The organism is Pseudomonas sp. CFBP13509 (assembly GCF_005233485.1).
Taxonomy (GTDB): Bacteria; Pseudomonadota; Gammaproteobacteria; order Pseudomonadales; family Pseudomonadaceae; genus Aquipseudomonas; species Aquipseudomonas marginalis.
This window is the reverse complement of sequence record NZ_QGAA01000013.1, coordinates 1-109,085: the sequence shown is the minus strand read 5'-3', so window position 1 is coordinate 109,085 and position 109,085 is coordinate 1. Positions and strand designations below refer to the sequence as shown.

112 protein-coding genes and 2 pseudogenes are annotated in these 109,085 nt (G+C 61.0%); 46 read left to right on the top strand and 68 right to left on the bottom strand.

Features of this window, described 5'->3' with window-relative positions:
• The first annotated feature begins 190 nt into the window (after positions 1–190).
• Positions 191–1,249, top strand: coding sequence for a quinolinate synthase NadA (nadA, locus tag PspCFBP13509_RS21650; RefSeq protein WP_065925901.1), 1,059 nt, complete (start codon positions 191–193; stop codon positions 1,247–1,249).
• 75 nt (positions 1,250–1,324) lie between these two features.
• On the opposite strand, the gene PspCFBP13509_RS21645 is transcribed toward nadA, so the two are convergent.
• From PspCFBP13509_RS21645 to arcD (PspCFBP13509_RS21585), 12 genes are all read right to left on the bottom strand, one after another.
• A complete protein-coding gene (locus PspCFBP13509_RS21645; protein WP_065925902.1) occupies positions 1,325–1,813 on the bottom strand; it encodes an RDD family protein in 489 nt (162 codons plus the stop codon).
• A gap of 94 nt (positions 1,814–1,907) precedes the next feature.
• Entirely contained in the window at positions 1,908–2,120 is a 213-nt protein-coding gene (locus PspCFBP13509_RS21640; protein WP_014339904.1) for a cold-shock protein, read from the bottom strand.
• 393 nt (positions 2,121–2,513) lie between these two features.
• Positions 2,514–3,638 carry a glycine cleavage system aminomethyltransferase GcvT gene (gene gcvT, locus PspCFBP13509_RS21635; RefSeq protein ID WP_065925903.1) on the bottom strand — a complete coding sequence of 375 codons (1,125 nt, stop codon included), beginning with the start codon at positions 3,636–3,638 and terminating at the stop codon, positions 2,514–2,516.
• Positions 3,639–3,677: 39 nt separating this feature from the next.
• Positions 3,678–5,054 (bottom strand): L-serine ammonia-lyase, encoded by a 1,377-nt coding sequence (locus PspCFBP13509_RS21630; RefSeq protein ID WP_065925904.1) that lies wholly within the window; start codon positions 5,052–5,054, stop codon positions 3,678–3,680.
• Between the two features lie 159 nt (positions 5,055–5,213).
• A complete protein-coding gene (gene gcvP / locus PspCFBP13509_RS21625) occupies positions 5,214–8,054 on the bottom strand; it encodes an aminomethyl-transferring glycine dehydrogenase (protein WP_137212668.1) in 2,841 nt (946 codons plus the stop codon).
• A gap of 10 nt (positions 8,055–8,064) precedes the next feature.
• Positions 8,065–8,448 (bottom strand): glycine cleavage system protein GcvH, encoded by a 384-nt coding sequence (gene gcvH / locus PspCFBP13509_RS21620; protein ID WP_027605554.1) that lies wholly within the window; start codon positions 8,446–8,448, stop codon positions 8,065–8,067.
• Positions 8,449–8,756: 308 nt separating this feature from the next.
• Positions 8,757–10,265, bottom strand: coding sequence for a sigma-54-dependent transcriptional regulator (locus PspCFBP13509_RS21615; RefSeq protein WP_065925906.1), 1,509 nt, complete (start codon positions 10,263–10,265; stop codon positions 8,757–8,759).
• Positions 10,266–10,475: 210 nt separating this feature from the next.
• Positions 10,476–10,838 (bottom strand): DUF5064 family protein, encoded by a 363-nt coding sequence (locus PspCFBP13509_RS21610; RefSeq protein WP_065925907.1) that lies wholly within the window; start codon positions 10,836–10,838, stop codon positions 10,476–10,478.
• Between the two features lie 18 nt (positions 10,839–10,856).
• Positions 10,857–11,786: a carbamate kinase gene (gene arcC / locus PspCFBP13509_RS21605; RefSeq protein ID WP_065925908.1), complete on the bottom strand. Its 930-nt coding sequence runs from the start codon at positions 11,784–11,786 to the stop codon at positions 10,857–10,859.
• Positions 11,787–11,934: 148 nt separating this feature from the next.
• Entirely contained in the window at positions 11,935–12,945 is a 1,011-nt protein-coding gene (locus PspCFBP13509_RS21595) for an ornithine carbamoyltransferase (RefSeq protein WP_015885593.1), read from the bottom strand.
• Between the two features lie 12 nt (positions 12,946–12,957).
• Positions 12,958–14,214 carry an arginine deiminase gene (gene arcA / locus PspCFBP13509_RS21590; protein WP_027605560.1) on the bottom strand — a complete coding sequence of 419 codons (1,257 nt, stop codon included), beginning with the start codon at positions 14,212–14,214 and terminating at the stop codon, positions 12,958–12,960.
• 24 nt (positions 14,215–14,238) lie between these two features.
• On the bottom strand, positions 14,239–15,666 hold the full coding sequence (gene arcD, locus PspCFBP13509_RS21585) for an arginine-ornithine antiporter (protein WP_065925910.1): 1,428 nt from the start codon (positions 15,664–15,666) through the stop codon (positions 14,239–14,241).
• 442 nt (positions 15,667–16,108) lie between these two features.
• On the opposite strand from arcD (PspCFBP13509_RS21585), the gene arcD (PspCFBP13509_RS21580) reads away from it, so the two are divergent.
• The gene (gene arcD / locus PspCFBP13509_RS21580) at positions 16,109–17,536 is read left to right on the top strand and encodes an arginine-ornithine antiporter (protein WP_065925911.1); all 1,428 of its coding nucleotides are present in this window, start codon (positions 16,109–16,111) and stop codon (positions 17,534–17,536) included.
• Positions 17,537–17,640: 104 nt separating this feature from the next.
• Here the strand turns inward: arcD (PspCFBP13509_RS21580) and PspCFBP13509_RS21575 are convergent, their stop codons facing one another.
• The 7 genes from PspCFBP13509_RS21575 to PspCFBP13509_RS21545 form a co-directional block, all read right to left on the bottom strand.
• On the bottom strand, positions 17,641–18,990 hold the full coding sequence (locus PspCFBP13509_RS21575; RefSeq protein WP_074847525.1) for a CoA transferase: 1,350 nt from the start codon (positions 18,988–18,990) through the stop codon (positions 17,641–17,643).
• A 40-nt stretch (positions 18,991–19,030) separates the two neighbouring features.
• A complete protein-coding gene (locus PspCFBP13509_RS21570; protein ID WP_137212667.1) occupies positions 19,031–20,374 on the bottom strand; it encodes a sensor histidine kinase in 1,344 nt (447 codons plus the stop codon).
• 68 nt (positions 20,375–20,442) lie between these two features.
• Complete coding sequence (locus PspCFBP13509_RS21565; protein ID WP_074847523.1) at positions 20,443–20,907, bottom strand: LTXXQ domain protein; 465 nt, start codon at positions 20,905–20,907, stop codon at positions 20,443–20,445.
• Between the two features lie 182 nt (positions 20,908–21,089).
• Positions 21,090–21,767, bottom strand: coding sequence for a response regulator transcription factor (locus tag PspCFBP13509_RS21560; protein WP_027605566.1), 678 nt, complete (start codon positions 21,765–21,767; stop codon positions 21,090–21,092).
• 7 nt (positions 21,768–21,774) lie between these two features.
• A complete protein-coding gene (locus PspCFBP13509_RS21555; protein ID WP_027605567.1) occupies positions 21,775–22,182 on the bottom strand; it encodes a translation initiation factor 2 in 408 nt (135 codons plus the stop codon).
• A gap of 106 nt (positions 22,183–22,288) precedes the next feature.
• A complete protein-coding gene (locus PspCFBP13509_RS21550) occupies positions 22,289–22,588 on the bottom strand; it encodes a YciI family protein (protein WP_027605568.1) in 300 nt (99 codons plus the stop codon).
• Position 22,589: 1 nt separating this feature from the next.
• The gene (locus PspCFBP13509_RS21545; protein WP_065925914.1) at positions 22,590–23,186 is read right to left on the bottom strand and encodes a septation protein A; all 597 of its coding nucleotides are present in this window, start codon (positions 23,184–23,186) and stop codon (positions 22,590–22,592) included.
• Positions 23,187–23,273: 87 nt separating this feature from the next.
• On the opposite strand from PspCFBP13509_RS21545, the gene PspCFBP13509_RS21540 reads away from it, so the two are divergent.
• From PspCFBP13509_RS21540 to rluB, 5 genes are all read left to right on the top strand, one after another.
• Complete coding sequence (locus PspCFBP13509_RS21540) at positions 23,274–24,137, top strand: PHP domain-containing protein (protein WP_065925915.1); 864 nt, start codon at positions 23,274–23,276, stop codon at positions 24,135–24,137.
• Positions 24,138–24,150: 13 nt separating this feature from the next.
• Positions 24,151–24,780: an L-threonylcarbamoyladenylate synthase gene (locus tag PspCFBP13509_RS21535; protein WP_027605571.1), complete on the top strand. Its 630-nt coding sequence runs from the start codon at positions 24,151–24,153 to the stop codon at positions 24,778–24,780.
• Between the two features lie 120 nt (positions 24,781–24,900).
• Positions 24,901–25,599, top strand: coding sequence for a segregation and condensation protein A (locus PspCFBP13509_RS21530; protein ID WP_169898658.1), 699 nt, complete (start codon positions 24,901–24,903; stop codon positions 25,597–25,599).
• 12 nt (positions 25,600–25,611) lie between these two features.
• Complete coding sequence (gene scpB / locus PspCFBP13509_RS21525) at positions 25,612–26,526, top strand: SMC-Scp complex subunit ScpB (protein ID WP_137212665.1); 915 nt, start codon at positions 25,612–25,614, stop codon at positions 26,524–26,526.
• A gap of 196 nt (positions 26,527–26,722) precedes the next feature.
• Positions 26,723–27,970: a 23S rRNA pseudouridine(2605) synthase RluB gene (gene rluB / locus PspCFBP13509_RS21520; RefSeq protein ID WP_027605574.1), complete on the top strand. Its 1,248-nt coding sequence runs from the start codon at positions 26,723–26,725 to the stop codon at positions 27,968–27,970.
• A 189-nt stretch (positions 27,971–28,159) separates the two neighbouring features.
• On the opposite strand, the gene PspCFBP13509_RS21515 is transcribed toward rluB, so the two are convergent.
• Both PspCFBP13509_RS21515 and PspCFBP13509_RS31535 read right to left on the bottom strand, forming a co-directional pair.
• Positions 28,160–29,119, bottom strand: a complete 960-nt coding sequence (locus PspCFBP13509_RS21515; RefSeq protein ID WP_065925918.1) for a leucyl aminopeptidase — start codon at positions 29,117–29,119, stop codon at positions 28,160–28,162.
• 73 nt (positions 29,120–29,192) lie between these two features.
• Positions 29,193–29,330: a hypothetical protein gene (locus PspCFBP13509_RS31535; RefSeq protein WP_003175756.1), complete on the bottom strand. Its 138-nt coding sequence runs from the start codon at positions 29,328–29,330 to the stop codon at positions 29,193–29,195.
• 638 nt (positions 29,331–29,968) lie between these two features.
• Between PspCFBP13509_RS31535 and PspCFBP13509_RS21510 the strand changes: the two genes are divergently transcribed.
• On the top strand, positions 29,969–31,390 hold the full coding sequence (locus tag PspCFBP13509_RS21510; RefSeq protein WP_137212663.1) for an amino acid permease: 1,422 nt from the start codon (positions 29,969–29,971) through the stop codon (positions 31,388–31,390).
• Between the two features lie 66 nt (positions 31,391–31,456).
• Here PspCFBP13509_RS21510 and PspCFBP13509_RS21505 read toward each other — a convergent pair whose 3' ends face one another.
• The gene (locus tag PspCFBP13509_RS21505) at positions 31,457–31,831 is read right to left on the bottom strand and encodes a cytochrome c (protein WP_065925921.1); all 375 of its coding nucleotides are present in this window, start codon (positions 31,829–31,831) and stop codon (positions 31,457–31,459) included.
• 70 nt (positions 31,832–31,901) lie between these two features.
• Here PspCFBP13509_RS21505 and arfB point away from each other — a divergent pair, with 70 nt between their 5' ends.
• The gene (gene arfB / locus PspCFBP13509_RS21500) at positions 31,902–32,315 is read left to right on the top strand and encodes an alternative ribosome rescue aminoacyl-tRNA hydrolase ArfB (protein WP_065925922.1); all 414 of its coding nucleotides are present in this window, start codon (positions 31,902–31,904) and stop codon (positions 32,313–32,315) included.
• Here arfB and PspCFBP13509_RS21495 read toward each other — a convergent pair.
• The 3 genes from PspCFBP13509_RS21495 to PspCFBP13509_RS21490 all read right to left on the bottom strand — a co-directional run bounded on the left by PspCFBP13509_RS21495 (position 32,312) and on the right by PspCFBP13509_RS21490 (position 34,464).
• Positions 32,312–33,508 carry an MFS transporter gene (locus PspCFBP13509_RS21495; RefSeq protein WP_065947872.1) on the bottom strand — a complete coding sequence of 399 codons (1,197 nt, stop codon included), beginning with the start codon at positions 33,506–33,508 and terminating at the stop codon, positions 32,312–32,314. The two genes, arfB and PspCFBP13509_RS21495, sit on opposite strands and share 4 nt — an antisense overlap.
• Before the next feature lie 104 nt (positions 33,509–33,612).
• Positions 33,613–33,786 (bottom strand): hypothetical protein, encoded by a 174-nt coding sequence (locus tag PspCFBP13509_RS31530; protein WP_162844272.1) that lies wholly within the window; start codon positions 33,784–33,786, stop codon positions 33,613–33,615.
• Between the two features lie 366 nt (positions 33,787–34,152).
• Positions 34,153–34,464, bottom strand: coding sequence for a DUF962 domain-containing protein (locus PspCFBP13509_RS21490; RefSeq protein ID WP_027605580.1), 312 nt, complete (start codon positions 34,462–34,464; stop codon positions 34,153–34,155).
• Positions 34,465–34,627: 163 nt separating this feature from the next.
• Here PspCFBP13509_RS21490 and PspCFBP13509_RS21485 point away from each other — a divergent pair, with 163 nt between their 5' ends.
• Positions 34,628–35,686, top strand: a complete 1,059-nt coding sequence (locus PspCFBP13509_RS21485; protein WP_065925924.1) for an AraC family transcriptional regulator — start codon at positions 34,628–34,630, stop codon at positions 35,684–35,686.
• Here the strand turns inward: PspCFBP13509_RS21485 and PspCFBP13509_RS21480 are convergent.
• The 7 genes from PspCFBP13509_RS21480 to PspCFBP13509_RS21455 form a co-directional block, all read right to left on the bottom strand.
• A complete protein-coding gene (locus tag PspCFBP13509_RS21480; protein WP_065925925.1) occupies positions 35,643–37,097 on the bottom strand; it encodes a TrkH family potassium uptake protein in 1,455 nt (484 codons plus the stop codon). The genes PspCFBP13509_RS21485 and PspCFBP13509_RS21480 overlap by 44 nt on opposite strands.
• Before the next feature lie 248 nt (positions 37,098–37,345).
• Positions 37,346–38,689 (bottom strand): imelysin family protein, encoded by a 1,344-nt coding sequence (locus PspCFBP13509_RS21475; protein ID WP_027605583.1) that lies wholly within the window; start codon positions 38,687–38,689, stop codon positions 37,346–37,348.
• 126 nt (positions 38,690–38,815) lie between these two features.
• Entirely contained in the window at positions 38,816–40,867 is a 2,052-nt protein-coding gene (locus PspCFBP13509_RS21470; RefSeq protein WP_027605584.1) for a putative bifunctional diguanylate cyclase/phosphodiesterase, read from the bottom strand.
• A gap of 235 nt (positions 40,868–41,102) precedes the next feature.
• Positions 41,103–41,279, bottom strand: coding sequence for a hypothetical protein (locus tag PspCFBP13509_RS31375; RefSeq protein WP_161985734.1), 177 nt, complete (start codon positions 41,277–41,279; stop codon positions 41,103–41,105).
• A gap of 149 nt (positions 41,280–41,428) precedes the next feature.
• Complete coding sequence (locus PspCFBP13509_RS21465; protein ID WP_003212997.1) at positions 41,429–42,025, bottom strand: superoxide dismutase; 597 nt, start codon at positions 42,023–42,025, stop codon at positions 41,429–41,431.
• A 178-nt stretch (positions 42,026–42,203) separates the two neighbouring features.
• Complete coding sequence (locus PspCFBP13509_RS21460; RefSeq protein WP_137212662.1) at positions 42,204–42,803, bottom strand: LysE/ArgO family amino acid transporter; 600 nt, start codon at positions 42,801–42,803, stop codon at positions 42,204–42,206.
• A gap of 5 nt (positions 42,804–42,808) precedes the next feature.
• Positions 42,809–43,210, bottom strand: coding sequence for an ACT domain-containing protein (locus tag PspCFBP13509_RS21455; RefSeq protein WP_027605586.1), 402 nt, complete (start codon positions 43,208–43,210; stop codon positions 42,809–42,811).
• A 100-nt stretch (positions 43,211–43,310) separates the two neighbouring features.
• On the opposite strand from PspCFBP13509_RS21455, the gene PspCFBP13509_RS21450 reads away from it, so the two are divergent.
• The 10 genes from PspCFBP13509_RS21450 to PspCFBP13509_RS21405 all read left to right on the top strand — a co-directional run bounded on the left by PspCFBP13509_RS21450 (position 43,311) and on the right by PspCFBP13509_RS21405 (position 54,399).
• Positions 43,311–44,204: a LysR family transcriptional regulator ArgP gene (locus PspCFBP13509_RS21450; RefSeq protein ID WP_065925928.1), complete on the top strand. Its 894-nt coding sequence runs from the start codon at positions 43,311–43,313 to the stop codon at positions 44,202–44,204.
• Positions 44,205–44,256: 52 nt separating this feature from the next.
• Positions 44,257–45,255, top strand: a complete 999-nt coding sequence (locus PspCFBP13509_RS21445) for an NAD-dependent epimerase/dehydratase family protein (RefSeq protein WP_137212661.1) — start codon at positions 44,257–44,259, stop codon at positions 45,253–45,255.
• 127 nt (positions 45,256–45,382) lie between these two features.
• Positions 45,383–46,228 carry an ATPase gene (locus PspCFBP13509_RS21440; protein WP_065947868.1) on the top strand — a complete coding sequence of 282 codons (846 nt, stop codon included), beginning with the start codon at positions 45,383–45,385 and terminating at the stop codon, positions 46,226–46,228.
• 150 nt (positions 46,229–46,378) lie between these two features.
• A complete protein-coding gene (locus PspCFBP13509_RS21435; RefSeq protein ID WP_137212660.1) occupies positions 46,379–47,638 on the top strand; it encodes a D-mannose isomerase in 1,260 nt (419 codons plus the stop codon).
• 104 nt (positions 47,639–47,742) lie between these two features.
• Positions 47,743–49,029 carry an ABC transporter substrate-binding protein gene (locus PspCFBP13509_RS21430; RefSeq protein ID WP_027605591.1) on the top strand — a complete coding sequence of 429 codons (1,287 nt, stop codon included), beginning with the start codon at positions 47,743–47,745 and terminating at the stop codon, positions 49,027–49,029.
• Between the two features lie 80 nt (positions 49,030–49,109).
• Entirely contained in the window at positions 49,110–50,018 is a 909-nt protein-coding gene (locus PspCFBP13509_RS21425) for a carbohydrate ABC transporter permease (RefSeq protein ID WP_003175732.1), read from the top strand.
• Positions 50,011–50,856 (top strand): carbohydrate ABC transporter permease, encoded by an 846-nt coding sequence (locus PspCFBP13509_RS21420; protein WP_027605592.1) that lies wholly within the window; start codon positions 50,011–50,013, stop codon positions 50,854–50,856. The genes PspCFBP13509_RS21425 and PspCFBP13509_RS21420 overlap by 8 nt, the downstream gene beginning before the upstream one ends.
• A 2-nt stretch (positions 50,857–50,858) precedes the next feature.
• A complete protein-coding gene (locus tag PspCFBP13509_RS21415) occupies positions 50,859–52,019 on the top strand; it encodes an ABC transporter ATP-binding protein (RefSeq protein ID WP_137212659.1) in 1,161 nt (386 codons plus the stop codon).
• Between the two features lie 87 nt (positions 52,020–52,106).
• Positions 52,107–53,453: a carbohydrate porin gene (locus PspCFBP13509_RS21410; RefSeq protein WP_027605594.1), complete on the top strand. Its 1,347-nt coding sequence runs from the start codon at positions 52,107–52,109 to the stop codon at positions 53,451–53,453.
• Between the two features lie 100 nt (positions 53,454–53,553).
• The gene (locus PspCFBP13509_RS21405) at positions 53,554–54,399 is read left to right on the top strand and encodes a D-hexose-6-phosphate mutarotase (RefSeq protein ID WP_065947865.1); all 846 of its coding nucleotides are present in this window, start codon (positions 53,554–53,556) and stop codon (positions 54,397–54,399) included.
• Positions 54,400–54,554: 155 nt separating this feature from the next.
• Here the strand turns inward: PspCFBP13509_RS21405 and PspCFBP13509_RS21400 are convergent, their stop codons facing one another.
• Positions 54,555–55,415: a MurR/RpiR family transcriptional regulator gene (locus PspCFBP13509_RS21400; protein WP_169898656.1), complete on the bottom strand. Its 861-nt coding sequence runs from the start codon at positions 55,413–55,415 to the stop codon at positions 54,555–54,557.
• 219 nt (positions 55,416–55,634) lie between these two features.
• Here PspCFBP13509_RS21400 and zwf point away from each other — a divergent pair, with 219 nt between their 5' ends.
• Genes zwf through PspCFBP13509_RS21385 form a run of 3 tightly spaced genes read left to right on the top strand, consistent with a single transcriptional unit; the run spans position 55,635 to position 58,484 of the window.
• Positions 55,635–57,101 (top strand): glucose-6-phosphate dehydrogenase, encoded by a 1,467-nt coding sequence (gene zwf / locus PspCFBP13509_RS21395; protein ID WP_027605596.1) that lies wholly within the window; start codon positions 55,635–55,637, stop codon positions 57,099–57,101.
• The gene (gene pgl, locus PspCFBP13509_RS21390; RefSeq protein ID WP_027605597.1) at positions 57,088–57,801 is read left to right on the top strand and encodes a 6-phosphogluconolactonase; all 714 of its coding nucleotides are present in this window, start codon (positions 57,088–57,090) and stop codon (positions 57,799–57,801) included. The genes zwf and pgl overlap by 14 nt, the downstream gene beginning before the upstream one ends.
• Positions 57,802–57,818: 17 nt before the next feature.
• A complete protein-coding gene (locus tag PspCFBP13509_RS21385) occupies positions 57,819–58,484 on the top strand; it encodes a bifunctional 4-hydroxy-2-oxoglutarate aldolase/2-dehydro-3-deoxy-phosphogluconate aldolase (protein ID WP_026067364.1) in 666 nt (221 codons plus the stop codon).
• A 102-nt stretch (positions 58,485–58,586) separates the two neighbouring features.
• On the opposite strand, the gene PspCFBP13509_RS21380 is transcribed toward PspCFBP13509_RS21385, so the two are convergent.
• Positions 58,587–59,762 (bottom strand): aminotransferase class V-fold PLP-dependent enzyme, encoded by a 1,176-nt coding sequence (locus PspCFBP13509_RS21380; protein WP_137212658.1) that lies wholly within the window; start codon positions 59,760–59,762, stop codon positions 58,587–58,589.
• A 10-nt stretch (positions 59,763–59,772) separates the two neighbouring features.
• Positions 59,773–60,009, bottom strand: coding sequence for a DUF3820 family protein (locus tag PspCFBP13509_RS21375; RefSeq protein ID WP_017139191.1), 237 nt, complete (start codon positions 60,007–60,009; stop codon positions 59,773–59,775).
• A 207-nt stretch (positions 60,010–60,216) separates the two neighbouring features.
• On the opposite strand from PspCFBP13509_RS21375, the gene PspCFBP13509_RS21370 reads away from it, so the two are divergent.
• The gene (locus PspCFBP13509_RS21370) at positions 60,217–60,684 is read left to right on the top strand and encodes a ferritin-like domain-containing protein (RefSeq protein WP_032891010.1); all 468 of its coding nucleotides are present in this window, start codon (positions 60,217–60,219) and stop codon (positions 60,682–60,684) included.
• A gap of 146 nt (positions 60,685–60,830) precedes the next feature.
• On the opposite strand, the gene PspCFBP13509_RS21365 is transcribed toward PspCFBP13509_RS21370, so the two are convergent.
• Together PspCFBP13509_RS21365 and PspCFBP13509_RS21360 are read right to left on the bottom strand one after the other, a co-directional pair.
• Positions 60,831–61,301, bottom strand: a complete 471-nt coding sequence (locus PspCFBP13509_RS21365) for a MaoC family dehydratase (RefSeq protein ID WP_003175719.1) — start codon at positions 61,299–61,301, stop codon at positions 60,831–60,833.
• Positions 61,302–61,358: 57 nt separating this feature from the next.
• Entirely contained in the window at positions 61,359–62,303 is a 945-nt protein-coding gene (locus PspCFBP13509_RS21360; protein ID WP_065925284.1) for an alpha/beta hydrolase, read from the bottom strand.
• Between the two features lie 223 nt (positions 62,304–62,526).
• Between PspCFBP13509_RS21360 and fadD2 the strand changes: the two genes are divergently transcribed.
• Positions 62,527–64,215, top strand: coding sequence for a long-chain-fatty-acid--CoA ligase FadD2 (gene fadD2 / locus PspCFBP13509_RS21355; protein WP_065925283.1), 1,689 nt, complete (start codon positions 62,527–62,529; stop codon positions 64,213–64,215).
• Positions 64,216–64,551: 336 nt separating this feature from the next.
• The gene (gene fadD1, locus PspCFBP13509_RS21350; protein ID WP_027605602.1) at positions 64,552–66,243 is read left to right on the top strand and encodes a long-chain-fatty-acid--CoA ligase FadD1; all 1,692 of its coding nucleotides are present in this window, start codon (positions 64,552–64,554) and stop codon (positions 66,241–66,243) included.
• 56 nt (positions 66,244–66,299) lie between these two features.
• Here fadD1 and PspCFBP13509_RS21345 read toward each other — a convergent pair whose 3' ends face one another.
• Positions 66,300–66,677 (bottom strand): hypothetical protein, encoded by a 378-nt coding sequence (locus tag PspCFBP13509_RS21345; protein ID WP_027605603.1) that lies wholly within the window; start codon positions 66,675–66,677, stop codon positions 66,300–66,302.
• Positions 66,678–66,878: 201 nt separating this feature from the next.
• Between PspCFBP13509_RS21345 and PspCFBP13509_RS21340 the strand changes: the two genes are divergently transcribed.
• The 3 genes from PspCFBP13509_RS21340 (at position 66,879) to def (ending at position 68,724) form a co-directional block, all read left to right on the top strand.
• Positions 66,879–67,064: a CsbD family protein gene (locus PspCFBP13509_RS21340; protein ID WP_016973106.1), complete on the top strand. Its 186-nt coding sequence runs from the start codon at positions 66,879–66,881 to the stop codon at positions 67,062–67,064.
• 166 nt (positions 67,065–67,230) lie between these two features.
• A complete protein-coding gene (locus PspCFBP13509_RS21335) occupies positions 67,231–68,181 on the top strand; it encodes a YihY/virulence factor BrkB family protein (RefSeq protein ID WP_027605604.1) in 951 nt (316 codons plus the stop codon).
• 3 nt (positions 68,182–68,184) lie between these two features.
• On the top strand, positions 68,185–68,724 hold the full coding sequence (def, locus tag PspCFBP13509_RS21330; protein ID WP_065925282.1) for a peptide deformylase: 540 nt from the start codon (positions 68,185–68,187) through the stop codon (positions 68,722–68,724).
• Between the two features lie 39 nt (positions 68,725–68,763).
• Here the strand turns inward: def and PspCFBP13509_RS21325 are convergent, their stop codons facing one another.
• The 7 genes from PspCFBP13509_RS21325 to PspCFBP13509_RS21295 all read right to left on the bottom strand — a co-directional run bounded on the left by PspCFBP13509_RS21325 (position 68,764) and on the right by PspCFBP13509_RS21295 (position 74,925).
• Positions 68,764–69,582 carry a class I SAM-dependent methyltransferase gene (locus PspCFBP13509_RS21325; protein ID WP_065925287.1) on the bottom strand — a complete coding sequence of 273 codons (819 nt, stop codon included), beginning with the start codon at positions 69,580–69,582 and terminating at the stop codon, positions 68,764–68,766.
• 60 nt (positions 69,583–69,642) lie between these two features.
• Positions 69,643–70,080, bottom strand: coding sequence for a GNAT family N-acetyltransferase (locus tag PspCFBP13509_RS21320; RefSeq protein ID WP_137212656.1), 438 nt, complete (start codon positions 70,078–70,080; stop codon positions 69,643–69,645).
• Between the two features lie 287 nt (positions 70,081–70,367).
• Entirely contained in the window at positions 70,368–70,868 is a 501-nt protein-coding gene (locus PspCFBP13509_RS21315; protein WP_065925280.1) for a hypothetical protein, read from the bottom strand.
• Positions 70,869–71,001: 133 nt separating this feature from the next.
• Complete coding sequence (locus tag PspCFBP13509_RS21310) at positions 71,002–72,411, bottom strand: MFS transporter (RefSeq protein ID WP_137212655.1); 1,410 nt, start codon at positions 72,409–72,411, stop codon at positions 71,002–71,004.
• Positions 72,412–72,423: 12 nt separating this feature from the next.
• Positions 72,424–73,161: an NAD-dependent epimerase/dehydratase family protein gene (locus PspCFBP13509_RS21305; protein ID WP_137212654.1), complete on the bottom strand. Its 738-nt coding sequence runs from the start codon at positions 73,159–73,161 to the stop codon at positions 72,424–72,426.
• A gap of 10 nt (positions 73,162–73,171) precedes the next feature.
• Positions 73,172–73,804 (bottom strand): glutathione S-transferase family protein, encoded by a 633-nt coding sequence (locus PspCFBP13509_RS21300; RefSeq protein ID WP_065925277.1) that lies wholly within the window; start codon positions 73,802–73,804, stop codon positions 73,172–73,174.
• Positions 73,805–73,893: 89 nt separating this feature from the next.
• Positions 73,894–74,925, bottom strand: a complete 1,032-nt coding sequence (locus PspCFBP13509_RS21295; protein ID WP_161985735.1) for a LacI family DNA-binding transcriptional regulator — start codon at positions 74,923–74,925, stop codon at positions 73,894–73,896.
• 212 nt (positions 74,926–75,137) lie between these two features.
• Here PspCFBP13509_RS21295 and PspCFBP13509_RS21290 point away from each other — a divergent pair, with 212 nt between their 5' ends.
• Both PspCFBP13509_RS21290 and PspCFBP13509_RS21285 read left to right on the top strand, forming a co-directional pair.
• Positions 75,138–75,671, top strand: coding sequence for a gluconokinase (locus PspCFBP13509_RS21290; RefSeq protein ID WP_027605613.1), 534 nt, complete (start codon positions 75,138–75,140; stop codon positions 75,669–75,671).
• 84 nt (positions 75,672–75,755) lie between these two features.
• Entirely contained in the window at positions 75,756–77,108 is a 1,353-nt protein-coding gene (locus PspCFBP13509_RS21285; protein ID WP_027605614.1) for a GntP family permease, read from the top strand.
• Between the two features lie 95 nt (positions 77,109–77,203).
• Here PspCFBP13509_RS21285 and alaC read toward each other — a convergent pair whose 3' ends face one another.
• Entirely contained in the window at positions 77,204–78,415 is a 1,212-nt protein-coding gene (gene alaC / locus PspCFBP13509_RS21280) for an alanine transaminase (RefSeq protein ID WP_065947859.1), read from the bottom strand.
• Between the two features lie 196 nt (positions 78,416–78,611).
• Here alaC and PspCFBP13509_RS21275 point away from each other — a divergent pair, with 196 nt between their 5' ends.
• The gene (locus PspCFBP13509_RS21275) at positions 78,612–79,091 is read left to right on the top strand and encodes a GyrI-like domain-containing protein (RefSeq protein WP_065947858.1); all 480 of its coding nucleotides are present in this window, start codon (positions 78,612–78,614) and stop codon (positions 79,089–79,091) included.
• Positions 79,092–79,132: 41 nt separating this feature from the next.
• Here PspCFBP13509_RS21275 and PspCFBP13509_RS21270 read toward each other — a convergent pair whose 3' ends face one another.
• The 3 genes from PspCFBP13509_RS21270 to PspCFBP13509_RS21260 are packed head-to-tail and all read right to left on the bottom strand — an operon-like array spanning position 79,133 to position 81,145.
• Complete coding sequence (locus PspCFBP13509_RS21270) at positions 79,133–80,341, bottom strand: type II toxin-antitoxin system HipA family toxin (protein ID WP_065947857.1); 1,209 nt, start codon at positions 80,339–80,341, stop codon at positions 79,133–79,135.
• Entirely contained in the window at positions 80,334–80,588 is a 255-nt protein-coding gene (locus PspCFBP13509_RS21265; RefSeq protein WP_065925271.1) for a helix-turn-helix domain-containing protein, read from the bottom strand. The genes PspCFBP13509_RS21270 and PspCFBP13509_RS21265 overlap by 8 nt, the downstream gene beginning before the upstream one ends.
• Positions 80,589–80,635: 47 nt before the next feature.
• Positions 80,636–81,145 (bottom strand): GNAT family N-acetyltransferase, encoded by a 510-nt coding sequence (locus PspCFBP13509_RS21260; RefSeq protein WP_065925270.1) that lies wholly within the window; start codon positions 81,143–81,145, stop codon positions 80,636–80,638.
• Between the two features lie 145 nt (positions 81,146–81,290).
• On the opposite strand from PspCFBP13509_RS21260, the gene PspCFBP13509_RS21255 reads away from it, so the two are divergent.
• The 4 genes from PspCFBP13509_RS21255 to PspCFBP13509_RS21240 are packed head-to-tail and all read left to right on the top strand — an operon-like array spanning position 81,291 to position 83,831.
• The gene (locus PspCFBP13509_RS21255) at positions 81,291–81,710 is read left to right on the top strand and encodes a YybH family protein (RefSeq protein ID WP_065925269.1); all 420 of its coding nucleotides are present in this window, start codon (positions 81,291–81,293) and stop codon (positions 81,708–81,710) included.
• 42 nt (positions 81,711–81,752) lie between these two features.
• Positions 81,753–82,097, top strand: a complete 345-nt coding sequence (locus PspCFBP13509_RS21250) for a YciI family protein (RefSeq protein WP_065925268.1) — start codon at positions 81,753–81,755, stop codon at positions 82,095–82,097.
• Between the two features lie 34 nt (positions 82,098–82,131).
• On the top strand, positions 82,132–82,611 hold the full coding sequence (locus PspCFBP13509_RS21245) for an SRPBCC family protein (protein ID WP_065925267.1): 480 nt from the start codon (positions 82,132–82,134) through the stop codon (positions 82,609–82,611).
• Entirely contained in the window at positions 82,608–83,831 is a 1,224-nt protein-coding gene (locus PspCFBP13509_RS21240; RefSeq protein ID WP_074847509.1) for an RNA polymerase sigma factor, read from the top strand. Before PspCFBP13509_RS21245 ends, PspCFBP13509_RS21240 begins: the two co-directional genes overlap by 4 nt.
• A 3-nt stretch (positions 83,832–83,834) precedes the next feature.
• Here PspCFBP13509_RS21240 and PspCFBP13509_RS21235 read toward each other — a convergent pair whose 3' ends face one another.
• The gene (locus tag PspCFBP13509_RS21235; protein WP_065925265.1) at positions 83,835–84,689 is read right to left on the bottom strand and encodes a LysR family transcriptional regulator; all 855 of its coding nucleotides are present in this window, start codon (positions 84,687–84,689) and stop codon (positions 83,835–83,837) included.
• Between the two features lie 88 nt (positions 84,690–84,777).
• Here PspCFBP13509_RS21235 and PspCFBP13509_RS21230 point away from each other — a divergent pair, with 88 nt between their 5' ends.
• Positions 84,778–85,290 (top strand): multidrug/biocide efflux PACE transporter, encoded by a 513-nt coding sequence (locus tag PspCFBP13509_RS21230; protein ID WP_043293516.1) that lies wholly within the window; start codon positions 84,778–84,780, stop codon positions 85,288–85,290.
• Here the strand turns inward: PspCFBP13509_RS21230 and PspCFBP13509_RS21225 are convergent.
• Positions 85,189–85,947, bottom strand: coding sequence for an SDR family NAD(P)-dependent oxidoreductase (locus PspCFBP13509_RS21225; protein ID WP_065939119.1), 759 nt, complete (start codon positions 85,945–85,947; stop codon positions 85,189–85,191). The two genes, PspCFBP13509_RS21230 and PspCFBP13509_RS21225, sit on opposite strands and share 102 nt — an antisense overlap.
• 105 nt (positions 85,948–86,052) lie before the next feature.
• Here PspCFBP13509_RS21225 and PspCFBP13509_RS21220 point away from each other — a divergent pair, with 105 nt between their 5' ends.
• Positions 86,053–86,949 (top strand): LysR family transcriptional regulator, encoded by an 897-nt coding sequence (locus tag PspCFBP13509_RS21220; RefSeq protein WP_137212652.1) that lies wholly within the window; start codon positions 86,053–86,055, stop codon positions 86,947–86,949.
• On the opposite strand, the gene PspCFBP13509_RS21215 is transcribed toward PspCFBP13509_RS21220, so the two are convergent.
• Entirely contained in the window at positions 86,946–87,863 is a 918-nt protein-coding gene (locus PspCFBP13509_RS21215) for a LysR family transcriptional regulator (RefSeq protein WP_027605626.1), read from the bottom strand. The genes PspCFBP13509_RS21220 and PspCFBP13509_RS21215 overlap by 4 nt on opposite strands.
• Positions 87,864–87,967: 104 nt before the next feature.
• Between PspCFBP13509_RS21215 and PspCFBP13509_RS21210 the strand changes: the two genes are divergently transcribed.
• Genes PspCFBP13509_RS21210 through PspCFBP13509_RS21200 form a run of 3 tightly spaced genes read left to right on the top strand, consistent with a single transcriptional unit; the run spans position 87,968 to position 90,631 of the window.
• The gene (locus tag PspCFBP13509_RS21210; protein WP_065925262.1) at positions 87,968–88,723 is read left to right on the top strand and encodes a 5-oxoprolinase subunit PxpA; all 756 of its coding nucleotides are present in this window, start codon (positions 87,968–87,970) and stop codon (positions 88,721–88,723) included.
• 58 nt (positions 88,724–88,781) lie between these two features.
• Complete coding sequence (locus PspCFBP13509_RS21205) at positions 88,782–89,660, top strand: 5-oxoprolinase subunit B family protein (RefSeq protein WP_074847505.1); 879 nt, start codon at positions 88,782–88,784, stop codon at positions 89,658–89,660.
• Positions 89,657–90,631, top strand: coding sequence for a 5-oxoprolinase subunit C family protein (locus PspCFBP13509_RS21200; RefSeq protein ID WP_065947850.1), 975 nt, complete (start codon positions 89,657–89,659; stop codon positions 90,629–90,631). Before PspCFBP13509_RS21205 ends, PspCFBP13509_RS21200 begins: the two co-directional genes overlap by 4 nt.
• Before the next feature lie 63 nt (positions 90,632–90,694).
• Here PspCFBP13509_RS21200 and PspCFBP13509_RS21195 read toward each other — a convergent pair whose 3' ends face one another.
• The 4 genes from PspCFBP13509_RS21195 to PspCFBP13509_RS21180 form a co-directional block, all read right to left on the bottom strand.
• Positions 90,695–92,311, bottom strand: a complete 1,617-nt coding sequence (locus PspCFBP13509_RS21195) for an inorganic phosphate transporter (RefSeq protein WP_065925286.1) — start codon at positions 92,309–92,311, stop codon at positions 90,695–90,697.
• 164 nt (positions 92,312–92,475) lie between these two features.
• Positions 92,476–93,495 (bottom strand): transporter, encoded by a 1,020-nt coding sequence (locus PspCFBP13509_RS21190; RefSeq protein WP_065925259.1) that lies wholly within the window; start codon positions 93,493–93,495, stop codon positions 92,476–92,478.
• Between the two features lie 148 nt (positions 93,496–93,643).
• Positions 93,644–93,949 (bottom strand): PepSY domain-containing protein, encoded by a 306-nt coding sequence (locus PspCFBP13509_RS21185; RefSeq protein ID WP_065925258.1) that lies wholly within the window; start codon positions 93,947–93,949, stop codon positions 93,644–93,646.
• Positions 93,950–94,049: 100 nt separating this feature from the next.
• On the bottom strand, positions 94,050–95,177 hold the full coding sequence (locus PspCFBP13509_RS21180; RefSeq protein ID WP_137212651.1) for a glycerophosphodiester phosphodiesterase family protein: 1,128 nt from the start codon (positions 95,175–95,177) through the stop codon (positions 94,050–94,052).
• A gap of 232 nt (positions 95,178–95,409) precedes the next feature.
• Between PspCFBP13509_RS21180 and PspCFBP13509_RS21175 the strand changes: the two genes are divergently transcribed.
• The gene (locus PspCFBP13509_RS21175) at positions 95,410–95,733 is read left to right on the top strand and encodes a DUF2025 family protein (protein ID WP_065925256.1); all 324 of its coding nucleotides are present in this window, start codon (positions 95,410–95,412) and stop codon (positions 95,731–95,733) included.
• A gap of 308 nt (positions 95,734–96,041) precedes the next feature.
• Here the strand turns inward: PspCFBP13509_RS21175 and PspCFBP13509_RS21170 are convergent, their stop codons facing one another.
• Both PspCFBP13509_RS21170 and PspCFBP13509_RS21165 read right to left on the bottom strand, forming a co-directional pair.
• Complete coding sequence (locus PspCFBP13509_RS21170; RefSeq protein ID WP_065947849.1) at positions 96,042–96,365, bottom strand: antibiotic biosynthesis monooxygenase family protein; 324 nt, start codon at positions 96,363–96,365, stop codon at positions 96,042–96,044.
• On the bottom strand, positions 96,362–97,069 hold the full coding sequence (locus tag PspCFBP13509_RS21165) for a CTP synthase C-terminal region-related (seleno)protein (RefSeq protein ID WP_065925255.1): 708 nt from the start codon (positions 97,067–97,069) through the stop codon (positions 96,362–96,364). The genes PspCFBP13509_RS21170 and PspCFBP13509_RS21165 overlap by 4 nt, the downstream gene beginning before the upstream one ends.
• Before the next feature lie 80 nt (positions 97,070–97,149).
• Between PspCFBP13509_RS21165 and PspCFBP13509_RS21160 the strand changes: the two genes are divergently transcribed.
• A complete protein-coding gene (locus PspCFBP13509_RS21160; RefSeq protein WP_065925254.1) occupies positions 97,150–98,031 on the top strand; it encodes a LysR family transcriptional regulator in 882 nt (293 codons plus the stop codon).
• A 47-nt stretch (positions 98,032–98,078) separates the two neighbouring features.
• On the opposite strand, the gene PspCFBP13509_RS21155 is transcribed toward PspCFBP13509_RS21160, so the two are convergent.
• From PspCFBP13509_RS21155 to PspCFBP13509_RS21140, 5 genes and pseudogenes are all read right to left on the bottom strand, one after another.
• Complete coding sequence (locus tag PspCFBP13509_RS21155) at positions 98,079–98,600, bottom strand: DUF1003 domain-containing protein (RefSeq protein ID WP_065925253.1); 522 nt, start codon at positions 98,598–98,600, stop codon at positions 98,079–98,081.
• An 84-nt stretch (positions 98,601–98,684) separates the two neighbouring features.
• A pseudogene (locus tag PspCFBP13509_RS32235) lies at positions 98,685–99,122 on the bottom strand (methyl-accepting chemotaxis protein); the annotation flags it as partial.
• Between the two features lie 159 nt (positions 99,123–99,281).
• Positions 99,282–99,914, bottom strand: a pseudogene (locus tag PspCFBP13509_RS32230) (PAS domain-containing protein); the annotation flags it as partial.
• 353 nt (positions 99,915–100,267) lie between these two features.
• The gene (locus PspCFBP13509_RS21145) at positions 100,268–101,326 is read right to left on the bottom strand and encodes a diguanylate cyclase (RefSeq protein WP_065925251.1); all 1,059 of its coding nucleotides are present in this window, start codon (positions 101,324–101,326) and stop codon (positions 100,268–100,270) included.
• A gap of 190 nt (positions 101,327–101,516) precedes the next feature.
• On the bottom strand, positions 101,517–102,143 hold the full coding sequence (locus PspCFBP13509_RS21140; protein ID WP_065925250.1) for a TetR/AcrR family transcriptional regulator: 627 nt from the start codon (positions 102,141–102,143) through the stop codon (positions 101,517–101,519).
• A 123-nt stretch (positions 102,144–102,266) separates the two neighbouring features.
• Between PspCFBP13509_RS21140 and PspCFBP13509_RS21135 the strand changes: the two genes are divergently transcribed.
• The 3 genes from PspCFBP13509_RS21135 (at position 102,267) to PspCFBP13509_RS21125 (ending at position 104,730) form a co-directional block, all read left to right on the top strand.
• Positions 102,267–103,325, top strand: a complete 1,059-nt coding sequence (locus PspCFBP13509_RS21135) for an MBL fold metallo-hydrolase (RefSeq protein ID WP_027605642.1) — start codon at positions 102,267–102,269, stop codon at positions 103,323–103,325.
• A gap of 339 nt (positions 103,326–103,664) precedes the next feature.
• Positions 103,665–104,183 (top strand): hypothetical protein, encoded by a 519-nt coding sequence (locus PspCFBP13509_RS21130; protein WP_065925249.1) that lies wholly within the window; start codon positions 103,665–103,667, stop codon positions 104,181–104,183.
• On the top strand, positions 104,173–104,730 hold the full coding sequence (locus PspCFBP13509_RS21125) for an AAA family ATPase (protein WP_065925248.1): 558 nt from the start codon (positions 104,173–104,175) through the stop codon (positions 104,728–104,730). Before PspCFBP13509_RS21130 ends, PspCFBP13509_RS21125 begins: the two co-directional genes overlap by 11 nt.
• Here the strand turns inward: PspCFBP13509_RS21125 and PspCFBP13509_RS21120 are convergent.
• The 5 genes from PspCFBP13509_RS21120 to PspCFBP13509_RS21100 all read right to left on the bottom strand — a co-directional run.
• Entirely contained in the window at positions 104,660–105,040 is a 381-nt protein-coding gene (locus tag PspCFBP13509_RS21120) for a helix-turn-helix domain-containing protein (RefSeq protein ID WP_074847504.1), read from the bottom strand. The two genes, PspCFBP13509_RS21125 and PspCFBP13509_RS21120, sit on opposite strands and share 71 nt — an antisense overlap.
• A 94-nt stretch (positions 105,041–105,134) precedes the next feature.
• Positions 105,135–106,082 carry a hypothetical protein gene (locus tag PspCFBP13509_RS21115; RefSeq protein ID WP_065925246.1) on the bottom strand — a complete coding sequence of 316 codons (948 nt, stop codon included), beginning with the start codon at positions 106,080–106,082 and terminating at the stop codon, positions 105,135–105,137.
• Positions 106,083–106,313: 231 nt separating this feature from the next.
• Complete coding sequence (locus PspCFBP13509_RS21110) at positions 106,314–106,961, bottom strand: HAD-IB family hydrolase (protein ID WP_065925245.1); 648 nt, start codon at positions 106,959–106,961, stop codon at positions 106,314–106,316.
• Between the two features lie 71 nt (positions 106,962–107,032).
• On the bottom strand, positions 107,033–107,746 hold the full coding sequence (locus PspCFBP13509_RS21105) for an HNH endonuclease (protein ID WP_074847503.1): 714 nt from the start codon (positions 107,744–107,746) through the stop codon (positions 107,033–107,035).
• Positions 107,747–107,945: 199 nt separating this feature from the next.
• A partial coding sequence (locus PspCFBP13509_RS21100) for a ribonucleotide-diphosphate reductase subunit beta (protein WP_137212650.1) occupies positions 107,946–109,085 on the bottom strand: 1,140 nt, incomplete at its 5' end.

The window sequence follows — 109,085 nt, the reverse complement described above, 5'->3', positions numbered from 1 at the left end:
TTTAATCGACAGGCACACGCGTCAAAGCCAGATTAGGCTTTTGAAACCATTGGATATTCTGTAGCCTTGCGCAGCTTCACCTTTACCCGTGCTTGATGAACACAATCACTTCGTCCGGCGGCGCCCGAAGGGCTCCAGAGCCGGTGGTACACTCGACTTTCGCGCTACTGCGCCTGCAGGTCTTGCGAACATGACGCACATTTCCGAACGCCTACTGGTTCAAGCCCACCTCGACGCCAAGCAGCCCAAGGCCCTCAGCGCCGAGGAAGAGGCGAGCCTGCGTGCCGCCATTGCTGCCGAGCTCAAGGCTCAGGACGCGGTGCTGGTTGCCCACTTCTATTGCGATCCGGTGATCCAGGCCCTGGCCGAAGAAACCGGCGGCTGTGTCTCCGACTCCCTGGAAATGGCCCGCTTCGGCGCAGCCCACCCGGCCAAGACCGTACTGGTCGCCGGTGTACGTTTCATGGGCGAGACCGCCAAAATCCTCACCCCCGAAAAACGCATCCTCATGCCGACCCTGGAAGCCACCTGCTCCCTGGACCTGGGGTGTCCGGTGGATGAGTTTTCGGCGTTCTGCGACCAGCATCCCGAACGCACCGTGGTGGTGTATGCCAACACCTCGGCGGCGGTCAAGGCCCGGGCCGATTGGGTGGTGACCTCCAGCTGTGCGCTGGAAATCGTCGAAAGCCTGATGGACAACGGCGAGACCATCATCTGGGGCCCGGACAAGCACCTGGGTACCTACATCCAGCGCCAGACCGGCGCCGACATGCTGCTGTGGGACGGTGCGTGCATCGTCCACGAGGAGTTCAAGTCCAAGCAGTTGGAAGACATGAAGGCGCTGTACCCGGACGCAGCGATCCTGGTGCACCCGGAATCGCCGACCTCGGTGATCGAACTGGCCGACGCGGTGGGCTCCACCAGCCAATTGATTGCGGCGGCACAGCGGCTGCCGAACAAGACCTTCATCGTGGCGACCGACCGCGGCATCTTCTACAAGATGCAGCAGCTGTGCCCGGACAAGGTCTTCGTCGAAGCGCCCACGGCCGGTAACGGCGCCGCGTGCCGCAGTTGCGCACACTGCCCGTGGATGGCGATGAATACGCTGGAGCGCACGCTGCAGTGCCTGCGTGAGGGCAGTAACGAGATCTTCGTCGAGCCGTCGGTGATTCCTCACGCCGTGCGACCGCTCAAGCGCATGCTGGATTTCACCCAGGCTGCGCGCCTGAGGCTGGCCGGTAACGCCTGAATCGAGGCGAGCTCGGTTGAAAATGTGGGAGGGGGCAAGCCCCTTCCCACATTTTGATCTCCAATAAGAAGGGTATTATTTCTTTTGCTTCGGGATGCGCACCAACTGCGTATCCGAGTAGATGTCATGCCAGCTGCGTTTGTGCTTGTCGAACAACGACCAGACAAACCCCAGCCCCACGCACAACCATGACGCAATCGACACCACAAAGCGCAACAGCGCCTGCCACAGGCTGATCCGCGAGCCGTCGGCGTTTTGCACGCGCACGCCCCAGACCTGCATGCCCAGGGTTTGCCCGGAATGGGTCCAGAACTTGGCAAAGAAACCAAACAGCACAAAGAACAGAATCGTCGACAGCAGCGGGTCACCGTCCAGTGCGCCGGATTCGGTGAGGGTGCGCATCCTGGCTTCGCCCACGAACGCGATCCATACCAGCTTGTAGATAAACGCGGTGACGATCAGCAGCGCGGTGCACAACAGGAAGTCATAGAACATCGCTGCCAGGCGACGGCCCAGGCCAACGGCGGGGAACTCGCCTTGGGGACTCAGCAAGGGTTTGGACATGGCAGGGCTCTCAGAGGAAAAAAATCATTTTACGGAATAGCGCCCATAAAAAAGCCCCTGATGTCATGTCAGGGGCTTTTTGTCGCAGGAAGGATCAGCCTTCTGCTTGTACTTCGTCAGCCTGCATGCCTTTCTGGCCTTGAACTGCAACGAAGGTGACCTTCTGGCCTTCCTTCAGGCTTTTGAAGCCGTTGCCTTGAATAGCGCGGAAATGCACGAACAGATCCGGACCGCTTTCTGGAGTGATAAAACCAAACCCTTTCTCGTCGTTAAACCACTTGACGGTACCGCTCTGACGATCAGCCATTTTCTTATTTCCTTGACGCTAAAAATTAATGACAGCCCCTTTCACATGAAAGAGTACTGGGCTGGGTTGCAGGAAAGTAAGAGACGTCGAACGGGTTGTAGCACAACTACTTCAGCTACTGCCCAGGTCCAGGTTCCAAGCGACCCATGCAAACACAGTGGGCAAACTCTACGCCAACTAATGGAGAAAAAACAAGCCCTGGCAAAAGCCCAGGTTTTGCTCGGCCTCATGACACTTCGTTGAATAATGTGGAACCGACTTATTCGATAGAATGGGTCACTTGTTATAGGTTAATTCCTATAATAATGCCTATCGTTGCTGCACTGTTTTATGGCGGTTGCGTTACAGATTAGTGCACGTTAACGCAACCGCGTTACTTATAGGAACAGTCAATCAGCCACGATAGTAACGTTGCGGCACAAATGGCATTTTGCTTACACGAAGTGGCACTTTTTTCCCACGCACCAACGCAGAGACTTCGGTGTCCAGTGCGGTGAATGCGCTGTCCAGGTAACCCATGGCCAGTGGGCCACCCAGGCTCGGGCCAAAGCCACCGCTGCACACGCTGCCGATCACGCTGCCGTGTTCGTCGACGATCTCTGCGCCTTCACGTACGGGTGTGCGTTCCTGGGGCAGCAGGCCTACGCGCTTGCGGCTTACACCGGTTTGCTGCTGGGTGAAGATGCGGTCGGCACCCGGGAAGCCACCGGCACGCGCACCGTCGGTGCGTCGGGCCTTGGAGATTGCCCACAAGAGGCTGGCTTCGATCGGGGTGGTCTCAGTGTTCATGTCGTGGCCGTACAGGCACAGGCCGGCTTCCAGGCGCAGCGAGTCACGGGCGCCCAGGCCGATGGCCTGCACTTCGTCCTCGGCCAGCAGGCTGCGCGCCAGGCTTTCGGCGCTGGCGGCAGGCACGGAGATTTCAAAACCGTCTTCACCGGTGTAGCCCGAGCGGCTGACGTAGCAGTCCACGCCCAGCAGGCGCACCGGGGCGAATTGCATGAAGGTCATCCGGGTGACTTCCGGGGCCAGGCGCGCCAATACCTTCACTGCGGCCGGGCCTTGCAGGGCCAGCAGCGCGCGTTCTTCGAACAGCGGCTCGATGCGGCACTGCTCGCCGATATGCTGGCGCAGGTGCGCCAGGTCCTGGTCCTTGCAGGCCGCGTTGACTACCAGGAACAGTTCGTCGTTACCCAGGTTCGCCACCATCAGGTCGTCGAGGATGCCGCCCTGGTCATTGGTGAACATGGCGTAGCGCTGCATGCCGACCGGCAGGTCGATGATGTCGACCGGCACCAGGGTTTCCAGGGCCTTTGCGGCATTGGCGCCGGTCAGGCGGATCTGGCCCATGTGGGACACGTCGAACAGCCCGGCCTGTTCACGGGTGTGCAGGTGCTCCTTCATCACGCCCAGTGGGTATTGCACCGGCATGTCGTAGCCGGCGAAGGGCACCATGCGTGCACCCAGCTCGAGGTGCAGGGCGTGCAATGGGGTTTTCAACAGGGTTTCGGTGGACATGTTCAGCTCCTGAAAAACGTGCCGGCGCGCCTTTAGGCGTCAGCACTCGATAATGTTGACCGCTAAACCGCCACGGGCGGTTTCCTTGTATTTGCTTTTCATGTCGGCGCCGGTCTGGCGCATGGTGCGGATGACCTTGTCCAGCGAGACGAAGTGTTGCCCGTCGCCACGCAAGGCCATGCGCACCGCATTGATGGCCTTCACCGAGCCCATGGCATTGCGCTCGATGCAGGGCACCTGCACCAGCCCGCCAATCGGGTCGCAGGTCAGGCCGAGGTTGTGTTCCATGCCGATCTCGGCGGCGTTTTCCACCTGGGAAACCGTACCGCCCAATACTTCGCACAACGCGCCAGCGGCCATGGAGCAGGCCACGCCGACTTCACCCTGGCAACCGACTTCGGCCCCGGAGATCGACGCGTTTTCCTTGTACAGAATCCCGATGGCGGCGGCGGTGAGCAGAAAGCGCACCACGCCGTCTTCATTCGCGCCGGGGATAAAGCGCATGTAGTAATGCAGCACCGCCGGCACAATCCCGGCCGCGCCGTTGGTGGGCGCCGTGACCACGCGCCCGCCGTTGGCGTTTTCTTCGTTGACGGCCAGGGCGTACAGGTTGACCCAGTCCAGCACCGACAACGGGTCGCGCAGGGCCGACTCCGGGTTCTTGCACAACTGGCGATGCAAGGCGGCGGCACGACGCTTGACCTTCAGGCCGCCGGGCAAGATGCCTTCGTTGCGACAGCCGGCTGCCACGCAGTCCTGCATCACCTGCCAGATCTTCAACAGGCCGGCACGGGTTTGCGCTTCCGGGCGCCAGGCACTTTCATTGGTCAGCATCACCTGGCTGATGGACAGACCGTAGGTGGTGCAATGGCCGAGCAAGTCCTTGGCATGCTTGAACGGGAACGTCAGTGGGGTGGCGTCTTCGACGATCCGGTCCGCACCGGCGGCGTCTTCATCCACCACAAAACCGCCGCCCACCGAGTAGTACTCGCGGCTGCGGATCTGGATACCCGCCGCATCAAAGGCACGAAAAATCATGCCGTTGGGGTGGTAGGCCAGGGGTTTGCGAATCATCGCCAGGTGTTCTTTCTCGTTGAACGCAATGCTGTGTTCGCCGAGCAGGTTCAAGCGACCGTCGCCGCGCATCTGCGCCAGGCGTGCGGCCACGGTTTCGGTGTTCACGGTGTCCGGGTGTTCGCCTTCCAGGCCCAGCAGCACGGCCTTGTCGCTGCCGTGGCCTTTGCCGGTGGCGCCGAGGGAGCCATAGAGTTCCACCTTGATGCCGGTGGTGGCGCTCAGCAGGTTGTCACGCTTGAGGCCCTCGACGAACCGAGCGGCCGCACGCATGGGGCCGACGGTGTGGGAACTGGAGGGGCCGATGCCAATCTTGAACAGGTCGAACACGCTTAAAGACATGAGTTGTTCTCCGGTTTCTTGTTATGTATTGGGTGGTACTCGGTCAATGTGGGAGGGGGCTTGCTCCCGATGGCAGTGTGTCAGTCAACAGAGATGTTGAATGTAAAACCGCCATCGGGAGCAAGCCCCCTCCCACATTTGATTGAGTTCAGCCTCAGGTTACGCGTAGCTCTCGATTGAAGGGCATGCGCATACGAGATTGCGATCACCAAACACATTGTCAACCCGGCCAACCGGTGGCCAGTACTTGCCTTCGATCAACGAAGCGACCGGGTACACCGCTTGTTCACGGCTGTATGGGTGGCTCCATTCGCCAACCAGTTCCGCCGCGGTGTGTGGTGCGTTTTTCAGCGGGTTGTCGTCCTTGTCCAGGGTGCCGTTTTCCACCGCGCGGATTTCTTCGCGGATGGCGATCATCGCGTCGCAGAAGCGGTCCAGTTCTTCCTTGGACTCGCTTTCGGTCGGCTCGATCATCAGCGTACCCGCCACCGGGAACGACATGGTCGGGGCGTGGAAGCCAAAGTCGATCAGGCGCTTGGCCACGTCATCCACGCTGATGCCGCTGCTGTCCTTCAGCGGGCGCAGGTCGAGGATGCATTCGTGCGCCACCAGGCCGTTGCTGCCGGTGTACAGCACGGGGTAGTGCTCTTCGAGCCGACGGGAAATGTAGTTGGCATTCAGGATCGCCAGCTGCGACGCGCGCTTGAGGCCTGCGCCGCCCATCATGCTGATGTACATCCAGGTGATCGGCAGGATGCTTGCACTGCCGAACGGTGCCGCACACACCGCGCCTTCCTTGCGCGCCATGGCCGCGTGGCCGGGCAGGAAGGGCGTGAGGTGGGACTTGACGCCAATCGGGCCAACGCCCGGGCCGCCACCGCCGTGGGGGATGCAGAAGGTCTTGTGCAAATTCAGGTGGGACACGTCGCCGCCGAACTTACCCGGTGCGCACAGGCCAACCATCGCGTTCATGTTGGCGCCGTCGATGTACACCTGGCCGCCGTTGTCGTGGATGATCCCGCAGATTTCGCGGATACCTTCTTCGAACACGCCGTGGGTGGACGGGTAGGTAATCATCAGCGCGGCGAGGTGCTCACGGTGCTCGATGGCCTTGGCGCGCAGGTCTTCGATGTCGACGTTGCCACGGGCGTCGCAGGCGGTAACCACCACACGCATGCCGGCCATGTTGGCGGTGGCCGGGTTGGTGCCGTGGGCCGACGATGGGATCAGGCAGATGTCGCGACGTGCTTCGCCACGGCTCTGGTGATAGGCACGGATGGCCAACAGGCCGGCGTACTCGCCCTGGGAACCGGCGTTCGGCTGCAGGGAGATCGCGTCATACCCGGTGGCCGCGCAGAGCATGGCCTCCAGGTCGGAGGTCAGTTGCAGGTAGCCGGCGCTTTGCTCGGCCGGGGCGAACGGGTGCAGGGCACCGAACTCGGCCCAGGTCACCGGGATCATTTCACTGGCGGCGTTGAGCTTCATGGTGCACGAGCCCAGCGGGATCATGGTGCGGTCCAGGGCCAGGTCCTTGTCCGCCAGCTTGCGCAGGTAGCGCATCAGCTCGGTTTCCGAGTGATAACGGTTGAACACCGGATGGCTGAGGATCGGTGACTGGCGCAGCAATGCGTCGGGCAGGCGGCTGTCCACCGTGGCGTTGACGTCCGGCAGGGCTTTGCCATTGGCAAAGATCGTCCACAGGGTTTCGATATCGCCTTGGGTGGTGGTTTCGTCGACCGAAAGGCCAACCCGCTCGGCGTCCACCACGCGCAGGTTGATGCGCTGGGCGCGGGCCTTGTCGTGCAGCGCAGCGGTGTCGGCGCCGGTGTGCAGGGTCAGGGTGTCGAAGAAGTGTGCCTGCTCGACCTTGAGGCCCAGCGCGGTCAAGCCCTTGGCGAGCATCGCGGTCAGCTGGTGAATGCGCTTGGCGATCTGGGTCAGGCCCTTGGGCCCGTGGTACACGGCATACATGCTGGCGATGTTGGCGAGCAGCACTTGCGCGGTGCAGATGTTGCTGGTGGCTTTCTCGCGGCGGATATGTTGCTCGCGGGTCTGCATGGCCAGGCGCAGGGCCGGCTTGCCGAAGCGGTCTACCGACACACCGACCAGACGCCCCGGCATGTCGCGCTTGAACGCATCCTTGGTGGAGAAGTACGCCGCGTGCGGGCCACCGAAGCCCAGCGGCACGCCGAAGCGTTGCGCGCTGCCGATTGCCACATCGGCGCCGAACTCACCCGGCGGGGCCAGCAGGGTCAGGGCCAACAGATCGGCAGCCACGGCCACCAGGGCGTTGGCGGTATGGAAACGCTCGGTCAGCGCGCGGTAGTCGAACACGTCACCGTTGCTGGCCGGGTATTGCAGCAGGGCGCCGAAGAACCGGCTGACATCGGTCAGTTCGCGCTCATCGCCGACCACCACGTCGATGCCCAGCGGCTCGGCACGGGTGCGCAGTACGTCGAGGGTTTGCGGGTGGCTGTGGACCGAGGCGAAGAAGGCGTTGCTGCCCTTGTTCTTGCTCAGGCGCTTGCAGAAGGTCATGGCTTCGGCGGCGGCGGTGGCTTCATCGAGCAGCGAGGCGTTGGCGATCGGCAGGCCGGTGAGGTCGCTGATCAGGGTCTGGAAGTTCAGCAGCGCTTCCAGGCGGCCTTGGGAAATTTCTGGCTGGTAGGGGGTGTAGGCGGTGTACCAGGCCGGGTTTTCCAGGAGGTTGCGCAGGATCGGCGACGGCGTATGGCAGTTGTAGTAGCCCTGGCCGATGTAGGTCTTGAACAGTTGGTTCTGGCTGGCAATGGCCTTGATCCTGGCCAGGGCCTCGGCTTCGCCCAGGCCGTCTTCCAGGCCGAGCACGCTGGTGCCCTTGATGCTTTCCGGGATCACGCTGGCGCTCAGGGCTTCCAGGGAATCGAAGCCCAGGCTGGCGAGCATCCGCTGCTCATCTTCCTGGCGCGGGCCGATGTGGCGGGCGATGAACTCATTGGCGGTGCTGAGATTGATGGTCATGGCGCGCTCCTCAGGCTTCGGCGTTGGCTTTGATCAGGCGGTCGTACGCGTCCTGATCCAACAGTTTAGCTACCGCACCGGCATCGGCCGGTTTAAAGCGGAAGAACCAGCCTTCGCCCAGCGGGTCTTCGTTGACCAGTTCCGGGCTGCCATCGAGCTTGGCGTTCACTTCCAGCACTTCACCGTCCAACGGCATGTACACGCCGCTGGCGGCCTTGACCGATTCAACCGTGGACGCTTCAGCGCCCTTGTCATAGGCCTGCAACTCCGGCAGTTGCACGAAAACCACATCACCGAGCGCGTTCTGCGCGAAAGCGGTGATACCCACGGTGACGCTGCCGTCAGCTTCGGCGCGCAGCCATTCGTGATCTTCAGTGAAACGCAACTCGCTCATGGAAACTCCTCAGGGCCAGAATCGTCTGGTGGGCGGGATTGGAATAATGGGGAGTTGCTTAGCAATATCGCGGCCAACCTTATTAATCCGTTATAAATCAATAATTTAATAAATATGGGTATAGGCTTATGCGGTTTGGCTGTAGCGATTTCGCTACAGTCAGGCCGGGGAAAAAAAGCCTATGTGGATCAAAGCCTTGCATGGCGCGCAAAAAGCAGGGCTGTAGCGAAATCGTTCCACTGTAGCGCTTTCAGTACAGCGGATGTCGTTCTCAGACCAAAACTTGGAAATGCATTCCATGCAGCGAGTCAGGGCTTGTTTGGAATGCCGTACTTGCGCAAGCGGTGGGCGATGGCGGTGTGTGAGGTTTGCAGGCGGCTGGCCAACTGCCGGGTCGAGGGGTAACTGACGTAGAGTTTCTCCAGCAGGCTGCGTTCGAAGTCCTCGACGGCCTGTTCCAGGCTATCGACTTCGCCGTCGTTCTGGCGGGCCACGGAGGTGCCGGCGATGTCCAGGTCACCGATGTCCACCAGGCTGCTTTCGCAGATGGCGGCGGCGCGGAAGATCACGTTCTGCAACTGGCGCACATTGCCCGGCCAGCGGTTGCCCAACAGCGCCGGGTAGGTGCCGGGCGCCAGGCGGCATACCGGACGCTGGATCTGTGCACAGGCCTGCTGCATGAAGTAGCGGGCCAACAGCAGGATGTCCTGGCCGCGCTCACGCAGGGGCGGCACTTCGACGTTGAGCACGTTGAGGCGGTAGAACAGGTCTTCGCGGAAGGTACCTTCGCTGACCATTTTTTCCAGGTCGCGGTGGGTGGCGCTGAGGATGCGCACATTGACCTTCACTTCGCGGTCGCCGCCGACCCGGCGGAAGCTGCCGTCGTTGAGAAAACGCAGCAGCTTGGCTTGCAAATAGGGCGACATTTCGCCGATTTCATCGAGAAACACCGTGCCCTGGTTGGCCAGCTCCATCAGCCCCGGCTTGCCGCCGCGTTGGGCGCCGGTAAAGGCGCCGGGGGCGTAGCCGAACAATTCACTCTCGGCGAGATTCTCCGGCAGCGCCGCGCAGTTCAGCGCCAAAAACGGCGCACTGTGGCGCGCGCTGATGGCATGGCAGGCCCGCGCCACCAACTCCTTGCCGGTGCCGGTTTCGCCCTGGATCAACAGCGGCGCATCGAGCGCGGCCACCCGTTGTGCGCGTGCCTTGAGGGTGCGGATCACCGGGGATTCGCCCAGCAGCGCATCAAAGCCTTCGGCATGATCGTGGTGCAGCGCCGACAGTTGTTCGCCGATGCGGTTGGGTTGGTACAGGGTGAGCAGGGCGCCGGCATCGGTGATCGGCGTGGCGTCGAGCAAAAGCGTCTGGCCGTTGACGCTGATTTCACGCAAGGGCAGGCGAAAGCCGTTTTCCAGCAAGGTGTCCAGCAAGGCCGAGTCATTGAACAGCTCGGCGATACTTTCCCCGGCCGGTTCGCGACCGTACAGCGCGATCAGCGCCGGGTTGGCCAGCAGGATCTTGCCCGCGCTGTCCAGGGCCAGCACCGGGTCGGTCATGGCCGCCAGCAGGGCGTCGAGTTGCAGGTGGCGGCGTTGGCCGGGAAGGATGTCCACCACCGTCACCGCTTGTACGCCGTGCACGCTGAACAGCGCGTCACGCAGCTCTTCGAGCACGTCGGCGCTGAGGGTCGGCGCATCGATATAGACGTTGGGCGGCACCATTTCCACCGCATCCAGGTTGAGATTGCGCCCACCAAGCAAGGCCAGGACTTCCTGGGTAATGCCGACGCGGTCGATGAAGCTGACGTGGATACGCATGGGGCGCTTAGCAGTTCTGGAGAGTGGGAGGCGGCAAGTATGCCTTGGAGCGGGGCACAGGTGAAATCTGACAAATAATGGAGATCAAAATGTGGGAGGGGGCTTGCTCCCGATGGCGGTGTGTCAGCTGAAAATAAGCTGACTGACAACCTGCTATCGGGAGCAAGCCCCCTCCCACATTTTGCACAGTGTTGTGTCAGTCCTACCGGGTTATTCCAAGTGTTCAGGTTTGATCGGGTCCCCGGATTTCACATCCAGTTGATGCCGTACATCCTCGAACATCAGGTCGTACTGTTTGTGCATCGAGCCATTGAGCACTGCCATTTTCGGCATCCCATACTTCTGCGCGATGTTCATCGCATGCCGGGCAAAGTCGAATGCCTGGTCCTTGGGCAAGAAGAACTCTTCCTTGAGGTCCTTGCCCTGCACCGAGCCGTGCAGCTTGAACAGCATGCCCTTGCCTTCCTTTGGGTCCTGGCTGACTTCGTAGTCGATACACAGGTTGTAGCTGTAGTCGTCCTTGTTCAGTGCGTGACGTTCGACGTGCAGGTGACCGGGTTCAAAGGTGGCCATAGGCGTATCTCCTCTACTTCACAGATAGGTGATGCCAGGTGTCGCCGTGCTGATGCGTGTGCCGGCGCTGCCCTGGACGATGGCTTCGATGTCGGAGAGTGAACCGATCACCGCGGTTTTGCCAGTCTGGCGGGCGAACTCGCAGGCGGCTTGCACCTTGGGGCCCATGGAACCGGCGGCGAAGCCGAGTTTTTCCATGTCGTCGGGGTGGGCCTGGCCGATGGCTTTCTGGGTCGGCTTGCCGAAGTCGATAAAAGCGGCGTTGACGTCGGTGGCGATCACCAGCAAATCGGCGTCCAGTTGCGTGGCCAGCAACGAGGAGCACAGGTCTTTGTCGATCACGGCTTCGATGCCTTTGAGCTTGCCGTCTTCACCGTACAGGGTCGGGATACCGCCACCACCGGCGCAGATCACGATGGCGCTTTTTTCCAGCAGCCACTTGATCGGGCGAATCTCGAAAATACGTTTGGGCCGTGGGCTGGCCACGACGCGGCGATATTTATCGCCATCCGGGGCGATGGCCCAGCCTTTCTCGGCGGCGAGTTTTTCCGCTTCGGCCTTGGAGTACACCGGGCCGATGGGCTTGGTCGGGTTCTGGAAGGCAGGGTCCTTGGCGTCCACTTCCACCTGGGTGAGCAGGGTGGCGAACGGCACTTCGAAGTCCAGCAGGTTGCCCAGTTCCTGTTCGATGATGTAGCCGATCATGCCTTCGGTCTCGGCACCGAGCACGTCCAGCGGGTACGGCGAAACGCTGGTGTAGGCCGCCGCCTGCAACGACAGCAGGCCGACCTGCGGGCCATTGCCGTGGGCGATGACCAGTTCGTTGCCGGCATGGATCTTGGCGATCTGTTCGGTGGCGATGCGGATATTGGCGCGTTGGTTGTCTGCGGTCATGGGTTCACCACGGCGCAGGAGGGCGTTGCCGCCCAGGGCTACGACGATGCGCATATTGCAATCCTTCTAGAGCTCGTAATCCTTTGTAGGAGCGAGCTTGCTCGCGAAGGAGGTCAACGATAACGCGCCCATCCTGAATGAACGCGGTGCCCTTGAATTTTTCGCGAGCAAGCTCGCTCCTACAGTGGGATCGCAGCAGGGTTTAGATATCCGCGAGTGCCGACACCAGGATCGCCTTGATGGTGTGCATGCGGTTTTCCGCCTGCTCAAAGGCGATGTTGGCCGGTGACTCGAAGACTTCCTCGGTCACTTCCACACCATTGGCCAGGTTCGGATAACGTGCGGCGATGTCCTTGCCGACCTTGGTTTCGCTGTTGTGGAACGCCGGCAGGCAGTGCATGAATTTCACCCGAGGGTTGCCCGAGGCTTTCATCATCTTGGCGTTGACCTGGTACGGCAGCAGTTGCTCGATGCGTTCGTCCCACGCTTCCACCGGCTCACCCATGGACACCCAGATATCGGTGTGGATGAAGTCCACGCCCTTGACGGCTTCTTTCGGGTCTTCGGTGATGGTAATGCGCGCGCCGCTTTCCTCGGCGAAGGCCTGGCACTGTTTGATGAAGTCTTCATGGGGCCACAGGGCTTTCGGCGCGCCGATGCGCACGTCCATGCCGAGCTTGGCGCCGATCATCAGCAGCGAGTTACCCATGTTGTAGCGCGCGTCGCCCAGGTAGGCGTAGCTGATGTCATGCAGCGGCTTGTCGCTGTGCTCGCGCATGGTCAGGGTGTCGGCGATCATTTGGGTCGGGTGGAATTCGGCAGTGAGGCCGTTGAACACCGGCACGCCGGCGAACTTGGCCAGTTCTTCGACGATTTCCTGCTCGAAGCCACGGTATTCAATGGCGTCGAACATGCGACCGAGTACGCGGGCGGTGTCTTTCATGCTTTCTTTGTGGCCGATCTGCGACGACACCGGGTCGATATAGGTGACGTGGGCACCCTGGTCGTGGGCCGCCACTTCGAAGGCGCACCGGGTGCGGGTCGAGGTTTTTTCGAAGATCAGCGCGATGTTCTTGCCTTGCAGGTGCGGACGCTCGGTGCCGGTGTATTTGGCGCGCTTGAGGTCGCGGGACAGATCCAGCAGGTAATTCAGTTCGCGGGTGGTGTGGTGCATCAGCGACAGTAGGCTGCGGTTGCGCATATTGAAAGCCATGATGGAATCTCCTTAATAGTCGATAGGGTCGCGGATGATCGGGCAGGTCATGCAGTGGCCGCCGCCACGGCCACGGCCGAGTTCACCGGCGCTGATGGTGATGACTTCCACGCCGGCCTTGCGCAGCAGGGTGTTGGTGTAGGTGTTGCGGTCGTAGCCGATCACTACGCCAGGCTCCACGGCCACCACGTTGTTGCCGTCGTCCCACTGCTCGCGTTCGGCGGCGAAGCTGTTGCCGCCGGTCTCGACCACGCGCAGGGCCTTGAGGTTGAGCGCTGCGGCCACGGTCTCGAGGAAGTTGGTTTTCTCCCGCTGAATGTCGATGCCGTGGGGTTTGCTTTCGTCAGGGCGCAGGGTGAAGGGCACGATCTGGTTGACCACTTCGGGGAAGATGGTCACCAGGTCGCGGTCGCAGAAGCTGAACACGGTGTCCAGGTGCATCGCCGCGCGGGACTTCGGCAGACCGGCAACGATCACCCGTTCCACCGCTTTGTTCTTGAACAGGTTGCGCGCCAGTTGGCCGATGGCCTGGTGGGACGAACGCTCGCCCATGCCGATCAACACCACGCCATTGCCAATCGGCATGACGTCACCGCCTTCCAGCGTGGCGGCACCGTGTTCCTGGTCGGGGTCGCCGTACCAGATCTGGAAGTCCGCGTTGGTGAACTCGGGGTGGAATTTGTAGATGGCGCTCGCCAGCAGGGTTTCCTGGCGTCGCGCCGGCCAGTACATCGGGTTGAGCGTCACGCCGCCGTAGATCCAGCAGGTGGTGTCGCGGGTGAACTGGGTGTTGGGCAGCGGCGGCAGGATAAAACTGGCGTGGCCGAGGAAGTCGCGGAACATCTCGATGGTCTTGCCACCGAAGCTGCTCGGCAGGTCATCGGCTGACACGCCACCGATCAGGAACTCGGCGATCTTGCGCGGCTCAAGGCTGCGCAGCCAGGAGCTGACTTCCTCGACCAGGCCCAGGCCCACGGTGTTGGAAGTGATCTTTCGTTCCAGGATCCAGTCCAGGGCTTCGGGGTTGGCAACGATATCGGTCAGCAGGTTGTGCATTTCCAGCACATCGATGTCCCGTTCGCGCATCTTGGTCACGAAGTCGAAATGGTCGCGCTTGGCCTGGGCTACCCAGAGCACGTCATCGAACAGCAGTTCATCGCAGTTGTTAGGGGTCAGCCGCTGGTGGGCCAAGCCTGGGGAGCACACCATGACTTTGCGCAGTTTGCCGGCTTCGGAATGTACGCCGTACTTCACTTTTTCCGTGGTCATTACAGATCCTCCAGTGAACATCAGTTACAGAGTCAGGAAGCCGTCGTAGAGGCCATAGGCAGCCACCAGGGCGCCAATGACGACTGCGGCGAAAATCAGCTTCTCGACGTTGGTGAAAATCGGTTTGCCCAGTTCATGCTTGGCCTTGGCGAACAGGATCGCGCCGGGGGCATAGAGCAGGGCGGACAACAGCAGGTACTTGGTGCCGCCGGCATAGAGCAGCCAGACCGCGTAGATCAGTGCGACCGCGCCGATAAACAGGTCCTTCCTACGCTCCTTGAGGGCGTTTTCGTAGGTTTCGCCGCGTACCGCCAGCAGCAGCGCGTAGGCCGCCGACCACAGGTAAGGCACCAGGATCATCGAGGTGGCGAGGTAGATCAGCGACAGGTAGGTACTGGCGGAAAACAGCGTGATCACCAGGAATATCTGGACCATGGCGTTGGTCAACCACAGGGCGTTGGCCGGCACATGGTTGGCGTTTTCCTTGCGCAGGAACTCCGGCATGGTGTGGTCCTTGGCGGCGGCGAACATGATCTCCGCACACAGCAGCACCCACGACAGCAGCGCACCCAGCAACGAGATGATCAAGCCGACGCTGATCAGCACCGCACCCCAGTGGCCCACCACATGCTCCAGCACGGCGGCCATCGACGGGTTCTGCAGCTTGGCCAGCTCCGGTTGGGTCATGATGCCCAGGGACAGCACGTTCACCAGCATCAGGAACAGCAGCACGGTGATAAAACCGATCACGGTGGCCTTGCCGACGTCGCTGCGTTTTTCGGCGCGTGCCGAGAAGATGCTCGCGCCTTCGATACCGATGAACACCCACACGGTGACCAGCATCATGTTGCGCACCTGGTTCATCACGCTGCCCAGGTCCGGGTTCTTCACGCCCCAGATGTCAGCGGTGAAGATGTCCAGCTTGAAGGCGAACACGGCGATCAACACGAACAGCACCAGCGGCACCACCTTGGCGACGGTGGTCACCAGGTTGATGAACGCCGCTTCCTTTATCCCGCGCAGCACCAGAAAGTGCACGGCCCACAGCAAGACCGACGCGCCAATCACCGCCGCAGGCGTATTGCCTTCGCCAAAGATCGGGAAGAAGTAACCGAGGGTGCTGAACAGGAGGACGAAGTAACCGACGTTGCCCAGCCAGGCGCTGATCCAGTAACCCCAGGCCGACGAAAAGCCCATGTAGTCACCGAAGCCGGCCTTGGCGTAGGCGTAGACGCCGCCGTCCAGATCAGGTTTGCGATTGGCCAGGGTCTGGAAGACGAAGGCCAGGGTCAGCATGCCCACGGCGGTAATTACCCAACCGATCAATACCGCGCCAACATCGGCACTGGCGGCCATGTTTTGCGGCAGAGAGAAGATCCCGCCGCCAATCATTGAGCCGACGACAAGTGCAACCAGTGCACCCAATCGAAGTTTTCCGGGAGATTCAGACATCGCATAACTCCAATGCAGGAGAAGAGAGACCACAGAATAATTCCGTGCGCTAATCAAACAGCTGACTCAGATCACTTCATTGGCACATTCCATTGTGAATTAATGACTTAGACTGGAAAGTCGTGGGCAGTAGTTTTCCGCGCAAAGGCGCTTTCCAGAGCGATCTCTGCGGTTTGGTCAATCATTTAGTGCTGCGTATGGACGTTTGAAACTAGCCCGTTTTCCTGAATGTGCAAACTTTTCGCAATGGCGACAATAAAGAGCTTGGAAGCGACAAAGTATTCGGCGTATTTAAAATGTAAATAAGCCTAAACTATGCAAACTGTCATGCCGCTGAGTTATGAGCGTGGCGGTTTTATCGCTGTCTTTAATAAACGCTACACTCGCTGAGTTAATTAGTTGAGTGCATGGTTGTCCGCTCAAATTTTATTCAGGAGTCTGCATGTCTCAACCGGCCCAGAAACTTCGGCTTGGCGCCCTGATTGCCTTGGTGGTGGGCTCGATGATTGGCGGGGGGATCTTCTCGTTGCCGCAGAACATGGCCGCGCGCGCGGAGGTGGGCGCGGTGTTGATCGGTTGGGCGATCACCGCCGTGGGCATGCTGACCCTGGCGTTTGTCTTCCAGACCTTGGCCAATCGCAAGCCGGAACTGGATTCCGGGGTGTACGCCTACGCCAAGGCGGGTTTCGGCGACTACATGGGTTTTTCGTCGGCCTGGGGTTACTGGATCAGCGCGTGGATGGGCAATGTCGGTTATTTCGTGTTGCTGTTCAGCACCCTCGGCTATTTTTTCCCGGTGTTCGGCCAAGGCAATACGCCGGTGGCCATCGGCTGCGCATCGTTGCTGCTGTGGGCCGTGCATTTCCTGGTGATGCGCGGGATCAAGGAAGCCGCGTTCATCAACCAGATCACCACCGTGGCCAAGCTGGTGCCGCTGCTGATGTTCGTGGTGATCGCCGCCGTGGCGTTCAAGGCCGATATCTTCACGGCTGACATCTGGGGCCTGGAAAAGCCGCAATTGGGCAGTGTGGTGGACCAGGTGCGCAATATGATGCTGGTCACGGTATTTGTGTTTATCGGCATTGAAGGCGCCAGTGTGTATTCGGCGCGGGCCGAGAAGCGCGCGGACGTGGGGCGGGCCACGGTGATCGGCTTTCTCGGCGTGCTGGCGCTGTTGGTGCTGGTGAATGTGTTGTCCCTCGGCATCATGAGCCAGGCGGAGCTGGCCGGCCTGCAAAACCCGTCCCTGGCCGGTGTGCTCGAGCATATCGTCGGTCCCTGGGGCGCGTTGCTGATCAGTATCGGCCTGGCCGTGTCGCTGCTGGGGGCCTTGTTGTCCTGGGCGCTGCTGTGTGCCGAGATCCTCTATGCCACCGCCCATGACAAGACCATGCCGGCCTTCCTGAAAAAGGAAAATGCCAACCAGGTGCCGGTCAACGCCTTGTGGCTGACCAATGTGATGATCCAGGTCTTCCTGGTGATCACGCTGTTTTCCCACAGCACCTACACCACCCTGATCTACCTGGCGTCGTCGATGATCCTCGTGCCTTACCTGTGGTCGGCGGCTTACGCGGTGTTGCTGAGCGGGCGTGGTGAAACCTATGAAGGTGCCCACCGCCATCGCATCAAGGACCTGCTGGTGGGGTTGATCGCCCTGGGTTACGCCGTATGGTTGCTCTACGCCGGGGGCCTTAAATACCTGCTGCTGTCGGCGCTGCTGTATGCGCCGGGCGTGATCCTGTTCGCCCTGGCCAAGCGCGAACAGGGCCAGCCGTTGTTTACCCACGTTGAGAAAGGCATTTTCAGCTGCGTGATCGCCGGTGCAGGGCTGGCGGCGTATGGGTTGTACAGCGGGGTGTTGTCGTTGTGATGGGGTGACGGTACTGGCCTCATCGGGAGCAACCCCCCTCCCACATTTTGAATATGTTCACCCATCAAAGTGTGGGGGGCTTGCTGCCGATAGCGGCCGTCAAGTCACCATTGAGGCCGGTGGGAGCCCAATTCTCCCGCCGGCAAATCCCATTGCAATGGCGTACCGCTGATAGTCAGCGGGGGCAGCAGCCGATGGGCCTGGCCCCAGGCGGTCTGTTCGACGACCAGGCCTTGATCCCCTGGTTCTTCCTCGCGCAACGACGGTTGCTCGGGCACTTGGCCTGCTTGCACCAGTAACGTTGCGGTGCGTGCCAACGACAACCGCGCCGAACCACCGCGCCCCGACTGCAGCCGTTCGCCCAGCGCCTGAATCGCACTGGCCGCCATCAGATACCCGGTCGCGTGATCCAGCGCCTGCAACGGCAGTGGCACCGGTTTATCCGCGTGTTTCCAGAGCATGCCGGCCTCGGCGATCCCGCTGCTCATCTGCACCAGGCTGTCGAAGCCCCGGCGATTACGCCACGGGCCGCTCCAGCCGTAGGCGTTGAGGCTGACGTCGATCAGGCCTGGGGCGAGGTGTTGCAGTTCGGGGGCGGTGTAGCCCAGATGCTCCAGGGCGTCAGCGCGGTATCCGTGGAACAGGATGTCGGCGTCCCTGAGCAAACGCTCGAAAACCCGCCGACCTTCGGGCGTTTTCAGGTCCAGGCGCGCGCAGCGTTTGCCCAGGGTCATTTCCGGGACTACACCGGGTTCGTTCCAGGTGGGTGAGTCGATGCGCAGTACATCCGCGCCGAGGCCGGCAAGGAAACGACTGGCCACCGGGCCGGCCAATACGCGGGTCAGGTCCAGCACCTTGAGGCCGGCCAGCGGGCGTGCCAGCGAACCGTGCCAGGGTTTGTCGGTCGTGGTTTCGAAGGTCTGGCGTTGGACCAGCGCCTCGGCGTTCACCGCCAACCCCTGCGGATGTTGCTGCCAGGCTTGCCAGGCACGCATCTGCGCGGCGCAGCCACCTTGGTCGACAATCGCCTGTTCCAGTTCTGCCGCGTTCCACGCCGCGACCTTGCCGGCCATCCCGGCGCGGTCGGCGACCTTGCCCAGCACCCGCTCGGCGGCGGCACGGTGATGAGGCGCGTTGGTATGCAGGCGAATCCAGCCATCGGCGCTGGCGTAATCGCCGGCCACCGGATCCCACAACGGTGGCACTTGCCAGCCCAGCGGGCGGATCGAGGACGAGAACCAGAAAGAGGCGAGGCGTCGGTCCACACTCACCTCGGGCTGGCGCCCGGTCCGTTGCCGGATCAACTGGGCGACGGCCTGCCCGGCGGCGCCGATGCTGGCACTGGCCAGCTCGGTGACAGCGAAGGTCGAGGGCAGGGCGCCAGCCTCGGTGAAGGTCAGCGGGGTGTGGGGTAGATCGAGTGCGGCTTGGATGGGAGTCAGCAGGTCAGTCATCAAAGGCCCTCCGTAAGAGAGGGGCCACTATAGAAGATCATCACACCGGCGTGACAACTCCCGGTTCCAACGGCAGGTCGATGCTGGCGATAAAACCACCGGCTGGGTGATTGGCCAGGATCAGGCTGCCACCGTGGCGTTCGGCCGCGCGTCGCGCGATCGCCAGGCCCAGGCCGTGGCCTTGGGCGGTCTGGCCGGGAGCGCGGTAGAACGGTTCACCGAGTTGGCTCAGGTGTTCGGCGTCCACGCCGGGGCCATGGTCGCGCACGCTGATCAGGATACGTTCGCCCTGGCGCTGGGCGTGCAAATCGATCGGTTGCCCCGGCGGGTTGAAGCGCTGGGCATTGCGCAGCAGGTTATCCACAGCCCGTTCGATCATGGTCGGCCAGCCCTTCAGTTGCAGGTCTGCGTCGGTGCTCAGTTGCACCACCTGGTCCGGCGCGCTGAGTTGGGCATCCTTTTGCAGGGTTTTGAGCAGGGGGATGAGGTCGATGTCTTCGGCGCTGGCATTGTCGGCATCGACGCGGGCCAGCACCAGGATCTCGCTGATCAGCGCTTCCAGGCGGTCGCATTCGCGGGTCAGGCGTGGCCAGAGTTTTTCCCGTTCTTCGGGGCTGGCGCGCTCGGCCAAGGCCAGGGCGATGCGCAGGCGCGCGAGGGGCGAGCGCAGCTCATGGGACACGTCGCGCAGCAGCTGGCGTTGACTGCCGATCAGGCTTTGCAGGCGTGCGCCCATGCGGTTGAAGTCGGTGGCGAGTACGCCGAACTCATCGCGGCGGTTAGCCAGTTGCGCCAGGCTGTTCTGCTGGTAGGTGGCCTGGCCGAGGTCATGCACGGCGCCGCGCAGGCGGCTTAGTGGGCGGGTGATGGACAAGGTGACGAACAGGCTGAACAAGGTCAGTACCACCAGGGCAATCGTCAGTGCGCTCAAGGGCCATGTCAGGCTGCTGCGGTGCCACTCGTCCAGCTCCGGGTGCGGGATGCGGTAGATCAACAGGTAGGTGTCGCCGGTCTTCTCGCTGGTGTACTCGGCGGTCAGGCGTCGCCAGGGCAGATGGCCTTCCTTGCTGTCGTTCTGCCGGGCTTCAAAGGCAGCGGCGCGGCGCGGGAAAGTGCCGCGCACCACCGGCTCGCCGCTTTCGTTGAGCACTTGCACGTCGATGTGGTACTGGCGCTTGCGCTGTTGCAGCAGGTCCTGGGCGGCATCCTCGCCCTGGGCTTCGTAGAGTTGGGTCCACTCTTGCGCGAGGTTATTGAGGCCGGGGTGGCGGCTGAGAATCCAGGCATCCTGGTTAAGCATGTGCCCAAGCAGGATCGACAACCCGGCAACCAGGGCGATGGCCAGCCAGAAACTGGCCAGGATGCGCCAGAACAATGAACGCACAGGAAACCCTCAAACAGGAAAAGCCCAGTGGCGGTGGCCACTGGGCTGGGAGTGTTAACGCGGGTGCATTATTGCGCTTTTTGCGACTGTTGCGCTTTCCAGGCCTGGAATTCCTTCCATTCTGCACGGCGCTGTTCTTGCTTCTTGACGATCTCGTCGAACTTCTTCTGCTGGTCAGGCTTGAGCACGGCACGGATATCGGCCTGGGTTTTCTGCTTGCCGGCGGCGATTTCATCCTGCATGGCTTTCTGGTCGGCGGCCGGGAGTTTGTCCAGGTACTTTTTGACCAGGTCCTTGCGAGCGTGCCATTGGTCACCCATCAGCTTGCCGATCTGCTCGCGCTGTTCGCGGCTCAGGTCCAGTTGGCTGAAGGGGCCGCCTTTGCCACGCGGACCGTGTTCACCGCCGTGGCCCGGGCCACCCATCATGTGCCCTTCAGGGCCGCCCATCGGGCCCGGGCCTTCAGGCAGTGCGGCCATGGCAACGGTCGGCAGGGCGGCGGCGAACATCAAAGCGATAAGGGTCTTGCGCATGGTGATTCTCCTGTCTCTATTCCGGTGAGTCCGGATGTGAGTAGATTACGGAGATCAAGGTCAGCCGCCGTCAGGAGAGGGTAAAGGTTTGGTAAGGGGGGCGGCAGCTGCAAGTTTTTAGCTGCAAGCGGCAAGTAACAGCTTTTCACTTGCCGCTTGTAGCTTGCAACTTATAGCTGCCTCTAGAGGCTGTAATAGTAGCCCCGGCTGCGCAACGCCACGATCCGTGGCCGGCCATCGGGGTGAGGGCCGATCTTCTTGCGCAGGTTGCTGACGTGCATGTCCAGGCTGCGATCGTAAAGGGTCAGCTTGCGGCCCAGGGCGATCTGCGCCAGTTCCTGCTTGTCCAGTGGTTCGCCGGGCTGGCGCAATAATGCTTCCAGCAGGCGGCTTTCGGAGACGGTGAGGGTGAATTCCTGCTCATCGATGCTGACCACGCCGCGCACCGGGCTGAAGCACAGGTCGCCCAGTTCCAGTTGGCTGGACACGGCGGCCGGGTGGCTGCGGCGCAATACCGCGCGCAGGCGCGCGGTGAGTTCGCGTGGGTCGCAGGGCTTGGCCAGGTAGTCGTCGGCGCCCAATTCCAGGCCGAGGATGCGGTCCAGGGGTTCGCCCCGCGCCGAAAGCATCAGCACCGGCAGCTCCGGATGGTCGTTGCGCAATTGCTTGAGCAGCTCCAGGCCGCTGCCGTCGGGCAGCATCACATCCAGTACCACCGCCGCCGGGGCGCTGTCGGCCAAGGCTTTGCGCGCGCTCAAGCCATCGTGGCAGGCGCGCACCTGGAAACCTTCCTGGCTCAGCCAACTGCTCAGCAGCTCGCAGAGCTCCTGGTCATCATCTATCAGTAACAGCTCGCTCATGACTCACTCAATTTAGCCATTGTCGACGGCGACGGTGCCCACCGCTGGCGAAGATCCCGCACAACAGGGCGATCAGTGCGACGGCCCCACCCGTGACGAACCATTGTTGCTGCTCGGTCAGCCAGCGGGTCAAGGCGCCGCCCTGTGCATCTTTGAGTTGCTGGGCCAGGCGTTGGTTCTCCTGGCGAAGGCGACTCAATTGAGCGCTTTCGCGGGTGGCATCCGCGCTTTGCAGTTGCTTGCTCAGTTCTTCACGCTGCCGCTCGCTTTCTTTCAAGCGTTGCTGCAACTCGGTGATCTGGGCGCCGGCGCTCAAGGACAGGGGCGTGGAACTGCCGGTGCTCGAGGTTTCTTCAGCGTGGGCCGTAGCCCCGATCATTAACACTGCCAACAGACACAACTGACGTAAGCGCATCGGAACTCCTGATTCCACACGAATATTCAGAACGTTGTCGGCAGGTTGCCGAAAATAATGAGCAATTAGGAGTGCGCCGTACTCAATAGGTTCGGCGCAATCGGGATCAGGGCAGGACTTGCTTGAAGGGTTTGATCACTACGTCGGCGTAGACCCCTGCGGCGACATAGGGATCGGCCTTGGCCCAGGCCTGGGCATCGGCCAGCGAGGCGAACTCGGCGACGATCAGGCTACCGGTAAAACCGGCGTCGCCCGGGTCGTTGCTGTCCACGGCCGGGTGCGGGCCGGCCAGCACGATGCGGCCTTCGGCTTGAAGGACTTTCAGGCGCTCGACGTGGGCCGGGCGCACGGACAGGCGTTTTTCCAGCGAGTTGGCAACGTCGGTGGCAATGATGGCGTAGAGCATGTCAGTCCTCGGTTTTCGGCGTAGTAGGCTCGGTGTCATGCAGGTGGCGCGACAGGTAGATGCCCTGGGCGACCAGGAACAGCACGGTCATGCCCAGGCTGCCGAACACTTTGAAGTCGACCCAGTAGTCCTGGAAGGTAAACGCCACGAACAGGTTGGCGGCACCGCAGAAGATGAAAAACACGATCCAGGCCACGTTCAAGCGTGTCCACACCGGTTCCGGCAGGGTCAGTGCGTGGCCCATGATCCGCTTGATCAGCAGGCGATCACCGATGAAGTGGCTGCCGATGAATGCCAGGGCGAACAGCCAGTTCACCACCGGCGCTTTCCATTTAAGGAAGGTTTCGCTGTGGAAGGCCAGGGTCAGGCTGCCGAAGACCAGGCAGGCGACCAGGGTCAGCCACTGGCTTTTTTCCAGTTTGCGCTGGGAAATGAAGATGGCGCCGTAGACCACCACAGAGCTGATGATGAGCACGGCGGTGGCGCTGTAGATGCCGCCGACAGTCAGCTCATGGCCGGCCAGGTCGATGACCCTGGGGTCGAGTTTGTAAACGATGAAAAACAGCAACAGCGGGATGAAGTCGATGAATTGTTTCACAGTAAGAGCCAGAAGCTGGATGTGGCGGCATAATAACAAACATCCTTGGTTGCGATAGCGCCAGCTGACTTGAGGTTACACACCCCCGTGAATGTTGATTTGCACTGCCACAGCACGGCCTCCGACGGCGCCCTGGCGCCCGCGGTACTGGTTGCGCGTGCGTTTGAAAAAGGCGTGCGAGTCCTCTCGTTGACCGACCACGACACCCTCGAAGGCCTCGACGAAGCGCGTACAACGGCCCATGCCCTGGGCATGCAACTGGTCAACGGGGTGGAATTGTCCTGCACCTGGGGCGGCGCCACCATTCATGTGCTCGGCTACGGCTTCGATCAAAAAGCGCCGCCGCTGGTGGAGGCTATCGCGCAATTGCACGATGGCCGCTGGCTGCGGTCCGAAGAAATAAGCCGAAAACTCAGCCTCAAAGGCATGCCCAACGCCCTCGACGGCGCCCGCGCCCTCCAGCAGGAACTGGGTGACAGCGGCAACGCGCCGGCCCGTCCGCACTTTGCCGACTGGATGGTGCGTGAGGGTTTTGTCAAAGACCGCGCCGAAGCCTTTCGCAAGTGGCTGGGCGCCGGCAAGTTGGGCGATGTGAAGCAACATTGGCCGACCCTCGAAGACACCGTCGAGACCCTGCGGGCCTCCGGAGCCTGGGTCAGCCTGGCGCATCCCTGGCATTACGATTTCACCCGCAGCAAGCGTCGCAAGCTGATTGGCGACTATATTGGAGCGGGCGGTCACGCGATCGAAGTGGTCAACGGCTTTCAACCCGCCGAACAGGTGGGCAGCCTGTCGATCCTTGCTCGCGAATTTGGTCTGCTGGTCAGCGCCGGCAGTGACTTTCATGGCCCTGGCGGCTGGTCCGAGATCGGCGAGTACCGCGCGGTCCCGGAAGATTTGCCGCTGTTGTGGGGGAGATTCAAGCATGACCCCATTATTGCCACCGTCTGAACAGGTAGAACCCGTGAGTCAATTCTTCCAGATTCATCCGGAAAACCCCCAGGCGCGCCTGATCAAGCAGGCCGTAGAGATCATTCGCGCCGGCGGTGTGGTGATCTACCCAACCGATTCGTCATACGCCATCGGTTGCCAGATCGGTGACAAGGGCGCAGTCGAGCGTGTCAGACGCCTGCGCCAGCTGGATGACAAGCACAACTTTGCGCTGATCTGTAGCGACTTGTCCCAGCTGGGCCTGTTCGCCAAGGTCGACACCGGCACCTTCCGCCTGCTCAAGGCCCACACGCCAGGGCCCTACACTTTTATCCTCAACGCCACCCGCGAAGTGCCGCGCCTGCTGCTGCACCCGAAAAAACGCACCATCGGCCTGCGGGTGCCGGAGCATCCCATCGCCCTGGCGTTGCTGGCCGAGCTGGGTGAGCCGTTGATGAGTGTGTCGCTGATCATGCCCGGCGACACCGAGCCCCTGGAAGACCCGTACGAGATGCGCCAATTGCTGGAAAAACAGGTGGACCTGATCATCGACGGCGGTTTCGGCGGCAACAAGGCCTCCACCGTGATCAACCTGGCCGACGGCGAACCTGAAGTGATCCGTGTCGGTTGCGGCGATCCTGCGCCCTTTATGGCCGAGGCCTGAATGTCAGCCGTGGAAACCGTCGACAGCCAGGCGGGCGCCCAGCAGGAGCTGCCGTTTGCCATGGTGTACGGCCAGGCGGTGCTGGAAATGCCGCTGGACCTGTACATTCCGCCGGACGCCCTGGAGGTCTTCCTTGAGGCTTTCGAGGGCCCGCTGGACTTGCTGCTGTACCTGATCCGCAAGCAGAACATCAACATCCTCGACATCCCGGTGGCGGAAATCACCCGCCAGTACATGGGCTATGTCGAGTTGATGCAGTCGGTACGCCTGGAACTGGCTGCCGAGTACCTGGTGATGGCCGCCATGCTCGCCGAGATCAAGTCGCGCATGCTGTTGCCGCGCGCGGAGACGGTCGAGGCCGAAGAGGACGACCCGCGCGCCGAACTGATCCGCCGGCTGCAGGAATACGAGCGCTTCAAGGCCGCCGCCGAAGGTATCGACGGCCTGAGCCGCGTCGGCCGCGACGTGGTGGTACCCAAGCTCGACGCCCCCGAAGCCCGCGCGCGCAAGCTGCTGCCGGACGTGAGCCTGGAAGAGTTGCTGATGTCCATGGCCGAGGTGCTGCGCCGTGGCGATATGTTTGAACACCACCAGGTCAGTCGCGAGGCCCTGTCCACCCGCGAGCGTATGAGCGATGTGCTCGAACGCCTCAAGGGCGGCGGGTTTGTGCCGTTTGTGGAGCTGTTCACGGCGGAAGAAGGGCGCCTGGGGGTGGTGGTGACCTTTATGGCGGTCCTCGAGCTGGTCAAGGAGTCCTTGGTCGAGCTGGTCCAGAATGAGCCTTTTGCGGCTATCCACGTGCGGGCGCGAGCCGAATAAAGAGCTGAAACGATGAATCTGACTGAACCCCGCGAATTGGCCCCGTTGCTGGAGGCCTTTCTCCTGGCCTCGGGTAAACCGCAATCCCTGGAGCGTCTGTTCGAACTGTTTGAGGAAGCCGAGCGCCCTGAACCGCCGGTGTTCAAGAAGGCGCTGGAAATCCTGCGCAAATCCTGCGACGGCCGCGCCTTTGAACTGCGTGAGGTGGCGTCGGGTTATCGCCTGCAGATCCGTGAGAAGTTTTCCCCGTGGGTCGGCCGCCTCTGGGAAGAGCGCCCGCAGCGCTATTCACGGGCGATGCTGGAGACCATGGCGCTGATCGCCTATCGCCAGCCCATCACCCGTGGCGAAATCGAGGACGTGCGGGGCGTGGCGGTCAACAGCCATATCGTCAAGACGCTGCTGGAGCGTGAGTGGATCCGCATCGTCGGCTACCGCGACGTGCCCGGCAAACCGGCGATGTTCGCCACCACCAAGGTGTTCCTCGACCATTTCAACCTGAAAAACCTCGACGACCTGCCGCCCCTGGCCGAATTGCGTGAGATGGAAGCCGAGCCGGTGCTCGACTTCGACGACGCCCCGGTCCCGGCGAGCCTGCAGGAACTGGCCGACGCCACCGCCGAGCCGGAAGAGCCCAAGGACGAAACCAGTTTCCACACGTTGTTGCTGGAACTGGACGACATGGAGCAGGGCATCAAGACCGACTTTGATGACTTGCTGCGCGATGGTGCGGCCGAGCCGGAAGCCCAGGTGAGCGAGGAGGTCGAACCTGAACCTGAGGACGATATCCTCGGCGTGGCCGAAGCCCGCGAAAAACTCCTGGCCGCCGTCGCCGCCCTCGAACAACCGCCCCTGAGTGACGAAGAAGACGAAGCCCGGGCCCTGGCCGAGGCGATTGAGAACGAACGCCGCCAGTTCGAAGACTGACGCAGTCGAATGTGGGGCCTGGGGCATCACCGGTCGGCGGAAAAACCAATGGCCTGGCGCTTATCGACTAGTCTCTGATGCGCAATGCGCGCCATGGGCGTATGATTCGCGACCCTTTGCCGACCTATTCGGCCAAAGCCCCGCTTTCAACACTCTTCAGGCCACGCCTGAATCGACCCACCGGGAGGTGCTTAAGATGAACGATAAAGACCAGAACGACAGCCAGGAAATCGGCCCAGCAGGCGAAAAGCTGCAAAAGGTGCTGGCGCGTATCGGCGTGGGCTCGCGCCGCGACGTCGAAGCCTGGATCACCCAGAAGCGAATCAAGGTCAACGGCGTCGAGGCCACCCTTGGCCAGCGCGTCGACCTGCACGATGCAATCACCATTGATGGCAAGGTCATCAAGCGTGAAGAGGCCGCCGAATCGGTGCGCCGCGTGATCATGTACAACAAGCCCGATGGCGAGATCTGCACCCGTGACGACCCGGAAGGCCGTCCGACCGTGTTCGACAAGATGCCCAAGCCCAAAGAAGGCCGTTGGATCAACATCGGTCGTCTCGACATCAACACCACCGGCTTGCTGATGTTCACCACCGACGGTGAACTGGCCAACCGCCTGATGCACCCGTCCTACGAGATGGACCGCGAATACGCCGTGCGTGTGCGTGGTGAAGTCGATGACGAGATGATCGAACGCCTCAAGGCCGGCGTGGTGCTGGAAGACGGCCCGGCCAAGTTCACCGACATCAAGCAGGCGCCGGGCGGTGAGGGTTTCAACCACTGGTACCACTGTGTGGTGATGGAAGGCCGTAACCGTGAAGTGCGTCGCCTGTGGGAATCCCAGGGCCTGGTGGTCAGCCGCCTGAAGCGCGTGCGTTTTGGCCCGGTGTTCCTCAACTCCGACCTGCCGATGGGCCGCTGGCGCGAAATGAGCCAGTACGAAGTCGACATCCTCAGCGCCGAAGTCGGCCTGACGCCGGTCGCCATGCCGCAGATGAACGCCAAGAGCAAAGACAAGCTCGATCGTATGCAGCGTAAATCGTCGCGCCCCGTGGCCCGCACCGAACGTGTTGCCCGCACCCTGCGCCCGGCGCTGGATGCACCGGCTACCGGGGGGCGTATCTCACGTCAACCGCACATCGAAGGCGAGCGTCGCCCAACCGCGCCATCGCGCCAGGAAGGCGAACGTGCGCCACGCACCCCACGCCCAGCCGGTCGTGGTGACGCGCCAAGCGGTGGTCGCAGCAACCGTGGTGACGCCGGTCGCGGTGCTCCAGCATCCGATCACCCAGCCGACAGTGCCAACACCAAGCGCCCGGCCAAGCCAGCGCCGAAAAAGCGCCCAGGCCTGAAACTGGTCGCGGACGAGCCATCGGGCAAGCGCCGTGGCGCACCGGCCGGTTCAGGTCAACGTCCAGGCTTTGGTCGCAAGAAACCGCAGTGATGTAACCGCGGCACACAAACGCCAACCCTAGGGTTGGCGTTTGTGTGCCTTGGAATAGAGGTAAAACATGTGGGAGGGGGCTTGCTCCCGATAGCGGTGTATCAGCTTGCCAATCCGGCGACTGACGCACCGCTATCGGGAGCAAGCCCCCTCCCACAGTTGGATCTCCATCATTTTCAAGGTCGGTGTTCAGAACGCAAAAGTGCCGTCAAACACCGGTTTGTCATCCAGAGCCAACACCCCACTGGCAAAGATCAGGTCCAGGTGATGGCTGCCTTTCTGCCCGCCACCCAAGCCCAGGTGCAAGCCGCAGTGGCGCTCCTCGAACCCGGCATTGCGCGCATACAGGTCCTTCACCCCTTCATTGGTGCCAATCCCCAGTTCCTCCACCCGGCGATTGGACGGGTTGGCATTCAGGTATTTATTGAAGTCGTCGGCCAGCCCCGGCACGTCACTGGCCACGCTGCAGATGGTCGAGTTTTCGATCCACAGTTCCAGTGGTGACTGCAGCACGCCGTACTTGCGTGCGAAGGGGATGGTGCTGAGAAAGGTGCCGACAAACCGCACCTGACCATTGATGGCCTCGCTGTGGGTGGCGATTTCGCCGGGGGCCAGGTCGTGGTTGCCGATGCCGTTGATATTGGTCCACTTCTTGATGCTGCTCATGGGCGCCTGCAGGCGTGAGCCGTGTTTGTCGGTAAAGCTCAGCACAGCGGCTTGGGACATGCGCCGGATCAGCGTGGCGTTGAGGTCGGCGATGCGCTGCGGCTCGACGCTGAAAGTGTCGTAGAAGTAGTCGCCGTAATCCTTGAACAGCAGGGATTTCTTCCAGTGTTCGGCCATCACGCCTTGCAGGGCACGGATGAAGTCCGGGCCTTCGGCGCGCGGGTTGGGCAGGGTGGAGGAATCGTAGAGGAACAGGTACAGGTCGCAGGCTTCGATGGCCTGCGCCAGGCTGTCGCTGTCGGCCAGGTCCAGGCGCTGCACCTGGAAGTTGAAACGGGCGGCGCTGCTCTGGGCGATCGCCTGGGCGATGGCGTCGTAGCGCTCGGTGTGGCCCAGCAGCACGGTGGGGCAGTTCAGGCCGCTGAGGGCCGGATGGTGTGCAAGGTAGTAGAGAAAGTGTTCAACGGCGCGGGCCTTGTCCATGACGTATGTCCTTGTGTGCCTTGGGTAAGGAGGCAGGTGCCGTGCACAGCACCTGCCGAATACGTGCCGGGTGTCAGAAAGGCCACATCGCCGTGCCAAATGGCACCACGGCATCGGCTTGCATCATTTCAACGGCGGCCTCGTGGGTCGGCGCTTCAAACCAATCGTCGAGCTGCAGTTCGGTTTCCAGGTCGTTTTCCAGTGCTTGCATGGTGTATCTCCTAGAGGACGTTGTTTGAGAACGGCTTGCCAGCAGGCTTCGCTGGGCAAGTGAAAGAACCTAGGTGAGAGTGTTTGGTAATGCAAAAATTTTATTGACACGGTCTCATTTGGATTTTTTCTTCTGTTTTTTCGCCGGCTTTTTTTCTTCAGCAAATACAGTGAGCTGGCATCGCTAATGGTGATGAATTTTCCTGCCGCCATTTTTTCAAAAACTTACAGCTGTAACGCAGATTTTCCATGCTGTAACGATTAATTTACGTGTACCTCGCGGCATGATTGGCCTATTTACCGCTGTAAGGAATACCTGACAGATCGTCGCACGTGCTCTGCGGGTGCGGCTTGAAGCTGTCGAGCGGTGTACAATGCGCCGCGTTTTACTGTGACCCCCTTGCGTAACCACGCAAAAGGCCAAGACCTCAGGGTTTACCCGCCCTGATCACTCCGCCTGGCCACGAGCCCGGCGGGTTCGATTTCGTCACAGATAAAAACAAACAGGTGACGCATGACCGTTAGAAAGACGCTGTATTCCTGGTGCCTGCGCTGGGGTTTGAGCGGCGCTGCTTGAGTCGGTAATTCAAGGCAGCAACCTGCATTCAACATCATCAAACCTTGCGTGAGACCCTTTTCATGAGTGAACCCCATTGCTCTTCAGGCGAGCTGAAACGCGGCCTGAAAAATCGGCATATCCAGTTGATCGCCCTTGGTGGCGCCATCGGCACCGGCCTGTTCCTGGGCTCGGCCGGCGTGCTCAAATCCGCCGGCCCGTCGATGATCCTGGGTTATGCCATCTGCGGCTTCATTGCCTTCATGATCATGCGCCAGCTCGGCGAAATGATCGTCGAAGAGCCGGTCGCCGGTTCCTTCAGCCACTTTGCCCACAAGTACTGGGGCGGTTTCGCCGGCTTCCTGTCGGGCTGGAACTGCTGGATCCTGTACATCCTGGTGGGCATGTCCGAGCTGACAGCCGTCGGCAAATACGTGCACTACTGGTGGCCGGAGATCCCGACCTGGGTCTCGGCGGCGGCGTTCTTCGTGCTGATCAACCTGATCAACCTGGCCAACGTCAAAGTCTTTGGTGAAGCGGAGTTCTGGTTCGCCATCATCAAGGTGGTCGCCATTGTCGGCATGATCGCCCTGGGCAGCTACCTGCTGGTCAGTGGCAGCGGCGGCCCGCAAGCCTCGGTGAGCAACCTGTGGGAACACGGCGGCTTCTTCCCCCATGGCGTCAGCGGCTTGGTGATGGCCATGGCGATCATCATGTTCTCCTTCGGCGGCCTGGAAATGCTCGGCTTTACCGCCGCCGAAGCCGACCAGCCACGCACTGTGATCCCCAAGGCGATCAACCAGGTGATCTACCGCATCCTGATCTTCTACATCGGCGCCCTGGTGGTGTTGCTGTCGCTGACACCATGGGACAGCCTGCTGGCCACCCTCAACGCCTCCGGCGATGCCTACAGTGGCAGCCCGTTCGTGCAGGTGTTCTCGATGCTGGGCAGCAACACCGCCGCGCATATCCTCAACTTCGTGGTGTTGACGGCGGCGTTGTCGGTGTACAACAGCGGCACCTACTGCAACAGCCGCATGCTGCTGGGCATGGCCGAGCAGGGGGATGCGCCCAGGGCGCTGGCCAAGATCGACAAGCGCGGCGTGCCAGTGCGTTCGATCCTCGCTTCGGCGGCGGTCACGCTGGTGGCGGTGTTGATGAACTACTTCATTCCGCAACATGCGCTGGAACTGCTGATGTCACTGGTGGTGGCCACGCTGGTGATCAACTGGGCAATGATCAGCTTCTCCCACTTCAAGTTCCGCCAGCACATGAACCGCACCGGCCAGGCGCCGTTGTTCAAGGCGCTGTGGTACCCGTACGGCAACTATGTGTGCCTGGCGTTCGTGGTGTTTATCCTGGTGATCATGCTGATGATTCCGGGGATCCAGGTGTCGGTGTACGCGATCCCGGTGTGGGTGGCGTTTATGGCGGTGTGTTATTGGATCAAGAACAAGCGCAGTGCTGAAGCGGCGTTGAGCACCGCGAGTGCGGCGTTGAAGTAAACAGGCGCCTACCTGGAAAACCCCGCATCCTGCATAGGGCGCGGGGTTTTTTGCGGTTTGAAACCGTCAACTTTTTGAAATCACACCGCTCATGTATTCATTCAAGTCGCGAAAGTCCTTAACGTTCCAGGCATGCGGCGGGACCTTTACTCCATTCTCGCGCAGCGTTTTTGGGATCAGGTCTCCATTCGGGCGAAGTATGACCGACGACACAATAACGCCCGGGTAAGCCGCCAGCCGTTTTTTGAAGGCTGGGGTTGTCAGGTCAGGTGTAGGCGGGTTGCTTTTCCTGGCCAACGGTCCCGTTGCCTTGAGGTCTGGCCCGTGGCACATGGCGCAGCGCTGTGAATAGAGGTTTTTGCCATTGGCGTTATCTGCAAAGGACAGTGACGTTTGAATGAGTGATAAGGTGCCGAGCAAAGTGATCAATAGTCTTTTCATTGTCATGCGTCCTTGTTGTTGAGGTTGTTGTCCTGATTGGGCGTGTCTGTTGCCTAGGGTTTATTGAGTGATGCTGGTTATTTCCAACAACGTGCACCTGCCCGATGCCGAAATCGAGTTGACCGCCATCCGCGCCCAGGGCGCCGGAGGGCAGAACGTCAACAAGGTGTCGAGCGCGGTGCACCTGCGGTTCGATATTCCGGCGTCGTCGCTGCCGGCGTTCTACAAGGAGCGACTGCTGGCACTGCGTGACAGCCGTATCACCAGCGAAGGCGTGCTGGTGCTCAAGGCCCAGCAGTACCGGACCCAGGAACAGAACCGCGCCGACGCGCTGGAACGCCTGGTGGAGCTGATCCTCACTGCCACCAAGGTCGAGAAGAAGCGCCGCCCGACCAAGCCCACCCTGGGCTCGAAAAAGCGGCGCCTGGAATCCAAGACCAAGCGCGGCAGCATCAAGGCCGGGCGCGGCAAGGTCGACTTCTAGGCATCGCGCGCTTCGCGGGCCTTGGGCGCTTGCCGGTACAGGTAGACACTCAGCAGCAGCCCACCGAGGGCGGCGAGGGCGGCGAACAGGAAGATCGACGCAAAGCCGAAACCTGCCGCCACGGCCCCGGCCAGCGGCCCGGTAATGCCCAGCGACAGGTCGATAAACAGCGAATAGGCGCCCACCGCCGAACCACGGCTGGACGCGGGCACCAGGTTGACCGCCTCCACCCCCAGCGCCGGAAACACCAGGGAAAAGCCGAAACCGCTCAACGCTGCGCCGGCCAGGGCCAGGTTGGCATCCGGCGCCAACCACAACAGCAGCAGGCCGAGGATCTCCACCGACAGGCAGGCGATCGCCACGCGAAAGCCGCCGATACGGTTGATCAAGTTGCCGAACAGCAGGCGTGCACCGATAAAGCTGGCGCCGAACAGGCTCAATGCCCACACCGCATTATCCCAATGCTGAGTGGTGTAATACAGGGTGATAAAGGTGGCGATGGTGCCAAAGCCGATGGAGCCCAGGGCCAACGCGCAACCGTGGGGCAACACCCGGCCCAGTACATTCATGAACGGCAGGCGCACGCCGGCGACGATGGGCGCAGCCACTTTGTTCCAGGCCAGCAACAGGCCGACGACCGCCAGCAGGATAATGCTGACGCCCATGCTCCACAGCCCGAAATTCCTCACCAGCAGCACGCCCAACGGTGCACCGACCGCCAGCGCGCCGTAACTGGCGATACCGTTCCACGAAATGACCTTGGCGGTATTGGCCGCGCCCACCCGGCCAATGCCCCAGCCGATGGCGCCTGAGCCCACCAGGCTTTCTGCGCTGCCCAGTACCAATCGACCGATGAGCAGGCTGGCCAGGCTGACGGCCGGCACGCTCGAAAACCACGCCGCAAGCAACATGAACACGCCGCTCGCGCCGCAGCCCACCAGGCCGATCAGCACCGCCCGCTTGCTGCCCAGGTTGTCGATGATTTTGCCTGCATACGGGCGGCTCAACAGCGTGGCCAGGTATTGCACGCTGATCACCAGGCCGGCGATCACCGCGCCGTAGCCCAGTTCACTGTGGACATAGCCCGGCAACACGGCCAGGGGAATGCCGATATTCAGGTAGCCGATAAAGGTGAACAACACGATGGAAACAACTTGCAGCGTGACCGCCATGGGGCGCTGGGTATCTGGCATGGGAGAGGTCCACTGTCGCAGCAGGTAAAGATAGGCTGCTAATGATACCGGGGCTTGGGCGTGCGCAGGGCGGTAAAACGCAAAAACGTCAGATCAAAAAGACGTCAGGCTTGAAGGGGGGCGAGTAACTGGGTGGTGACCAGGGCGGCCAGGGCGTTTTCCTGGGTGCCGAAGCGCTTGAGCAGCAAGGCTTGTTTGTCCGCGCTGAGGCGGTTCCACACGTCGACCATCTGCAGGGCGGTGTCGAGTACGGCGGTGTCCGGGAGGGTGTCTGTCATGGCGGGTACCTCGGGGTGATTCAGGCAGTGTGGAAAGCGTTCAAAGGTCCGCTTTCCACACGGTCTGGTACGGCGTCAGTCCTGGCTCTTGCTGTCGACTGGTTTTGCTTGTTTGGCCTCAGGCTGCTTCGCGCTGGCCTGCTGCGGTGTTGGCTGCTCAGTTTCGTGCAGGCTTGGGAAGGGGAGATTAGGTATCTCGTGCATCGTCGTCGCTCCTCGCAAAGTCTGTTTTTTCAATCGCAGGTGATTCCGCGCTCTCAAAAAGCCTTGGCAGGATACAGCACTGTAAATGACAAAAAGACTTTTATATCGCCGGGTGTACGAACCTTTTATCGTTTTTACGCAAGTGACAAGAGGTCACACCGTTCAGAACGGCACCTTGCCGAGGATCATGTCGCGGTACATCACAAAATCCCCGAGCAAGCTGTAGAACGGGTGCTGGAAAGTCGCCGGACGGTTCTTTTCGAAGAAGAAATGCCCGATCCAGGCAAAACTGTAGCCGGCAATCGGCACGGCCAATAACAGCCCCAGTGAGCCTCGGCCGATGGCATAGGCCAGGATGCCGATCACCAGGGTAGTGCCGATAAAGTGCAGGCGCCGGCAGGTGCTGTTGCCGTGCTCGGTCAGGTAATAAGGGTAAAACTCGGCAAAGCTGTTGAATCGCTTGAGGTTTTCCACTACGGCCGGCCCTTTGATTGTTGTGCCGCCGAACAGATGTTCGGCGGGGAGCTTATTTGAGTCTAGAGTGATCAGTGGTAACAGCCAGTGACAATAGATGCCACTTTAGTATCCTTGGCTTTCCTGGCTGCCGTTTTGAGCCTGCTTTATTCAAGAAGACGCCATGAGCGAACGAACAACGTCTGCAAGCTGGGCGATGGGGATAGTCAAGGCACTGGAAATGGACGGCCTGGATTGCCGCGCCTTGTTCAAGCAACTGGGCCTGGACTACGCCGCCCTGAGTGACCCCGATGCGCGGTTCCCGCAGGACTCCATGACCCGCCTGTGGCAGCGCGCGGTCGAGTTGTCGGGCAACCCGGCGATTGGCCTGAACATGGGCAAGGTGGTGCGCCCGGCGTCGTTTCATGTGGCCGGTTACGCCTTGATGTCCAGCAACACCCTGGCCGAAGGCTTCATGCGCTTGGTGCGTTACCAGCGGATCATCGCCGAAAGCGCCGACTTGAGTTTTCGACTATTACCTGAAGGCTATGCGCTGATTCTCACGGTGCATGGCGATCATCTTCCGCCGACCCGACAAAGCGCCGAAGCCTCCCTGGCCTGTGCGTTGGCGCTGTGCGGCTGGCTCACCGGGCGGACCCTGCAACCCCGCAAAGTGCTGTTGCAGGGCGATCAACCGGGGGACCTGGCCCCCTATAAACAAGCGTTCCATGCCCCGCTGGAGTTCGATGCGCCGTATGACGCGCTGATCTTTGAGCGCGCCGACATGGACGCGCCGCTGCCCACGGCCAACGAGGCCATGGCGCTGTTGCACGATCGATTTGCCGGTGAGTACCTGGCGCGGTTCTCCGAAAGCCGCGTGACCCACAAGGCGCGGCAGGTGCTGTGCCGGCTGCTGCCCCAGGGCGAACCCAAGCGCGAAGTGGTGGCCAAGACCCTGCACCTGTCCCAGCGCACCTTGCAGCGGCGCCTGCAGGAAGAAGGCACGAGTTTCCAGACCCTGCTCGACGACACCCGCCGCGAACTGGCCGAGCAATACCTGGCGCAGCCGCGCATGACCCTGTTGGAGATTGCCTACCTGCTGGGCTTTGCCGACCCGAGCAACTTCTTTCGCGCGTTTCGCCGCTGGTTTGATGCCACGCCCGGCGAATACCGGGCGCGGCTGCAGGACGCGTCGACGGTCAGTGACGCCAGAACGCCGGAATGCACAGAACAAAGACTGTGATGATTTCCAGCCGGCCCAGCAGCATGCCCAGGGACAGGATCCACTTGGCCGCATCCGGCAGGCTGGCGAAGTTGCCGGCCGGGCCAATGGTTTCCCCCAGGCCCGGGCCGACGCCGGACACGGTGCTGGCGGCGCCGGTGAGTGCGGTCATCCAGTCCAGGCCCAGCAGCGACAAGGCCAGGGCGATGGCGCAGATGGTGATGGCGAAGAAAAACGAAAAGGTCAGGATCGAACGCACGATCTCTTCGTCGAGGCGGTGGCCGTTGTACTTCTGCTTGATTACCGCGCGCGGGTGAATCAGCTGGTTCAAGTTGGCCTTGAGCAGGATATAGGCGACCTGGAAGCGGAAAATCTTGATCCCGCCCGCCGTGGAGCCGGAACAGCCACCGATGAAGCCCAGGTAGAAAAACAGCATCAGTGAGAAATTGCCCCACAGGCTGTAGTCCCCCAGTGCAAAACCGGTGGTGGTCACTACCGACGTAACGTTCAACGCCACATGGCGCAGGGCATCCAGCCAATGCAGGTTGGTGGTCCACCAGTACCAGGTGCCGAGCACCAGCCAGGTCACCAGCAACAAACCGAGCAAGCCCTGTACTTGCTGATCCTTGATCAATGCCTTGCGATTACCCCGCAAGGTGGCCACGTACAGGGTGAACGGCAAGCTGCCGAGGATCATCACCACCACCGCCACCCAGTGCACCGCCGGTTGTTTCCAGTGCGCCAGGGACTCGTCCGAGGTGGAGAACCCACCGGTGGAAATCGCCGACATCGCATGGTTGATCGCATCGAACAGGCCCATGCCGGCCCACCAGAACGCCAGGCTGCCGAGGATGGTGATGCCGACGTAGGCCGCCACGATCAGCCGCGCCACCATGTGCGAGCGGGGCATGACCTTCTCCGAGCGGTCCGAGGATTCGGTCTGGAACAGGCGCATGCCACCGATGCGCAGCAGCGGCAGGATCGCCACCGCCATGCCGATAAAGCCGATGCCGCCGAGCCAGTGCAGCAGCGAGCGCCATATCAAAATGCCGGGGGACAGGGTGTCCAGGCCGCTCAGCACCGTGGAGCCGGTGGCGGTGATGCCGGACATGCTTTCGAAAAACGAGTCGGTGTAGCTGATGTGCTGGGTCAGCAGGAACGGCAGCGCGGCGAATACGCATACCACCACCCAGCTGCTGACCGTGAGCAGGTACATGTCTCGCGGACGCAGGTGCACGTGTTCGGGACGCCCGGGAATCACCAGGGCAAGCCCGGCGACAAAAGTGATCAGGCTGGCCCAGAGGAACGAGGGCAGGTCGCTGGTCCGTTCGAAAATCACCAGGGTGGCCATGGGCACGACCATGGCGATCGCAAGGGTGATCAGGAAGATGCCGATGATGAAACCGATGATGCGTAGGGTCGGCAACGCCATGAAGTAAGCTCGAAATAGGGCAGAGGCGCCATTCTACCTGGGGTGCAGGGCATGTAAACCGGCGGATTTGGGCACAACATGGATCAAATGTGGGAGGGGGCTTGCTCCCGATGTCGGTGTGTCAGTGAAGGAAGTATCTACTGAGCCACCGCTATCGGGAGCAAGCCCCCTCCCACATGGGTTTGCGGTGGTAAAGACAGTGCACAAAAAAGGCGACCCGAAGGCCGCCTCATTCAACACCGCGCTGATCAGAATTCGTGATCAGCGTTATCCGGGTTCAGGTCGCTGATGCCCAGCTTGCCGGCAGCGGCTTCGATCGAGCCGGTCTGCTTGACCAGGGCGGCGATGGCGTCACGCACGATCTGGTTACCTGCGTCGTTACCGGCCGCGATCAACTGGTCGTAGTGCTCACCCTTGTTGGCGTGATCAACCATGACCTGGATCTTCGCTTCGGTCGCCGCCAGGTCCGCTTTCAGCGCGGTATCGGCAGCCGGGTCGGCCTTGGCCACCAGGGACGACAGGCTGGCGCCGGTCAGTTTGGTGCCGTCGACGCGGGTGTACTCGCCCAGGTAGACGTTGCGGATGCCCTTGGCGTCGTAGAAGTGCGAGTAGTGGGTGTTGTCGCTGAAGCAGTCCTGTTCGTCTTCCGGCGAGTTGGCTTCCAGGGAAACCTTCATGCGCTCACCGGCCAGCTCGCCCAAGGACAGGCTGCCCATGCCGAACAACATTTTGCGCAGGCCGTCGGTGGCAGGTTCTGCCTCCAGGGTGGCGCGGTAGTTGTCTTCGACGTTGGGTTTCCAGTTGCCGACCATTTCCTGCAGGTCGCTGACCAGCAGTTGGGTCACGGCGGTCAGGTAGGCGCGGCGGCGCTCGTTGTGGCCGCCGGTTGCGCCGTCGCCGGTCAGGTAGTCCGACGCAGGGCGGTTGCCCGCGCCCGGGCCGGTGCCGTTCAGGTCCTGGCCCCAGAGCAGGAATTCGATGGCGTGGTAGCCGGTGGCGACGTTGGCTTCGGAACCGCCCAGCTCATTGAGGCTGGCGAGTTTTTCCGGGGTGATGTCCTTCACGTCGACCTTGTCTTCGCCGACCTGGACTTCGGTGTTGGCGATGATGTTGGCGGTAGCGCCCGGGTTGCCCAGGGCGTGTTCGTAGGATTTGTCGACGTAGTCGATCAGGCCTTCGTCCAGGGGCCAGGCGTTAACCTGACCTTCCCAGTCATCGATGATGGTGTTGCCGAAGCGGAACACTTCGCTCTGCAGGTACGGAACGCGCGCGGCAACCCAGGCGGCCCGGGCGGCTTTCAGGGTTTCGTCGTTTGGTTTGGCGAGGAAGGCGTCGATTGCGGTTTGCAGGGTTTTTGCCGTGGACTCGGCATCGCTGTACACCGCGAAGACCATGTCGGCGTAATGCGCAACCACGGCCTTGGCGGCCGCTTCATCGACCTGGCCGGCAGGGGTGGCAGCCGCTGGAGCGGTGGTGCTGGCAGCCGGGGTCGGCGCCTGGTTTGCTGCGGGCTTGTCTTTACCTTCGCCGCAACCGGCGAGAGAAATGGCAATGGCCAGCAGACTGGCGGTGGCCAGGGGCATACGAATCATGGCGAACATCCTGCTTCGGTTGTTGATGGGCGCGCGGGGGTCGCGCAAAACTGCGACATAATGCGAAAGATTTGCATTTTGTGTAAAGGGTTATACGCGGGAAATATTCAGTATCGTTTTGCCCGCTCAGAGAATGGCCGCGCCATTGCGCTCCGCCTGCTTCAAAAAAGCCGCCAACTCCCGGGCCGGCAGGGGTTTACTGTAGTAGTAACCCTGACCTTCATGGCAACCCTCGGAGATGATGTAGGCCTCCTGCTCCGCGGTTTCCACGCCTTCCGCGATGACCTGCATGCCCAGGCTTTTGCCCAGTTGGATAATGGCGCGAACGATGGTGGCGTCGTCATCGTCGTCCAGCAGGTCCTGGACGAAGCTTTTGTCGATCTTGATCTTGTCCAGGGGCAGGCTTTTCAAATAGCTCAAGGAGGAATAGCCGGTGCCGAAGTCATCAATCGCGATCAATGCCCCGGAGCGGCGCAGGCTCAACAGGTGTTGGGCGGCGGTGCTGATGTCTTCCATCAGGCCGGTTTCGGTGACTTCCAGTTCCAGGCTGCGCGGCGGCAGGCGGTAGATCTGCATCAGGTTGTTGACCACCCGTGGCAGCTCGGTGTGGTGCAACTGCACGGTGGACAGGTTGACCGCCATGCGCAGTTCGGTGAAGCCCAGGTCATGCCATTCGCGCAATTGTCGACAGGCCTGGTCCAGTACCCATTCGCCAATCGGAATAATGGTGCCGTTCTGTTCTGCCAGCGGGATGAACAGGTCCGGCGGCACCAGCCCGTGTTCCGGGTGCTGCCAACGGATCAGGGCTTCCACGCCTACCACACGCTGGTCGCGATAGCTGATCTGCGGCTGGTAGACCAGGTGGAACTGGTCGCGGCTGAGGGCATCGCGCAGGTCTTTTTCCAGCTCGCGGCGGCGGCGCATTTCGCTGTCGACGCTGGCGATATAGAACTGATAGCGGTTGCGAGAGCGGCTCTTGGCCAGGGTCATGGTCTGTTCGGCTTTTTGCAGCAGCTTCTCGGTGCTGTCGCCATCTTCGGGAAACAAGGTGATGCCGATGGTGGCGCGCAGGCGAATTTCCTCGTGGTCGAGGGCGAACTCCGCCTCCAGGTCGTCGAGGATACTTTGCGCCAGTTCGGCCGCTTCGTAGGGCTGGTCGATATCGGCCTGTACCAGCGCGAACTGGTCGCCCCCCAGGCGGGCGAGGGCGCCGAGGCGACCGCTGTGGGCGCGCAGACGGTCGGCCAGGGCCAGCAGCAATTTGTCGCCGGCCTGGTAGGTAAACTGCTCGTTGACGCTTTTGAAGTCATCCAGTCCCACGCACAGCACCGCCACCCGGCGCTGGCGGCGACCGGCGTCGATGAGGATCTTGTCCAGTTGCTCCTGCAGTTTCTGGCGGTTGGGCAGGCCGGTGAGGAAATCGTACTGGGCCATGCGCAGCAGGCTGGATTCCGCCTCATGGCGCAGGTGGGTGTTGCGCTCGATGGATTCGAGCAACTGGTTGGCGGTGTTGATCCACAACCCCAACTCGTTGCGCTCGTGGCCCTTGAGTTGCGGGATCTTGTGCTCGCTGGGGCGGTCCGGGTTGATCGATGTCAGGTGTTCGATAATCCGCGACAGCGGCTTGGTCAGCAGCCAATGGTAAACCAGGTACAACACCAGGCCCATGGCCAAGGCGCGTAACACGCCGGAAATGAAGATGATCACCGAACTGACAATAAAGCCCTGGCCGTACGTGGCGGTGTCGAGGGTAATGCTCAGGTCACCGTAATATTCGCTGTAGGGGCCTTTGCCGACCAAGGCAGTGGTGAAGGTGCGTTCCCGGCCAAGAATCAGGTCGGTGAGCCAGCGGCTGGGGGAGTGCTGCAAGGCACGGCTTTTTTCTGCCAGCATGGTTTCGTTGGGATGGCCGATGGAGGCCATGCGCACCGCCTCGTCCTGGAACAGCCCCTCTATCACCTGCATGCCCATCTCGCGGTCCAGGCTATAGACGGCCTGGGTCGAGGGGTCGCGAAACATGTCGAGGATGCGCTGGGCATCACCGGCCACGGCCTGGCGCGTCTTGTAGGCATCGAAAACGATCTGCGCCACGCTCAGCGTCACGCCCACGATCAACGCCGACAGCAGCACGACCCGTAGCAACTTCACCGACAAGCTGTTTTTGAGTTCCAGCTTCAAAGGGGCATTCCTTGTCTCATGCGGGTGGCCTTCAATATGCCATGAGTATTGGCAATCTGAGGTTGGCAGTCAAAGGGACATTGGGGCATAAGCTCAATTGACGTTTTGGCTGACCAGCATTGAGAGGTACCAACGCAGATCGGTGCCTGGCAGACGTGGATAAAGAATCAGCATGCGGTACAAATATTGACTGGAGAGAAGGCGGAGCCGGTCCGCCTTCTGCGAGCCGGCGGTGTTAGTAATTAACCGGACCCTGTGGTTGTTGTCCTTCCCCGCCGATCTTTTCGCCGCCACCGGCTATGTCGATTTCCTCGTTTGCCATGTCCATTACTCCTTTGGCCAGATCCATACCCTTATCAAGAAGTCCCGTTATCATTGGGATTGCGCCCGTTGCCGCCGACATAGGATCCATCGTAATTCCTCACACGTGATTAAGAGGTTTATTCCTCCTACCCCTTGTGTGGTGAATCCTATTGGTGGGTTCCAGTATTTCTGGCTTGCCTATGCTGCACCCACAAAAAAGCCCGGCAATCGCCGGGCTCTTTCTACTGCAAGGGTTGCTTAGGCAGTGAAGGTCTTGCCTTCGAACTGCTCAGCGACGAACTTCCAGTTGACCAGGTTCCAGAACGCTTCCACATACTTTGGACGCACGTTGCGGTAGTCGATGTAGTAGGCGTGTTCCCACACGTCGCAGGTCAGCAGCGGGGTGTCGCCGCTGGTCAGCGGGTTGCCGGCGCCGATGGTGCTGGCCAGGGCCAGGGAACCGTCAGCCTTTTTCACCAGCCAGCCCCAACCGGAACCGAAGGTGCCGACGGACGTCTTGGTGAATTCTTCCTTGAACTTGTCGAACGAACCGAACGCGGCGTTGATGGCTTCAGCCAGCGCGCCGGTAGGTTGGCCGCCGGCGTTTGGTGCCAGGCAGTTCCAGTAGAAGGTGTGGTTCCAGACCTGAGCGGCGTTGTTGAAGATGCCGCCCGAAGAAGATTTGACGATTTCTTCCAGGGTCTTGCCTTCGAACTCGGTGCCTGGCACCAGGTTGTTCAGGTTCACGACATAGGTGTTGTGGTGCTTGTCGTGGTGGTATTCCAAGGTTTCCTTGGAGATGTGCGGCTGCAGGGCATCGTGTGCGTAGGGCAGCGGCGGCAATTCGAAAGCCATGATGATTCTCCTAATCAGGTCAGTTGCGGTGAGCGCAAGGCCGATCACGGGCGGCCAAACAAGCGCCGGGGAGTTTGTACTCTTTGCGGCGCAGGGTCCGGATCATAGCACCGGGGGTGCGGCAAAACCACGCAACAACTGTGTGGGATAGAGGTTCCAGAGCGTTTTGGAATATTCATCAGGCGCTGATCAATTGATAGGCCACGCTGAACATCATCGCCGCTACCAACAGGTCCAACAGGCGCCATGTCGCCGGGCGTGCCAGCCATGGCGCCAGCCAGGCCGCGCCGAGCGCCAGGGTGGCGAACCACAGCAACGATGCACTCGCGGCCCCGGCCACGTAGGCGCCGGGTTCGGTTTGTTGCGCGCCCAGTGAGCCGATCAGCAGCACCGTGTCCAGGTACACATGAGGATTGAGCAACGTGACCGCCAGGGCGCTGAGCAATACGGCGCGCAATGAGCGGACCTTGAGGTCGCCCCCTTGCTCCAGGCCCTGTGTCGAAAACGCCCGGCGCAGCGCCAGGGTGCCGTACCACAGCAGGAACGCGGCGCCGCCCCAGCGGGCAATCACCAGCAGCAGCGGGTTTTGTGCCAGCACCGTCGCCAGGCCGAATACCCCGGCGGCCACGAGCAAGGCGTCGCACACCACGCACAACGCCGCCACCGGCAGGTGATGTTCACGGCGCAGGCTTTGCGCCAATACAAATGCGTTTTGCGTGCCGATGGCCATGATCAGCCCCAGGGCCACCAATAATCCGTTCAGATAGCTTTGCCACATAACCATTACTCCGAAGTCGCTGCCAGTTGCCGCAATACGTCCATGGCTCGCTCGGCATCCGCACGGCCGACGAACAGGTGGTCGTGGTAGTAGCCGGCGATCACGTTGCAACTGATCCCGGCTTTGCCGAGTGCGCTGGCGAAGGCGGCCGTCAGGCCCACGGCTTGCAGCGCTGAATGCACATTCAGGGTGATCCACGCGGCGATGTAGTCGAACGCCAGCCCGGCCTGTTCCGCCTGCCGGCGCTCCAGGATCAGGGTCAGGCCTTCCTGCTCGCGAAAGCTGCCGATGGCCTCGCAACCGGCCGGGATACGATGGTCAGGCAGGGTGCAGAACACGTAGTCACCGTCATTGAGCTGCGGGCTCATGCTGCGCAGCAGGGTTGCCAGGGCGGTTTCGCCAGCCATGGTGAAGGTTCCTTTTAAAGAGAGAAGCGATGCTGGCTATTCTCGTGGTCCAGGCTGTATAAGAAAAACCAATATTGCTGATCGCTCATTAGAGAAACTGATGTTCGACTATAAATTGCTTTCCGCCCTGGCGGCGGTGGTGGAACAGGCCGGCTTCGAGCGCGGTGCCCAGGTATTGGGGCTCTCGCAATCGGCGATTTCCCAGCGCATCAAGTTATTGGAAGCACGCATCGGCCAGCCGGTGCTGGTGCGGGTTACGCCGCCGGCGCCCACCGATATCGGTCGGCGTTTGCTTAACCATGTGCAGCAGGTGCGGCTGCTGGAGCGCGACCTGCAAAGCCAGGTGCCGGCGCTGGACGAAGAAGGCATGCCTGAACGCCTGCGCATCGCCCTGAATGCCGACAGCCTGGCCACTTGGTGGGCCGAGGCGGTCAGCGACTTCTGTGCCGAGCAGCATTTGCTGCTGGATCTGGTCGTAGAAGACCAGACGGTGGGACTCAAGCGCATGCGCGCCGGGGAAGTAGCCGCCTGTATCTGCGCCAGCGAGCGCCCGGTGGCCGGAGCCCGCAGCCTGTTGCTCGGCGCCATGCGTTATCGGGCGTTGGCCAGCCCTGCATTTGTTGCACGGCATTTCCCCCAAGGTGTGCGTGCCGAGCAACTGGCGCGCACACCGGCACTGGTGTTCGGCCCGGATGATTTCCTGCAGCACCGCTACCTGGCGTCTCTGGGCGTGGACGGCGGTTTCGAACACCATTTATGCCCATCGTCCGAAGGCTTTATCCGCCTGGCGGAAGCCGGGCTCGGCTGGGGGCTGGTGCCTGAGTTGCAGGTGCGCGACCAACTGGAAAAGGGCGTGTTGGTCGAGTTGATGCCAGATAAGCCCATCGATGTACCGTTGTACTGGCATCATTGGCGCAGCGGCGGGCAGCTGTTGGGCCTGTTGACCGACCACCTGGCCCAAGCCTGTGGACAATGGTTGGTGCCGTTGGACTGATGGCGGTCGTCAAGGCAACAGCGATGAAAAATGAAAGAACACGGGGTAATACATGAAGATTCTGGTCACCGGCGCAAGCGGCTTCATCGGCGGGCGCTTTGCGCGTTTCGCCCTGGAGCAGGGCCTGGACGTGCGGGTCAACGGGCGGCGCGCCGAGGGTGTGGAGCACCTGGTTCGACGCGGTGCCGAGTTTATCCAGGGTGACTTGAGTGATGCCGACCTGGTGCGCGACCTGTGCCGCGATGTCGAAGCCGTGGTGCATTGTGCAGGCGCCGTGGGCTTGTGGGGGAGGTACCAGGACTTCCATCAAGGCAACGTGCTGGTGACTGAAAACGTCGTGGAAGCCTGCCTCAAGCAGCGCGTGGGCCGTCTGGTGCACCTGTCGTCGCCGTCGATCTACTTCGACGGGCGCGATCACCTCGGGTTGACCGAAGAGCAAGTCCCCAAGCGCTTCAAGCATCCCTATGCGGCCACGAAGTACCTGGCCGAACAGAAAGTGTTCGGCGCCCAGGAGTTCGGCCTCGAGGTGCTGGCCCTGCGCCCGCGTTTCGTCACCGGTGCCGGTGACATGAGTATTTTTCCGCGCCTGTTGAAGATGCAGCGCAAGAACCGCCTGGCTATCGTCGGCGACGGTCTCAACAAGGTCGACTTCACCAGTGTGCACAACCTCAACGAAGCGCTGCTCAGCAGCTTGCTGGCCACCGGTTCGGCTCTGGGCAAGGCCTACAACATCAGCAACGGCACGCCGGTGCCGGTGTGGGATGTGGTCAATTACGTGATGCGCCAAATGGAGCTGCCCCAGGTGACCCGTTATCGCTCCTACGGCTTGTCCTACAGCGTGGCGGCGCTTAACGAAGCCTTTTGCGCAATGTGGCCCGGTCGTCCGGAGCCAGCGTTATCGCGCCTGGGCATGCAGGTAATGAACAAAGATTTCACCCTCGACATCAGCCGGGCCAGGCATTATCTGGATTACGAGCCCAAGGTCAGCCTGTGGACCGCCCTCGACGAGTTCTGCAGTTGGTGGAAGGCCCAGGATCCCGGGTTCAAATAAGGTCACAACAGGCAACACATCGGGAACCGAATTCCAGGTTCCGGGTCGATCAACGCGACGGGGTTGGGGTTTATACTCCCGTCGCTCGGCTTTCCAGCCGGCTAACTCACTGATTCAGGGTTGATTCATGCGTAACGATGCCAAAGACGATTTCGACAACATTCCCAGCCTGCGGGCCGATCTTGGGGATGACGATGATTTCGAACCTTCCCCGGCCACCTCGGTGCGTTCGCGCAACACGCCCGTGGTCAAGGTCAAGGGCGCCAGCACCGGCCCGCTGTGGGCATTGATCGGCGCGCTGCTGATCGCCTTCGCCGGCCTGGCCTGGTGGAGCTTCCAGCAGATTTCCCTGATGGGCCAGCAGTTGGTAGCCACCCAGGAAAGCTTTGCGCGCATCAGCGAAGAAGCGGCAGGGCGCCTGCAGGACATTTCCGGCAAGGTCGTAGCCAGTGAAGCCAACGTGAACAACGGCAGCGAAGCGCTGAAACTGCAGATCAAACAGCTGGAAACCCAGTTGCTGGAGCAGGGCAAGCAGCAACTCGGCGTTGCCGGCCAGGCCACCGAGCTGGACAAGCGCCTGGCGCAAATGACTGCCAGCACCACTGAGCTGTCGAGCGCCAATGCCAAGCTGCAGGGCCAGGTGCAAGCCTTGACCGATGCAGTGGCCACCCTGAAGGCAGCGCAGGGCGATGCCGGCAAGCGCGATACGGAGATAAAGGAATTGGCTGCTGATGTGGCCGCCTTGAAAAAGCAAGGTAACCCGAGCGCAGCCATCGCCCGTCTTGAGCAGGACCTCGTGGTACTCAAAAGCGCCCAGGACAGCCAGCCGGCCAACAGCGATGCGCCGACCAACAAGGAGTTCGACGTGTTCCGCATCCAGACCACCCGCAATATCACCACCTTGCAGAGCCAGGTGCAGAACCTGAATCAGCGCCTGAATGCGCCGGCGGCAGCAACGCCGCTCGGCCAGTAATATCGGGCCTGTGGCAAGCTTGCTTGCCACAGGCCGCCTAGGGGCTTGAATGTCACCATCTGGTGACATTTCCCATCCCCTTCGTTACTTGCCCCCACCTTGCCCTTGTTTAGACTCCGGTCATCCCACAAACAATAATAAGGGCCACCCATGACCACGCGACCACTGCCTGCCAGCAGTTGGCTGAATGCACCTGCCCATCACGCCTGGCTCGCCGCCGAAGGGCAGCGCCTGCTGGCCTTCGCCAAGGCCTCCCGTCTGCCTGAGGGGTTTGGCAACCTCGACGACAAAGGCCAGTTGCCGGCCGATGCCCATGCCGAAACCATGAATACCGCGCGCATGACCCACAGCTTCGCCATGGCCCATGCCATGGGCTTGCCGGGTTATGCCGAATTGGTGGCGCACGGTGTTGCGGCCCTGGGCGGACCTTTGCGTGACAGCGAACACGGTGGCTGGTTCGCCGTGCCCCAGGCCCTGGACGGCAACAGCGGCAAGGCGGCCTACCTGCATGCCTTTGTCGCCCTGGCCGCCAGCTCGGCCGTGGTGGCAGGCGCGCCCGGTGCGCAAAATCTGCTGAACGACGCCATCCATATCATCGACCAGTTCTTCTGGAGCGAAGAGGAGGGCGTGATGCTCGAATCCTTCGCCCGGGACTGGAGCGGCGTCGAAGCCTATCGCGGCGCCAACAGCAACATGCACGCCACCGAAGCCTTCCTGGCCCTGGCCGATGTCACCGCCGACACTCGTTGGCTGGATCGCGCCCTGCGCATCGTCGAGCGAGTGATTCATACCCACGCCGCCGCCAACCAGTTCATGGTGATCGAGCATTTCGACGCGCAATGGAAACCCCTGCTCGATTACAACGAAGACAACCCCGCCGATGGCTTCCGCCCGTATGGCATCACTCCCGGCCATGGCTTTGAGTGGGCGCGGCTGGTGCTGCACCTGGAAGCCGCGCGCCTGCAGGCCGGGCTGGCCACGCCGGACTGGCTGCTGAGCGCCGCCAAGGGCCTGTTTGCCAGCGCCTGCGACTATGCCTGGGCCGTGGATGGCGCCCCCGGTATCGTCTACACCCTGGACTGGAACCACCGCCCGGTCGTGCGCGAGCGTCTGCACTGGACCCACGCCGAAGCCAGCGCCGCTGCCCAGGCCTTGCTCAAACGCACGGGTGAGCTGCATTACGAAACCTGGTACCGGCGTTTCTGGGAGTTTTGCGACACCCATTTCATCGACCGCCTCCACGGCAGCTGGCACCACGAACTCAGCCCGCACAACCAGCCCAGCAGCACCATCTGGGGCGGTAAACCGGACCTGTACCATGCCTGGCAAGCGGTCGTGCTGCCTGCACTGCCCCTGGCACCGAGCATGGCCAGCGCTTTAGGCGCTGGGTGTTATGTCACCAAGTGGTGACATTTGTGCATCCCTTTGTTACCTGTGCTCGAAAAAACCATGTTTAAACTCCGTGCAGCGCAAGCTCCAGACTTGCATGCATAACAACAAGAAAAGGTATTCAGATGAACGCGATTAATCGCCTCGCCGTAGCTATTTCCGTTGCCTCGTTGTTTCCCCTCAGTGCATTTGCCGCCGACTCCAAAGGGACGGTTGAAGTTGTGCATTGGTGGACCTCGGGTGGCGAAAAAGCGGCTGTAGATGTCCTGAAGGCCCAAGTCGAGAAAGACGGCTTCACCTGGAAAGACGGCGCCGTCGCAGGTGGCGGTGGCGCCACGGCCATGACCGTGCTGAAAAGCCGCGCGGTCGCCGGCAACCCGCCAGGCGTTGCCCAGATCAAAGGCCCCGACATCCAGGAGTGGGCCTCTACCGGCCTGCTCGACACCGACGTCCTGAAGTCCGTCGCCAAAGACGAAAAATGGGATTCCCTGCTCGACAAGAAAGTCTCCGACACCGTGAAGTACGACGGCGACTACGTTGCCGTACCGGTCAACATCCACCGCGTGAACTGGCTGTGGATCAACCCGGAAGTCTTCAAGAAAGCCGGTATCACCAAGAACCCAACCACCCTCGAAGAATTCTACGCCGCCGGCGACAAGCTCAAGGCCGCGGGCTTTATCCCGCTTGCCCACGGTGGTCAGCCTTGGCAGGACAGCACCGTGTTCGAAGCGGTGGTCCTGTCGGTAATGGGCGCCGATGGCTACAAGAAAGCCCTGGTCGACCTCGATAACGCTGCGCTGACCGGCCCGGAAATGGTCAAGTCCCTGACCGAGCTGAAGAAAGTCGCGACCTACATGGACGTCGACGGCAAAGGCCAGGACTGGAACCTCGAAGCAGGCAAGGTCATCAACGGCAAGGCCGGTATGCAGATCATGGGTGACTGGGCCAAGTCCGAATGGACCGCCGCCAAGAAAGTCGCCGGCAAAGACTACGAGTGCGTAGCCTTCCCGGGCACCGACAAAGCCTTCACCTACAACATCGACTCCCTGGCGGTGTTCAAGCAGAAAGACAAAGGCACTGCCGCTGGCCAGCAGGACATCGCCAAAGTCGTGCTGGGTGAAAACTTCCAGAAGGTGTTCAGCATCAACAAGGGCTCGATCCCTGTTCGCAACGACATGCTGAACAAAATGGACTCCTACGGTTTCGACTCCTGCGCCCAGACCGCCGCCAAGGACTTCCTGGCTGACGCCAAGACCGGCGGCCTGCAGCCAAGCATGGCGCACAACATGGCCACCACCCTGGCAGTGCAAGGTGCGTTCTTCGATGTCGTGACCAACTACATCAACGACCCGAAAGCCGACCCGGCCGACACCGCCAAGAAACTCGGCGCTGCGATCAAGTCTGCCAAGTAACGGTTGACCTTGTGAGGGGGATCCCTGACCCCTCACAAGGCGTGCTTCTGTAGTCCTTTTTCCCTGTATTGGATTTCCCCATGAGTTCTGTTGCTGTGTTCAGCAAAGCCTCGCCGTTCGATGCACTGCAGCGCTGGCTACCCAAACTGGTGCTGGCGCCCAGCATGTTCATCGTGTTGGTGGGTTTCTACGGCTACATCCTGTGGACGTTTGTGCTCTCGTTCACCACCTCTACGTTCCTGCCAAGCTACAAATGGGCGGGTCTTGCGCAATACGAGCGGTTGTTCGACAACGACCGCTGGTGGGTGGCGAGCAAGAACCTGGCGCTGTTCGGCGGGATGTTCATCGGCATCACTCTGGTGATCGGCGTGACGCTGGCGATTTTCCTCGACCAGAAAATCCGCCGCGAAGGTTTTATCCGCACCATTTACCTGTACCCGATGGCGCTCTCGATGATCGTCACCGGTACCGCCTGGAAATGGCTGCTCAACCCGGGCATGGGCCTGGACAAACTCCTGCGTGACTGGGGCTGGGAAGGCTTCCGTCTCGACTGGCTGATCGACCCGGACCGCGTGGTCTACTGCCTGGTGATTGCCGCCGTGTGGCAAGCCTCCGGCTTCATCATGGCGATGTTCCTCGCTGGCCTGCGTGGCGTTGATCAGTCGATCATCCGTGCCGCCCAGATCGACGGCGCGAGCCTGCCGCGCATCTACTGGAGCGTGGTGCTGCCGAGCCTGCGTCCGGTGTTCTTCAGTGCGGTGATGATCCTGGCGCACATTGCGATCAAGAGCTTCGACCTGGTGGCGGCCATGACGGCCGGTGGCCCGGGCTATTCGTCCGACCTGCCCGCCATGTTCATGTACTCGTTCACCTTCAGCCGTGGCCAGATGGGCATGGGCTCGGCCAGTGCAATCCTGATGCTCGGTGCGATCCTCGCGATCATCGTGCCTTACCTCTACTCCGAGCTGAGGACCAAGCGTAATGACTAGTCTCGCTGCCAAACCTGCCATCAGCCTGAGCCGCATCGCGATCTACGCGGTGTTGATCCTCGCTGTATTGCTGTACCTGGTACCGCTGGTGGTGATGTTGCTCACCAGCTTCAAGACCCCGGAAGACATCAGCACCGGCAACCTGTTGAGCTGGCCGACCGTGGTCAGCGGCATCGGCTGGGTCAAGGCCTGGGCCACCGTGGATGGCTACTTCTGGAACTCGCTCAAGATCACCGTGCCGGCCGTGCTGATTTCCACCGCCATCGGTGCGTTGAACGGTTATGTGCTGTCGTTCTGGCGCTTCCGTGGTTCGCAGCTGTTCTTCGGCTTGCTGTTGTTCGGCTGCTTCCTGCCGTTCCAGACCGTGCTGCTGCCCGCGTCGTTCACCCTCGGCAAGATGGGCCTGGCCAGCACCACCACCGGCCTGGTGTTTGTGCACGTGGTGTACGGCCTGGCGTTCACCACGCTGTTCTTCCGTAACTACTACGTGAGCATCCCGGATGCGCTGATCAAGGCGGCACGCCTGGACGGTGCCGGTTTCTTCACCATCTTCCGCCAGATCATTCTGCCGATGTCCACGCCGATCATCATGGTCTGCCTGATCTGGCAGTTCACCCAGATCTGGAATGACTTCCTGTTCGGTGTGGTGTTCTCCAGTGGCGACTCCCAGCCCATCACGGTGGCGCTGAACAACCTGGTCAACACCAGCACCGGGGCCAAGGAATATAACGTGGATATGGCGGCGGCGATGATCGCCGGGCTGCCGACCCTGCTGGTCTATGTGATCGCAGGCAAGTATTTCGTGCGCGGCCTGACGGCCGGCGCGGTCAAGGGGTAATCATGGCTACGCTTGAACTTCGCAATGTAAACAAGACCTATGGCGCCGGCCTGCCCGACACCTTGAAGAACATCGAACTGTCGATCAAAGAGGGAGAGTTCCTGATCCTGGTCGGCCCTTCGGGTTGCGGTAAGTCAACGCTGATGAACTGCATCGCCGGCCTTGAGACCATCACCGGCGGCGCGATCATGATCGGTGACCAGGACGTCAGCGGCATGAGCCCCAAGGACCGTGACATCGCCATGGTGTTCCAGTCCTACGCGCTGTACCCGACCATGAGCGTGCGCGAGAACATCGAGTTCGGCCTCAAGATCCGCAAGATGCCCCAGGCCGACATCGACGCCGAAGTGACGCGCGTGGCCAAGCTGCTGCAGATCGAACACCTGCTCAACCGCAAGCCGGGCCAGCTCTCCGGCGGCCAGCAACAGCGCGTGGCCATGGGCCGGGCCCTGGCGCGTCGGCCGAAGATCTACCTGTTCGACGAACCGCTGTCGAACCTCGATGCCAAGCTGCGCGTCGAGATGCGTACCGAAATGAAGCTGATGCACCAGCGCCTCAAGACCACCACCGTCTACGTGACCCACGACCAGATCGAAGCGATGACCCTGGGCGATAAGGTGGCGGTGATGAAGGACGGCATCATCCAACAATTCGGCACGCCGAAAGAAATTTACAACGACCCTGCTAACCTATTTGTGGCAAGCTTTATCGGTTCACCACCGATGAACTTCGTTCCTATGCGCCTAAAACGCAAGGACGGGAAGTTGGTGGCGCTGCTTGACAGCGGCCAGGCGCGATGCGAATTGCCGCTGGGTATGAACGACGCCGGCCTGGAAGACCGTGATGTGATTCTGGGCCTGCGCCCGGAGCAGATCGTGCTGGCGGCGGGTGAGGGTAATGGTTCATCGAGCATTCGTGCCGAGGTCCAGGTCACCGAGCCGACCGGCCCGGACACACTGGTGTTTGTGCAGCTCAATGACACCAAGGTCTGCTGCCGTTTGGCGCCTGATGTGGCGCCGCAGGTGGGCGAGACCCTGACACTGCAATTCGATCCATCCAAGGTATTGCTGTTCGACGCCAACACGGGCGAGCGCCTCGGCACTGCTTCTTCATTGCCCGCACAGGGGCATGCGGACAACGTGGCCCAATTCAAAGGCCGCTGAAGTAGATAACTTGTTGTTTTAGATGAAAAAAAAGTAACCCGCGTTAGATAAAAACAGTTTAATAACAATAAAGACGAGGATGTAGGGATGAAAAAGCAACACAACAACACTCGGCTGATCTGCCAACTGTCAGCAGCAGCAGCCCTTGTACTGTCCGCCAATGCGATGGCGGCCGATGCATTCAGTGCCGACTCCAAGTGGATGACCGGCGATTGGGGCGGCGAGCGTACCAAGCTGATCGAGCAAGGTATCGACATCAAGGCTGACTACGTAGGGGAAATGGGCGCCAACCTGCGCGGCGGCTACAACGACGACAAGACCGGCCGTTACTCCGACCAGTTCGGGTTGGGCGTGGCGCTGGACCTGCAAAAGCTGTGGGGCTGGGATAACACCCAGGCCAAGATCCAGCTGACTAACCGTAATGGCCAGAACATCTCCAACGACCGCATTGGCGACCCGCGTGCCGGCACGCTGAGCTCGTCCATGGAAGTCTACGGTCGTGGCCACATGGTGCGTCTGACCCAGTTCTGGATTCAGCACCAGATGTTCGACAACAAGCTGGACGTGAAGCTCGGCTACTTCGGTGAAGGCGAAGACTTCAACACCTTCCCGTGCGACTTCCAGAACCTGTCGTTCTGTGGCTCCCAGGTCGGCAACTATGTAAACACCTGGTACAACTGGCCGGTCAGCCAGGCCGCGATCCGCGTGAAGTACAACATCACGCCTGAGCTGTATGCGCAAATCGGTGCGTACAACCAGAACCCGTCGCAGCTGGAGCACGGCAACGGCTTCAAGCTCAGCGGCAGCGGCACCAAGGGCACTGTGATTCCGGTGGAATTGGTCTGGTCGCCGAAGGTGAATAACCTGCCGGGCGAATACCGTGTGGGTTACTACAAGAGCGCCGCCGATGCTGCTGACGTTCGTGAAGACGTCAATGGCAACGATGCTGCTACCACCGGTGCGGCCTACCGTACCCGCAGCAGCAAAAAAGGCTACTGGTTCGTTGCCCAGCAGCAACTCACCACCCATAACGGCGACGCTTCCCGTGGCTTGAACATCGCCGCCAACGCGACCTTCCACGACAAGGAAACCAACCTGGTCGACAACTACCAGTCGTTGATGCTGGTGTACAAAGGCCCATTCGACGCGCGTCCGAAAGATGACGTCGGTATTGGTGCCGCGCGTCTGCACGTCAACGATGACGTGAAGAAAAACGCCGAACTGCTGAATGCCGCCAACGGCGTGGCCGACTACGACAACCCGCTGTTCTCGCCGATCCGCGAAACCGAGTACAACTTCGAAATCAACTACGGTTTCCACGTCACCAACTGGCTGACCGTGCGTCCCAACCTGCAATACGTTGTCCAACCGGGCGGCGTGGATAAAGTCGACAACGCGCTGGTGGCGGGCCTGAAAATTCAGTCTACGTTCTAACGCTGTTGCGATAAGCTCCTTCTCTCTGTGCGCATTTTGCGGGTAGCCATGGCTATCCGCTTTTTTTTGGGTGGCACTGTGATATTTGGGACCGTGGCACATGCATGAGCAACCGCTGCAACGCTTTTTCAAATCCCTGCGCGAGCGTCCGGTGTTCGCCTGGGAGCGCTTTCAGATGCGCGACGTGTTGGTAATCGACCATCCGCTGTGCCAGGCGGTGTTCAGTCGCCAGGGCGCGCAACTGTTGCACTTTCAGCCCCGTGGCCAGAAACCCTGGTTGTGGTGTGCGGCCAAGTGGCCGCAAGTCGGCGCCATCCGTGGCGGCATACCGGTGTGCTGGCCATGGTATGGCCGCCATCCGAGCGAAAACGCTTGGCCGTCCCATGGTTGGGCGCGGTTGATCGACTGGAAACTGCTCGACAGCAGCAGCGACGACGACGGCGTGCGCCTGCACTGGCAATTGCAGCTGTGCGACTGGCAGGTCGACCTGCACGCGCACCTGGGCGACACCCTGGAATTGCGCCTGAGCACCGAGCACCAGGACGAGTTGCCGTGCCAGTTGAGCCATGCTTTGCACGCTTACTGGCGTATTGGTCACGTTGATGAGATAGCGCTGTCTGGGCTCGACGGCGCGCACGGTTACGACCAGCTCAATCGCCAGGCGTGCCAGCAGGAAGGCGAACTAAGGGTTGATGGCGGCTGCCAGCGGGTGTTCCAGCACGATGGCGAACTGCACCTCAAGGATCACGCCTGGCAGCGTGAATTGTGCATTGATACCGGCGACAGCGCCGACACCGTCGTATGGCATCCCGGCAGCCGGCCGCTGCTGGGGGTGAGCTTCAACGAAGCGTCGGGGTTTGTGTGCGTGGAGTCGGCGATGGCCGGGGCGAGTCTGGCGCCGGGGGAGAGGGCGCATCTCAGTTTGCAGGCGCGGGCAGGCGCCTAGCACATTGTCGTAGATACCGTCTTATCCGACACTGCGCAAAACCGTAGCAGCTGCCGAGCGCAAGCGAGGCTGCGTCAGGCGCGCTGCCGATTCAAGCCCGAGTCGCGGCCGACGCAGCCTCGCTTGCGCTCGGCAGCTGCTACGGTGGCAGGGGCTTAGTTGAACTCATCCCCCACCGGATACCGGCTGTCATTCAAGCTCTCTTTGATCTTGCGCAAATGCGGCTGGAAATCCACTCCACGGCGCAAGGTCATACCGGTCGCCAGCACATCCAGCACCGTCAACTGAATGATCCGTGAGGTCATCGGCATATAGATGTCGGTGTCTTCGGGCAGCGGAATGTTCAGGCTTACGGTACTGGCCTTGGCCAGCGGCGAGTTCTCGGCGGTTACGCCCAGCACCGACGCACCGTTTTCCCGGGCGATACGCGCCACTTCCACCAGCTCACGGGTGCGCCCGGTGTAGGAAATAATCACGAACAGCTCGCCCGTGTGGGCCACCGAGGCGATCATGCGTTGCATCAGCACGTCGGCGTGGGCGGTGACCGCCAGGTTGAAGCGGAAAAACTTGTGCAGCGCGTCCATGGCCACCGGGGCCGAAGCGCCCAGGCCGAAGAAGTGGATCTGCCGCGCCTGGATCAACAGGTCCACGGCCTTGCTGATCAGGGCCGGGTCCAGGGCCTGGCAGGCGGCGTCCAGCGAGGCGATGGCGCTGCCAAAGATCTTCTGGGTGTAGGCCTCGGGGTTATCATCGGCCTCCACGGCGCGGCTGACATACGCTGCGCCACTGGCCAGGCTTTGCGCCAACTGCAATTTAAGTTCAGGGTAACCGCTGACGCCGAACGAACGGCAGAAACGGTTGACCGTCGGTTCACTGACCGAGGCGGCCTGGGCAAGGGCTGCGATGGAGAAGCGGGTCGCCTGCTGCGGGTTGAGCAGGATGACCTCGGCCACTTTTTTCTCAGCCTTGTTCAATTCTTCGAGGCGGTTCCGGATCTGTTCCAGAAGATTTCGCACGCGGTCCATTCAGTCTTTCCTTCGGGCGACGATGCAAATAAAGGGTGGCAACCAATCGACGAGTGGCCTTTTGCGGTGGCCTATCCTACTGAGGGTAGCTGAACACCACCACTCGGAATGCGTATTTCCGGAAAATGTTGTGGTTATTACTACATTTTTCCTTGAGTGATGCCTTGAAAAAAGGTATTTGTAGCTTAACTTGATAAAAGAACAAACATCATGCCTTCGATAACCGTAGAACCCTGCACCTTTGCCCTGTTTGGCGCCTTGGGTGATCTGGCGCTGCGCAAGTTATTTCCTGCCCTCTATCAACTCGATGGCGCCGGGCTGCTGCACGACGATACCCGTATCCTGGCCCTGGCCCGGGAAGCCGGTTCCGAGCAGCAACACCTGGCCCATATCGAAAAAGAATTGCGTAAATACGTCGGCAAGGAACTGGACGAGAGCATCGCCCAGCGCTTCCTGGCGCGCCTGACCTATGTCCACGTCGACTTCATGAAAGCCGATGACTACGTGGCCCTGGCGGAAAAGGCCGGCACCGAGCAACGCCTGATTGCCTACTTCGCCACGCCTGCGGCGGTGTACGGTGCGATCTGCGAGAACCTGTCCAAGGTCGGCCTGGCGGAAAACACCCGCGTCGTGCTGGAGAAACCCATCGGTTCGGACCTGGAATCCTCGCGCAAGGTCAACGACGCCGTGGCGCAGTTCTTCCCGGAAAACCGCACCTACCGTATCGACCACTACCTGGGCAAAGAGACCGTCCAGAACCTGATCGCCCTGCGTTTCGCCAACAGTCTGTTCGAAACCCAGTGGAACCAGAACTACATCTCCCACGTGGAAATCACCGTGGCCGAGCAGGTCGGTATCGAAGGCCGTTGGGGCTATTTCGACAAGGCCGGCCAGCTGCGCGACATGATCCAGAACCACCTGCTGCAACTGCTTTGCCTGATCGCCATGGACCCGCCGGCCGACCTGTCCGCCGACAGCATCCGTGACGAGAAGGTCAAGGTGCTCAAGGCCCTGGCGCCGATCAGCCCGGATGGCCTTACCACTCAAGTGGTGCGTGGCCAGTACATCGCCGGCTACAGCGCCGGCAAGCCGGTGCCCGGTTACCTGGAAGAAGAGAACTCCAACACCCAGAGCGACACCGAAACCTTCGTCGCCCTGCGCGCCGATATTCGTAACTGGCGTTGGGCCGGGGTGCCGTTCTACCTGCGCACCGGCAAGCGCATGCCGCAGAAGCTGTCGCAGATCGTCATCCATTTCAAGGAACCGTCCCACTACATCTTCGCCCCCGAACAGCGCCTGCAGATCAGCAACAAGCTGATCATCCGCCTGCAGCCGGACGAAGGTATTTCCCTGCGCGTGATGACCAAGGAGCAGGGCCTGGACAAGGGCATGCAACTGCGCAGCGGGCCACTGCAATTGAATTTTTCCGACACCTATCGCAGCGCGCGCATCCCCGATGCCTACGAGCGTTTGCTGCTGGAAGTGATGCGCGGCAATCAGAACCTGTTTGTTCGCAAAGATGAAATCGAAGCCGCGTGGAAGTGGTGTGACCAGTTGATCGCCGGGTGGAAAAAATCCGGTGATGCGCCCAAGCCGTATGCGGCGGGGTCCTGGGGGCCGATGAGCTCGATTGCACTGATCACGCGGGATGGGAGGTCTTGGTATGGCGATATCTGAATTGAAACTGCCTCGGGGCGTGACTGCCCACGAGTACCGCACGCCTGTGCTGCTGGCGGACGGCCTGGCCAACGACGTGGCCGAACAACTGCGCGCGGCCATCAGTGCCCGTGGCGAAGCGACCCTGGTGGTGTCCGGTGGCCGCAGCCCCGTGGCGTTTTTCCAGAACCTGGCCAAGCAAGGCCTGGACTGGTCCAAGGTCACCATCACCCTGGCCGATGAGCGCTGGGTGCCGGTGGAACACGCCGACAGCAATGCCGGCCTGTTGAAGCAGCACCTGTTGCAAGGCCCGGCGGCCAAGGCCAGGTTCCTCAGCCTGTACAGCGCCGCCGCCAACCTTGAAGACGCTGCCGAGCAGGCCGATCGCCTGCTGGCCGAGTTGCCGGCCATTGATGTGCTGGTGCTGGGCATGGGCGATGACGGCCACACCGCATCGCTGTTTCCCAACAGCCCGAACCTCGCCGCTGCACTGCAGGCCGACGGTACCCGCCGTTGCTGGCCGATGCTGGCGCCGACCGTGCCGCACCAGCGCCTGACCATGAGTCGCGCATTGCTGGCCACGGCCCACTACACCGCGCTGTCGATTTCCGGCAGTTCGAAATTGACCACCTTGAGCGCCGCGCTGGCCAGTGACGACGTCGCTGCCATGCCGATTCGCGCGTTTTTGCAACCTACTTTAGAGATTTACTGGTGCCCATGAGCCAAGGATCAGCCGCTATGAAAAGCCCTCAACCGACCGTGTCCATGGCGGATAAAGTTGCCCTGATCGACAGCCTCTGCGCCAAGGCGCGGATCCTGCCGGTGATCACCATTGCCCGCGAGCAGGACATCCTGCCGCTGGCCGATGCCCTGGCAGCCGGTGGTTTGACCGCATTGGAAGTGACCTTGCGTTCCGAGTTCGGCCTCAAGGCCATTCAGGTGCTGCGTGAGCAGCGGCCTGAACTGTGCACCGGCGCCGGCACCGTACTCGACCGCCACATGCTTGAAGCGGCAGAAGTCGCCGGTTCGCAATTTATCGTCACCCCCGGCATCACCCGTGACCTGCTGGAAGCCTCGGTGCACAGCCCGATCCCGCTGCTGCCAGGCATCAGCAACGCCTCCGGCATCATGGAAGGCTACGGCCTGGGCTACCGTCGCTTCAAGCTGTTCCCGGCCGAAGTCAGCGGTGGTGTCGCCGCGATCAAGGCCTTGGGCGGCCCGTTCGGCGAAGTGAAATTCTGCCCGACCGGCGGCGTCGGCCCGGCCAATATCAAAAGCTACATGGCGTTGAAAAACGTGATGTGCGTGGGCGGCAGCTGGATGCTTGACCCGGAGTGGGTCAAGAACGGCGACTGGGCCCGCATCCAGGAAGTCACCGCGCAGGCGCTGGCGCTGCTGGATTGATCTGATTCATCGAATCGTTGTTGCTGTGCTTAACGGCATTTTTGCGGTGCACTTGGTCGGTGTACCGCTTTTTTTTTGCCGGTAAAAACCTGAGGCCCACCTTTAATCTCTGCTTAGCTCGGTAATGGCATTGACCAGGACATTGATGTCCTCCGCCGACGTCACCAACCCCGGTGTCACGCGGATACAGGTACCAAACGCCGCACCGGTGCGCGTAGTAGTGAACAGCCCATAGTCCTTGAGCATGCGATCCACCATCACCTGCTGATCCCGCCCGCTGAACTTGAACGCCGTAATCCCGCAATACAGCCGTGGATCATCCGGCGTCAGCACCTCGATCCCCGGCAACGGTCGCACCTGTCTCACCCATAAATCCCGCAGGTAATTGATCCGCGCGCCCTTGGCCGCCGCGCCACCCAGCGCGCGATGTTCTTGCAGTACCAGCGGCAAGGTCATCAGTGCCGGAAAGTTCGGCGTGCTGTACGACGTACGCGCCCGCACGTCGGTGGCGGGGTAGTGGAACTCGCCCATGTCCGGATCAATGTCAGCCAGGCGTTTGGGGGCGATATAGAGGAACCCCAGGGTCAGCGGCGCGCCGATCCATTTGTGCAGGTTGAAGCCGGCGAACGCAATGCCCAGTTCGGCGAGGTTGAGCTCGATCTGGCCCAGTGCATGGGCGCCGTCGAGGATCACGTCGATGGCATGCTCACGCGCAGCCTTGGCGATGGCCTCTACGGGCATCACCAGGCCGGTGCGGTGGGTCACATGGGTCAGTGCCATGAGCTTCAGGCGCGGGTATTGGGCGAACGCATCGCGATAGGTCTGCATCAGGCTGTCGAAACTGGCCGGGTGGGTGTGGGACAGTTCTATCACCTCCACACCGCGAACCCCCGCCAACCAGCGCATCGCGCCTTTGACCGTGTCGTACTCCAGGTCGCTGATCAGCACCTGATCGCCGGGTTGCAGGCGGTTGTAGTTGCGGATCAGCGACTGCAAGGCTTCGGTGGCGTTGCGGGTAAAGGCGACTGCCTCGGGGTCGACGTCGATCAGGCCTGCGAGTTGGCGACGGATCTCGACGTTTTCACCTTGCTCGAAGCGCTGGCGCACATACAGCGAGTTGCTGCGGTTGATAAACGCCACATGCTCCAGGTACTGCGCCTGCACCTCGCGGCTCATACGCCCGAAGTAGCCGTTCTCCAGGTTGATCGGGCCGGGCTCCAGCGCATAGCGCTGGGCGATGGCCTGCCAGTGAGGTTCGTTGTCAGCATTCCTTGGCATGGCGAGTCTCTTAATGGCGGGGGGCGGGTTTGCCGTGTTTAACGCGCAGCGGTTCCAACAATTCGGACAAACCGTTGTGGTCGATTTCCTGCATCAATGCCAGCAACCCGCCCAGTTCGCCGTGGGGAAAGCCTTCACGGGCGAACCAGTTCAGGTAGGGGCCCGGCAGGTCGGCGATGATCCGGCCCTTGTACTTGCCGAAGGGCATTTCGCGGGTGATCAGCAGTTCGAGTTTTTCGGGATTCATGGGCTTCGTGTTGAGTGAGGCGAGGTCTTCGAAAATACAGGCATTCTGCATGAAGGCCAAATGACAGATCATGCAAATAACGTACATACAGATGGTTCAAATATTTTTAAGTGATTGAAAATAAACATAAAAGTAATTTTTCAAAACCTGGCACGAGCGCTGCAATCATTAAGGCAACCCTTCTTCACCTGCCTAAGGAATTGAAAAATGACTGACATCAACAAAGAATCGATCTCCGTACTGAACGACCTGATCGAGACCAGTATCGACGGCCAGAAAGGCTTCAAGGAATGCGCAGAAGACATCAAGCATCCGGAACTCAAGGCGCTGTTTGCCAAGCGCTCCGCTGACTGCGCTACCGCCGCCGCCGAATTGAAGACCGCCGTGCGTGCCCTGGGCGGTGATCCGGAAGACTCCGGCAGCGTAGCCGGCGCCCTGCACCGTGGCTGGGTCGACGTGAAGTCGATGGTGACCGGTAAGGACGAAGAGGCTGTGCTGAACGAAGCCGAGCGCGGCGAAGATCACGCACTGAAGGCTTATAAAGAAGCCATCGAGAAGATCAACAAGCACAACCTGCTGGGCATTCGTGACCTGGTTGAGCGTCAGTACCACGGCGTGCAACGCAATCACGACCAGGTAAAAGCCCTGCGTAACCAGGCTCGCGCTCAGTCGTAAGCGCTCCTAAGCGCTGCTGTGTAAGACATGTGGGAGGGGGCTTGCTCCCGATAGCGGTGGATCAGTCGATATTTCAATGACTGACACACCGCCATCGGGGGCAGCCCCCTCCCACATTTGCAGGGTGTTGGCCTTGAAAACCGTACTCAGCCGATGCTGATCGGCGGCAACTCGGTCAAGGTCACGACCTGCTGCTTGCGTGGTGCAAGAATTTCCGCCTCGCCATCCACGACCAGCTCATCGCGCTGGTTGAACACACGGGTGGCAATGCGTACGCGAAACTTCGGCAGCTTCTCGAGGATTTCCAGGCGCACGGTCAGGGTATCGCCGATTTTCACCGGCTTCTGGAAGCTCATCTGCTGGCCGATATAGATAGTGCCCGGCCCGGGCAGCTCACACGCAACAGCCGCGCTGATCAGGGCGCCGCTGAACATACCGTGGGCGATACGCTCCTTGAACATGGTCGCCTTGGCGTATTCGGCATCCAGGTGTACAGGGTTGTGGTCGCCGGACATGGCGGCAAACAGCTGGATATCACGCTCTTCGACGGTCTTGCTGTAGCTGGCGGTCTGGCCGACTTCAAGGGCTTCGTACGGGGTGTTGGTTACCTGGGTCATCTAAAGGTGCATCCTGTGGCTAATCGGTAATTTAACTATCTGATTTTAAACGTAAATTTATTCGCAGTGGGCCGGCCTGCGCAAGGTCAGGGCCTGGTCGAGCCACGTCAGCACATCGGCGGTGACTTCGTCGCGATTGGTTTCGTTGAACACTTCGTGACGCGCCTGCGGGTAGATATTCAGTTGCAGGTGCTGGCTGCCGGCCTCACGCAGGGCATGGGCCAGGCTTTTGAGACGCTTGCCCTCACTGACCGGATCACATTCGCCGCCCATCACCAGGATCGGCAGGCCCGGATCGATCTGGGCGAGATTGGACGCTTTGCTGATTTGCTGCAAGCCGCCGAGCAGATCGATCCATAGTTGGTTGGTACAGCGGAAGCCGCAGAGTGGATCGTTGATGTATTTGTCGACTTCGTTCGGGTCACGGCTGAGCCAGTCGAACGCGGTGCGAGTGGGCTTGAATGCCTTGTTGAACGAGCCGAACGACAGGAACTCGATCAACGCACTGCGCCCGCGCACACCCTGGCGCAGGCGTTCGGCGCGAGCGATCAGCCGTGCGGCGCGGTACAGCGCCACGGGCTGGAAATTCGAACCGCTGAGAATCGCTCCATGCAGGCTGGCGCTGTGGTGCAGCAGGTAGGCCTGGGCGATATAGCTGCCCATGCTGTGGCCCAGCAAAATGATCGGCAGCCCCGGCTGCTGCTGGCCGATGTGCTGGTTGAGGCTGGCCAGGTCGCCGACCACTTTGTTCCAGCCATCCTTTTCGGCATACAGGCCCAGCGTACCTTCGTCGGCGGTGCGGCCGTGGCCACGCTGGTCCGGCGCATACACGCCATAGCCTGCACTGCACAAGGCTTCGGCCAGCCGCGCATAGCGCCCGCTGTGCTCCGCCATGCCGTGGGACAGCATGACCACCGCCTTGGCCGGGCCGTCGGGCATCCAATGATTGACGTACAGGCGGCTGCGGTCATTCGCGGTCAGCCAGAAGGTGCTGTGGTTCATGGGGTTCCCTTTCTCAAGGTCTGCTCAAGGTCTGCTCGACGTTGTTGCAGTGTATAGCTCATCTGTCAGGCGACGGGGTATCTGCCTGCGCATCAGGGACAAGATTCATACAATCAATGACGCAATTTGCTGTATTTGCCTGCTTGGCCATAGCTGCTAACGTCCCCCAAGCTCCGCTTTCTATAAAAGCGGCCGGACACCTTCAGGTAAGGGGACAAGAATAATGCAACCTGATTTCTGGAATGACAAACGCGCGGCGGGCGTTCCCAATGACATCGACCTGTCGGCCTACAAGTCGGTAATCGAAGTCTTCGAGCGCTCGTGCAAGGCCTTTGCCGACCGTCCGGCATTCAGCAACATGGGCGTCACCCTGACCTACGCCGAGCTTGAGCGCCAGAGTGCGGCGTTCGCCGGCTACCTGCAGCAGCACACCGACCTCAAGCCCGGCGAGCGCATCGCCGTACAGATGCCCAACGTGCTGCACTACCCGATCGCCGTGTTCGGCGCACTGCGCGCCGGGCTGATCGTGGTCAACACCAACCCGCTCTACACCCCGCGCGAGATGCGCCACCAGTTCAAGGACGCCGGCGTGCGTGCCCTGGTCTACCTCAACCTGTTCGGTTCGCGGGTGCAGGACGTGTGCACCGACACCGAGATCGACTACCTGATCGAAGCCAGGATGGGCGACTTCATGCCCGCTGCCAGAGGCTGGCTGGTCAACACCGTGGTCGACAAGGTCAAGAAGATGGTCCCGGCCTACCACCTGCCGCGTGCGGTGTCGTTCAAGCGCGCCCTGCGCATGGGCGCGGGCCTCGGCGTGACGCGCCATCCGGTGAACCTGGACGATATTGCCGTGCTGCAATACACCGGCGGCACCACCGGCCTGGCCAAGGGCGCGATGCTCACCCATGGCAACCTGGTGGCGAACATGCAACAGGCGCGCGCGTGCATGTCCCAGGTGGGCGACGACGGCCACCCGCTGATCAAGGAAGGGCAGGAGGTGATGATCGCGCCGCTGCCGCTGTACCATATCTATGCCTTCACCGCGAACTGCATGTGCATGATGGTCTCGGGTAACCACAACGTACTGATCACCAACCCCAGGGACATCGGTGGGTTTATCAAGGAGCTGAAAAAGTGGCGCTTTACCGGGCTGCTGGGACTCAACACGCTGTTTGTGGCGTTGATGGACCACCCGGAGTTCAAGAACCTGGATTTCTCCCACCTCAAGCTCACCAACTCCGGCGGTACGGCCCTGATCAAGGCTACGGCCGAACGCTGGGAGCAGATCACCGGCTGCTCGATCGGCGAGGGCTATGGTCTGACGGAAACCTCGCCGGTGGCCAGCACCAACCCCTACGGCAAGAAATCACGCCTGGGGACCGTGGGCATCCCGGTGCCCGCCACGGCGATGAAGGTAATTGATGACGAAGGCACCGAGCTGCCCCTGGGCGAGCGCGGTGAGTTGTGCATCAAGGGCCCGCAGGTGATGAAGGGCTACTGGCAGCAACCGGCGGCCACTGCTGAGGCCCTGGACGCCGAAGGCTGGCTGAAGACCGGTGACATCGCGGTGATCGACGAAGATGGGTTTGTGCGCATTGTCGACCGCAAGAAGGATTTGATCATCGTCTCGGGTTTCAATGTGTACCCCAACGAAATCGAGGACGTGGTGATGGCCCATCCGGCCGTGGCCAACTGCGCGGTGATCGGCGTGCCGGACGAGCGCACGGGGGAGGCGGTGAAGCTGTTCGTGGTGGCGCGTGCAGAAGGGGTGAGCCTTGAGGAGTTGAAGGCGTACTGCAAGACCAACTTCACGGGTTACAAGGTGCCCAAGCACATTGTGTTGCGCGACTCGTTACCGATGACGCCGGTAGGGAAGATCCTGCGCAGGGAACTACGCGACATCGCCTGATGTGAGATGCGGTACAAATGTGGGAGGGGCGGTGCGAGGATTCGACTTGCCCCCTCCCACATTTGTCGTGCGTCGTCCTGAAGGCCTTATTCCAGAGCCTTTCATCAAGGTATTTCACTTCTGTTTAAAGTGTGACCAAATATTGTAGGACAGTCGTGATTATGACTGCGGGGCCCTCTTTAGGCTCTAGTCGGCCCTTGGCAAAGCTGCTACTCTCGGCGCGCTTTGTGACGTCTAGGCCTGCTTGAAAGCGCCAGATTCACCAAAAAAAACATACACCAATAATAATCGCATCAAATGCGATGATGAATTCGCGTCGCTGAGGAGTGGGCTTCCATGCACGAAGACTTTTGGAAGGATAAGTACCCCGCCGGGATTGCTGCAGAAATCAATCCAGACGAGTATCCGAATATTCAGGCGGTATTGAAGCAGTCCTGCCAGCGCTTCGCCAACAAACCGGCCTTCAGCAACCTGGGCAAGACGATCACCTACGGTGAATTGTACGAACTGTCCGGCGCCTTCGCCGCGTACCTGCAACAGCATACCGACTTGAAGCCCGGCGATCGCATTGCCGTGCAGTTGCCCAATGTCCTGCAATACCCGGTCGCCGTGTTCGGTGCCATCCGTGCCGGCCTGATCGTGGTCAACACCAACCCGCTGTACACCGCGCGGGAAATGGAACACCAATTCAATGATTCCGGCGCCAAGGCGCTGGTCTGCCTGGCCAACATGGCCCACCTGGCGGAAAAGGTCGTGCCCAAGACCGCCGTCAAGCATGTGATCGTCACCGAAGTCGCCGACCTGTTGCCGCCGCTCAAGCGCCTGCTGATCAACAGCGTCATCAAGTACGTGAAGAAAATGGTCCCGGCCTATCACTTGCCCAAGGCGATCAAGTTCAACGACGTACTCGCCAAGGGCCAGGGGCAAGCGGTCAACGAAGTCTGCCCGGCCAGCGGCGATGTGGCCGTATTGCAATACACCGGTGGCACCACCGGCGTGGCCAAGGGCGCGATGCTCACCCACCGCAACCTGGTCGCCAACATGTTGCAATGCAAGGCGCTGATGGGCTCCAACCTCAATGAAGGTTGCGAGATCCTGATCACGCCGCTGCCGCTGTACCACATCTATGCATTCACCTTTCATTGCATGGCGATGATGCTGATCGGCAACCACAACATCCTGATCAGCAACCCGCGCGACCTGCCGGCGATGGTCAAGGAACTGTCGAAGTGGAAGTTCAGCGGCTTTGTCGGCCTGAACACTCTGTTCGTGGCGCTGTGCAACAACGAAGCCTTCCGCAAGCTGGACTTCTCCGCGCTGAAAGTCACCCTGTCGGGCGGCATGGCCCTGCAACTGGCGGCGGCCGAGCGTTGGAAAGCCGTGACCGGTTGCGGCATCTGCGAAGGCTACGGCATGACCGAAACCAGCCCCGTGGCCACGGTGAACCCGATCCAGCATATCCAGATCGGTACCATCGGCATTCCGGTGCCGTCGACCCTGTGCAAGGTCATCACCGACGACGGCGTCGAGCTGGCCCTGGGTGAAGTCGGCGAACTGTGCGTCAAGGGCCCGCAGGTGATGAAGGGCTACTGGCAGCGCGAAGACGCCACCGCCGAGATGCTCGACAGCGAAGGCTGGCTGAAGACCGGCGACATCGCGATCATCCAGCCGGATGGCTACATGCGCATCGTCGATCGCAAGAAAGACATGATCCTGGTCTCCGGTTTCAACGTGTATCCCAACGAGCTGGAAGACGTGCTGGCGGGCCTGCCGGGCGTGCTGCAGTGCGCGGCCATCGGTGTGCCGGATGAAAAGTCCGGCGAACACATCAAGCTCTTCATCGTGGTCAAGCCGGGCGCCACCCTGACCAAGGAGCAGGTCATGGAGCATATGCGCGCCAATGTCACCGGCTACAAAGTGCCAAAGGCCGTGGAGTTCCGCGATGCGTTGCCGACCACCAACGTGGGCAAGATCCTGCGCCGCGAATTGCGCGATGAAGAGTTGAAGAAACTCGGTCTTAAAAAGTAATCCGATCCAAATGTGGGAGGGGCTTGTCCCCTCCCACATTTTTTTTGACCGCGTTCTTACACGGCGAACTGCGCGAAGCTGACACCCGCACCCGCCGGCCGCACATCCTTCAAGAACGAATCCTTATCCGCGCTCAGCTCCAGGGTAATCTCCGGCTTGCGCTTGCCTGCGTTGCGCACCACCAGTCCCTCGAGCTTTTCACGCAGGAACACGGTCGGCACCTTCAGGTGCAGCAGCTGGTCGGTCTCGGCGTTGTGCATCAACAGGTGAATCCACTCGTACTGGCCGACGGCAATACGCCCCACCGGCAGATCGAACCACCAGATGTTGCGTTTGCGGTCCAGGTCGGTGAAGTGGCAGTTATTGACGCCGAGTACGGCACCGCCCAGTTCCTGGTTTCTGCGGGCGATGGCCTGTGCTTTATTGAGTTTCATAACCTTCCTACGGGATCTGTTATTCAGCGTTGGAGCCTGAATGTGCCGGGCATTCTCGTGGGTTGGCTGCAAAACATAAAGCCAAACCTGTCGTTGGCGATGAAATGTTCACCGAAAAATAATTGAAACTCTGCCGAACGGCCTTGGGTCAATCTCTACGTAATGACCAAAACCCTTTGATTGTTCTTTCGGAGAAATACCATGGGCAGCACAGCGGATAAGGCAAAAGGTTTGAAAGACGAAGCCGTCGGTAACATCAAGCAAGGCGTCGGCAAAGTCACCGGCAACGACAAACTACGCGCTGAAGGCGTCGTGCAGGAAAAGAAAGGCCAGGTTGAAAAAGCCGTGGGCGACACCAAGGACGCGGTGAAAAAAGCGACCAAGTAAGACTGCCATCGTGCAGCCCGACGGCCATCCACGGATGGCCGTTTTTATGTCACATGCAGTGATTAAAGTTTCGAAATTGTTTCAAGGTCGCCAAATAGGCTACCTTGATGTAGAAAACGGCCCCTGAGTCGCCCACGACCCCCTTTTTGCGGCGAAAGGAGACGCTATGATTTTTCCGGTTCTCGATGGTCTCAAGCTCCACACAGTGCTGGTGCGCACCGTCAAGGAATTCGTCGATGACGAGATGTCCACCTACGCCTCGGCACTGGCCTACCAGATGCTGTTTTCGTTATTTCCCTTCCTGCTGTTCCTTATCGCCCTGATCGGTTTCCTGCACCTGCCGGACTTTTTCACCTGGCTGCGCCTGCAATCGGAGCTGGTGTTGCCGCCCCAGGCCCTGGAGCAGGTCAACCCGGTGATCGACCAGTTGCAGCAATCCAAGGGTGGCCTGCTCTCGGTGGGTATCGTGATTGCCCTCTGGACCGCCTCCGCTGGCGTGCGCCTGATGATGAGCGCCATGAACGCCGCGTACGACGTCGTGGAAGGCCGGCCGATCTGGAAGCGTTTCCCGCTGTCGGTTTTCTACACCATCGGCATCGCCGGCATGCTGCTGGCCGCCGCCGCGCTGATGGTGCTCGGCCCACAGGTGATGGAATGGCTGGCCGGCCAGATCGGTATGCAGGAATTCGTGGTGACCTTGTGGACCATCGTGCGATGGCCGCTGATCGTGATCCTGCTGATGTTTGCCGTGGCCCTCATGTATTACGTGATGCCGGACGTCGAGCAGAAGTTTCGCTTTATTACCCCGGGTTCGGTGCTCGCGGTGGTGGTGTGGATCGTCGCCTCCCTCGGTTTTGGCTACTACGTCAAAACCTTCGCCGACTACAACGCCATGTATGGCAGCATCGGTGCGATCATCGTGTTGCTCCTGTACTTCTACATTTCCGCCGCCGTGCTGTTGCTGGGGGCGGAGATGAATGCCGTGATCGAGCACATGTCGGCCGAAGGCAAGGAGCCAGGCGCAAAGGATTTCGATGAGCCCGCGCCCGCGCACGAAAAACAACATGTCTCCGGCCTCGGCCGCGACCACTCCAAACCCACTACCGATGAAGTCTGATCGATGATCCGTGAAATCCTGAAAATGGGCGATGAACGCCTGCTGCGTATCGCCCCGCCGGTACCGCCGGAAATGTTCGACAGCCCCGAGCTGTGGCAATTGATCGACGACATGTTCCAGACCATGGAGCACGTGGGCGGCGTCGGCCTGGCCGCGCCGCAGATTGGCGTCGACCTGCAACTGGTGATCTTTGGGTTCGAAGCCAGCGAGCGCTACCCGGATGCCCCGCCGGTGCCGCAGACCATCCTGATCAACCCGTTGATCACGCCGCTCAGCCCGGTGCGGGAAGAAGGCTATGAAGGCTGCCTGTCGGTGCCCGGACTGCGTGGTGCGGTGGACCGTTACCAGCAGATTCGCTACGAGGGGTTTGATCCGAAGGGCGAGCCGATCGTACGTTTTGCCGATGGCTTCCACGCGCGGGTGGTGCAGCATGAATGCGATCACCTGATCGGCCGGCTTTACCCCTCGCGCATTACCGACTTCAGCAAGTTCGGCTTTATTGAAGTGATGTTTCCCGACATGGACCCAACCGCTGACGAGTAATCGCCGACCCGTTGAGAACAAAATGTGGGCGGGACCAGGTTATTTGGCCGGTTTGACGAACCGCAACGTCATCCGGTCTGACTCGCCAATCGCCACATATTTTGCCTTGTCCTGCTCCCCCAATTTCAACGTCGGCGGCAACGTCCACACGCCGGCGGGATAATCCTTGGTGTCCTTCGGGTTGGCGTTGACCTCGCTCTGGCCTGCCAGCTTGAACCCCGCGTCGGTGGCCAGTTTCACCACCTGGGCGGTGGTCAGGTAACCGCTGTCCTTGATCGCCTCCAGCTCGGCCCCGTCCTTGGCCCGGTGATCTTCCACACCCAGCACGCCACCCGGTTTCAACACCGTGTAGAACGCGTGGAACGTGGCCTCGGCGGTATCGGCCAGCACCCAGTTATGCACATTGCGGAACGTCAGCACGGCGTCCGCCGAAGCAGGTTTGCCGAACACCGGTGCCTTGGGGTCGAACTCGACCACGTCTGCCTTGGCATAGCGCGTAGGGTCGGCGGCGAATTTGTTTTTCAGGTTCTCTTCGGACGTGCGTGCATAGGCGCTGCTGCTCGGCGCTTGTACGGCGGCGATGTAATGCCCGTGCTCCTTGAGCAACGGTGCCAGCAGTTCGCTGTACCAACCGCCCCCTGGGGTAATTTCGATCACGGTCTGCCTGGCGCGCAGGCCAAAGAATTCCAAGGTCTGCTGCGGGTGGCGATAGCCGTCGCGGGCGCTGTTGGCCGGGTCGCGCCAGCTGCCGGCCAACACGCTGGCGTATTGCTGGGCGCTGATCGGTGCGTCGGCGGCCTGGCTGAACGTGGGAACGAGGAGGGCGGTAAGGGACAGAGCTGCAAAGGTCGCTTTCATGATCATCCGAAAAGTGGGCCACTGTGTCGCCGAGGCTAGCATGGGGCCCATGCGGGGCGATCACACATTATCCGAGGACGACCTCACTAAACGATCTAAGCCCATCGCGATCATCGGTTTGTTACGTTTGTAGCGCACCAGTCGCTCGCTGAGGGATTGCGGCAATAGCGTGTCCTGGGTGAAACCCATGCGCTGATACAAACCCTCCAGGTCCGGATGGCACAACAACCACAGCGTGCCTTGCACCTCGGTCGCCGCCGCGGCTATCAATCGCCCCGCCAACCCCTGGCCGCGATACGCCGGGTCGACAAACACACCGGTCAACCACTGTCCGCCGATCACGGGTGTCAGGCACAGACCGGCGACAATCTCGCTGTCGCGCGCTACCCACAAACGCCCGCCCTTGAGTGCCTTCATCGGTGAGTCATGACGGCGATAAAACTTGTTCAGCAGCGGCCATAGCGGCTCAGCCAGGGGGGCGATGTGCAGTTCGGGCATGGTGTTTGGGCAACATAATCAAGGGCCGGGGATTATAAGCGCCTTCTGTGCGGCAATAGGTGGTATACCCAGTGTTACATCCCCTGTAAGTGGAGCATGCATCATGGCCAAAGGTATGGATTCAAAGAAAGCCGCGAAGAAGAAACCGGCAAAGACCGCCGACGAAAAACGCGCCGACAAGAAAGCCAAGAAAACCGAGACAGGCCTGTTCGGTCACTGAGTTAATGATCATTCCCACGCACCCGCGTGGGAATGCCGCCAGGGACGCTCGGCGTCCCACCTGTGACTTAGATCGCCGCCAGGGTTTCCTTCACTGCCTGCGCCTGCGGGTCAGTGGTCTTCGCCGCTACCTGCTGCTCTTGCTGCTGCTTCAAACGTTCGGCCACTTGCTTGGAAATGGCGTCCTGCTTTTCCTGTGACATGTTCTGCACATCCGCCTCGGTCAACCCTTGTTCCTTGAGCAATTGCTCACGGATACGCTCGGCCGGGGTTTTGCTCATGTAATCGGTGAAGTCTGTGCGGGCGGAGCTGGTGGCGGGGACATCCGTCGTCACCGTGGTGGCCGCTGTGCTGGCCTGCAACTGCACGCGGGTCTTGGCGAAAGCTTCGTCGATGCGATCGCCCGCCTTGTCCAGATCCTTCTGCGCGGCCGGCAGGGTCACGCTTTGCTGCGCCGCTTGCAGGGCGCCGCTGTACAGCGTGCTGGCGGCGGCGTTGGCAGGGTCCATGTCGGGACGCGTGATCTTTTGAAGGGTCGACACGGCTTGGGGGTTGTTGTTAACCAGCATGATCGGTCACCTGGGAAAATGTTCGGTGCCATAGCGGGAGCAAATAACATGCCGGGTCCGATAACCCCGGTTTGACTGGATTTGGCCTGGCCGCCGCGGCAAACATTGTCCCGCAGGCGGCCAACCGTTGCCGTCAATGGGCGGTATTTTCCAAGGCCAGGTTGCGCGTACGCGGGCCGAACCAACTGATGGTGATCATCACGATCAGCATGCTGCTGGCAATAAACGCCAACACACCGGGTGTGCCCAGGTGTTCGAGGATAAAACCGATCAACAGGCTGCTGAACACCGTCGACAAGCGGCTGAACGAATAGCAGAACCCCACCGCCCGCGCGCGGATATTGGTCGGGAACAGCTCGCTCTGGTAGGAGTGGTAACTGAAGCTCAGCCAGGCGTTGCAGAAGGTGATCATCACCCCGCAGATTACCAGCCCCACCGCCGTGGTTTGCAGGGCGAACAGGCTGCCGAAGATCACCGCACCCATGGCGGAGCCGACGATCTGCCATTTGTTTTCGAAGCGGTTGGCCACCTTCACAAACAGCAACGGCCCCAGCGGGTAGGCGAGGGTGATGATAAAGGCGTACAGCAAGCTGTGGGTCACGCTGACACCCTGGCCCGAAAGCAGCGCCGGCAACCAGTTGCCGAAACCAAAGAAGCCGATGGCCTGGAACACATGGAACACAATCAGCATCAACGCGCGGCGGCGGTATGGCGGTTGCCAGATGTCGGCAAAACGGCCGCTGCCTTGCACGCTGACGGTTTCGGGTTCGGGTTCATCCAGGGGTTTGCCATGGTCTTTCCGGCAGCGTGCCTCCAGGGTGTCCATGATCCTGCCGGCTTCTTCGAAGCGGCCTTTCTGCGCCAGCCAGCGCGGTGATTCCGGCAGGCGCTTGCGCAGTTGCCAGATAAACAGCGCAAACACCGCACTGCTCAGCACCACCCAGCGCCAGCCCGACACCCCGAACGGCGCCTGGGGCACCAGCCACCATGACATCAATGCCACGGCCGGCACCGACAGGAACTGGATGAAAAACGCAAAGGCGAACGCCGAACTGCGCATGCGCTTGGGCACCAGTTCCGATAGGTAGGCGTCGATGGTCACCAGCTCGATGCCCAGGCCGATGCCCACCAGGAAACGCATGCCGATGATGCCCAGCGCGGATGTCTGAATGCCCATCAACACCGTAGCGACGGTGTACCAGATCAAGGCAAAGGTGAAGATCGCCCGGCGCCCGAAGCGGTCGGCGATGGGGCTGAGCAGGCTGGCGCCGAGGAACAGGCCGAGGAAGGTCGCCGAGGCGAACGCCGCCTGGTCGGAGAAGCCGAACACGCCCTCGCTGCCGGTGTGGAAAATCCCGTCACTGATCAGGCCGGGGCTGATGTAGGCGGTCTGGAACAAGTCATACAGCTCGAAAAAACCGCCGATCGACAGCAGCGCCACCAGGCGCCAGACCGTGGCGACGGCGGGCAGGCGGTCGATACGCGCGCTGATATGGGCGGCGCGGATCGGGTCGATGCCGTCTGTAGCAGGGAGTGCAGGCATGGCGGGAAAAACTCAGTCAGTGATGGGGATATCGAAGGTCTGAAATGCATCGTCCAGCGGATGGTAACCCAACACCCGTGTGGTTTCGCTCAGGTCCAGGCGCTTGAAGCGGTTATTGGAAATGCCATGGGCGATCAGGTGTTTCACGCCCTCGGCCTCCACTGCACGCTGCAGCAGCTGCACGGCATCCCGCGGGCTGAGCCAGGCGCTGAGGTCGCGGGCGTTGTTCAGGTCGTGGGTTTCAACGAATTCGAACGCGCCGATGCGCAGGGCAATCGTCGACAGCGGGGTTTTCGCCGCGTAGTAGCCACACAGCGCTTCGCCGTAGCATTTGCTCACGCCATACAGGTTGGCCGGCATCACCTGCATGCCTGGGCTGATCTGCCGGTCTACCGGGTAGCCTTCGATGGTTTGCGCGCTGCTGGCGAACACCAGGCGCTGTACACCCGCCGCCACAGCGGCTTCGAACAGGTAGGTGGTGGCGAGGATATTGTTCGGCAGCAATTCGTCGAACGTGGCGCTGGCGTGGGGGATGCCCGACAGGTGCACGATCACATCGATGCCTTCGAGCAAGCTGGCGAGGCTGGCTTTGTCGCTGAGGTCGGCGTGCACGAAGCGGTGTTCGCCCAGGTCGAAATCAGGCGCGATGCGGTCGGTGAGGGTGAAACGGTAGCGGTCTCTCGAGGCTTCGAAAAACGTCTTGCCGATTCTGCCGCAGGCGCCGGTGAGCAGTACGTTGAGTCCTTTCACGGGCATGTCCTTAGTTATGCCCGTCGAGGGCGAATAGCTGGAAGCCCTGGTGCTGGCCGAGGCGCTGGTAGTAGGCGGCAATGGCGGGGTAGGCCGGGCGCGCCATGGGCGTCATCTGCCAGCGGTGCACCGAGAGGCCGATCAGGATGTCGGCGAGGGTGAATTCATCGCCGGCAACAAAGGCCCCGGTTTTGCTCAGTTGTTGCTCGAGGATGCCCATCTTGTCGTTCCATCGTTGCACGGCGGCTTCAATCTGCGCCGCGTCCAGGCCGTCCGGGTTATTGCGTACCAGGGCGGTGAAGGCATCGCCCCAGGCACGGTTGAGCTCGACGGCCTGCCAGTCGATCCACTGCTCGACCCGGGCGCGTGGGGCGGGCTCGATGGGCAGCAGGTCGTGGCGCTGGTAAAGCCCCACCAGGTAGCGGCAGATGGTATTGGACTCCCACAGCACGCCGTGGTCGTCGATCAGCACGGGTATCTGGGCATTGGGGTTCAGGGCGAGGAATTCGGCGGACTGGGTGGGCTGGAAGCCGATGCCCCAGTCTTCGCGCACGTAGTCGATGCCCAGTTCCTGGCAGGTCCAGAGCACTTTGCGCACGTTGATGGAGGACGTGCGACCCAGGATTTTCAGTGAATGTGCCATGGTGCTTTCCTTGCGATGGAGAACAGCCAATCTAGCAGGAGGGAGAAGCTACGGCGATGCCTCCGAGCGGGCGGGGTTAAAATGTGGGACTACGTGCTCTCGCGAACCTGCAACTCAAACCCCATATCCACCACCGGCTTGGCGATCCTGTTGCCCGCCATGATCGTCAACAAATGCTCCGCCGCCCGCCGCCCGATCGCTTCCCTGGGGGTACTGATGCTGCTCAGGCGCGGCACCATGAAGGACGACGCCGGCAAGTCGTTGAAACCCAGCACCGCGACACGTTCTGGCACTTTGATGCCGTGGCGCATGGCTTCCAGCAGCGCGCCCTGTGCCAGGTCGTCGTTGCCGAAGAAGATCGCATCCACATCCGGATGGGCGGCCAGCAGTTGCAGGAACAGTTCGCCGCCCAGGCCCACCGAGGAAGGGCGTGGTGTCAGCAGTTCCAGCGCCGGGTCGTACAGGCCCGTCTGTTGCAGCGCACGGCGAAAGCCTTCGCCACGCAGCAGGGTGCGTTGGTCCAGTTGCGCGCCGATATACGCCAGGCGCTTGCGCCCACGGGAGATCAAATGTGCGGCCGCGGTTTCACCCGCCGCCAGCTGCGAGAAGCCCACGCAGTTCACGCCGGCATTGGGGTCCAGGTCCATCATGTACACACACGGCACATTGCTGGCCTCGACCATCCGTCGGGCGCTTTCGGTGCGATCAAAGCCGGTCAGCAGCAACCCGCGTGGCTGATAGGCCATGTAGTTGCGCAGCAGGTTTTCCTCTTCGTCGCGCGAATAGTGGGAGTTGCCGATCAGCACTTCAAAGCCCTTGGGCCGCAGCACCTGGTGGATGGCTTCGAGGGTTTCGATAAACAGCAGGTTGGACAACGACGGCACGAGGACTACCACCGAATGGCTCTGGGCCGAAGCCAGGGCACGGGCGGCGGGGTTGACCACGTAGTTGAGTTCGGCAGCGGCGTGCTGGACTTTTTCCACCAGTTCGATGGCCACGGTGCTGATGCCGCGCAACGCGCGGGAGGCGGTAATCGGGCTGACGCCGGCCAGGCGGGCAACTTCGTTGAGGGTAGGGCGACCGGTGGTGCGGGTATTTTTATCGTTCTTGGAGGTCATCAGGCGGCTTGCCAAACAAAAATCGAGGCACTAAGGTAGCGCTGTCTCCAAAAGGCTGCAAATTATTGAACTATGGGTTGCCTGATCCGGTTCAAATGATTGGAGCGGATGCACGCGTCACTCCATAAAAATGACAAGACGGCGCGGGAAAAGCCTGTTTTTGCACTCGCCTCACGGCGTGCAAAGGTAGCGCTATCTGCGTCTTGAGGTGTTTCATGAGTCAACCTGTTACCGCCCTGGTCATCATGGGTGTTGCCGGCTGTGGCAAAACCAGCGTCAGCGAGGCCCTGTGCCGCCTGAACGGTGCCACCGCCATTGAAGGCGACAGCTTTCACCCCGCCGCGAACATCGAAAAGATGAGCGCCGGCCACCCCCTCAACGACGACGACCGCGCCGGTTGGCTCGACATCCTGTGCGATGAACTGCGCCGTTCGCTCAAAGCCGGTGAACATCCGGTACTCACCTGCTCCGCGCTGAAAAAGAAATACCGCGACCACCTGCGCGAAGCCGCGCCGGGCCTGGGTTTTGTATTCCTGGAGTTGACCCGCGAAGTCGCCGCCGACCGCGTGTCCCATCGCCCCGGCCATTTCATGCCGGCCAGCCTCATCGACAGCCAGTTCGCCACCCTTGAATCGCCCAAGGGCGAGCCGCTGACCCTGGCCCTCAACGCCAGCGAAGACAGTGTCGAGGAGTTGGCCAGGCAGACCAACGCCTGGTGGCTGACACACGGTTTTGAACCATCCAACTGATTTTTTGCCGGAAAAGATAGCGCTATCCCCGGCAGGAAATTCAACACCCGCTTTAATAACAACAACAAACAGGAGAGACCCCCCATGTTTGGCATGTCCCACGAGTCGTACCTGCTGTTAGATGCAGTCGTTACCATCATCGGGCTGATCGTCTTGATCACCCGCTTCAAGGTTCACCCATTTATTGCGCTGATCATCGCGGCCGGCTTCCTTGGCCTGACCTCGGGCATGCCGGTGGACAAGATCATCAAGGCGTTCCAGGACGGTTTCGGCGGGGTGCTTGGCTTTGTCGGCATCATCCTCGCGCTGGGCACCATGCTCGGCAAGATGATGGCCGAATCCGGCGGTGCCGATCAGATCGCCCAGACCCTGATCCGCGCCTTTGGCAAGGACAAGGTCCAGTGGGCCATGATGTTCGCCGCATTCCTGGTGGGCATTCCGTTGTTCTTCGAGATCGGCTTTGTACTGCTGATCCCGCTGGTGTTTATCGTTGCGCGCCGCACCGGCGTGTCGCTGATCAAGATCGGCATCCCGCTGCTCGCCGGCCTCTCGGCAGTCCACGGCCTGGTGCCGCCGCACCCGGGCCCGCTGCTGGCCATCGGTGTGTTTGGCGCCGACATCGGCAAGACCATCCTGTACGGCCTGATCGTCGCGCTGCCGACGGCCATCATCGCTGGCCCGATCTTCGGTACGTTTATCGCCAAGTACATTCCGGGCAACCCGTCCCAGGAACTGGTCGATCAACTGGCCCGCGAGCCTGAGAACAAAAACCTGCCGAGCTTCAGTATCACCCTGGTCACCGTGCTGCTGCCGGTGTTCCTGATGCTGCTCAAAACCTTCGCCGACATCGCCTTTGCCGAAGGCAACGTGGTGCGCAACTGGATGGACATGATCGGTCACCCGATCACCGCCTTGCTGCTGGCGTTGCTGCTGTCGCTGTACACCTTTGGCAGCCGCCAGGGCATCCATTCCAAGCAGATCCTCAAGCTGCTCGACGCCAGCCTTGCGCCGACCGCCGCGATCATCCTGATCATCGGTGCCGGTGGTGGCTTCAAGCAGATGCTGGTGACCAGCGGCGTGGGTGACGTGATCGGCCACATGGCGGTAAACGCACAGATCAACCCGATCCTGCTGGCGTGGCTGGTGGCGGCGGTGATTCGTGTGGCGACCGGTTCGGCCACCGTGGCGACCATTACCGGCGCGGGCATCGTAGTGCCGGTGGTGGGGATGATTCCCGGAGTTAACCGTGAGCTGCTGGTGTTGGCGACGGGGGCGGGTTCGTTGATCCTGTCGCACGTCAACGATGCGGGGTTCTGGCTGGTGAAGCAGTACTTCAACATGACCGTGGCCGAGACCTTCAAGACCTGGACGGCGATGGAAACCATCCTGTCCGTTGTGGCACTGATCTTTATCATGTTGCTGTCGTTGGTGGTCTAACAGACACGCTACAAGGCAAGGGTGAAAACCCAATCAACTGTGGGAGGGGGCAAGCCCCTCCCACAGTTTGACCACATTTGTTCAGGTGGATCGGGTCAGGCTTTAGCGACCAGCCCATCCGCCCGGAACATCCCGCGAATCCCGCGCACCGCCTGGCGAATCCGGTCCTGGTTCTCGATCAGCGCGAAGCGCACATGATCATCCCCATACTCGCCAAACCCAATCCCCGGCGACACACAGACCTTCGCTTCCAGCAGCAGCTTCTTGGCGAATTCCAGTGAACCCATGGCGGCATACGCCTCGGGAATCTTCGCCCAGACGTACATCGACGCCTTGGGGTTCTCCACCATCCAGCCCAGCTCATGCAGGCCCTTGACCAGCACATTGCGGCGCTGGCGGTACTGCTCGGCGATGTCCTTCACGCACTGTTGGTCGCCTTCCAGTGCGGCAATCGCGGCGACTTGCAGCGGGGTGAAGGTGCCATAGTCGTGGTAGCTCTTGATCCGCGCCAGGGCATTGACCAGTTCCGGGTTGCCCACCATGAAACCGATGCGCCAGCCGGCCATGTTGTAGCTCTTGGACAGGGTGAAAAACTCCACCGCAATGTCCTTGGCGCCCGGCACCTGCATGATCGACGGGGCTTTCCAGCCGTCGTAGACGATGTCGGCGTAGGCCAGGTCATGCACCACCAGCACGTCGTACTGCTTGGCCAGGGCGATCACCCGTTCGAAGAAATCCAGCTCCACGCACTGCGCGGTCGGGTTGGACGGGAAGCCGAGGATCATCATCTTCGGCTTGGGGATCGACCCACGGATCGCCCGTTCCAGTTCGGCGAAGAAGTCCACGCCAGGCACCAGCGGCACCGAACGCACCTGGGCGCCGGCAATCACGGCACCGTAGATATGAATCGGATAACTCGGGTTAGGCACCAGCACCGTGTCGCCCTGGTCCAGGGTGGCCAGCATCAGATGCGCCAGGCCTTCCTTGGAACCGATGGTCACGATGGCTTCGGTCTCGGGGTCGATGTCGACAGCGTAGCGATCCTTGTACCAGCGCGAAATTGCCCGGCGCAGACGTGGAATGCCTTTGGAGGTGGAATAGCCGTGGGTGTCTTCACGCTGGGCGACGGTAACCATCTTCTCCACGATATGGGGAGGCGTGGCGCCGTCGGGGTTACCCATGCTCAAGTCGATGATGTCTTCGCCGCGCCGACGCGCAGCCATCTTCAGCTCGGCAGTGATATTGAAAACGTAAGGGGGGAGTCGATCTATGCGCGCAAAGCGGCGCGGCGAACCAAGGTCTGCCATTGTTGCCTCGAGAGTACGTAAGCGCCCGGAACCGTCCGAGCGACGTCGGCCACTGCGGTGGCCTGCGGGGCAGACAATACGGTCGATGATGGCCAGTTGTCCAGATGTGTCGGGAAATTTTCTGCATGGAGTACTGCAAGGATATGCCCCTATACTCGATACGGGTTTGTTCCCTCATAAGAAGGAGACTGTTCAGATGGACCAGCAGACAAAACAACCGTTAGAGCCACGCATGGAAGACGGCAAGGCCCTGGTGATCGCCGGGGTGCAAGGGCGTTATTCGAAGGCTACCGTGGGGGATATCCCCAAGTTGTGGAGTGTGTTCGACGAAAGCGTAAAACACATCAAGAAACGCGTCGGCGGAGTGACCTACGGCGTTTGCCATAACCCCAGCCACGGTGAATTCGATTACATGGCCGGAGTGGAAGTACCGTCCAAAAGCGATGTGCCGAGCAACTTCGAGTGCGTCGAACTGCCTGCGCACCACTACGCCGTGTTCCCGCACTATGGCCCGGTGCAGGCACTGGAGCAGACCTACGAGCGCATCATGTTCGAGTGGTTGCCGCACTCGGGCTACAAGGTGGCGGGGGCGGATTTCGAGCGGTACAGCGCGGATTTTGATGGGCGCAAGGGGACGGGGACGGTGGAGGTCTGGTTGCCCGTGGAACACAAGTAACCCACTGGCTGAACGCTTGTCTCGCCGCAACCACAGGACGTTCAGCCACCAAAGCTGAGTTGATAGCCCTGCGCAGATTGACGTATGGCTTTCGCTACATCAGGGGCCAACCGGCAGTAATCGTCTTCGCGCTTGAGCACGGCTTCCAGGGTTTGAAGGAGTGCCTGAATGCGCGCTTCGGGATTTTCAATTTCGCAGGTTCTTGCAAATTCCAGGATGCCCAGGCGTGCAGCAAACAATGATTTGTTGCCGGACAGGTCAAGTGCCAGTGAGTCCTCAGGGAGATAGGCGGTGGTGTTCACAATGTCGTATACCGGTGCCAGCCGGGTATCCGATTTCAGCGGGTCGCTATAGAGCACGCCGAAGTTCTTCAAGTGAGCGTCGCCATTACCCACTATGCAGCTCAGTGCCACGCTGTCGAACAATTGATCGAGCGAGCTGCGTTGATGTTCTGGGGCGCAGAACACGCGTACGGCCTTGGCGATCGCTGCGTAACTCTTGGTGTACTTCTGCTCCGCAGAGAGACCCATCAAGGTGGTCATGTCTTCGAAACCCAGCGGGTTGAGCTGCTCGTCCCGATCAAAGCGCCGCATGATGAACAGCTTATGATTCTGCGACAGGTAAAAAGGTGGCACCGGCAAGCCTGCATCCCGGGCGATGGACATGCACAGGTACTCATTGATGGCCAACCCCGGAAACTCATCGCGCCCGCTTTTGATAATCAGGTCGTTGGTTTTCGACGTGAACTTCTGCGCGGATGCCTGCGGTTTTTCCGGCACCAGTACTTTGGGCTGCACGCCAGAAATACCTGCTCGCAGGATGTAGCGATCCACCAGTTCCAGGAACAGATCCTCCGCGCCGTCCCAGGCGAGAATTTCGTTGAGGTTTTCTCCGCTGGAGGGAGGGCTGTTGCGCAGGATCAGGTCGTTTACTTGATCCGAAGACACGAACACCCTACCAATCGGTGCACTGCTGCCCGAGAGTGCCAGCAACAACATCGGATCGACCTTGACCGTCTTGGCGAGGCGATTGCGCAATTGCTCCAGAACGTAGCCTTCCGGCAGGTTCATCTGGAAGATGGGGTGAAGTTCTCGGCGGCGATATTCTTCGGCGCGAACGGGCATCGTCAGGCTGACTGCGGTTTGTGCCCGCAGGTTTTCGCCGTAGCGGAACAAATAGTCGTTGGCACTCATCAACACGCTGCCGCTTTTACCTTGAGGGGTATGAACGCGTAAATGGGGGCTAATCATTGAACAAGTCCTCCAGTTCCTCCAGGGTCGGCATGGTCACAGGCACTAATTTGAATTCGCTGCCCAAGGCGGCGATCACTCGGGCATAGGCATTCATTGAGACCGAGAGGCTGCCTTGTTCGACTTCTATCAGCTTCTGCCGGGTAACCCCTGCAAGTTTCGCCAGATCCGCTTGTTTATAGCCACGGTTAAGTCGCATGGCGCGAATTTGGCTGCCCAGTCGCTGAGTGATAACCGAAGTGTCCATGTCATATATTCATTACTTTTTAATTGGAAGTTATGTATACGTTACATTTAAAGTAAGTCAAGACCGCTTCGACCCAACACCCACCTCAACCTCCGCTCATACCCACCCCGCCCCTTATACGCCTCCCCGCTGTCCACCCATCCTGCGCCCAGATACAACCCCATCGCCGCCACATTGTGCGTGTCCACCGACAACTCCAGCGCCTTGATCTGCGGCCACGCCTGCAAGGCCGCCGCCGGCAAGGCTTGCAAACAGGCCTTGCCGAATCCACGCCCTTGCTGCTGCCGATCCACCTGCAACGCATGCAGCGTTGCGCTGTGTTCATCGGCCCAGTGGGGCAGGCAGGGCGGGCGTTTAAGCAGGAGGAAGGCTACCGGACTGTCGTCGGCCAGCAGGGCAAAGCCTTTGACGCCGGGGCTGGGCTTGGCCAGGAGCGAATTGAGGGCGCAATACATGTCGCCGCAAAACGGCAGCTGTTCAGGGTGAACTTCGATGGCGCTGACATGCTGTTGTTGCACGGTATTCAGCGTTTCGTAGGCGACAAGGCGGGTTTGCATCGGCGTGTCCGAACAGCGGCAAGGAAGGGCGCAGTCTATCGGGTTTGTGCTGGACGACATTATTTTTCAACGGGCTGTCGATTTGCCCGAGGGCCGTTCGACTAAGGGTGTCTTCCGTGATTTTCCAACCCGAAGGAGTATCGCCATGAGTACCGCTATCAACACCCTGATCGAGCAATGGAAGCAAGCCGTGCTTTCCCGGAATATCGATAAGATTGTCAGCTATTACGCCGACGATATCGTCTCGTTCGACGCCGTGACCGCCCTGCAGTTCAAAGGCAAGGCGGCCTACCGTGCGCACTGGGAGGCCTGCATGGAGCACTGCCCCGGCCCGGGCATTTTCGAGTTCCACGAACTGCGTATCGTCGAGTCCCAGGACAGCGCATTCGCCCACTGGCTCGCCCACTGCGGCGGCGCCGGGCCGGACGGTGAAGTGAAGGCCTGCTGGATGCGGGTGACCGCCGGCTACCAACGCTTCAACGGTGACTGGAAGGTGGTGCATGAGCACTGGTCGGCGCCGTTCGACATGGCAAGTGGCACGGCATTGTTCGACCTGAAACCTTGAGCGCCGCGAACTATAGTCAATAGTCCGAAGACGGAGACGCACATGAAATACCTCTGCCTGATCTACAGCAACGAGCAGGTGCTGCACACCTCGCCGGACAGCCCCGCAGACCCGGAGTGTCTTGCCTATGCGCAGTCCATCCAAAAAAGTGGCCGTATGCTCGCCGCCGAGCCGCTGGAGTCGGTAACCACCGCCACCACGGTGCGCATGCGCAATGGCAAGGTGTCGATCACCGACGGGCCGTTTGCCGAAACCAAGGAACAGCTCGCCGGGTTCTACCTGATCGAGGCGCGCGACTTGAATGAAGCGATCCAGGTGGCCGGTGGCATTCCGGCCGCCCGGGTCGGCAGTGTGGAAGTGCGCCCCGTTCGCCAATTGAATCTCTGAGCACAACAACCATAAGACTTGAGGAGGTTTAGCCATGCCTACGCAACCTGCCGAATTTGAACTGTCCATCAGCCGCGTGATCGATGCGCCGCGCAGCCGGGTGTTCCGCGCCTGGACCGAACCCGCGTTGTTGCAACAATGGTGGGGCCCCCATGGCATGACCACCCCCGAGTGCGAAATGAACCTGTGGGTCGGAGGGCTGTTTCGCACCCTGATGCGCGCGCCGGATGGCAGCGAGTACCCGACCCAAGGCGTGTTCCTGGAGATTGTCGCCCCTCGGCGCCTGGTGTTTACCGACGCCTATACGCCGGGCTGGATCCCTTCGGGCAAACCGTTCATGACCGCCGAAGTGACGCTGCAGGAAGTCGAGGGTAGCAAGACCCTCTACACCGCTCGCGCCATGCACTGGAGCGCCGAAGACAAGCAGGCCCACGAAGCCATGGGCTTTCACGACGGCTGGGGCCAGAGCCTGGACCGCCTGGTGACGCTGGTGACCCAGGGCATGCGCGATTGACGCCTCCCATCGAGGCGATCTACCGCAGTGAGTCCCGGCGCGTCCTCGCCACCCTGATCCGCCTGCTGGGGGATTTCGACCTCGCCGAAGAAGCCTTGCACGAGGCGTTCTTCGTCGCGGTCGAGCGCTGGCCGCAAGAGGGCGTGCCGGACAACCCACGGGCCTGGCTGGTGTCGACCGGACGCTTCAAGGCCATCGACCGTTTACGCCGCCAGGCCCGCTTTACCCCGTTATTGCAGGCGCAGGCCGACGCCCTGGAAGCCGCTGACTGGAGCGTTGAGGACGTGGAAGACGACCGCCTGCGCCTGATCTTCACCTGCTGCCACCCAGCGTTGGCTGCCGACGCCCAGGCGGCGCTGACCTTGCGTGAGATCTGCGACCTCACCACCGAAGAAATCGCCCGCGCCTTTCTGGCCACCCCGACCACCATCGCCCAACGCATCGTGCGGGCCAAGGGCAAGATTCGCGAGGCCAAAATCCCTTATCAAGTGCCGTCACTTGCCGAGCTGCCCGAGCGCCTGGACAGCGTGCTGCGCGTGATTTACCTGGTCTTCAACGAAGGCTATTCGGCGTCCATGGGCGCGGACCTCACGCGCGAGGACCTGACCCGCGAAGCCATTCGCCTCGGCCGCCTGCTCCTGGAATTGCTGCCGGAACCGGAAGTGATGGGCCTGCTGGCGCTGATGCTGTTGCACGAATCCCGCCGCGCGGCGCGCACCTCGGCCAGCGGCGAGCTGGTGTTGTTGGATGAACAGGATCGTTCGCGGTGGGACGCGTCGCTGATGGCTGAAGGTTGCGCGCTGGTGGAACGGGCACTGACCCAGCGGGGTTTTGGCCCATATTGCCTGCAGGCGGCGATTGCGGCGGTACATGCCGAGGCACCCAGCGCCGGGGAAACGGATTGGCTGCAGATTATCGGGCTCTACGATGTGTTGCTCAGTGCCGCGCCGTCGCCGGTGATCGAGTTGAACCGCGCCGTGGCGGTGGCCATGGGCGAAGGGCCGTTGGCGGGGTTGCAGTTGGTGGAAGGTATTCTGGCGCGCGGCGAGTTGCTGGATTACCACCTGGCGCATTCGGCGCGGGGCGAGTTTTGCCGGCAATTGGGGCGGGTGGAAGAGGCCCGGGCAGCCTACGAAAAAGCCTTGTCGCTGACCCAGCAGATCCCGGAAAAACGCTTCCTCAAACACCGCCTGGCCGAACTCAATCTCCCCAAGCAATGAGGATCACTCCAGCATCTTCCCCAACAACCAACTCCCCGCCGGCCCTGGCGGATGATGCCGTGACCACAGTGCATCCACCGCCACCGAGCGCGGCCAACCGCGTGCCTTGAGTTCGACCAACTGCCCCCCACCAAAGCGCTCCACCAGCCAGCGCGGAATCGGTGCCCAGCCAAACCCCAACTGGGCCATCTCCAACAGCATCAGGTAACTGGGGGCCGACCACACACGGCCATTGGCGCGGGTTTCGTTCGGGTTGATGATGCTGGCCAGACGCAATTCGCGGTGCTGTTGCAGGGTGTGCGCGGTGAGGGTACCGACGCCCGCCAGCGGATGTCTGGGTGACACGAACAGGGCAATTTCCGTGCGCTCGTCCACGGGGGCGCGGGTCAGGTCTGGCGGATACTCTTCCTGGTGTTCAATAAACGCAATCTGCGCGCGGCCGCTTTGGACCAGGGCGATCAGGTCTTCGCACTCGGCGATCAGGCATTCCAGCTCCAGGTCCGGGTAGCGCTGTTCAAAGGCGCTGAGGGCGACTTCGAAACGGTCGGACTGGTAGGTATCGGACATGGCGATACTCAGCTTCGGCTCCAACCCCTGGGCCAACTGGCTCGCCGCCAATTCCAGCCGGCTGCTGGCCTCCAGCACCTGCTCGGCGCGTTGCAGCAACACATGGCCCGCCGGCGTCAGCGTCGGCTTGCGGCTGCTGCGATCGAACAGCACCACATCCAGGTCAATCTCCAGGCTCGCCACGGCCGCGCTGACGGTGGACTGGCTCTTGCCGAGCTTGCGCGCCGCCGCCGAAAACGAGCCTTGGGTGGCCGCCTGCACAAACGCCTGCAGCACTTCGTTAGAGGCCATGACTATCGCCTTGATCGATGGTTATTGGTTATGAAGTATCGAGTCAAAGGCTAATGATGACAACCATCGTCACTCACGGAGCCGGGTCATGAACCCTACCAAGTCGATTACTGAACGTGTTTGCCAGGCCATTGGTTTCGAAGCCCTGGCGTTGTTGATCTGCACCCCGTTGCTGGCGTGGATCATGGACAAGCCTGCCCTGGAGATGGGCATGGTCACCCTGGCGATCAGCCTGTTGGCGCTGGCCTGGAACGTGATTTTCAACGGCCTGTTCGACCGCCTCAAGGCGCGCCTGCAACTGGCCAGCAACGGCTGGACCCGCGTGCTGCATGCCTTGATGTTTGAAGGTGGGTTGATCCTGGTGTGTGTGCCGCTGATTGCCGCCTGGCTGAACATCAGCTTGGTGCAGGCGTTTATCCTCGACATAGGCGTACTGCTGTTTTTCCTGCCGTACACCTATGTGTATCACTGGGGGTATGACGTACTGCGTGACAAGCTCCTACAGAAACATGCCGCCCGACGCCTCGATACGTTGGCCGGTGATCCAGGCACTACCGTCGGCGAGCAGGCTGGCAATCGCGCCGCCGATATCGTCCGGTAACCCGGCGCGGCCCAAGGCGGTATTGCTGGCGACCATGGCGTTGAGGTTGGCGTTGTCGCGCACGGCACCACCGCCGAAGTCGGTTTCAATGGCGCCGGGGGCCAGGATGTTGACGCTGATGCCACGGCCGCCCAGCTCTTTGGCCTGGTAGCGGGTCAGCACTTCCATCGCGCCTTTCATGGCGGCGTAAGCGGCGTAGCCGGGCAGGCTGAAGCGCGCCAGGCCACTGGAAATATTGACGATGCGCCCGCCGTCGCGGATCAACGGCAACAGCTGTTGGGTCAGGAAAAACGGACCCTTGAATTGGATCGCCACCAATTGATCGAACTGCGCTTCGGTGGTCTCGGCGAAGCTGGCGTGAATGCCGATACCGGCGTTGTTGATCAGAAAATCGAAGCGGTCCTGTGCGAAAACGTCCTTGAGTACGCCAGCAACCTCACCGACGAAATCAGCGAACGTCGCGCTCTGGCTCACGTCCAGTTTCAGCATCGCGGCACGGCCGCCCAGTTGTTCGATCTGTGCGACCAATGCCTGCGCTTCATCGGCCTTGCTGTGGTAAGTGCCAATGATGTCGACGCCTTGTGCCGCCAGGTGCAGGGCGGTGTTTTTGCCCAGGCCACGGCTGGCCCCGGTGATCAATGCGATTTTACGGGTCATGGTGATGTCCTCGGTGATTGAGTGTGGGAAGCAGTGTATTTGTCCGGTCGTAACGTGATAAACAGCGCTATGCCGGAATCACTGGCCGAATAAGGCGAACAATCCATGAACAAACTGGATCTGCTGCGCACCTTCGTGCGCGTTACCGAGCTGTCGAGTTTCACCGGTGCCGGCGAGAGCCTGGGCCTGCCGCGCTCCACGGTGTCGGAACATGTGCAGGCGCTGGAAGAGCTGCTCGGCGCCCGCCTGTTGCAGCGCACCACGCGCAAGGTACAGGCCACCCAGGATGGCCGCGTGCTGTATGAGCGCAGCAAGGATTTGCTCGCGCACATGGAGGAGTTGGAAGGGCTGTTTCGCCAGGACGAAGCGCAACTGGCCGGGCGGATTCGGGTGGACATGCCCAACGTGATGGCGCGGGACTTGATCCTGCCGCGTCTGCCGCAGTTTATGGACGCACACCCGCTGATCGAACTGGAGATCAGCACCACCGACCGCCAGGTCGACCTGCTCGCCGAAGGCTTCGATTGCGTGCTGCGCGTGGGCGCGCAGCCGGACCAGAGCGTGGTGGCGCGGCTGCTGTGCAGCATGCCGATGATCAACTGCGCGAGCGCCACCTACCTGCAACGCTACGGCGTGCCCCGGACACTGGCCGACCTGGCCGACCATCACCTGGTGCATTACGTGCGGCCGTTGGGTTCACGTTCGGCGGGGTTTGAATACGTGCAGGGCAACAAGGTGCTGCGCGTCCCCATGGCCGGTCGGGTCACGGTCAACAGCACCGATGGCTACAAGTCGGCCTGCCTGGGCGGTTTCGGGATTATTCAGGTGCCGGCCCTGGGCATGGGTGACGAATTGGCCAGCGGGGAGCTGGTGGCGGTCCTGCCGGACTATCCCGCACCACCGCTGGATGTGTCCCTGCTCTACGCCGGTCAGCGGCATCTACCCCTGCGGGTGCGGGTGTTCATGGATTGGCTGGCGACCATTCTGCATTCGCAGCTTTAACGCCGCGCCGACAGCTGTTGCGGCGCCAGGAAGGCGTCGTGGAAGTAATCGCGAAATGCCTGCATTGCCGGGGTAAAGGCGCGTTCGCGGTGCCAGGCCAGGCCGACGCTCATGGGCGTGACGGGGTCGGTGACGGTCAGGGTCTCGATGCGCTTGCCTTCCAGCGACCAGGGCCGGTGCACCAGGTCCGACAGGATCGCCACGCCGCTGCCATTGGCAACCATGCTGCGCACCGCCTCCACCGAGCTGGTGCGCAGCCGCACCTTGGGCGTTTGCCCGGCCTGTTCCCAATAGCGCATGGCGCTGTGTTCGGCTTCATCGACGGTGAGCAGGATGTACGGCTCCTGCGCCACATCCGCCAGGCTCACCGCACCGCGTTCGCACAATGGGTGATGGCTGGGCAGCCATAAACGACGTTCCGAGTTGAACAGGATTTCCGAGACGATCGCCGGGTGGGTGAGGTTCGCAGTGAGGACCACGGCCATGTCGAACTGGCCGTCGAGCAGGCCCTGTTCGATGGCCTGGCGCTCCTGCTCGAACACCTCCAGGGTCACATCCGGGTGCCAGTGCTCCATGCGCTGCAGGTGGTGGGGCAGGAAGTAACCCAGCACCGTGTAGCTGGCCGCCAGGCGCAGCACGCCGCTGGCGCGGTAGTCGGGCAACGGGCTGTTCAGCGCATCGTCGACACTGCGCACAATCACGTAGGCGCGGTTGAGAAAATGCCGCCCGGCATCGGTCAGGTTCATGCCCTGGGCCGAGCGCACAAACAGTTGCACGCCGAGCAGGGCTTCCAGCTCCTTGATCGCCGTGGTCACCGCAGACTGGGAGATGTTCAGGTGAATCGCCGCCTGGGAAATCTGGCCGATTTCGGCGGTGGCCACGAAGTAGCGGATTTGGCGCAAGGTCAGGGACATGGCTTTATCTGATTTTCAGAAGATAGGCCATCTGATAATAGATCTTCCCAAGGGGTCAAGCCGCAGCCTACTTTCGAGCATCACCTTTTGGCGGAGCGTCCCCGATGCAGGCAGTGGATTTCAATTCAGACATGGGCGAAGGCTTCGGTCCCTGGACCATCGGCGACGGCGTCGACGCGGAGCTGATGGCCTATATCAGCTCGGCCAATATCGCCACCGGCTTCCATGCCGGCGATCCCGGCACCATGCGCCGCACCGTCGCGCGCGCCAAGCAATTGGGGGTGGCCATCGGCGCACACCCGGGCTTTCGCGACCTGGTGGGCTTCGGTCGTCGGCATATCAATGCGCCGGCCCAGGAGCTGGTCGACGACATGCTCTACCAACTGGGCGCCCTGCGCGAAATCGCCCGCGCCCAAGGCATGACGCTGCAACATATCAAGCCCCACGGCGCGCTCTACATGCACCTGGCCCGCGACGAAGAAGCCGCGCGCCTGCTGGTACAGAACCTGCAAATCATCGAGCCGACGCTGTTGCTGTACTGCATGCCCAACTCGGTGATCTGGCGCGTGGCCAAGGAACTCGGGCAACCGGTGGTGCGCGAATTCTATGCCGACCGTGAGTACGATCTCACCGGCTCCATTGTGTTTACCCGCAACGTACGTGCGCTGGATCCGGCCACGGTCGCGGCCCGTGTCCTACGGGCGTGTCAGATGGGGCTGGTGCGTACCGTAGAAGGCGAAGACCTGTTTATTGAATTCGACTCCATCTGCCTGCACAGCGACACCCCCGGCGCGCTGGAGTTGGTGGAGGCCACCCGTGAAGCGTTGGACCAGGCCGGCATCACAGTCAAAACACCCTAATAAGATCGAACGTTCACTTTTTGCCTGCCTTTCTATAACGATTCCAAGAGGAACAGACATGGCTGAAACGTCCCCCATCCGCTACAGCTTCGGCGGTGATGAACACCTGTTCGCCGAAGTCAGCGAGAGCATGTCCCTTGAAGCTTTTTTCAAGGGCATGGCCGTGACCCGTGCCGTGGAGCGCCTGGCGCTGGAGGGCGTGCTGGATGTGTGCCTGGCCAATGCATCGTTCCAGATTCGCTTCGACCCCGACCGCATCGCCCCCCATGTGCTGCTCGACGCTGTGCAAAGCGCCGAAGCCCAGGCTGTGGCCGAACGCACCCTGCACACGCGCATCATCGAAATCCCGGTGCTCTATAACGACCCCTGGACCCATGAAACCCTGATGCGGTTTCGCGACCGGCATCAAGACCCCGGCGCCACCGACCTGGAATACGCCGCGCGCATCAATGGCCTGGCCGATGTCGAAGCGTTTATCGCCGCCCACAGTGGTGCGCCGTGGTTTGTCTCGATGGTGGGTTTTGTCGCGGGCTTGCCGTTCATGTTCCAGATGGTCGAGCGCGAGCGGCAGTTGCAGGTGCCCAAGTACCTGCGCCCGCGCACCGACACGCCGAAGCTGACCCTCGGCCATGGCGGTTGCTTCGGCTGCATCTACTCGGTGCGCGGCGCCGGCGGCTACCAGATGTTTGGCGTGACCCCGGCACCGATCTACGACCCGGCGCAGCAGCTGGCTTACCTCAAGGCGCATATGGTGTTCTTCCGGCCGGGTGACATCGTGCAATTCAAACCCATCGACCGGGACGCCTACGACCTGGCCGTTGCCGAGGTGGAGGCAGGACGTTTCGACCTGCGCATTCGCCCGGTGGAATTTTCCCTCGATGCGTTTCTCGCCGACCCCATCGGCTATCCGAAAACCCTGCAGGAGGCGCTGGCATGATCAAGGTCCTCAAACCCGGCCTCGCCACCTCTGTGCAGGACCTGGGCCGCGAAGGCTATTACCACCTGGGCATTCCGCCATCGGGTGCTTTGGACCAATACGCCTTGAGTGCAGCCAACCATCTGGTGGGCAACCCGGTGGGCGCGGCCGGCCTGGAATGCACTTTGATCGGGCCGGAATTGGAGTTTCAACGCGATACCCTGGTCGCGCTCAGCGGTGCGTTGATGTCGCCGCGCCTGGACGGTGAAGTGGTGCATCAGGACACCGCCTTCGAGGTGCGTGCCGGGCAGGTGCTGCGTTTCGAATTTCCCAAGGCCGGTGCCCGCACTTACCTCGCCGTCGCCGGTGGCATTGACGTGCCGTTGGTGCTTGGCAGCCGTTCCACCTACACCCTCGGCGCCCTTGGTGGTTTCCACGGGCGACGCTTGCAGGCAGGCGATGAGCTGCCCATCGGCGAAGCCAGCGGTCTCGGGCGGGCAGGCAACAGTTTGCCGATGGCATTGCGCCGCTCGGTGGGCGGCGATGTCACCTTGCGCGTGGTGCCAGGCCTGTATTACGAGCGATTGACCGCGGGCGCCAAGAGCAGCTTTTTTGCCGAACCGTGGACGGTCGGCTCCGAGGCGGACCGCATCGGCTATCGCTTCAAGGGCGGCAGTGCGCTGAGCTTTCAACCGCGCGAGCAGCCGTTCGGCGCGGGGTCGGATCCGTCGAATATCGTCGACAGTTGCTACCCGATTGGCTCGATACAGGTACCGGCAGGGCTGGAGCCGATTGTGCTGCACCGCGATGCGGTATCCGGCGGTGGCTACGCGATGATTGGCACGGTGATCAGTGCCGACCTGGACTTGATCGGGCAGATGCAGCCTAACCAGCGGGCGGGGTTTGTGGCGGTGACGTTGGAGCAGGCACTGGAGGCGCGGCGGGTGTACAAAAAACGGCTCAAGGCCATGGCGGGACTCTTCAACAACTGACACGACACACATCCAAATGTGGGAGGGGGCTTGCTCTCTCCCACATTTTCAATCTGAGGTTGGTCAGAAGAGTTTGGTGAACAGCCAGTAGAGGCTGCCGGACAGCAGAATCGCCGCCGGCAAGGTGAGCACCCACGCCATCAGCAAATTGCGGATGGTCCGCATCTGCAACCCACCCCCATTGGCCACCATGGTCCCCGCCACCCCCGACGACAACACATGGGTGGTCGACACCGGCAGCCCGAACATATCCGCTGCGCCAATGGTCAGCATCGCCACGGTCTCGGCCGAGGCGCCCTGGGCGTAAGTCAGGTGGGTCTTGCCGATCTTCTCGCCCACGGTGACCACGATGCGCTTCCAACCGACCATAGTGCCAAGCCCCAGGGCGATGGCCACGACAATCTTCACCCACAGCGGAATAAAGCGCGTGGCATCGTCGATCTGTTGCTTGAACAGTTGCAGCTTGCCTTGGGTGTCAGCGTCGAAATTGCCGACCTTGCCTTTGTCCATCAGGCGAATGGTTTCGCTGCTCAGGTACATATCGTTACGCACGTTGCCCACGGCTTCGGCGGGGACTTTGGCCAGGGAACCGTAGCCTTTGACCTGGTCACCGATCTGGCCGGCGAGGGCGGCGAGGGCCGGAATCAACTCGGGCGTGGCTTCCTTGGTACGCATGTAGGTCGACAGCACCGGCCGAGGGTCACCCGCCAACGCCAGCGGCGCTGTTTTCATCAGCGCCACCTGGGTCACTTCGGCGACTGCGGCGAACTGCAACGATTGTTCGGCCGGCATGGCGCGGTTCAGCGCATAGGCCATGGGCAGGGTACCCACCAGGATCAGCATGATCAGGCCCATGCCTTTTTGCCCATCGTTGGAGCCGTGGGCAAAGGACACGCCGGTGCAGGTGGCGATCAGCATGCCGCGAATCCACCAGGGCGGCGGGGTGTCGCCCTTGGGGGCCTTGTACAACGCACGGTTTTTCACAAAGGCGCGCAGGGCCAGCAACAGCAAGGCGGCGAAGGCGAAGCCGATCAGCGGCGAGAGCAGCAGCGCATAACCGATCTTGATCGCCTGGCTCCAATCCACACCGCTGGTGCCGTCACGCCCGTGCATCAAGGCATTGGCCACGCCGACGCCGATGATCGAACCGATCAGGGTGTGGGACGACGAGGCCGGCAAACCCAGCCACCAGGTGCCGAGGTTCCATAGGATCGCGGCGATCAGCAACGCGAAGATCATCGCGAAGCCGGCCGATGAACCCACCTGCAGAATCAGCTCCACCGGCAGCAAGGCAATGATGCCGAACGCCACCGCGCCGCTGGACAGCAGCACACCGAGGAAATTGAAGAAGCCCGACCACACCACCGCAAACTGCGGCGGCAGCGAGTTGGTGTAGATCACCGTCGCCACCGCGTTGGCTGTATCGTGGAAACCGTTGACGAACTCGAAACCCAGGGCAATCAACAGCGCCACACCCAGCAGCAGGAACGGCGTCCACGTGGTGAGCTGGGCGCCCATTTCGTGCATGTCGTGCATGAGGCTGTAGGCGGTAAACAACAGGCCCATGGCAAGCACGGCGAAGAAAACGATCACCGTCACCAGGCCGGGTTTCTTGTCCAGGCGCGGTTTTGAATCGACGGAGGATGAGTGCGTTGAGGCAGTCAGGGAAGGGGTGGCCATGCCGGGCATCCGTGTGGGGAGGATGCCGTTCATATTCATTGCAGAATGTTACAGCGATGCTGCCGCAGGTCATTGTTTAGGTAATTGGATCTGCCACTGGTCTACAAAACACCGTAGTACTCATGTGGGAGGGGCGGTGCGACGATTCGACAGTTGATTGCATTTCAATTTGAAAACTTGCGAAACGCCCAGCGTCCGGCGATCAGCGTGAAGGTCGCGACCAATGCCACCAGGATCCAGAACCCCTCGGGGTCCTGTGAAAGGGGCACACCGCCCACGTTCATGCCGAAAAAACCGGCGATGATGTTGATCGGCAACGCCAGCACCGTCACCACGGTAAGGGTGAACAGCGTGCGGCTGCTCTGCTCGTTGAGGTTGGCGGCGATCTCTTCCTGCAGCAGCTTGATCCGTTCGCCCAGCGCCGTCAGGTCGTTGATGATCAGCGCAAACTCCTCGGTGGATTTGCGCAACTCCTTCACGTCTTCCTTTTGCAGCCATTGCGGCGGGCGGTTGAGCAGGCGCAGCAGCGAACCCGGCTCCAACGCGAGCAGGCGTTGCAGGCGCACCAGCACCCGGCGCGCCGCCCCCAGTTCCGCGCGGTTGGTGGACAGGCGCGAGGACAGCAACTGGTCCTCGATGTGGTCGACGCTGATGCTGGTCTTGCGCACGATCTGGGTCAGCACTTCCCCCTGGTCGCGCAGCAGGTGCACCAGCAGTTCCAGCGGTGAGCGAAAGCGTTCGCCGGCCTTGACCGACGAGCGCAACTTGTCCACCGAGTGCAAAGGTTGCAGGCGTGCGCTGATCAACAGCCGGCTGCGGGCGCAGACCCACAGCGTGGAAATATCCGACGAAACCATGCTGCTGAAGTTGAACACCACGTCGTTGACCACCGCCAGCAAGGCTGAGTCGACGTGTTCGATGCGAGTGGAGCGCGAGCCTTCGTGCAGGGCCTCGAAGAATTCTTCGGGTAAATCCAGGTTGGCCAGCATCCAGCGTTCGCAGGCGGCGTGGGCCAGGTTGAGGTGCAGCCACAGGAACTCTTCCGGGTCGGCGGGTTGCTGCAAGGCCGCGAGGGCAGCAGCCGAATCAATCTGTTCGCCCTTTTCACCGGGACGAAAACGAAAACCGTAAAGCAAGCCAAACAGGTCGGAGTCCTGGTGGCTGTGGTCGAGGCTGTGGTTCATGGAGACTCGCAGAGAAAGCGCCTGTAGGACGTTTCACAGGTTCGCGTGGGCGAATCATTGCAAGGAGGTATGACAGTTATATGACGTTTTAACGGTGCGCATAAAAAAACGCGCCACCCGGAGGTGGCGCGTTTTTTCTAGGTTCAACTCAAGTGTCTTGCTTGTTTTCCAGCACCGCGCCGGTCTTGGCGTCGAGCTTCACTTCAAAGCGCTTGCCAGCGGTGTCGGTCAGGTCGACTTCGTAGACCAGTACCCCGTTTTTGTGGTCAAGCTCGGTGTCGGTGATGCTGCTACCGGCGTGTGTGGCCACGGCGGCGGCATTGAGTTTCTCAAACGGCATCACGGCGCCGGACTTGAGCAGGCCTTCAATGTGGTCCGGGCGAACATCGGCCTGGGCCAGGCCGGCGGTCAGGGTCAGGGCGGTGGCGGCGAACAGGGCAGTCAGGGTTTTCATGGGGTGTGTCCTTCTCTGGTGAGCTGTTTAAGTGGCGCCAGATTAACCGGCGCAACTTAACTCATCCTTAATGGCGCACTGACACCAATGCCCGACTCACTCAGTACTTATAGTCGTTCAGCAGGTCTTGCACGCTGGACGACGGCCAGCGCTTGTAGAACTTCAACAGTTCGGCGGCGCGGTTGGTGAAGATGCCGTCGACGTCGGCCTTCATCACTTTGTCGAAGTCGACCGGCTCATCCACGGTGTAGACGTGCACCAGCAGGCCCTTGTCGTGGGTCAGCTTGTTCATTTCAGGCTTCACCAGGTCGGTGTAGCTCTGGTCGCCGTGGTCGGTCAGCTCAGCCGATGGGCCGGTACCGATGGCGCCGAGGCTCTTGGCTTCGTCGACCCACTTTTCGAACTCGGCGGCGTCTTTTGGCTCTTGCTTGGCGTAGTAGGCGGCCTTGGTCGGTTCGCCGGACTCGGCGAAGGTCTGCGTGGATTTCGGCTCGATGCTGCCTGGGCCAACCCACAACAGCAGGATCTTCGGCGTGTTCGGCATTTCTTTCTGCAGCTCTTTCAAGCTGTCTTTTTCAAACGTCTGCAGCACCACACGGCCCTTGCCCTGGCCGACGCCGGTGTTGCTCTTGCCCAGCTTGGAGCCGGCGGAGCTCAACCAGCCTTTATCCAGCAGCTTGTTTTTCAGGTCGGCTTCGATGCCCGGGAATTGCTTGGGCTCCTTGGTTTCGATGTACAGGCCGGGTTTGTGCTGCGGGTTGCCTTCGGCGATCTTGATGATGTCGTCCAGGCTCAGGATCTTCAGGCCAACGAAGCCTGGACGCGCACGATCCGGGTAGGCGGCGTTGAACCAGCTGCCGGCGTCGAGGGTTTGCAGTTCTTTCCAGGTGAACTCATTGGCCGGGGCGTCCTTGCGCTCAGGGAACTTGGTGGCCACGTCGGTGGTGCGCTGCAGGTTGTTGTCGTGCAGGGCGAACAGCACGCCGTCCTTGCTGCGCTGCAGGTCCAGTTCCAGGTAGTCGGCACCCAGGTCGCGCGCGACTTTGTAGGCGGCGGCGGTGGATTCCGGCGCGTCGTAGGACGCGCCACGGTGAGCGATCACGGCGGGGTAGGGAATGCCTTCGTTTGTCGCCAGTTCAGCCGGGCTGATCGGTTCGGCAGCCTGTGCCTGGCCGAGGCCAAGCGCCAGTGCGAGCAGCAGGGCGCTCTTGGAAAACGTGACAGGCATATGCGAAGTCCTTTCGTGGAGGTAGCTTTGAGAAGGCCTCCTTTTTAACAATTGATTGCGAAAGGCGCTATCACCAAACCGACATTAACGTGCGCACGTGCCAATTTTCTCGGTTTTTTTGCGCGGCATTGCAGTACTCTTGCTCGCAGCCGCCCCGCCAGAGGACGGTATTTTCTGCCACGCGTGTAAACCATCTTTCCAGTCCCTGTGGGACTTTTCAGTGAGGTTTACCATGCGCATCACCTCCGAGCTTATCTGCCAGGCTGCCGACCAACTCCGCGGTTTTGTTGGCCTCAACCGCAAGACCGGCCAGTACATCGTGCGTTTCAGCGAAGATTCCTTCGGCATGGACGTGGCTGACGACGGCATTATCCCCACCGCTGAATTTGTCTGGCTGCCGGCCCCCGAGCAGACCATGACCCTGTCCCGCGAGCGTATCCAGTTGCTGCTCGACCAGAATATCGACGACCGCATCAACATCAGCGAGCCGTTGCGCGTGTATATGAAACGGGTGGAAATTCCACAGATCAGTGCGCTGCGCAGTCTGGTGAGCTAGACGGCATAGGCGGTAAGCGAGCGTTCTGTGGCAGGCCGGCTTTTTAGGGCAGCGGGCCTGTTGTGGTAAGAGCGGGCTTGCCCCGCGCTGGGGCGCGAAGCGGCCCCTGAGCCAGACGCTGCGGTTAGTCAGGAGAACCGCGTCAACTGAATTGGGGCTGCTTCGCAGCCCAGCGCGGGGCAAGCCCGCTCACCACAACCGGCCCGCTCACCACAACAGGCCTGCTCACCACAACAGGCCTGCTCACCACAACAGGCCTGCTCACCACAGCAGGCCTGCTCGCCACAGAGACTCAGCTGATATGAAGGTTACTGGCCTTGGAATGTGTAGGCCCGTTCCACCTTGCACACCCGTGTCTGAAACGCCGAGTACCAGATGGAGCGTCCTTGTTCACGCACTGCCCGATGCTCAGCCTGCTGCTTCCAGGCCAGGATCGCGGCCTCGCTGCTCCAATACGACACGGTAATCCCCAGGCCATCCTCCCGCGCCGATTCCACCCCGAGAAACCCCGGTTGATCGCGAGCTAACTCCAGCATGCGGGCGGCGGCCTGGCCGTAGCCTTGATCGCCGTCGGTGCGCAATGAGCTGAAGATCACTGCGTAGTAGGGTGGGGCGGGAGTCTTGGCGATCATGCGCACTGCTCCTGGCACGCCTTGAGCCAGGCAATCGCCAAAGGCGGCGTGATGCCCTTGAGGGCGGCGCGTTCAGGCTGGAACAGGGTGGCGACGAAAAATGGATGGTCGAGCAACTCCACCGCGCGTAGATCGCCGGCTGCGTCATGCCCGCTGGGAATCATCTCGCGCTCGAGCAGGGCATCGGCGAATTCGGGGTTGATGCCGTAGCGGCAGCGGTAACCTTCCTCGATTTCAAGACGGCCGTAGGCCTCGGCGATGCGCGTGTAGGGTGTCAAGCGCAGGCTGTCGGTGGCTTCAACCAGTGCGCAGCTCAGGGGGGTGATCACTGCGCGTTCAGCGCCCGGCGCCAGCTCGCCATGTTCGGCATCGGCCCAGCCCAGCACGTTGCGGGCGTATTCCAGCACTGCATGTTGAAAACCACCGCATGTGCCGAGGAAAGGTCGCCGCTGTTCGCGGGCAAAACGGATCGCCCGCAAGGCGCCGTCGGTGTCGCGGTAGGGGCTGGCGGGCACGCACCAGAATCCGTCGAAGCCGTGCAGTGCTGTGGTGGGCGTGAGGGTGTCGGTGTCGAGCCATTGCAGATGAACCTGCAAACCGAGGGTTTCGGCGGCCCGTTGCAGCGCGACGGGAATGGCCTGGTGCGCGATGACATCGGGGTTGTAATCGCCGATCAGGGCGAGGTGCAGGGTGGTGGCTTTCATCGTGTGCGTCCCATGGCTTGTGGTGTCCTGATGCGCACTATAGATTGGTGCGCACGCAATCAATATTGGCGTTTTCCCACATGCTCAATGCAGCCACGCACTATCAACTCGATTACCCCGACCTGTCGTTGATTCTCGCCCTGGTGCGTGGCGGCACCCTGGCGCGGGCGGCGGCGTTATTGCGGGTGGATGTGTCCACGGCGTTCCGCGCGGTGCGACGGCTGGAGGCCGCATTGGGCCAGACGCTGTTTGAAAAAAGCCGCGCCGGCTACCTGCCCACCAGCCTCGCCAATAGCCTGGCGCAGCAGGCCGAACGTGCCGAACAAGCGCTGGAGGCGGCGCGCATCGGCGTGGAGCAGGGCGGCGAGGTGATCAGCGGTACGGTGCGCCTGACCTGTACCGACTCGGTGCTGCAAGGGTTGTTGCTGCCGGCGCTGGCGCAGTTCATGCCGGACTACCCGGCGCTGACCCTGGAGCTGAGCACGTCGAATGATTTCGCCAACCTCAGCCGCCGCGATGCCGACATCGCCCTGCGCCTGACCAGGACTCCGCCGGCGCATCTGGTCGGCCGTTGCCTGGGGGCCGTGGCGTATCAGGTGTGTGCCAGCCCCACGTATGCGCACCAACACGCCGCACGCTCACTGGCGGACCTGGCCTGGATCGCGCCGGACGACTTCCTGCCCGACCACCCCACGGTGACCTGGCGCCGCGAACACCTGCCCGGTGTACGCCCCAGCTATCGCTGCAACAGCATGTTGTCGGTGACCGAACTGGTGCGGGCAGGGTTGGGCGTGGCGGCGCTGCCGGACTTTCTGCTGGATGACGGCCTGCAACCCCTGGGCCCCGCGTTGGCTGGGCACGACACCGCGTTATGGCTGCTGACGCGCCCCGATTGCCGCGCATTGCGCTCGGTGGTGACGCTGTTTGATGAGTTGGGCCGGCATGTGCAGATGAAACCCTGACTCACCGCGATCGGGAGTCAGCCCCCTCCCACATGGCATTCGCGTTGTTATTGAGGTTTTCGCACATAGTGCTCATGCATTTCGCACGTCAGGGTTTCGATGTGTTCGGTCAGTTGCTTGGTCATTTCCGTCAGCCGGGTGTTTTGCTCCAGCAATTCGAGCAACTGTCTGGTGGTTTGCGCGGCCTGGGCCTGGCGTTCGGTATTGGCGATGGCCAGGGCTTCACGGTGTTGCGCGTCGGCGTCGGACTGGGCTTTGTCGCGGGCGGCCTGGCGCGTCTGGGCCAGCAGGATCAGCGGCGCGGCATAGGCGGATTGCAGGCTGAAGGCCAGGTTGAGGAGGATGAACGGGTACACGTCGAAGTGGGTGATGCCGGTTACGTTCAGCACCACCCACAAGATCACGATCGCGGTTTGCGCACCGAGGAAGGTCGGTGTACCAAAGAAGCGCGCAAAGGCCTCGGCCTTGAGGGCAAAGGTATCGTTGCCGAAGGTCGGCGCCAGGTGGGCGTGGCGGCGGTGAAAACGCAGGTGATCGACGGGGGCGGTTTCGGGCTTGTCGGGGGTCATGGTGGGCTCGGGTCATCAACGTTAAGACAGTGAATCACTATAGTCCTGGCGACCTGTCTTACACATGAATAACCCGTGGCCTACTTAGTGGACACCCCGCTCATTGGCAAACGCACTCACCGCGTGCACCGCCTCGCTGGTACCTTCGCGAATCTGCAGGATCACCGTACCGGCCTGGTTTGCCAACTCCACGCCCAGGGCAGCACGGTCGCGGGTTGCGTCCATGCTGTCGATGGCTTGGCGGGTTTCAGCCTGGATCACCGCGATCATGCTGGATATTTCTGTGGTGGACCCGCTGGTGCGCGCCGCCAACTGCCGCACTTCATCGGCCACCACGGCAAAACCACGGCCTTGTTCACCCGCGCGCGCCGCTTCGATAGCGGCATTGAGTGCCAGCAGGTTGGTTTGTTCGGCAATGCCGCGAATGGTGTTGACGATGGTGGTGATCTGCTGCGAACGCTCGCCCAGCTTGGCGATCAGTTGCGAGGAGTTGTCGATGTCCGAGGAGATTTCACGCATGCCGCTGGCTGTTTTCTGGATCACGTCGGCACCCTTTTCCGCCATGTCCTGGGTGTGCAGGGACAAGTGATAGGCCTGGGCGGCACTCTGTGCGTCAGCGGCGTGTTGTTGCACGCGCGCGGTGATATCCGAGGCGAATTTCACCACTTTGCACAGGCGTCCGCTGGCGTCGTACACCGGGTTGTAGCTGGCTTCGAGCCAAACGGGCCGGCCGTTTTTATCCACGCGCTCGAACTGGCCGCTGAACAATTCACCCTGGTTCAGGCGTCGCCAGAACTCGCTGTAGGCTGAGCTCGCGGCGGTCTGCGGGGTGCAGAACAGACGATGATGCTGGCCCTGGATCTGCGCCAGGCTGTAGCCCATGCGTTGCAGGAAGTTGGCGTTGGCGGTGATGATCGTGCCGTCGAGGTTGAACTCGATGACGGCCATGGCCCGGCCGATGGCTTCCAACTTGGCGTTGGCCTCGCTTTCGGCCTGCAGGCGCGGGGTAACGTCCAGGGCGTACTTCACCACTTTGATCACACGGCCCGCGTTATCACGTACCGGGGTGTAGCTGGCTTCCAGCCACACCGACTGACCATTGCCGCCCACCCGTTCAAAGGTACCTGATTGGAACTGACCCTTTTGCAGGTTGGCCCAAAGTTGCTGGTACTCGGCGCTACGGGCGAAGGCGGGCGTGCAGAACATCCGGTGGGATTGGCCTTCGATCTGCTCGGCGCGGTAGCCCAGGGTACTGAGGAAGTTGTCATTGGCCCGCAGCACGAGGCCTTGCGGATCGAATTCGATCACCGCCATGGAGCGTTCGATGGCGTCCAGCAGGCTGGCCTGGTGAGCCACGGTGTGTTGCAGGGTATCGATGGTTTTCTTATGGGCGTTGAATAACATGTTCGGGGCTCGGGCAAGCACGCGTCTGGGAGTATCCATGTATAGGCGCCTGCCTCCGTAAGGCATTTGCCCTACGGTTGACCTGCTCATTGTCAGCTCCCTTGTGCTGACAGCGGGGGGGGAACAACGGGTTAAGAGTCATCAGCCTGACAAGAAGTTCGCCCCATGGGCAGGACCATTTTTGGGTAGGCGACCAATGGAGGCATTACGCCATCTCCCGCGGCGTTGCACGGAAGATCAAGACCAGGTGTCGTAGGACAACGTCAGGCGGAGCAGGCTATCCGGTCGTCGTTGACACTGACTCGATTACGCCCGGTGTCCTTGGCGGCATAAAGTGCTCGGTCCGCCGCGTTCAGCCACATGGCTGCGTCGGTGAAGCGTGGCTGGAAGTCCGCCAGGCCGATGCTCAGGCTGACGCGCAATTCCGGTATGTGCGGGGTGCGGTAGTTGCCGAATGTTTCGCGCATCTGCTCCATGATCTGCGCTGCTTGCTCCAGAGGCATTTGCGGAAGAATCACACAGAACTCATCGCCACCATAACGTCCGGCCAGGTCGTTTTCCCGCAGGTTGCGCCGCAGTTCCAGGCTCAGTTGCCGCAGCACCGTGTCGCCGACGATATGGCCATGGGTATCGTTGATCTGCTTGAAGTGGTCAATATCGATCAATGCGATGGTGGCGTGGCTTTGCTGCTGCTGGCACTTGTGGAACTTGAGGTGCAGCAGGTCTTTCCACGAGCCGTGGTTGAGCAGGCCGGTGAGGCTGTCGGTGCGGCTCAGGGCACTGAGGGCGCGTTTATGTTCCGAGAGCTTGATCGCCAGTTGATAACAGACCATGCCGATGGCCATGGGGTAGAGGGTCAGCATCGGCAGGCAGGAGTAGACCTGAAGCAGGCTGACGTCGGGGTTGAACTGGATACCGAACAGCGCCCATGCCACGCCGATCCCCAGCACCTGGGCGAGCAGGCCACGCAGGAACAGGCGCCGGCCGCCGGCGGCGACGTTGTTCATGGTCATCATCGACAGGATGGTCACCGCTGTCAGCGGCGTGAACTGTGTGGCCGCCGCCCAGAACCCGCCGAGTACCGAGTCATACAGGAAGTTGCGCTGTTCAGCCTGGTAAGGAAACGGTGAACGGGTGGATAGCTGATACGCCAGGTGCGCCCAGGCAAACCCATTGAACAGCAGTAACGCCCAGACCCAGCCCGGCATGGCAAGCGGGTACAGGGCGCCGGTAACGCTGATGCTGCCGACACCCAGGCCGATGATCCTTGGCTGGTAGATACGCCGGGCAAATGAGAGCCCTTTGCCTCGTCTGTTTTCCATAAATTCCTGGTTCAGCTGTTTTTCACATTTACCGCGGCGCGCGGACACCGGATCGACCGTTGATCGCATAAGGCCTGTGAATATTGTCAGTTATTCCCATGGGAATAATCAGTGGCCTTCCAGGCCATTTGCGCAAAACAGAGGGCGAATGCGTCAAAAACGACCAGGAATGTCGCTCCTGCAACGGTTTTTACTCGGGGCAGGGGGCGCTGACTTCGTAGCCGGCCAGGAACAGGTCGATGGCCGACTCAATGACACGCGCCTGGTGAGCGGCATCCAGGGTCGGCTGGCCCAACGTGATCTGCGGCCAGAACGCGAAAGCCTTGAGCAGGCTTTGAATCTGGTGGGCGGCAAACGCCGGATCGGTGCAAGAGAGGCGGCCGTCTTCCTGGGCGGCGCGTACCCACTGGGTAAAACCTTCTTCGCGCTGGCTCAGGCGGGTGACCATGTCTTGCGCACGTTCCGGCGAGTGGATGGTGGCGGCGATGGCTACCCGGGCCAGATCGAGGAAATTGGTGTCCGACATCATCTTCATCTTGGCTTCCAGCAAACCACGCAGTTGTTCGCGCAGGGGGCGCTCGCTGGTGTAGCTGACGTCGAGTTGGGCGACGCTGCTGGCCCAGAGCTGGTGAAGGATTTCGGCGAACAGTTCTTCCTTGCTGGGGAAATGGTTATACACCGTGCGCTTGGAAACCCCAGCGGTGGCGGCGACCTTGTCCATGCTGGTGACCTCGAAGCCGTTATCGCGAAACTCAGCGATGGCCGCTGCCACGATGGCTTGGCGTTTGCGGTCGGTGAGGCGTTGAGGGGCAGTCATGGGTGGCGTTCGGCTCTTGAGGGTAAATTACACTGGGTAGTTTACTTGCTGCGGATTTTGTTGCAATCTTGAAACTACACTGTTCAGTGTAACTTATGCGCGGACCGTAGAAGTCACTCTGTAATGGCCACCATCTCAACCCGCCTCAAGTCTTCACCTGCGGCGCCCAAGCCTGCCGATCTGGACCTGGGGCGCTTCAGCAACGAGGCCCCCGTGCAGCACGGTGGCTTTGGCAAGACCTTGCGTATCTTCTGGAACATGCTGTTTAACAAACCACGCAGCACGCGCCCGGTGGGGCAGATCCCGGTGCAACCGCTGACCCGCGAGCAATTGTTGGCGGCGCCTGATCACAGCGTGTTCCGCCTGGGGCATTCCACCGTATTGCTGAAAATGCGCGGCAAGTTCTGGCTGACCGACCCGGTGTTCGCCGAGCGTGCCTCGCCATTCAGTTGGGCTGGCCCCAAGCGTTTCCACCAGCCGCCTATCCGTCTTGAAGAGCTGCCGCCCCTGGAGGCGGTGATTCTTTCCCACAACCACTACGATCATCTTGACCATAAGGCTGTCGTCCAACTGGCCGACAAGACCCGTTACTTTCTCGCGCCGCTGGGCGTGGGCGACATCCTGGTCAAGTGGGGTGTCGACGCCAGCAAGGTGCGGCAGCTGGATTGGTGGCAAGGCACCGAGGTGGATGGCATTCGCTTTGTCGCCACGCCGGCGCAGCACTTTTCCGGGCGCGGCCTGTTTGATGCCAATCAGACCCTTTGGTGTTCCTGGGTGATGATCGACGGCACGCGCCGTATCTTTTTCAGCGGTGACACCGGCTACTTCGATGGCTTTAAACGCATCGGCGAACAGTACGGCCCGTTCGATCTGACGTTGATGGAAACCGGTGCTTACAACGTCGACTGGCCCCATGTACACATGCAGCCGGAGCAAACCCTGCAAGCGCATATCGACCTCAGGGGCCGTTGGCTGCTGCCGATCCACAACGGCACTTTCGACCTGGCGTTCCATGCCTGGCACGAACCTTTCGACCGCATCATGGCGCTGGCGTGGGAGCGCAATGTGTCGATTACCACACCGCCGATGGGCCAGGCGTTCAGCTTGAACCAGCCGGAGCGTGGGTATGCATGGTGGCTGGAAGTGGAAACCCAAGGTGCACAAGAGCACCTTGTGGGCTGAGGGCGCAGAGGCGCCGAAAAAGGAGTTTTCAAGCTGTTTCGGGTCTGCGACAGGCGCCGGCGAAGGATGCGATGATCCCTGGAAAGTGTTTTCAGGGGAGGCGTACCGATGGACAGCATACGCAGATGGTTTTTGCGAGCAGATGCGGTTTGCCAGGTTGGCCAGCCGTTGTCTGCGCTCTTGGGCATGACCGACTCGGCATCTCCATGCCGCCGTCCTTCCCCCGATCAAGTGCCCCCCCGCAGTATTGAGTTTGATGTCGATCCCCCCCCAAAAACCCACCCCAAGGGTGGCGTCCTGATCCCGGGGTATAACGTACCGGCAATTCCCATCAGACCCATGCCTGATCCCTCGTTGACGCTGATTGCCCTGAGCGGTATCGACCCAGAGGGCCCAGTGATGGTGGAGGTGCCCCTGGTGCAGAACAATAGCCGCTTTGCCGCCATGCAAGCGTTGGCCGGCAGGCGCGTGGGGTATGCCGACCGATATGGACGTGGCGATGGGCATGAACCGATTCGACACCGTGCGCCCTTCATGCGTGCGCTGGACGTACTGCGCCGGGCCGGGGCGCAACTGATACCCGTGCCGGCGCAACGTATCGACGGCACCCTCACGTTCAAACTGCACACCCATAATGAAATCGATGAAATTGTGAATGAATACCGGCTGGATGCCCTGGTGTCGGACAGTCAAAGTGCTGCATTCCATAGTGCGTGCTGGAGTGGTTACCCGAGGTTTGGCGAGGCTCTCGATGGTGGCGCGACGTTGTGGTTCTACGGTGCGCGATGGTCGAAGGAATCGTTGGCCGCGCTGGCGCTGGGTTATCGCAATGCCAGGGAGGGAAGCCATGGCCTATAGAATTCATATCCTCGGTGCTGCGGGGGCGGGCACTACCACCCTGGGCAGGGCCTTGGCGGAGAGTCTGAACGTCGCTTACTTCGACACCGACTATTTCTACTGGCAGCAAACCGACGCCCCCTTCACCATTGCCCGGCCCAAGGATGAACGCATCCGCCTGCTGCAGGAGCAGACTGTCGGCCTGGAAGGCTGGGTGCTGTCCGGTTCACTGTGCGGCTGGGGCGACCCGATGATCGCGCAGTTCACCCACGTGGTGTTCCTGCGCCTCGACCCGCAAGTACGCCTGCACCGTCTGCGCATGAGGGAGGTGCAACGCTACGGTGATGAAATCCTGGAAGGTGGCAGTCGCCACGAGAACAGCGTCGCCTTCCTGGCCTGGGCCGCTCGTTACGACAGCGGCAACCACAGCCTACGCAGCCTGCGTCGGCATGAAACCTGGTTGGCGGCACTGACCTGTCCGGTGATCCGCTTGGACTCTACGCACCATTCGGCTGGGGCGTTGGTGAATCAATTGATGCCGCTGTTGAGCCCATCAGCCGCGAAATAATGTTTTGTGCAGCGGGTTCGGCTGGGGCGGTCTCAAACCGCCGCACACTCATGCCCCACCCCGGCGCAAACCCCGGGAAAAACACCAGCCCTTGCGCCTCCAACCGAAACGCCAATGCCAGGCGGGTTTCATCACCCACATCGCCCTGGCTTTCAAACTGTTGGATGGCATCCACCGTCACACCCGCCTGGCGGGCCAGCTCGTCGCGGCTCCAGCCCAGCATCGCGCGGGCCTGTACGCTGTGTTTGGCGGTGAATTGGTGCAGGACGATCTGCTGTTCTACGAAAGAGCTCATTGCCAGAGAGGACATGGGGTTTCTCCAGGATTCGACGGGGGAGGGCAAACTATACTGTGTTTTTGTACAGTTGTTTTGACCGCTCATCAACTGGATGCTTATCGACCCACTATTCCAACCCCGGCGCCTCACGAATGATCAGGTGATCGAGGTTCTCGATATTCGCGCTGAACACCCCGAAGGTCTGCTCGGGGTTTTTCTTGCTGGGCACTTGTTTCAGCTCCGGTGTCACCCCGTAGAAGAAACAATACAACGCCCGCTCACTGTCCGCCGCCGCCCTGATCTGCTCTAGGAACGCCTTGCGCTTGCGGTAGTTCTCTATGAGCTTTTTGCTCAGGTAGACGTTGACCGAGTAGGGCTTTTTGTCGAGCCACACCTTCTTTTCGAAGTCGATGCGAAAGCTGCTGGTGTAGTCCTTGATCGCTTTGACCTTGCCCCAGTAGATCAGGCCCTTGTTGTCTTGCAGGTATTCGATCTTCTTGAAAAACGCCGCGTAAGTCGCGGTGTGCTCGCCGATTTTCAGCGGCATGCTTTTCAGCTTTTCCTTGTCGTCGATGTTCGACACAAAACACTCCACCGGGTGGGCAAACACGCTGGTTTTTTCCGGGGTGGTGTCGCTGGCGCTGACAGATTCGTCGCTGCGGGGTGAAGGTGTTTTCGCTGAATCTTGTGGGACCAGCCCCTCGGTGCCGACCTCCGCGGTTTTACGCTCGTACGTACGACGTGTCAGCACAAACTCCGATGGGAAATTATCCTCACGCTCATCGTCGTTTTCGCCTGCTGCACCCTTGTGGAGACTGGCATAGCGGCAGCCGTCGATATGCCGGGTGCTCGGCGTGTTTTTGAAGTGCGGGGTGCGTTGGTAGTTGACGTTCCTGGCGTTGAACGTGCTCAGCACATTGCCTGCTTCGAAGGCGGCGCGACAGGCATCGTTGGGGCAGAGGAAACTGTCCTTGTCGGAATCGAAGGTGTTGGTTTCGTCGAAATTCAGGTCTCGTACGTCATAGATCGACAGCTTGTCATCGAGACTCAGGCTGTAGGCCGTGTCGAATTTCATGGGGCTCGGGTCCGTGAGAGGTTTCGCTATTAATAGCGGGAACCCGCGTAAATATCAGCAAGAACCTGCAACCCGCCGTCCGCTGCGAGGGAACAAGTCCAGCTCAACCCCAAGCACCCCATGCTAGTCGCGACACTCAAGCCTAAACCGCTCAACTGTGGGAGCTGTCGAGCCCCAGCGAGGCGGCGATGGGATCGACTCGGTGTTCCCGGTGGATCCCACCCACCCGCATCACCGCTGCAACTTGGCCCGCTTTTTCTTCTTCGCATGAAAATGCCGAAAATGTGCATCCTGCGCCGCCGCCAGCAACTCCCGATCCCCTCGCGTATCGCCCCAGGCCCTGAGCCGATACTCCCCCAGGTCCCCGTACACCGCCTCAAGCCGCAGCACCTTATTCTCACACCGGCAGTTATTCCCGGTGAGCTTGCCGGTCAACACCCCGTCGACCACCTCAAGCTCAGTGCCAATCAACTTGATCCCAAGCCGATCGGCAAACGGCTGCAGCACCAACGCCGGCGACGCCGAACACAGCGTCACCACCGCCCCCGAGCCCAACTCCTGCTCCACCGACAACACCCCAGCCGGGCGCATCAACCGCGCCCAATTGCGCTGGCAATACTCCTCGGCCTTCTGCTGCACCCACGTCTTCTCCACCCCAGTCATAAAGGTGCGGATCAACTGAGCCTTCAACTCATCCCGGCTGATCTGCCGCACCAAAAAGCGCAGCCCAGGCACGGCCAGCTTGACCATCCGGCCATAAAACTCGCCGGTGCCAAAGGCAAACTTGAGGAAGGGCACGAAACTGTCGTGGTGGGTCAGGGTGCCGTCGAAGTCAAAGACGGAGAGTACTTTGGCGTCAACGGGGCCGGCTTCGAGCATGTCTGGGTTCACGGGTTGGCCTCGGTCCTATCTAGTATTTTTGAGCGTGCATCAGGTGTGACAGCAGGAGTCTACTCCCGTGCCAATCTTCCGACCTTGGCGTAAAGCCCCTCGGTGAAAGCCGCCCGGTCACTCGACCGGTGACAACGCTGATGGCAATTGGGGCACAAGGCTACAGCATTGGTGATGCGATCCGAACCCTTCTGGGCCAGGTGCTTGACGTGATGTACTTCAAGAAATGGCAAACCGTCGACCTCAAACGGCGCGTTAGCGCCGCAGCCTTCGCAGATGCCCTCGGCCTCTTTCAGTACCCAGGCGCGTACCTTTGGGTCGCGAACAAAAGCGGTGCTGACGGTCGAGACCTTCTGCGGCTGGGCAATGCCGTCCGGTAGCTGAGTGAAAGGTTGCTGCTGCAGTTTGGACGCGCGGCGGATAAGCGTTTGCTCGTCTGCTGTTTGGGCGGCGTCTTCGGATTCGAATACACCCTGCGCGGCCAGCGCTTGGCGGATGCGTTGTTCGACGCCTGACCCTACGTTCTTCGCCGGCTTAAAGCCTTTTATCGGCTCCAGGCCCATACGGATAAGAACGGTAGAAATGTTTAGCATGCGGAACTCTACGGAGCCTTTTGCACGACCGGCTATCGGCCCCTCGCGCAAAAGGCGGTTTTCGAGCGCTTTATTGAAAGGCTGGCCGTTCTTTTCCTTGGCCAGCATCTTCAAGTAAGCCTCGACCGCTGCTGCCAACTCCGCGTCGTTCCAGTCCGTGTTGTCTTTCGTAATATCCATACAGCCGCCGAGGGTAGAAAACCCTCGGACGATACTGAGTAGCCATTATTGCGTCTACGAAATTTCCTACGTTCTGGCAGGAATTAGCGGTCAACGCCATTGGTAAATGAATTCGCTGCTTTGTCTTGAAGGTTTCAAGCGAGCTTGCATAAAAAAGCCCTGAACAAGTCAGGGCTTCTCGGTTTAGCTGTGCTAAGAATCAATCCCAGCTCAACGCCCCCCCCGTCTGATACTCGATCACACGGGTCTCAAAGAAATTCTTCTCTTTCTTCAAGTCCATGATCTCGCTCATCCACGGGAACGGGTTAGTCGTCCCCGGATACTCTTCCTTCAACCCAATTTGCGACAGGCGACGGTTAGCGATGAACTTCAAATAGTCTTCCATCATCGCGGCGTTCATACCGAGCACCCCGCGCGGCATGGTATCCCGCGCATATTCAATCTCCAGCTGAGTCCCCTGCAGGATCATCTGGGTCGCTTCTTCCTTCATCTCGGCGTCCCACAGGTGTGGGTTTTCGATTTTGATCTGGTTGATCACGTCGATACCGAAGTTCAGGTGCATCGACTCGTCGCGCAGGATGTACTGGAACTGCTCGGCCACGCCGGTCATTTTGTTGCGGCGGCCCATGGACAGGATCTGGGTGAAGCCGCAATAGAAGAAGATGCCTTCCAGGACGCAGTAGTAGGCGACCAGGTTGCGCAGCAGCTCTTTATCAGTCTCGACGGTGCCGGTTTCGAACTTCGGATCGGAGATCGAGCGGGTGTATTTCAGGCCCCAGGCTGCCTTCTTAGCCACCGATGGAATCTCGTGGTACATGTTGAAGATCTCGCCTTCATCCATGGCCAACGATTCGATGCAGTACTGGTAGGCGTGGGTGTGGATCGCTTCTTCGAAGGCCTGGCGCAGGATGTACTGGCGGCACTCCGGGTTGGTGATCAGGCGGTACACGGCCAGGACCAGGTTATTGGCGACCAGGGAGTCGGCGGTGGAGAAGAAGCCGAGGTTGCGCATGACGATGCGGCGTTCGTCGTCGGTCAGGCCTTCGGGGTTTTTCCACAGGGCGATGTCGGCGGTCATGTTGACCTCTTGCGGCATCCAGTGGTTGGCGCAGCCGTCGAGGTACTTCTGCCAGGCCCAGTCGTACTTGAAGGGCACGAGTTGGTTGAGGTCGGCGCGGCAGTTGATCATGCGCTTTTCGTCAACGGCGACGCGGGCGGAGGCGCCTTCGAGTTCGGCGAGGCCTTCGGCGACGTCGAGTTTGTCCAGGGCGGCCTTGGCGCGCACGATGGCGGCGGAGTCACTGGCGGTGACGGCGCGTGCTTCGATGGCGGCAGCGGC

What these genes read in the sequence shown, in the direction of transcription:
- PspCFBP13509_RS21170 (WP_065947849.1), bottom strand. Translation starts at nt 96,365, where the DNA reads ATGATCGCCAAGACTCCCGCCCCACCCTACTACGCAGTGATCTTCAGC.
- PspCFBP13509_RS21285 (WP_027605614.1), top strand. Translation starts at nt 75,756, where the DNA reads ATGTTTGGCATGTCCCACGAGTCGTACCTGCTGTTAGATGCAGTCGTT.
- PspCFBP13509_RS21145 (WP_065925251.1), bottom strand. Translation starts at nt 101,326, where the DNA reads ATGGAAAACAGACGAGGCAAAGGGCTCTCATTTGCCCGGCGTATCTAC.
- PspCFBP13509_RS21410 (WP_027605594.1), top strand. Translation starts at nt 52,107, where the DNA reads ATGAAAAAGCAACACAACAACACTCGGCTGATCTGCCAACTGTCAGCA.
- PspCFBP13509_RS31530 (WP_162844272.1), bottom strand. Translation starts at nt 33,786, where the DNA reads ATGACAGACACCCTCCCGGACACCGCCGTACTCGACACCGCCCTGCAG.
- PspCFBP13509_RS21595 (WP_015885593.1), bottom strand. Translation starts at nt 12,945, where the DNA reads ATGGCTTTCAATATGCGCAACCGCAGCCTACTGTCGCTGATGCACCAC.
- PspCFBP13509_RS21125 (WP_065925248.1), top strand. Translation starts at nt 104,173, where the DNA reads ATGGCCTATAGAATTCATATCCTCGGTGCTGCGGGGGCGGGCACTACC.
- PspCFBP13509_RS21575 (WP_074847525.1), bottom strand. Translation starts at nt 18,990, where the DNA reads ATGACTGACCTGCTGACTCCCATCCAAGCCGCACTCGATCTACCCCAC.
- PspCFBP13509_RS21430 (WP_027605591.1), top strand. Translation starts at nt 47,743, where the DNA reads ATGAACGCGATTAATCGCCTCGCCGTAGCTATTTCCGTTGCCTCGTTG.
- PspCFBP13509_RS21465 (WP_003212997.1), bottom strand. Translation starts at nt 42,025, where the DNA reads ATGGCTTTCGAATTGCCGCCGCTGCCCTACGCACACGATGCCCTGCAG.
- PspCFBP13509_RS21235 (WP_065925265.1), bottom strand. Translation starts at nt 84,689, where the DNA reads ATGGCCTCTAACGAAGTGCTGCAGGCGTTTGTGCAGGCGGCCACCCAA.
- PspCFBP13509_RS21120 (WP_074847504.1), bottom strand. Translation starts at nt 105,040, where the DNA reads ATGTCCTCTCTGGCAATGAGCTCTTTCGTAGAACAGCAGATCGTCCTG.
- PspCFBP13509_RS21435 (WP_137212660.1), top strand. Translation starts at nt 46,379, where the DNA reads ATGACCACGCGACCACTGCCTGCCAGCAGTTGGCTGAATGCACCTGCC.
- fadD1 (WP_027605602.1), top strand. Translation starts at nt 64,552, where the DNA reads ATGCACGAAGACTTTTGGAAGGATAAGTACCCCGCCGGGATTGCTGCA.
- arcD (WP_065925910.1), bottom strand. Translation starts at nt 15,666, where the DNA reads ATGTCTGAATCTCCCGGAAAACTTCGATTGGGTGCACTGGTTGCACTT.
- PspCFBP13509_RS21480 (WP_065925925.1), bottom strand. Translation starts at nt 37,097, where the DNA reads ATGGCGTTGCCGACCCTACGCATCATCGGTTTCATCATCGGCATCTTC.
- PspCFBP13509_RS21370 (WP_032891010.1), top strand. Translation starts at nt 60,217, where the DNA reads ATGACTGACATCAACAAAGAATCGATCTCCGTACTGAACGACCTGATC.
- PspCFBP13509_RS21425 (WP_003175732.1), top strand. Translation starts at nt 49,110, where the DNA reads ATGAGTTCTGTTGCTGTGTTCAGCAAAGCCTCGCCGTTCGATGCACTG.
- PspCFBP13509_RS21340 (WP_016973106.1), top strand. Translation starts at nt 66,879, where the DNA reads ATGGGCAGCACAGCGGATAAGGCAAAAGGTTTGAAAGACGAAGCCGTC.
- gcvT (WP_065925903.1), bottom strand. Translation starts at nt 3,638, where the DNA reads ATGTCCACCGAAACCCTGTTGAAAACCCCATTGCACGCCCTGCACCTC.
- PspCFBP13509_RS21225 (WP_065939119.1), bottom strand. Translation starts at nt 85,947, where the DNA reads ATGACCCGTAAAATCGCATTGATCACCGGGGCCAGCCGTGGCCTGGGC.
- arcD (WP_065925911.1), top strand. Translation starts at nt 16,109, where the DNA reads ATGTCTCAACCGGCCCAGAAACTTCGGCTTGGCGCCCTGATTGCCTTG.
- PspCFBP13509_RS21475 (WP_027605583.1), bottom strand. Translation starts at nt 38,689, where the DNA reads ATGATTCGTATGCCCCTGGCCACCGCCAGTCTGCTGGCCATTGCCATT.
- PspCFBP13509_RS21335 (WP_027605604.1), top strand. Translation starts at nt 67,231, where the DNA reads ATGATTTTTCCGGTTCTCGATGGTCTCAAGCTCCACACAGTGCTGGTG.
- PspCFBP13509_RS31535 (WP_003175756.1), bottom strand. Translation starts at nt 29,330, where the DNA reads ATGCAAGCACTGGAAAACGACCTGGAAACCGAACTGCAGCTCGACGAT.
- PspCFBP13509_RS21610 (WP_065925907.1), bottom strand. Translation starts at nt 10,838, where the DNA reads ATGGCCACCTTTGAACCCGGTCACCTGCACGTCGAACGTCACGCACTG.
- PspCFBP13509_RS21560 (WP_027605566.1), bottom strand. Translation starts at nt 21,767, where the DNA reads ATGAGCGAGCTGTTACTGATAGATGATGACCAGGAGCTCTGCGAGCTG.
- PspCFBP13509_RS21615 (WP_065925906.1), bottom strand. Translation starts at nt 10,265, where the DNA reads ATGCGTATCCACGTCAGCTTCATCGACCGCGTCGGCATTACCCAGGAA.
- PspCFBP13509_RS21205 (WP_074847505.1), top strand. Translation starts at nt 88,782, where the DNA reads ATGGCTGAAACGTCCCCCATCCGCTACAGCTTCGGCGGTGATGAACAC.
- fadD2 (WP_065925283.1), top strand. Translation starts at nt 62,527, where the DNA reads ATGCAACCTGATTTCTGGAATGACAAACGCGCGGCGGGCGTTCCCAAT.
- PspCFBP13509_RS21365 (WP_003175719.1), bottom strand. Translation starts at nt 61,301, where the DNA reads ATGACCCAGGTAACCAACACCCCGTACGAAGCCCTTGAAGTCGGCCAG.
- PspCFBP13509_RS21485 (WP_065925924.1), top strand. Translation starts at nt 34,628, where the DNA reads ATGAGCGAACGAACAACGTCTGCAAGCTGGGCGATGGGGATAGTCAAG.
- PspCFBP13509_RS21175 (WP_065925256.1), top strand. Translation starts at nt 95,410, where the DNA reads ATGCGCATCACCTCCGAGCTTATCTGCCAGGCTGCCGACCAACTCCGC.
- rluB (WP_027605574.1), top strand. Translation starts at nt 26,723, where the DNA reads ATGAACGATAAAGACCAGAACGACAGCCAGGAAATCGGCCCAGCAGGC.
- PspCFBP13509_RS21565 (WP_074847523.1), bottom strand. Translation starts at nt 20,907, where the DNA reads ATGCGCAAGACCCTTATCGCTTTGATGTTCGCCGCCGCCCTGCCGACC.
- PspCFBP13509_RS21245 (WP_065925267.1), top strand. Translation starts at nt 82,132, where the DNA reads ATGCCTACGCAACCTGCCGAATTTGAACTGTCCATCAGCCGCGTGATC.
- PspCFBP13509_RS21140 (WP_065925250.1), bottom strand. Translation starts at nt 102,143, where the DNA reads ATGACTGCCCCTCAACGCCTCACCGACCGCAAACGCCAAGCCATCGTG.
- PspCFBP13509_RS21255 (WP_065925269.1), top strand. Translation starts at nt 81,291, where the DNA reads ATGAGTACCGCTATCAACACCCTGATCGAGCAATGGAAGCAAGCCGTG.
- PspCFBP13509_RS21265 (WP_065925271.1), bottom strand. Translation starts at nt 80,588, where the DNA reads ATGGACACTTCGGTTATCACTCAGCGACTGGGCAGCCAAATTCGCGCC.
- def (WP_065925282.1), top strand. Translation starts at nt 68,185, where the DNA reads ATGATCCGTGAAATCCTGAAAATGGGCGATGAACGCCTGCTGCGTATC.
- PspCFBP13509_RS21105 (WP_074847503.1), bottom strand. Translation starts at nt 107,746, where the DNA reads ATGGATATTACGAAAGACAACACGGACTGGAACGACGCGGAGTTGGCA.
- PspCFBP13509_RS21195 (WP_065925286.1), bottom strand. Translation starts at nt 92,311, where the DNA reads ATGGCCACCCCTTCCCTGACTGCCTCAACGCACTCATCCTCCGTCGAT.
- PspCFBP13509_RS21495 (WP_065947872.1), bottom strand. Translation starts at nt 33,508, where the DNA reads ATGCCAGATACCCAGCGCCCCATGGCGGTCACGCTGCAAGTTGTTTCC.
- PspCFBP13509_RS21110 (WP_065925245.1), bottom strand. Translation starts at nt 106,961, where the DNA reads ATGCTCGAAGCCGGCCCCGTTGACGCCAAAGTACTCTCCGTCTTTGAC.
- PspCFBP13509_RS21275 (WP_065947858.1), top strand. Translation starts at nt 78,612, where the DNA reads ATGGACCAGCAGACAAAACAACCGTTAGAGCCACGCATGGAAGACGGC.
- PspCFBP13509_RS21165 (WP_065925255.1), bottom strand. Translation starts at nt 97,069, where the DNA reads ATGAAAGCCACCACCCTGCACCTCGCCCTGATCGGCGATTACAACCCC.
- zwf (WP_027605596.1), top strand. Translation starts at nt 55,635, where the DNA reads ATGCCTTCGATAACCGTAGAACCCTGCACCTTTGCCCTGTTTGGCGCC.
- PspCFBP13509_RS31375 (WP_161985734.1), bottom strand. Translation starts at nt 41,279, where the DNA reads ATGGATCCTATGTCGGCGGCAACGGGCGCAATCCCAATGATAACGGGA.
- PspCFBP13509_RS21630 (WP_065925904.1), bottom strand. Translation starts at nt 5,054, where the DNA reads ATGTCTTTAAGCGTGTTCGACCTGTTCAAGATTGGCATCGGCCCCTCC.
- PspCFBP13509_RS21160 (WP_065925254.1), top strand. Translation starts at nt 97,150, where the DNA reads ATGCTCAATGCAGCCACGCACTATCAACTCGATTACCCCGACCTGTCG.
- nadA (WP_065925901.1), top strand. Translation starts at nt 191, where the DNA reads ATGACGCACATTTCCGAACGCCTACTGGTTCAAGCCCACCTCGACGCC.
- PspCFBP13509_RS21130 (WP_065925249.1), top strand. Translation starts at nt 103,665, where the DNA reads ATGCCTGATCCCTCGTTGACGCTGATTGCCCTGAGCGGTATCGACCCA.
- PspCFBP13509_RS21320 (WP_137212656.1), bottom strand. Translation starts at nt 70,080, where the DNA reads ATGCCCGAACTGCACATCGCCCCCCTGGCTGAGCCGCTATGGCCGCTG.
- PspCFBP13509_RS21310 (WP_137212655.1), bottom strand. Translation starts at nt 72,411, where the DNA reads ATGCCTGCACTCCCTGCTACAGACGGCATCGACCCGATCCGCGCCGCC.
- PspCFBP13509_RS21450 (WP_065925928.1), top strand. Translation starts at nt 43,311, where the DNA reads ATGTTCGACTATAAATTGCTTTCCGCCCTGGCGGCGGTGGTGGAACAG.
- PspCFBP13509_RS21345 (WP_027605603.1), bottom strand. Translation starts at nt 66,677, where the DNA reads ATGAAACTCAATAAAGCACAGGCCATCGCCCGCAGAAACCAGGAACTG.
- PspCFBP13509_RS21215 (WP_027605626.1), bottom strand. Translation starts at nt 87,863, where the DNA reads ATGTCCCTGACCTTGCGCCAAATCCGCTACTTCGTGGCCACCGCCGAA.
- PspCFBP13509_RS21510 (WP_137212663.1), top strand. Translation starts at nt 29,969, where the DNA reads ATGAGTGAACCCCATTGCTCTTCAGGCGAGCTGAAACGCGGCCTGAAA.
- PspCFBP13509_RS21515 (WP_065925918.1), bottom strand. Translation starts at nt 29,119, where the DNA reads ATGGACAAGGCCCGCGCCGTTGAACACTTTCTCTACTACCTTGCACAC.
- alaC (WP_065947859.1), bottom strand. Translation starts at nt 78,415, where the DNA reads ATGGCAGACCTTGGTTCGCCGCGCCGCTTTGCGCGCATAGATCGACTC.
- pgl (WP_027605597.1), top strand. Translation starts at nt 57,088, where the DNA reads ATGGCGATATCTGAATTGAAACTGCCTCGGGGCGTGACTGCCCACGAG.
- PspCFBP13509_RS21415 (WP_137212659.1), top strand. Translation starts at nt 50,859, where the DNA reads ATGGCTACGCTTGAACTTCGCAATGTAAACAAGACCTATGGCGCCGGC.
- PspCFBP13509_RS21385 (WP_026067364.1), top strand. Translation starts at nt 57,819, where the DNA reads ATGAAAAGCCCTCAACCGACCGTGTCCATGGCGGATAAAGTTGCCCTG.
- PspCFBP13509_RS21270 (WP_065947857.1), bottom strand. Translation starts at nt 80,341, where the DNA reads ATGATTAGCCCCCATTTACGCGTTCATACCCCTCAAGGTAAAAGCGGC.
- scpB (WP_137212665.1), top strand. Translation starts at nt 25,612, where the DNA reads ATGAATCTGACTGAACCCCGCGAATTGGCCCCGTTGCTGGAGGCCTTT.
- PspCFBP13509_RS21405 (WP_065947865.1), top strand. Translation starts at nt 53,554, where the DNA reads ATGCATGAGCAACCGCTGCAACGCTTTTTCAAATCCCTGCGCGAGCGT.
- arfB (WP_065925922.1), top strand. Translation starts at nt 31,902, where the DNA reads ATGCTGGTTATTTCCAACAACGTGCACCTGCCCGATGCCGAAATCGAG.
- PspCFBP13509_RS21455 (WP_027605586.1), bottom strand. Translation starts at nt 43,210, where the DNA reads ATGGCTGGCGAAACCGCCCTGGCAACCCTGCTGCGCAGCATGAGCCCG.
- PspCFBP13509_RS21260 (WP_065925270.1), bottom strand. Translation starts at nt 81,145, where the DNA reads ATGCAAACCCGCCTTGTCGCCTACGAAACGCTGAATACCGTGCAACAA.
- arcA (WP_027605560.1), bottom strand. Translation starts at nt 14,214, where the DNA reads ATGACCACGGAAAAAGTGAAGTACGGCGTACATTCCGAAGCCGGCAAA.
- PspCFBP13509_RS21115 (WP_065925246.1), bottom strand. Translation starts at nt 106,082, where the DNA reads ATGAAATTCGACACGGCCTACAGCCTGAGTCTCGATGACAAGCTGTCG.
- PspCFBP13509_RS21135 (WP_027605642.1), top strand. Translation starts at nt 102,267, where the DNA reads ATGGCCACCATCTCAACCCGCCTCAAGTCTTCACCTGCGGCGCCCAAG.
- PspCFBP13509_RS21505 (WP_065925921.1), bottom strand. Translation starts at nt 31,831, where the DNA reads ATGAAAAGACTATTGATCACTTTGCTCGGCACCTTATCACTCATTCAA.
- PspCFBP13509_RS21250 (WP_065925268.1), top strand. Translation starts at nt 81,753, where the DNA reads ATGAAATACCTCTGCCTGATCTACAGCAACGAGCAGGTGCTGCACACC.
- PspCFBP13509_RS21190 (WP_065925259.1), bottom strand. Translation starts at nt 93,495, where the DNA reads ATGAACCACAGCCTCGACCACAGCCACCAGGACTCCGACCTGTTTGGC.
- PspCFBP13509_RS21290 (WP_027605613.1), top strand. Translation starts at nt 75,138, where the DNA reads ATGAGTCAACCTGTTACCGCCCTGGTCATCATGGGTGTTGCCGGCTGT.
- PspCFBP13509_RS21420 (WP_027605592.1), top strand. Translation starts at nt 50,011, where the DNA reads ATGACTAGTCTCGCTGCCAAACCTGCCATCAGCCTGAGCCGCATCGCG.
- PspCFBP13509_RS21210 (WP_065925262.1), top strand. Translation starts at nt 87,968, where the DNA reads ATGCAGGCAGTGGATTTCAATTCAGACATGGGCGAAGGCTTCGGTCCC.
- PspCFBP13509_RS21185 (WP_065925258.1), bottom strand. Translation starts at nt 93,949, where the DNA reads ATGAAAACCCTGACTGCCCTGTTCGCCGCCACCGCCCTGACCCTGACC.
- PspCFBP13509_RS21550 (WP_027605568.1), bottom strand. Translation starts at nt 22,588, where the DNA reads ATGCTCTACGCCATCATTGCCACCGACGTTGCCAACTCGCTGGAAAAA.
- PspCFBP13509_RS21375 (WP_017139191.1), bottom strand. Translation starts at nt 60,009, where the DNA reads ATGAATCCCGAAAAACTCGAACTGCTGATCACCCGCGAAATGCCCTTC.
- arcC (WP_065925908.1), bottom strand. Translation starts at nt 11,786, where the DNA reads ATGCGCATCGTCGTAGCCCTGGGCGGCAACGCCCTCCTGCGCCGTGGT.
- PspCFBP13509_RS21325 (WP_065925287.1), bottom strand. Translation starts at nt 69,582, where the DNA reads ATGAAAGCGACCTTTGCAGCTCTGTCCCTTACCGCCCTCCTCGTTCCC.
- PspCFBP13509_RS21640 (WP_014339904.1), bottom strand. Translation starts at nt 2,120, where the DNA reads ATGGCTGATCGTCAGAGCGGTACCGTCAAGTGGTTTAACGACGAGAAA.
- PspCFBP13509_RS21155 (WP_065925253.1), bottom strand. Translation starts at nt 98,600, where the DNA reads ATGACCCCCGACAAGCCCGAAACCGCCCCCGTCGATCACCTGCGTTTT.
- PspCFBP13509_RS21460 (WP_137212662.1), bottom strand. Translation starts at nt 42,803, where the DNA reads ATGTGGCAAAGCTATCTGAACGGATTATTGGTGGCCCTGGGGCTGATC.
- PspCFBP13509_RS21645 (WP_065925902.1), bottom strand. Translation starts at nt 1,813, where the DNA reads ATGTCCAAACCCTTGCTGAGTCCCCAAGGCGAGTTCCCCGCCGTTGGC.
- PspCFBP13509_RS21315 (WP_065925280.1), bottom strand. Translation starts at nt 70,868, where the DNA reads ATGCTGGTTAACAACAACCCCCAAGCCGTGTCGACCCTTCAAAAGATC.
- gcvH (WP_027605554.1), bottom strand. Translation starts at nt 8,448, where the DNA reads ATGAGCGAGTTGCGTTTCACTGAAGATCACGAATGGCTGCGCGCCGAA.
- PspCFBP13509_RS21300 (WP_065925277.1), bottom strand. Translation starts at nt 73,804, where the DNA reads ATGGCACATTCACTGAAAATCCTGGGTCGCACGTCCTCCATCAACGTG.
- PspCFBP13509_RS21200 (WP_065947850.1), top strand. Translation starts at nt 89,657, where the DNA reads ATGATCAAGGTCCTCAAACCCGGCCTCGCCACCTCTGTGCAGGACCTG.
- gcvP (WP_137212668.1), bottom strand. Translation starts at nt 8,054, where the DNA reads ATGACCATCAATCTCAGCACCGCCAATGAGTTCATCGCCCGCCACATC.
- PspCFBP13509_RS21360 (WP_065925284.1), bottom strand. Translation starts at nt 62,303, where the DNA reads ATGAACCACAGCACCTTCTGGCTGACCGCGAATGACCGCAGCCGCCTG.
- PspCFBP13509_RS21220 (WP_137212652.1), top strand. Translation starts at nt 86,053, where the DNA reads ATGAACAAACTGGATCTGCTGCGCACCTTCGTGCGCGTTACCGAGCTG.
- PspCFBP13509_RS21555 (WP_027605567.1), bottom strand. Translation starts at nt 22,182, where the DNA reads ATGCGCTTACGTCAGTTGTGTCTGTTGGCAGTGTTAATGATCGGGGCT.
- PspCFBP13509_RS21445 (WP_137212661.1), top strand. Translation starts at nt 44,257, where the DNA reads ATGAAGATTCTGGTCACCGGCGCAAGCGGCTTCATCGGCGGGCGCTTT.
- PspCFBP13509_RS21380 (WP_137212658.1), bottom strand. Translation starts at nt 59,762, where the DNA reads ATGCCAAGGAATGCTGACAACGAACCTCACTGGCAGGCCATCGCCCAG.
- PspCFBP13509_RS21440 (WP_065947868.1), top strand. Translation starts at nt 45,383, where the DNA reads ATGCGTAACGATGCCAAAGACGATTTCGACAACATTCCCAGCCTGCGG.
- PspCFBP13509_RS21180 (WP_137212651.1), bottom strand. Translation starts at nt 95,177, where the DNA reads ATGCCTGTCACGTTTTCCAAGAGCGCCCTGCTGCTCGCACTGGCGCTT.
- PspCFBP13509_RS21230 (WP_043293516.1), top strand. Translation starts at nt 84,778, where the DNA reads ATGAACCCTACCAAGTCGATTACTGAACGTGTTTGCCAGGCCATTGGT.